This is a genomic window from Butyrivibrio sp. INlla18 (genome assembly GCF_900103635.1).
Lineage (GTDB): Bacteria > Bacillota > Clostridia > Lachnospirales > Lachnospiraceae > Butyrivibrio.
This window is the reverse complement of sequence record NZ_FMXK01000011.1, coordinates 1-115,343: the sequence shown is the minus strand read 5'-3', so window position 1 is coordinate 115,343 and position 115,343 is coordinate 1. Positions and strand designations below refer to the sequence as shown.

Annotated in this window: 108 protein-coding genes and 1 tRNA gene (1 of these 109 running past the window's edge); 4 read left to right on the top strand and 105 right to left on the bottom strand. The window is 38.9% G+C overall.

Features of this window, described 5'->3' with window-relative positions:
• The 24 genes from rplU to BLS24_RS09325 all read right to left on the bottom strand — a co-directional run.
• Window positions 1–120: the start of a 50S ribosomal protein L21 gene (gene rplU, locus BLS24_RS09440; RefSeq protein ID WP_071176077.1), read on the bottom strand. 189 nt of this gene lie to the left of the window's left edge; the window shows 120 of its 309 coding nt (coding positions 1–120); the start codon lies at window positions 118–120; the stop codon falls past the left edge of the window.
• A gap of 118 nt (window positions 121–238) precedes the next feature.
• Window positions 239–1,372, bottom strand: a complete 1,134-nt coding sequence (locus BLS24_RS09435) for a ribonuclease E/G (protein ID WP_091758421.1) — start codon at window positions 1,370–1,372, stop codon at window positions 239–241.
• Entirely contained in the window at window positions 1,365–2,093 is a 729-nt protein-coding gene (locus BLS24_RS09430) for a TIGR03936 family radical SAM-associated protein (protein ID WP_091758419.1), read from the bottom strand. The genes BLS24_RS09435 and BLS24_RS09430 overlap by 8 nt, the downstream gene beginning before the upstream one ends.
• Window positions 2,086–3,966: a TIGR03960 family B12-binding radical SAM protein gene (locus BLS24_RS09425; RefSeq protein WP_091758417.1), complete on the bottom strand. Its 1,881-nt coding sequence runs from the start codon at window positions 3,964–3,966 to the stop codon at window positions 2,086–2,088. The genes BLS24_RS09430 and BLS24_RS09425 overlap by 8 nt, the downstream gene beginning before the upstream one ends.
• 9 nt (window positions 3,967–3,975) lie before the next feature.
• Entirely contained in the window at window positions 3,976–5,193 is a 1,218-nt protein-coding gene (hisIE, locus tag BLS24_RS09420) for a bifunctional phosphoribosyl-AMP cyclohydrolase/phosphoribosyl-ATP diphosphatase HisIE (protein WP_091758415.1), read from the bottom strand.
• Window position 5,194: 1 nt separating this feature from the next.
• Window positions 5,195–5,785 carry an imidazoleglycerol-phosphate dehydratase HisB gene (hisB, locus tag BLS24_RS09415; RefSeq protein WP_091758413.1) on the bottom strand — a complete coding sequence of 197 codons (591 nt, stop codon included), beginning with the start codon at window positions 5,783–5,785 and terminating at the stop codon, window positions 5,195–5,197.
• A gap of 183 nt (window positions 5,786–5,968) precedes the next feature.
• Window positions 5,969–7,258 carry a histidinol dehydrogenase gene (gene hisD / locus BLS24_RS09410; protein ID WP_091758411.1) on the bottom strand — a complete coding sequence of 430 codons (1,290 nt, stop codon included), beginning with the start codon at window positions 7,256–7,258 and terminating at the stop codon, window positions 5,969–5,971.
• Window position 7,259: 1 nt separating this feature from the next.
• Window positions 7,260–7,898, bottom strand: coding sequence for an ATP phosphoribosyltransferase (gene hisG, locus BLS24_RS09405; RefSeq protein ID WP_091758409.1), 639 nt, complete (start codon window positions 7,896–7,898; stop codon window positions 7,260–7,262).
• An 11-nt stretch (window positions 7,899–7,909) separates the two neighbouring features.
• Window positions 7,910–9,022: an ATP phosphoribosyltransferase regulatory subunit gene (hisZ, locus tag BLS24_RS09400; RefSeq protein WP_091758406.1), complete on the bottom strand. Its 1,113-nt coding sequence runs from the start codon at window positions 9,020–9,022 to the stop codon at window positions 7,910–7,912.
• A 75-nt stretch (window positions 9,023–9,097) separates the two neighbouring features.
• Window positions 9,098–9,646 carry a Holliday junction resolvase RecU gene (locus tag BLS24_RS09395; protein WP_091758404.1) on the bottom strand — a complete coding sequence of 183 codons (549 nt, stop codon included), beginning with the start codon at window positions 9,644–9,646 and terminating at the stop codon, window positions 9,098–9,100.
• A gap of 1 nt (window position 9,647) precedes the next feature.
• Complete coding sequence (locus BLS24_RS09390) at window positions 9,648–10,622, bottom strand: RluA family pseudouridine synthase (protein ID WP_091758402.1); 975 nt, start codon at window positions 10,620–10,622, stop codon at window positions 9,648–9,650.
• An 11-nt stretch (window positions 10,623–10,633) separates the two neighbouring features.
• Window positions 10,634–11,236, bottom strand: a complete 603-nt coding sequence (locus tag BLS24_RS09385) for a hypothetical protein (protein ID WP_091758400.1) — start codon at window positions 11,234–11,236, stop codon at window positions 10,634–10,636.
• 9 nt (window positions 11,237–11,245) lie between these two features.
• Window positions 11,246–11,908 (bottom strand): HAD family hydrolase, encoded by a 663-nt coding sequence (locus BLS24_RS09380; RefSeq protein ID WP_091758398.1) that lies wholly within the window; start codon window positions 11,906–11,908, stop codon window positions 11,246–11,248.
• Window positions 11,909–11,912: 4 nt separating this feature from the next.
• On the bottom strand, window positions 11,913–12,641 hold the full coding sequence (locus BLS24_RS09375) for a pseudouridine synthase (RefSeq protein WP_091758396.1): 729 nt from the start codon (window positions 12,639–12,641) through the stop codon (window positions 11,913–11,915).
• Window positions 12,642–12,663: 22 nt separating this feature from the next.
• Window positions 12,664–13,713, bottom strand: a complete 1,050-nt coding sequence (locus BLS24_RS09370; protein WP_091758394.1) for an N-acetylmuramoyl-L-alanine amidase family protein — start codon at window positions 13,711–13,713, stop codon at window positions 12,664–12,666.
• Between the two features lie 56 nt (window positions 13,714–13,769).
• Complete coding sequence (locus tag BLS24_RS09365) at window positions 13,770–14,468, bottom strand: ATPase (RefSeq protein WP_072705078.1); 699 nt, start codon at window positions 14,466–14,468, stop codon at window positions 13,770–13,772.
• An 18-nt stretch (window positions 14,469–14,486) separates the two neighbouring features.
• Window positions 14,487–14,972: a pantetheine-phosphate adenylyltransferase gene (coaD, locus tag BLS24_RS09360; protein ID WP_091758392.1), complete on the bottom strand. Its 486-nt coding sequence runs from the start codon at window positions 14,970–14,972 to the stop codon at window positions 14,487–14,489.
• Complete coding sequence (rsmD, locus tag BLS24_RS09355; RefSeq protein WP_091758390.1) at window positions 14,969–15,526, bottom strand: 16S rRNA (guanine(966)-N(2))-methyltransferase RsmD; 558 nt, start codon at window positions 15,524–15,526, stop codon at window positions 14,969–14,971. The genes coaD and rsmD overlap by 4 nt, the downstream gene beginning before the upstream one ends.
• Window positions 15,523–17,760: a DNA gyrase/topoisomerase IV subunit A gene (locus BLS24_RS09350; RefSeq protein WP_091758388.1), complete on the bottom strand. Its 2,238-nt coding sequence runs from the start codon at window positions 17,758–17,760 to the stop codon at window positions 15,523–15,525. The genes rsmD and BLS24_RS09350 overlap by 4 nt, the downstream gene beginning before the upstream one ends.
• A 21-nt stretch (window positions 17,761–17,781) precedes the next feature.
• Window positions 17,782–19,704, bottom strand: a complete 1,923-nt coding sequence (locus BLS24_RS09345) for a DNA gyrase/topoisomerase IV subunit B (protein ID WP_091758386.1) — start codon at window positions 19,702–19,704, stop codon at window positions 17,782–17,784.
• 35 nt (window positions 19,705–19,739) lie between these two features.
• Window positions 19,740–20,609, bottom strand: a complete 870-nt coding sequence (locus tag BLS24_RS09340) for a DegV family protein (protein ID WP_091758384.1) — start codon at window positions 20,607–20,609, stop codon at window positions 19,740–19,742.
• 70 nt (window positions 20,610–20,679) lie between these two features.
• On the bottom strand, window positions 20,680–22,761 hold the full coding sequence (gene recG / locus BLS24_RS09335; RefSeq protein WP_176764397.1) for an ATP-dependent DNA helicase RecG: 2,082 nt from the start codon (window positions 22,759–22,761) through the stop codon (window positions 20,680–20,682).
• Between the two features lie 55 nt (window positions 22,762–22,816).
• Window positions 22,817–24,583, bottom strand: a complete 1,767-nt coding sequence (locus BLS24_RS09330; protein ID WP_091758380.1) for a DAK2 domain-containing protein — start codon at window positions 24,581–24,583, stop codon at window positions 22,817–22,819.
• A 39-nt stretch (window positions 24,584–24,622) separates the two neighbouring features.
• Window positions 24,623–24,985: an Asp23/Gls24 family envelope stress response protein gene (locus BLS24_RS09325; RefSeq protein ID WP_071176098.1), complete on the bottom strand. Its 363-nt coding sequence runs from the start codon at window positions 24,983–24,985 to the stop codon at window positions 24,623–24,625.
• Between the two features lie 209 nt (window positions 24,986–25,194).
• Between BLS24_RS09325 and rpmB the strand changes: the two genes are divergently transcribed.
• Window positions 25,195–25,380 (top strand): 50S ribosomal protein L28, encoded by a 186-nt coding sequence (rpmB, locus tag BLS24_RS09320; RefSeq protein ID WP_091758378.1) that lies wholly within the window; start codon window positions 25,195–25,197, stop codon window positions 25,378–25,380.
• A gap of 54 nt (window positions 25,381–25,434) precedes the next feature.
• On the opposite strand, the gene BLS24_RS09315 is transcribed toward rpmB, so the two are convergent.
• The 5 genes from BLS24_RS09315 to BLS24_RS15290 form a co-directional block, all read right to left on the bottom strand.
• Complete coding sequence (locus BLS24_RS09315) at window positions 25,435–25,851, bottom strand: hypothetical protein (protein ID WP_091758376.1); 417 nt, start codon at window positions 25,849–25,851, stop codon at window positions 25,435–25,437.
• A gap of 1 nt (window position 25,852) precedes the next feature.
• Complete coding sequence (locus BLS24_RS09310) at window positions 25,853–26,620, bottom strand: hypothetical protein (protein WP_091758374.1); 768 nt, start codon at window positions 26,618–26,620, stop codon at window positions 25,853–25,855.
• A 12-nt stretch (window positions 26,621–26,632) separates the two neighbouring features.
• Window positions 26,633–27,511 carry a hypothetical protein gene (locus tag BLS24_RS09305; RefSeq protein WP_091758372.1) on the bottom strand — a complete coding sequence of 293 codons (879 nt, stop codon included), beginning with the start codon at window positions 27,509–27,511 and terminating at the stop codon, window positions 26,633–26,635.
• A 17-nt stretch (window positions 27,512–27,528) separates the two neighbouring features.
• Window positions 27,529–30,246 carry an ATP-binding protein gene (locus tag BLS24_RS09300; RefSeq protein WP_176764396.1) on the bottom strand — a complete coding sequence of 906 codons (2,718 nt, stop codon included), beginning with the start codon at window positions 30,244–30,246 and terminating at the stop codon, window positions 27,529–27,531.
• A gap of 116 nt (window positions 30,247–30,362) precedes the next feature.
• On the bottom strand, window positions 30,363–30,512 hold the full coding sequence (locus tag BLS24_RS15290; protein ID WP_176764395.1) for a hypothetical protein: 150 nt from the start codon (window positions 30,510–30,512) through the stop codon (window positions 30,363–30,365).
• 121 nt (window positions 30,513–30,633) lie between these two features.
• On the opposite strand from BLS24_RS15290, the gene BLS24_RS09295 reads away from it, so the two are divergent.
• On the top strand, window positions 30,634–34,881 hold the full coding sequence (locus BLS24_RS09295) for a 2-hydroxyacyl-CoA dehydratase (RefSeq protein WP_091758368.1): 4,248 nt from the start codon (window positions 30,634–30,636) through the stop codon (window positions 34,879–34,881).
• A gap of 47 nt (window positions 34,882–34,928) precedes the next feature.
• Here the strand turns inward: BLS24_RS09295 and BLS24_RS09290 are convergent, their stop codons facing one another.
• The 49 genes from BLS24_RS09290 to BLS24_RS09050 form a co-directional block, all read right to left on the bottom strand.
• Entirely contained in the window at window positions 34,929–35,411 is a 483-nt protein-coding gene (locus BLS24_RS09290; RefSeq protein WP_091758366.1) for a hypothetical protein, read from the bottom strand.
• Between the two features lie 75 nt (window positions 35,412–35,486).
• Window positions 35,487–36,311, bottom strand: a complete 825-nt coding sequence (locus BLS24_RS09285; protein WP_091758364.1) for a polysaccharide deacetylase family protein — start codon at window positions 36,309–36,311, stop codon at window positions 35,487–35,489.
• 14 nt (window positions 36,312–36,325) lie between these two features.
• On the bottom strand, window positions 36,326–37,291 hold the full coding sequence (gene metA, locus BLS24_RS09280; RefSeq protein ID WP_091758362.1) for a homoserine O-acetyltransferase MetA: 966 nt from the start codon (window positions 37,289–37,291) through the stop codon (window positions 36,326–36,328).
• Window positions 37,292–37,313: 22 nt separating this feature from the next.
• Complete coding sequence (gene ligA, locus BLS24_RS09275; RefSeq protein WP_176764394.1) at window positions 37,314–39,332, bottom strand: NAD-dependent DNA ligase LigA; 2,019 nt, start codon at window positions 39,330–39,332, stop codon at window positions 37,314–37,316.
• 43 nt (window positions 39,333–39,375) lie between these two features.
• Window positions 39,376–40,089, bottom strand: coding sequence for a pseudouridine synthase (locus BLS24_RS09270; protein ID WP_091758360.1), 714 nt, complete (start codon window positions 40,087–40,089; stop codon window positions 39,376–39,378).
• A 70-nt stretch (window positions 40,090–40,159) separates the two neighbouring features.
• Window positions 40,160–41,038: an adaptor protein MecA gene (locus BLS24_RS09265; protein WP_176764393.1), complete on the bottom strand. Its 879-nt coding sequence runs from the start codon at window positions 41,036–41,038 to the stop codon at window positions 40,160–40,162.
• Between the two features lie 55 nt (window positions 41,039–41,093).
• Window positions 41,094–42,104: a hydrogenase expression/formation protein HypE gene (hypE, locus tag BLS24_RS09260; RefSeq protein ID WP_091758355.1), complete on the bottom strand. Its 1,011-nt coding sequence runs from the start codon at window positions 42,102–42,104 to the stop codon at window positions 41,094–41,096.
• A gap of 15 nt (window positions 42,105–42,119) precedes the next feature.
• Complete coding sequence (gene hypD, locus BLS24_RS09255; RefSeq protein WP_091758353.1) at window positions 42,120–43,166, bottom strand: hydrogenase formation protein HypD; 1,047 nt, start codon at window positions 43,164–43,166, stop codon at window positions 42,120–42,122.
• Window positions 43,166–43,384, bottom strand: coding sequence for a HypC/HybG/HupF family hydrogenase formation chaperone (locus tag BLS24_RS09250; protein WP_091758351.1), 219 nt, complete (start codon window positions 43,382–43,384; stop codon window positions 43,166–43,168). Before BLS24_RS09250 ends, hypD begins: the two co-directional genes overlap by 1 nt.
• Window position 43,385: 1 nt before the next feature.
• A complete protein-coding gene (gene hypF, locus BLS24_RS09245; protein ID WP_091758349.1) occupies window positions 43,386–45,665 on the bottom strand; it encodes a carbamoyltransferase HypF in 2,280 nt (759 codons plus the stop codon).
• Entirely contained in the window at window positions 45,665–46,168 is a 504-nt protein-coding gene (locus tag BLS24_RS09240) for a 4Fe-4S binding protein (protein ID WP_091758347.1), read from the bottom strand. The genes hypF and BLS24_RS09240 overlap by 1 nt, the downstream gene beginning before the upstream one ends.
• A gap of 25 nt (window positions 46,169–46,193) precedes the next feature.
• A complete protein-coding gene (locus tag BLS24_RS09235; RefSeq protein WP_091758345.1) occupies window positions 46,194–47,273 on the bottom strand; it encodes a hydrogenase large subunit in 1,080 nt (359 codons plus the stop codon).
• Window positions 47,274–47,288: 15 nt separating this feature from the next.
• A complete protein-coding gene (locus BLS24_RS09230) occupies window positions 47,289–47,621 on the bottom strand; it encodes an NADH-quinone oxidoreductase subunit C (RefSeq protein ID WP_091758343.1) in 333 nt (110 codons plus the stop codon).
• Window positions 47,621–48,292 carry an NADH-quinone oxidoreductase subunit B family protein gene (locus tag BLS24_RS15545; RefSeq protein ID WP_091758340.1) on the bottom strand — a complete coding sequence of 224 codons (672 nt, stop codon included), beginning with the start codon at window positions 48,290–48,292 and terminating at the stop codon, window positions 47,621–47,623. The genes BLS24_RS09230 and BLS24_RS15545 overlap by 1 nt, the downstream gene beginning before the upstream one ends.
• Before the next feature lie 23 nt (window positions 48,293–48,315).
• A complete protein-coding gene (locus tag BLS24_RS09220) occupies window positions 48,316–49,185 on the bottom strand; it encodes a complex I subunit 1 family protein (RefSeq protein WP_091758338.1) in 870 nt (289 codons plus the stop codon).
• Window positions 49,185–51,029, bottom strand: coding sequence for an NADH-quinone oxidoreductase subunit 5 family protein (locus BLS24_RS09215; RefSeq protein WP_242872268.1), 1,845 nt, complete (start codon window positions 51,027–51,029; stop codon window positions 49,185–49,187). The genes BLS24_RS09220 and BLS24_RS09215 overlap by 1 nt, the downstream gene beginning before the upstream one ends.
• 134 nt (window positions 51,030–51,163) lie before the next feature.
• Entirely contained in the window at window positions 51,164–51,460 is a 297-nt protein-coding gene (locus BLS24_RS09210) for a metal-sensing transcriptional repressor (RefSeq protein WP_091758334.1), read from the bottom strand.
• A 134-nt stretch (window positions 51,461–51,594) separates the two neighbouring features.
• The gene (locus tag BLS24_RS09205; protein ID WP_072704991.1) at window positions 51,595–52,038 is read right to left on the bottom strand and encodes a MarR family winged helix-turn-helix transcriptional regulator; all 444 of its coding nucleotides are present in this window, start codon (window positions 52,036–52,038) and stop codon (window positions 51,595–51,597) included.
• A gap of 89 nt (window positions 52,039–52,127) precedes the next feature.
• Complete coding sequence (minE, locus tag BLS24_RS09200; protein WP_071176126.1) at window positions 52,128–52,406, bottom strand: cell division topological specificity factor MinE; 279 nt, start codon at window positions 52,404–52,406, stop codon at window positions 52,128–52,130.
• 15 nt (window positions 52,407–52,421) lie between these two features.
• Window positions 52,422–53,201: a septum site-determining protein MinD gene (gene minD, locus BLS24_RS09195; protein ID WP_091758332.1), complete on the bottom strand. Its 780-nt coding sequence runs from the start codon at window positions 53,199–53,201 to the stop codon at window positions 52,422–52,424.
• Between the two features lie 12 nt (window positions 53,202–53,213).
• Window positions 53,214–53,945 carry a septum site-determining protein MinC gene (minC, locus tag BLS24_RS09190; protein WP_091758330.1) on the bottom strand — a complete coding sequence of 244 codons (732 nt, stop codon included), beginning with the start codon at window positions 53,943–53,945 and terminating at the stop codon, window positions 53,214–53,216.
• Window positions 53,946–54,106: 161 nt separating this feature from the next.
• A complete protein-coding gene (tsf, locus tag BLS24_RS09185; RefSeq protein WP_091758329.1) occupies window positions 54,107–55,060 on the bottom strand; it encodes a translation elongation factor Ts in 954 nt (317 codons plus the stop codon).
• Between the two features lie 76 nt (window positions 55,061–55,136).
• The gene (gene rpsB, locus BLS24_RS09180) at window positions 55,137–55,886 is read right to left on the bottom strand and encodes a 30S ribosomal protein S2 (RefSeq protein ID WP_091758327.1); all 750 of its coding nucleotides are present in this window, start codon (window positions 55,884–55,886) and stop codon (window positions 55,137–55,139) included.
• A gap of 277 nt (window positions 55,887–56,163) precedes the next feature.
• On the bottom strand, window positions 56,164–56,907 hold the full coding sequence (locus BLS24_RS09175; protein WP_091758325.1) for an MltG/YceG/YrrL family protein: 744 nt from the start codon (window positions 56,905–56,907) through the stop codon (window positions 56,164–56,166).
• A gap of 15 nt (window positions 56,908–56,922) precedes the next feature.
• Window positions 56,923–57,921: a DUF6115 domain-containing protein gene (locus BLS24_RS09170; RefSeq protein ID WP_143015158.1), complete on the bottom strand. Its 999-nt coding sequence runs from the start codon at window positions 57,919–57,921 to the stop codon at window positions 56,923–56,925.
• A 71-nt stretch (window positions 57,922–57,992) separates the two neighbouring features.
• The gene (locus BLS24_RS09165) at window positions 57,993–58,382 is read right to left on the bottom strand and encodes a hypothetical protein (RefSeq protein WP_091758321.1); all 390 of its coding nucleotides are present in this window, start codon (window positions 58,380–58,382) and stop codon (window positions 57,993–57,995) included.
• Between the two features lie 42 nt (window positions 58,383–58,424).
• A complete protein-coding gene (locus BLS24_RS09160; RefSeq protein ID WP_091758319.1) occupies window positions 58,425–60,002 on the bottom strand; it encodes a DUF342 domain-containing protein in 1,578 nt (525 codons plus the stop codon).
• Window positions 60,003–60,035: 33 nt separating this feature from the next.
• On the bottom strand, window positions 60,036–60,809 hold the full coding sequence (locus BLS24_RS09155) for a FliA/WhiG family RNA polymerase sigma factor (RefSeq protein WP_091758318.1): 774 nt from the start codon (window positions 60,807–60,809) through the stop codon (window positions 60,036–60,038).
• 26 nt (window positions 60,810–60,835) lie between these two features.
• Window positions 60,836–61,171: a hypothetical protein gene (locus tag BLS24_RS09150; RefSeq protein ID WP_071176136.1), complete on the bottom strand. Its 336-nt coding sequence runs from the start codon at window positions 61,169–61,171 to the stop codon at window positions 60,836–60,838.
• Complete coding sequence (locus tag BLS24_RS09145) at window positions 61,168–61,653, bottom strand: chemotaxis protein CheD (RefSeq protein WP_071176137.1); 486 nt, start codon at window positions 61,651–61,653, stop codon at window positions 61,168–61,170. Before BLS24_RS09145 ends, BLS24_RS09150 begins: the two co-directional genes overlap by 4 nt.
• A 14-nt stretch (window positions 61,654–61,667) precedes the next feature.
• On the bottom strand, window positions 61,668–62,300 hold the full coding sequence (locus BLS24_RS09140) for a chemotaxis protein CheC (protein WP_091758317.1): 633 nt from the start codon (window positions 62,298–62,300) through the stop codon (window positions 61,668–61,670).
• A 14-nt stretch (window positions 62,301–62,314) separates the two neighbouring features.
• A complete protein-coding gene (locus BLS24_RS09135) occupies window positions 62,315–62,809 on the bottom strand; it encodes a chemotaxis protein CheW (RefSeq protein ID WP_091758315.1) in 495 nt (164 codons plus the stop codon).
• Window positions 62,810–62,845: 36 nt separating this feature from the next.
• On the bottom strand, window positions 62,846–64,963 hold the full coding sequence (locus tag BLS24_RS09130; protein WP_091758313.1) for a chemotaxis protein CheA: 2,118 nt from the start codon (window positions 64,961–64,963) through the stop codon (window positions 62,846–62,848).
• Window positions 64,964–65,102: 139 nt separating this feature from the next.
• The gene (locus tag BLS24_RS09125; RefSeq protein ID WP_176764392.1) at window positions 65,103–66,173 is read right to left on the bottom strand and encodes a protein-glutamate methylesterase/protein-glutamine glutaminase; all 1,071 of its coding nucleotides are present in this window, start codon (window positions 66,171–66,173) and stop codon (window positions 65,103–65,105) included.
• Window positions 66,174–66,175: 2 nt separating this feature from the next.
• Window positions 66,176–66,898: a flagellar brake protein gene (locus BLS24_RS09120; RefSeq protein ID WP_091758311.1), complete on the bottom strand. Its 723-nt coding sequence runs from the start codon at window positions 66,896–66,898 to the stop codon at window positions 66,176–66,178.
• A 35-nt stretch (window positions 66,899–66,933) separates the two neighbouring features.
• Window positions 66,934–67,866, bottom strand: coding sequence for a MinD/ParA family protein (locus BLS24_RS09115; RefSeq protein WP_091758309.1), 933 nt, complete (start codon window positions 67,864–67,866; stop codon window positions 66,934–66,936).
• A gap of 24 nt (window positions 67,867–67,890) precedes the next feature.
• A complete protein-coding gene (gene flhF / locus BLS24_RS09110) occupies window positions 67,891–69,150 on the bottom strand; it encodes a flagellar biosynthesis protein FlhF (protein ID WP_091758307.1) in 1,260 nt (419 codons plus the stop codon).
• Between the two features lies 1 nt (window position 69,151).
• The gene (gene flhA / locus BLS24_RS09105; protein WP_091758305.1) at window positions 69,152–71,209 is read right to left on the bottom strand and encodes a flagellar biosynthesis protein FlhA; all 2,058 of its coding nucleotides are present in this window, start codon (window positions 71,207–71,209) and stop codon (window positions 69,152–69,154) included.
• A 40-nt stretch (window positions 71,210–71,249) separates the two neighbouring features.
• Entirely contained in the window at window positions 71,250–72,410 is a 1,161-nt protein-coding gene (gene flhB, locus BLS24_RS09100; RefSeq protein ID WP_091758303.1) for a flagellar biosynthesis protein FlhB, read from the bottom strand.
• A complete protein-coding gene (fliR, locus tag BLS24_RS09095) occupies window positions 72,379–73,164 on the bottom strand; it encodes a flagellar biosynthetic protein FliR (protein ID WP_091758301.1) in 786 nt (261 codons plus the stop codon). Before fliR ends, flhB begins: the two co-directional genes overlap by 32 nt.
• Before the next feature lie 9 nt (window positions 73,165–73,173).
• Entirely contained in the window at window positions 73,174–73,446 is a 273-nt protein-coding gene (fliQ, locus tag BLS24_RS09090) for a flagellar biosynthesis protein FliQ (RefSeq protein ID WP_091758299.1), read from the bottom strand.
• Window positions 73,447–73,457: 11 nt separating this feature from the next.
• The gene (fliP, locus tag BLS24_RS09085) at window positions 73,458–74,393 is read right to left on the bottom strand and encodes a flagellar type III secretion system pore protein FliP (protein WP_242872266.1); all 936 of its coding nucleotides are present in this window, start codon (window positions 74,391–74,393) and stop codon (window positions 73,458–73,460) included.
• Window position 74,394: 1 nt separating this feature from the next.
• Complete coding sequence (locus BLS24_RS09080; protein WP_091758296.1) at window positions 74,395–74,733, bottom strand: flagellar biosynthetic protein FliO; 339 nt, start codon at window positions 74,731–74,733, stop codon at window positions 74,395–74,397.
• An 11-nt stretch (window positions 74,734–74,744) separates the two neighbouring features.
• Window positions 74,745–75,986: a flagellar motor switch phosphatase FliY gene (gene fliY / locus BLS24_RS09075; RefSeq protein WP_091758294.1), complete on the bottom strand. Its 1,242-nt coding sequence runs from the start codon at window positions 75,984–75,986 to the stop codon at window positions 74,745–74,747.
• Window positions 75,987–75,989: 3 nt separating this feature from the next.
• A complete protein-coding gene (gene fliM / locus BLS24_RS09070) occupies window positions 75,990–76,973 on the bottom strand; it encodes a flagellar motor switch protein FliM (RefSeq protein ID WP_071176151.1) in 984 nt (327 codons plus the stop codon).
• A gap of 48 nt (window positions 76,974–77,021) precedes the next feature.
• Entirely contained in the window at window positions 77,022–77,558 is a 537-nt protein-coding gene (locus BLS24_RS09065; RefSeq protein ID WP_091758292.1) for a flagellar basal body-associated FliL family protein, read from the bottom strand.
• Between the two features lie 19 nt (window positions 77,559–77,577).
• The gene (locus BLS24_RS09060) at window positions 77,578–78,411 is read right to left on the bottom strand and encodes an OmpA/MotB family protein (RefSeq protein ID WP_091758290.1); all 834 of its coding nucleotides are present in this window, start codon (window positions 78,409–78,411) and stop codon (window positions 77,578–77,580) included.
• Window positions 78,411–79,214: a motility protein A gene (locus BLS24_RS09055; protein ID WP_091758288.1), complete on the bottom strand. Its 804-nt coding sequence runs from the start codon at window positions 79,212–79,214 to the stop codon at window positions 78,411–78,413. Before BLS24_RS09055 ends, BLS24_RS09060 begins: the two co-directional genes overlap by 1 nt.
• Window positions 79,215–79,279: 65 nt before the next feature.
• Window positions 79,280–79,453, bottom strand: a complete 174-nt coding sequence (locus tag BLS24_RS09050; RefSeq protein ID WP_091758286.1) for a flagellar FlbD family protein — start codon at window positions 79,451–79,453, stop codon at window positions 79,280–79,282.
• A gap of 577 nt (window positions 79,454–80,030) precedes the next feature.
• Here BLS24_RS09050 and BLS24_RS09045 point away from each other — a divergent pair.
• Window positions 80,031–80,759 carry a potassium channel family protein gene (locus tag BLS24_RS09045; RefSeq protein WP_242872265.1) on the top strand — a complete coding sequence of 243 codons (729 nt, stop codon included), beginning with the start codon at window positions 80,031–80,033 and terminating at the stop codon, window positions 80,757–80,759.
• A gap of 60 nt (window positions 80,760–80,819) precedes the next feature.
• On the opposite strand, the gene BLS24_RS09040 is transcribed toward BLS24_RS09045, so the two are convergent.
• The 23 genes from BLS24_RS09040 to BLS24_RS08930 form a co-directional block, all read right to left on the bottom strand.
• On the bottom strand, window positions 80,820–84,164 hold the full coding sequence (locus tag BLS24_RS09040) for a flagellar hook-basal body complex protein (RefSeq protein WP_091758282.1): 3,345 nt from the start codon (window positions 84,162–84,164) through the stop codon (window positions 80,820–80,822).
• A gap of 114 nt (window positions 84,165–84,278) precedes the next feature.
• Complete coding sequence (locus tag BLS24_RS09035) at window positions 84,279–84,713, bottom strand: TIGR02530 family flagellar biosynthesis protein (protein ID WP_091758280.1); 435 nt, start codon at window positions 84,711–84,713, stop codon at window positions 84,279–84,281.
• A gap of 67 nt (window positions 84,714–84,780) precedes the next feature.
• Complete coding sequence (locus tag BLS24_RS09030; protein ID WP_091758278.1) at window positions 84,781–85,491, bottom strand: flagellar hook capping FlgD N-terminal domain-containing protein; 711 nt, start codon at window positions 85,489–85,491, stop codon at window positions 84,781–84,783.
• A 22-nt stretch (window positions 85,492–85,513) separates the two neighbouring features.
• On the bottom strand, window positions 85,514–87,004 hold the full coding sequence (locus BLS24_RS09025) for a flagellar hook-length control protein FliK (RefSeq protein WP_091758276.1): 1,491 nt from the start codon (window positions 87,002–87,004) through the stop codon (window positions 85,514–85,516).
• A 97-nt stretch (window positions 87,005–87,101) separates the two neighbouring features.
• The gene (locus BLS24_RS09020; protein ID WP_091758274.1) at window positions 87,102–88,040 is read right to left on the bottom strand and encodes a MotE family protein; all 939 of its coding nucleotides are present in this window, start codon (window positions 88,038–88,040) and stop codon (window positions 87,102–87,104) included.
• Between the two features lie 2 nt (window positions 88,041–88,042).
• The gene (locus tag BLS24_RS09015; protein ID WP_091758272.1) at window positions 88,043–88,501 is read right to left on the bottom strand and encodes a flagellar export protein FliJ; all 459 of its coding nucleotides are present in this window, start codon (window positions 88,499–88,501) and stop codon (window positions 88,043–88,045) included.
• A gap of 3 nt (window positions 88,502–88,504) precedes the next feature.
• Window positions 88,505–89,863: a flagellar protein export ATPase FliI gene (gene fliI, locus BLS24_RS09010; RefSeq protein ID WP_091758270.1), complete on the bottom strand. Its 1,359-nt coding sequence runs from the start codon at window positions 89,861–89,863 to the stop codon at window positions 88,505–88,507.
• 12 nt (window positions 89,864–89,875) lie between these two features.
• Window positions 89,876–90,757: a FliH/SctL family protein gene (locus tag BLS24_RS09005; protein ID WP_091758268.1), complete on the bottom strand. Its 882-nt coding sequence runs from the start codon at window positions 90,755–90,757 to the stop codon at window positions 89,876–89,878.
• Entirely contained in the window at window positions 90,750–91,787 is a 1,038-nt protein-coding gene (gene fliG, locus BLS24_RS09000; RefSeq protein WP_091758266.1) for a flagellar motor switch protein FliG, read from the bottom strand. The genes BLS24_RS09005 and fliG overlap by 8 nt, the downstream gene beginning before the upstream one ends.
• A gap of 24 nt (window positions 91,788–91,811) precedes the next feature.
• Entirely contained in the window at window positions 91,812–93,431 is a 1,620-nt protein-coding gene (gene fliF / locus BLS24_RS08995) for a flagellar basal-body MS-ring/collar protein FliF (protein ID WP_091758264.1), read from the bottom strand.
• A 31-nt stretch (window positions 93,432–93,462) separates the two neighbouring features.
• A complete protein-coding gene (locus BLS24_RS08990) occupies window positions 93,463–93,807 on the bottom strand; it encodes a flagellar hook-basal body complex protein FliE (RefSeq protein ID WP_091758262.1) in 345 nt (114 codons plus the stop codon).
• Between the two features lie 23 nt (window positions 93,808–93,830).
• Window positions 93,831–94,280, bottom strand: a complete 450-nt coding sequence (gene flgC / locus BLS24_RS08985) for a flagellar basal body rod protein FlgC (RefSeq protein WP_071176165.1) — start codon at window positions 94,278–94,280, stop codon at window positions 93,831–93,833.
• Window positions 94,281–94,295: 15 nt separating this feature from the next.
• Complete coding sequence (flgB, locus tag BLS24_RS08980; protein ID WP_091758260.1) at window positions 94,296–94,688, bottom strand: flagellar basal body rod protein FlgB; 393 nt, start codon at window positions 94,686–94,688, stop codon at window positions 94,296–94,298.
• A 207-nt stretch (window positions 94,689–94,895) separates the two neighbouring features.
• Window positions 94,896–95,675: a GTP-sensing pleiotropic transcriptional regulator CodY gene (gene codY / locus BLS24_RS08975; protein WP_071176167.1), complete on the bottom strand. Its 780-nt coding sequence runs from the start codon at window positions 95,673–95,675 to the stop codon at window positions 94,896–94,898.
• Between the two features lie 135 nt (window positions 95,676–95,810).
• Window positions 95,811–97,925 (bottom strand): type I DNA topoisomerase, encoded by a 2,115-nt coding sequence (gene topA, locus BLS24_RS08970; RefSeq protein ID WP_091758258.1) that lies wholly within the window; start codon window positions 97,923–97,925, stop codon window positions 95,811–95,813.
• A 132-nt stretch (window positions 97,926–98,057) separates the two neighbouring features.
• A complete protein-coding gene (locus BLS24_RS08965; protein WP_091758461.1) occupies window positions 98,058–100,817 on the bottom strand; it encodes an FAD-dependent oxidoreductase in 2,760 nt (919 codons plus the stop codon).
• A gap of 136 nt (window positions 100,818–100,953) precedes the next feature.
• Window positions 100,954–101,298 (bottom strand): hydrogenase maturation nickel metallochaperone HypA, encoded by a 345-nt coding sequence (locus BLS24_RS08960; RefSeq protein ID WP_091758256.1) that lies wholly within the window; start codon window positions 101,296–101,298, stop codon window positions 100,954–100,956.
• A gap of 120 nt (window positions 101,299–101,418) precedes the next feature.
• Window positions 101,419–102,087, bottom strand: a complete 669-nt coding sequence (hypB, locus tag BLS24_RS08955) for a hydrogenase nickel incorporation protein HypB (RefSeq protein WP_091758254.1) — start codon at window positions 102,085–102,087, stop codon at window positions 101,419–101,421.
• Window positions 102,087–103,208: a DUF5692 family protein gene (locus BLS24_RS08950; protein WP_091758252.1), complete on the bottom strand. Its 1,122-nt coding sequence runs from the start codon at window positions 103,206–103,208 to the stop codon at window positions 102,087–102,089. Before BLS24_RS08950 ends, hypB begins: the two co-directional genes overlap by 1 nt.
• Window positions 103,209–103,378: 170 nt before the next feature.
• On the bottom strand, window positions 103,379–104,794 hold the full coding sequence (gene hemZ, locus BLS24_RS08945) for a coproporphyrinogen dehydrogenase HemZ (protein WP_091758250.1): 1,416 nt from the start codon (window positions 104,792–104,794) through the stop codon (window positions 103,379–103,381).
• 19 nt (window positions 104,795–104,813) lie between these two features.
• A complete protein-coding gene (locus BLS24_RS08940) occupies window positions 104,814–105,476 on the bottom strand; it encodes an MBL fold metallo-hydrolase (protein WP_242872264.1) in 663 nt (220 codons plus the stop codon).
• Window positions 105,476–107,755 (bottom strand): RelA/SpoT family protein, encoded by a 2,280-nt coding sequence (locus BLS24_RS08935; RefSeq protein ID WP_091758247.1) that lies wholly within the window; start codon window positions 107,753–107,755, stop codon window positions 105,476–105,478. The genes BLS24_RS08940 and BLS24_RS08935 overlap by 1 nt, the downstream gene beginning before the upstream one ends.
• Before the next feature lie 6 nt (window positions 107,756–107,761).
• Window positions 107,762–108,286 carry an adenine phosphoribosyltransferase gene (locus BLS24_RS08930; RefSeq protein WP_091758245.1) on the bottom strand — a complete coding sequence of 175 codons (525 nt, stop codon included), beginning with the start codon at window positions 108,284–108,286 and terminating at the stop codon, window positions 107,762–107,764.
• 155 nt (window positions 108,287–108,441) lie between these two features.
• Here BLS24_RS08930 and BLS24_RS08925 point away from each other — a divergent pair.
• Window positions 108,442–108,514: transfer RNA gene (locus BLS24_RS08925), tRNA-Thr, on the top strand.
• A 209-nt stretch (window positions 108,515–108,723) separates the two neighbouring features.
• Here the strand turns inward: BLS24_RS08925 and glgB are convergent.
• From glgB to serC, 4 genes are all read right to left on the bottom strand, one after another.
• Window positions 108,724–111,213, bottom strand: coding sequence for a 1,4-alpha-glucan branching protein GlgB (gene glgB, locus BLS24_RS08920; RefSeq protein WP_143015157.1), 2,490 nt, complete (start codon window positions 111,211–111,213; stop codon window positions 108,724–108,726).
• A 33-nt stretch (window positions 111,214–111,246) separates the two neighbouring features.
• The gene (locus BLS24_RS08915) at window positions 111,247–112,506 is read right to left on the bottom strand and encodes a DUF1015 domain-containing protein (RefSeq protein ID WP_091758240.1); all 1,260 of its coding nucleotides are present in this window, start codon (window positions 112,504–112,506) and stop codon (window positions 111,247–111,249) included.
• A gap of 83 nt (window positions 112,507–112,589) precedes the next feature.
• On the bottom strand, window positions 112,590–113,759 hold the full coding sequence (locus tag BLS24_RS08910) for a phosphoglycerate dehydrogenase (protein WP_091758238.1): 1,170 nt from the start codon (window positions 113,757–113,759) through the stop codon (window positions 112,590–112,592).
• A complete protein-coding gene (gene serC / locus BLS24_RS08905) occupies window positions 113,759–114,841 on the bottom strand; it encodes a 3-phosphoserine/phosphohydroxythreonine transaminase (RefSeq protein ID WP_091758235.1) in 1,083 nt (360 codons plus the stop codon). Before serC ends, BLS24_RS08910 begins: the two co-directional genes overlap by 1 nt.
• Window positions 114,842–115,343: the final 502 nt, after the last annotated feature.

Here is a 115,343-nt window from a genome sequence, read left to right as displayed (position 1 = left end):
TGCGATAACATTATCGAATGTTACCTTTTTTCCAGGCTCAACATCAAGCTTCTCAACTTTGATTTCATCGCCCTCGGAAACTTTGTACTGCTTACCACCAGTTACAATAATTGCGTACATAAGTTACCTCCTTCTTCATAAAAACTCGCTAACTTTGGCGGGGATAAACCCACTTATGCCTAGTTATGCGGCATACCATAATATATTAACACTGATGTTTACTGTTGTCAACACTATTTTAAACATCTTCTAATATTTCTTTTAATGTTTTATCGTTTTTATTTCTTGTTAATTCCATAATTCCAAGGCCTGTAATATCGATGAATGCAGTATGTACCTGTTCAAGTCTGGCCAAACTTACAATCTTTGATATTAGAGTCTCGTTTTTATCTTTTTCCTTCATATTGATGAAATCTATAAGGATCATTCCTGTGAGATTTCTCAATCGTATCTGCCTGATTATCTCTTCTGCAGCTTCTAAGTTGACCTTTTCTATAATATTGTTTTTACCGTTTATAGCCTTACCAGTATTAACATCTATAGCGTTAAAGCTTTCAAGCTGCTCAATTATCAGATAGGCACCGCTTTTAAGCCAGACCTTCTTTTGCCTTAGTTCATCAATTTTGGATCTAATACCATGAATACCGCTATCTTCTATAACTTTATATTCCGTAATATTTCTTGATCTTAAAAAAGCTATGGCATTATCTATGTTTGATTCTAGGGAATCTTTGTTGTTTGAGGAATCTAGTAATGTCCCGCAGGTTCTTGTGTTTCCTTCTTTGAGGATATTCTGAAGCTTTATAAGATTTTCCTTGGCATCGTTTAAGACCTCTTCTTTTATATGGGCTTCATCTAGATCACAGGCTGAAGTTCTGATAATAAGACCAGCATCACCAATCATACTCATTGAATTTACAAGATCATTAAATGAGTCTCGAACATCCTCTACTAATTTCTTTCTAATATCGTCATTAAGTTTTAGAGATGCTCCAACGCCTTTTTTACCAAGAGTAACTGCAGTGTACTTACCTGATACTGAAATATTTGTTGTAAATTTTGGCTTTTTGGTCTTAACAGGTTCAGCACTCATCTGTACCACGACCATATCGCCGCATTTTAAAGAGCTTCCTTCGAGCTTTCTATTAAGTATGCAGCTTTCATTTATTCCTTTTAAAGACAGATAGCCAATCTCATCTTCGTGGTACTTAATAAATGCAGCATCAATATTTTTTACAATGTGATCTACTCGTCCAACATAGATATTATTAAGTTTACTTTCTCTCACAAATGACAAATACTCCAGTTTGCCATCTATAAAAGCTGTAACCACTGGAGTATTTATATATTTTGAGATTATTATCTCAGCCATTTAAATAAAACCTTTCATTCATATCATTTGTTATAAATGGCTCAATGTAGCGTTCGTCGCCATTATCAACAAGTTTGTAGATATCAACTCTGTGAATATTTAAAGATGAAGTACTAAATTCCTTACCAATGCTTTCAAAGAAAGCACCAAATAAAAGTGTAGGTTTTAGTGTTTCTAAGCTACTCATGCTAAGAAGAAAAGTTCCTGTTTGAGTTTTTTCATCAAACTCATGAGCAAAGATCATAGGCTTCATATTGATCTCTTTCATGCCACTTTTTGTCTTTTTCATGGCAGGAAGCTTATCACCACTTAGATACTTTTCCATTTCGGCGATCCAATCAAAATCAGGCTTAGAATTTGTCCTAAAGGATAATACATATTTCGCTGCGTAGGTATCAGTCATAGCCTTAGCAGAATGCTCGTTAAGCTCTTCCACAGCCAGGATCGTGATTCCTTCGTTCATAACAGAGTTAAGTCTATTCATAACATCTGTTGTTGAAACCATTGAATTAACAGTCATATCAAGGTATTCGCCATCACTTGTAGCGCCAACACTAAGTGGCTGTGCAAAAGAAAGAAGTTGATGAGGGCTAAAGCCTTCAGAATACTTGATATCTATCTCAGCTCTTCTTATGGCCTTTTGGAAATATCTCATTATATCAAGGTGACCAACAAATTTGATAGGACCGGTCTTTGAAAATTTAAGTCTTAATTTATGCATTTGTTCTGCCCTCCTTACATACACCTACTCCGTAAGAAGCAGCTCCGCAGCCAAGACAATACTGTCTGCAGTTAAAAGATTTATTTCCAGCTAAAGCATTCTTCCATTCGCGAAGAAGGAATTCCTTGGTTACACCACAATTTAAGATATCCCAAGGGAAGATCTCATCATCTTTTCTTTCTCTTGTTGTATAGAAGAATGGATCAACGCCGCATTCCTCAAAGGTTTCCATCCAAGTATCAAACTTGAAGTATTCACCCCAGGCATCAAATATGCAGCCTTTTTCGTATGCCTTGAGAATTACCTTACAAAGCTTTCTGTCACCTCTTGCAAGAACACCTTCCATCATACTAGCGTCAGCTTCATGCCAGTTGTATTTGATATGTTTCTGGTTGAGCTGAGACATGATTCCTTTTCTGGTCTTATTTGCCTTATCAAGGAATTCCTCCTTAGTATTCATACGAGCCCACTGGAAAGGTGTAAATGGCTTTGGAACAAAGAATGAAGTACTTGCAACAATATCAATTGTTCTTCCGTTTCTCTTTTCCTTTGGCATAGTTTCAAAGTATTCTACAGCTACTTTGTTGGCAATATCGCCAATACCATAGATATCTTCATCAGTTTCTGTAGGAAGTCCAAGCATGAAATAGAGCTTAACCTTATTCCATCCGCCAAGGAATGCTTCATGCGAACCTCTTAATATGTCTTCCTCAGTAAGTCCCTTATTTATAACGTCTCTCATTCTCTGAGTGCCAGCTTCTGGGGCGAAAGTTAAGCTACTTTTTTTAACATCCTGAACTTTACTCATAACATCAAGAGAGAAAGCATCGATTCTAAGGGATGGTAAAGAAATATTAACCTTCTTTTCACTACAGTTCTTGATGAGGAAGTCAATAAGCTCAGGAAGCTTTGAATAATCACTTGAACTTAGGGAACTAAGTGATATTTCTTCATAACCAGTATTTTTTAATGCCTCGAGAGCAAGTTCCTTTAGGTGCTCTACATCTTTTTCTCTTAAAGGCTTATATAGCTGTCCAGCCTGGCAGAATCTGCATCCTCTGATACAGCCTCTCATGATCTCTAGTACTACTCTGTCCTGAGTAATCTTGATATAAGGTACTACTGGCTTTGTAGGATAAAAAGTCTTAGAAAGGTCAAGACACATCTCTTTTTTTATGACACTAGGAATGTCATCATAAATAGGCTTCATAGAAGCTATTGTGCCATCTTCCTTATACTTTACATCATAGAAGGCTGGTACATAGATACCGGAGATCTTGGCACACTCATGAAGATAGTCTATACGAGACATGTTTTCTTTTTTGCATTTCTTGTACAGATCAAATAATTCTCTATACTTGGTCTCGCCTTCACCTATATAGAAAATGTCAAAAAAGTCTGCAATAGGCTCTGCATTATAAGTACATGGGCCACCACCAATTACAATAGGATCGTCCCATGTTCTATCCTTTGATAAAAGAGGAATCTTTGAAAGATCTAGTATCTGCAAGATGTTTGTATAGCACATCTCATACTGGATAGTAAATCCCAGGAAATCAAAATTTTTGATAGGATCCTGAGATTCAAGCGCAAAAAGAGGAATGTTCTTTTCTCTGAAGGTCTTGTCAGCGTCTACCCAAGGTGAATAGACTCTCTCACACCAGACATCGTCATAAGAATTAAACATTCCATACAAAATCTGAATACCAAGATGAGACATACCAATCTCGTAAACATCTGGAAAACACATTGCAAATCGGATATCAACACTGCTTTTGTCTTTAGTAACACTGTTGACTTCGTTACCAATGTATCTTTCAGGTTTCTCAAGGTCTAATAAGATCTCATCAGATAAAGCTAAATTATAATTCATACCATTTCCTTATCGTCTTGCTAGTTCACTAGTTATATCCTCCCAGCTGACATTTCTTTCAGCCATGAGGACCATCATATGATACAGGAAATCGGACATTTCGTAAACTACTTCATTGCTATTTGGATTTTTGGCTGCAATAACTATTTCTGTTGCTTCTTCGCCGACCTTTTTAAGGATCTTATCAATTCCTTTGTCAAAAAGATAATTTGTATAAGAGCCCTCCCTAGGATTAACCTTTCTGTCATTTATTACGTCAAAAACATTTTGAAGGATCTTCTGAGGATTCTTTTCGACATAATCCTTTTTAGATATCTCATTAAAGAAGCATGAGTATTTGCCAGTGTGACAAGCAGCTCCTATCTGCTTGACCTTGGCAAGTATAGTATCAAGGTCACAGTCAGCATACAAAGATTTAACATACTGGTAATGAGAGCTTGTTTCTCCCTTTGTCCAGAGCTCGTTTCGGCTTCTGCTAAAATATGTCATCTTTCCTGTTTCGAGAGTTTTATTATAAGCCTCTTCGTTCATATATGCCAGCATCAAAACTTCATCGGTTTTATAGTCTTGAACTATTACAGGAATGAGACCATCAGAGTTTTTCTTAAGTTCATCCCACTTAAAAGCAGGTTTCATTGAAAAGAGCTCAAGTCCAGCCTTTTTGATTGATGCCTCATAAGATGCTGCGTCATCTTTAAAATTACTAACTACTAAATTTACAGGAAGATCAAGGCAATTTTCTCCAAGATCATCTTCTTTATCAGAAAAATAAAGGAGTTCTGAAACATAAGAAGTTAACTCATCTTTGCATTCAGAAATAATTGATATATCTGAATATAAGGCATAAATCTTGTTTGATCCAAATTTTTCAGATACCTCAGCTAATATGTCCTGATTCTTTTTATCTACGTAGCTAATAGCAACCTTCTGACAACCTGCATATAAGAGCTTTTTAACATCTTCCATGCGCTTAATATTGCCAGTGCCTATTATGGATGCGTCGCAAGCTCTGCAGATATCCTTGATGATATCAAGAGCTTTCTCGTGATCAGTATCTGTCATGCCTTCGGACATATCATAGACTAAAATATCATTTACATTAAGCTCATTAAGCCTTTTTGCATATGCTAAAGGGTCATTATCAATGATATTTTTATCCTTTATGGAATTAACTACTTTGCCATCATAAAGATAAATGCATGGCAGTATTTTAAAGATCTTTGACATATTATAGTGCTCCTTTTGTGCTAAGTACGTCTGTGATCCTAGGATCGATGGTTGTTGCTTCATCTAAAGACTTTGCAAAAGCTTTGAACATAGCTTCTATCTTGTGGTGATCATTTATTCCGGTTATGACACGAAGATGAATGTTCATCATTGCAGAATAAGAAACTGCGTAGAAAAACTCTCTTACAAGCTGTGTGTCAAAATCGCCAACCATAGGACTTGAAAATTCAGCATCCATAACAAAATATGGTCGTCCGCAGAGGTCTATAGCGCTTAAGACAAGGCTTTCATCCATAGGAAGGATCATATTGCCATAGCGCTTAATTCCTTTTTTGTTGCCTATAGCTTGCATAATAGCTTGTCCAAGTACTATTCCGGTATCCTCAACTGTGTGGTGTCCATCAACATTAAGATCACCTTCAACATTTACTTCGAGATCAAATAAACCGTGTTTTGCAAATCCCTCAAGCATATGATCAAAAAAACCAATGCCTGTATCTATCTTGGACTTGCCTGTACCATCAATATTTAAGGAAACTGTAATCTTAGTTTCTTTTGTATTTCTTGCAACAGTTGCAGTTCTGCTTCCCATAATTAGTGTCTCCTTTTCTATATCTTCAACATATAGCATGAAAACAAAGAACTTTAAGTCATTACTTGCAATTTATAGTTAATTTAGAAAGTTAACTTGCAATAATTATACAATTTTATACAATTACAATTGATACTTATCAGAATTAACCATAGCAGTCAATATAATAACCAATGTAATTATTTATTCAAATCGTACTGCGATTGAGTTTGCGTGTGCTGTTAGGCCTTCTTCTTTTGCAAATAGTTCAATATCATTATGAACTTTTCTCAAAGCATCTTCTGAGTATGAAATAATACTTGTTTTCTTAAGGAAGTCATCAACATTAAGTGGTGAGAAAAATCTTGCTGTTCTATTTGTAGGCAAAATATGATTTGGACCAGCATAATAATCTCCCAAAGGCTCTGATGAATACTCGCCAAGAAAAATAGCACCTGCATTTTTAATCTTGGTCATGGTCTCAAAAGGATTTTTGGTAATGATCTCAAGGTGTTCAGATGCAATTGCATTTGCTGCATCGATCATATCCTGCATATTATCAGCAATAAAGATATAGCCATAATTATCAAGAGATTTTCTAATGATATCTGCCCTTGATAATGTCTTTAAAAAGCCTTCGATTTCTTCCTTTACCTTTTTAGCTACTTCTTCAGAAGTTGTAATAAGGATTGCTGATGCAAGTTCGTCGTGCTCAGCTTGAGATAAAAGGTCAGCGGCAACATATCTAGGATTTGCTGTTTCATCAGCAATTACAAGGATCTCACTTGGGCCTGCAATTGAATCAATTGAAACATAGCCAAAGCATGCCTTTTTGGCAAGGGCAACAAAGATATTTCCAGGACCTGTGATCTTATCAACCTTAGGAATAGACTCTGTTCCAAAAGCCATAGCAGCTATAGCCTGAGCTCCGCCTACTTTGTAGACTTCAGTTACACCTGCTATATCAGCAGCAACTAATGTTCCTGCATTTACCTTTTCATCCTTTGAAGGAGGTGTGCACATTACGATTCTTTCAACGCCGGCAACCTTTGCAGGCACTACATTCATAAGTACGCTTGATGGGTAAGCTGCTTTTCCACCTGGAACATATACTCCGGATATTTCAATTGGAAGGATTCTCTGACCTAATATGCTTCCATTTTCATTTGTTTCTATCCAGCTGTTTCTCTTTTGTTTCTCGTGAAAAACTCTGATATTTTCAGCGCTTTTCTTCATTACTTCAATAAATTCTGGGCTAAGCTCTTTATACGCTTCTTCTATTTCACTACGGGTTACTTTAACAGTATCTTTTGTTAAAGAGCATTTATCAAACTTCAGAGTATAATCAAAAAGAGCTGAATCTCCATTTGCTCTTATATTGTTTATTATATCATTGACTGTTTTTTCATATTCAGTGTAACTTCCGGTATTTCTACCAAGAAGATTACCAAGTAGTTCTTTTTTGGTTTCTGTATTTAATCTAAGGGTCTGCATTTTAATCAAGATTCTCCTTCATAGCATTAATAAGTTTTCGAATTCTTTCTGTTTCCATCTGCATACTAACCTGATTTACGATCATTCTTGCAGATAAAGGACAGATTTCTTCTAATACTTCTAATCCATTTTCTCTAAGAGTAGAGCCAGTTTCAACAATATCTACGATAACATCAGAAAGATTAACGATCGGTCCAAGTTCTACTGAGCCGTTAAGCTTGATAATATCAACAGTCTGATGTTTTTGGTTAAAGAAATAGTCTTTGGCTATATTTGGATATTTGCTGGCAACTCTTATCATCTCACGATGCTCTAAGAGCTTTTTGGCTTCTTTTGGTCCACATACGCACATTCTGCACTTTCCAAAGCCAAGATCTAAGACTTCATATACTCTTCTGTTTTCTTCTAGGATAGTGTCTGCGCCAACGATACCAATATCTGCTGCGCCATATTCAACATATGTAGGAACATCAGGACCTTTTGCAAGGAAGAACTTAAGACCAAGTTCCTCGTTGGTAAAGATCAGCTTTCTTGTTTTTTTATCTAATATTTCATCACATTTGATACCGCACTTATTTAAAAGTTCCATTGTAGAATCTACAAGTCTTCCCTTTCCAAGTGCAAATGTAAGATATCTCATAGGGCCTCCAATTACTTTGTGCATTTAAGGATAACGTTTTGACCTTTATTTCTTAGATCATTTGCTTTACTTAGAGCTTCTTTGAAAGAATCATCATTAAATTCAATGACAGTTGCCTCGCTTTCATGCTCTAGATCACAGCTCTGCCTATATAATGCAGACATCAGATCATCAAGTACAATTGAAAAACCAATTGAAGGTGCATCTTTACCATATTTTCCAAGAAGATTATCATATCTTCCGCCCTTAGCTATAGCATCTCCAACGCCGTAGGTATAGGCGCTAAATATGACACCTGTGTAATAATTGAATTTACTAAGCATACTAAGGTCAAAAGAAATGTACTTCTCAACACCATACATTGTAAGAACCTTATAAAGCTCTTTTAATCTCTTGATAGAGCTTAGGGACCTTTCATTTGTAACCTGACTCTGGGCCTTATCTAATGCATCATCTGAGCCAATAAATTCAGATACCTTTAGGATGAGATCCTTGTATTTTTCAGGAACGCCCCTTGAAACCATGATATTCTCAGCTGCAAAGTAGTTCTTGCCTGTAATCTGTTCTCTGATATCTCGTTCAGTATCATCATCGATACCAGCTTCTTCGCATAATCCTTTGTAGTAATCAGCGTCGCCAATGCTGATCTGGAAATCTGAAAGTCCTGTAGCTTTGAGTGACTCTATCAAAAGAGATATGACTTCAGCATCTGCATAAACACTGTTTTCATTCATGAACTCAATTCCGATGTTTCGGTTTTCTTTGAGCTTACCCTGAAGACTTGATGTATTGAGATAGGCTTTACCTTGGTAACAAACCCTTACTGGTTCTTTGTTTTCCAGCATTACCTTTGATGCACATCTTGCAATAGATGGGGTAAAGTCTGGTCTAAGGACAAGTGTGTTTCCATCTTTATCAAAGAACTTAAAAAGCTCTTTGGCATCAGAAGCATTGATCTCTTCTGCAAACACATCAAAAAATTCAAATGTAGGAGTATCTATATCCTGATATCCGTAACTCTTTATTACTCTATGGATCTTGTCGCGGACAATATTTCTGTCGCTGCACTCTCTTCCGTAAATATCTCTAACACCATCGGGTGTATGCAATAGGACCTTGTTCATATCGACCTCGCTTTAGTATGGTACAGTGCTAATTGGTTATCATAATAAAGAGTTTAACATTTGAACTAGACAATGTCAAACCAAAGTTTCTCTGTCATCTAAATCTTTTTGTATAGATTCTAAGTATGGAACAAGAACTCCATTAATAGGTTTTGAGGATATTATGTATGATGGATCGAGCTCATCATGTCTAAAGCTCTTTCTGCCTCCATTTTCTGCTCTATCCCAAAATTCTTTGAGCTTTCTAAAGGGCAGGTAATAAAATTCGTTTAAACTTGTGAAATAAATAAGAAAAAAAGCAATGCCATCCTGTTTTTCAAAGTTTTCCATGAATGTAACCTGATGAGGATGGATGTTTTCTAAAGTAAAGGTTGTAGTTGCGCATTCCTTGGCATCAAAGCAAACAGGAATGCCCTGAACTACACCTATGTAATCGACTGTACTTTTTTGATCAAAATAAGCCAGAGTAATATGACGAGACTCCTTATCTATATTGATAGGAGTTATTGGAGTTGGTATTTTCTGGATAAGAGCAAGGTTCTGCTCAAGATATCTTTCGTTGGTCCTATTAATGAGTTCTTCTAATGTTGAACCTCTTAAACCTCTTGATTTCCAAGTAGGCATCTTACCCCTTTCCGAGTACTTTCTCAAAGACAGTTGGTAATTTCGAAATATACTCTTTTCCTGCAAGATACATGAAATCTTCAGGAAGATCATTAGGAAATTTGATCCTATAACTATGAAGTAGCTGGTAATTTAATCCAGCAATTTTATGTCCGTCGTATTTGATATCTCCAATGATAGGATGACCTATGCTAGATAAATGAGCTCTGATCTGATGAGGTTTTCCGGTTATAAGCTTAACTTCTAGAACAGTAAGATTCCTATCACTTAAATATTCAAGCGGCTCATATTCTGTTTCGATATAATCTGAATCACTATTTATAGGCTCACTAGTGATCTCAACCTTATTTTTCTTTTCATCCTTGGTGAGATAACCTTTTAACGTAAAGCTATCTGACAGCTTGCCTTCTACTATTGTCCTATAGTATTTATCAAGGTTTCTGTCCTTTAATAGACTATTCATGCATCTTGCTCCAGCAAGGGACTTAGCGCATATGACAAGTCCGCTTGTGTTGCGGTCCAGTCTATTACATACAGATGGCCTGTAGGTTTCAAGTGTCTCTTTAGTGATAGCGCCTGTATCACAAAGGTACTCTATGAGATAGTCATTTAAGCTAATATCTTGGGGCTGCGCCTTCTGAGTCAAAAGACCTGCTGGCTTAGATAAAAGAACAATATGTGAATCTTCGTATATTACCTCTACCCCAAGCTTTTTGTAGTCAAAAGAAGCCTTTGCCTCCGGAGCCTTTGATTCTTTTCCCATGAATTTTTCTAAGGTTTCATCTGCAAAGAAAAGCTTAACTGAATCCCCAAGCTTAAGCTTTTCTGTGCCTTGAGCCTTTTTATCATTTAGGGTAATATTCTTTTTTCTTAGCATTTTGTAAATAAATCCGCCAGAAGCATTTGGAAGATACCCTTTAAGGAAGCTATCAAGCCTCTTATCTAGCTGATTGTTATCGATTATTATTTCTTTCATATAAAAACCTATTATAAAGATATAGATAAAAGAACTCCTGCAGGAGTCTCAACTGTTCCAGCTTCCCATGAATCCTCGATCTTTTGAGGGTCAATACCCTTATCAGCACGAAGCTTCTCAAGCTGATCAAGTCTGTCGCAAAAGCTCTTAAGGTCATCAAAGATCTTGATGCTATAGCTAGAATATCCGCTACTTGCCATCATCTTTTTGATGTGCTTTTCGCAGTCAGAAGTATCCATGTCCTTGTCTGATGTGTAGCAGCATATATTTTTATCAAGTACTGTAGAAGCCATTACATAATAGTTCTTTTCATAGGATGTGATAATGTGATCATAGTGGATCAAAAGCTCACCTTTATGAGACTCTATTACTCTAAAGTCTTCCTTAGAACAGCCTTTAGCTTTAAGGAACATGATCAAATTAACACCGCTCCATCCAGTTGGAAGGCAGAAAAGAGCAGCTAAAATACTAAAAACATTTTTCTGAGTATGCTTAAAAAATAGACCTGTCAAAAACAAGATAAGTACTATTGCTAGAAAAATAGATGTTCTGATAATGGCTTTCTTTCTATTGTTTTCAATATATCCAAAGTCGCCTTTGTAAATCTTTTTCATAAATTCCCCTTACTCAAGAACGATTTCGTTGTAGTCTTCAATATAGTAGTCGGATAAGTCTTTTTTGACATCATCGCTGTGTCTTGAATAGTCATCACTAACAGCAATTACAGTCATTCCGGCACTTTTACCTGCTTTGATGCCATCTACAAGATCTTCAAAAACAAGGCACTTTTCAGGTGCAACAGAAAGCTCATTAGAAACCTCAAGATAAACATCAGGTGCTGGCTTACCCTTAAGCACCTCTGTGCCAGATTTGATGCTTCCAAACATATCCTTTATGTTGTGAGTTCCTAGAACCTGTTCTATAAGCTCCGTGGAGTTACTAGATGCAATGCCAAGCTTTAAGCCCTTAGCTATGCAGGTTTTGATAAAAGAAAAAGCACCATCCTTTAGTGGGACTTCGTTAGTATATTTATCCCAGGCCATTTTATTCCAATCGTCGCCAATCTTTTCGATGGAATCCTTAATTCCAAATCTATCTTTAAAATATTGCGCTGTCTCTATAAAGCTTCTGCCACCAATATCCTGCTGCAAAGTCTCAGGTGGTGTGATTCCAAAGCCGGTAAGATATTCTTTGTCAATAGCCTTCCACATCCACATGGAATCAACTAATGAACCATCAAGGTCAAATATGACAGCTTCATAATCATCAAGGCATAAATTAACCATATATTTACAATCCTAATTCTCTTAATTCTTTTTCATTTAAAAGTCTGTATTCTGAAGGGTTTAAGTCTTCATCAAGAACAAGTGGTCCAAAGGTGATCCTTTTAAGAAATTCTACCTTGTTGCCAACTGCCTCAAGCATTCTCTTGACCTGATGAAATCTTCCTTCGTGAATAATAAGATGAATAACAGGTCTTCCTTCTTCATCCTTTTCTCTTCTTACGATCTTAGCTGGAAGTGTCAGATATGGAGTTCCATCGTCCTTGGTATCTCCTATATCAATGCCCTCCTCCAACAATTTAATATCTTCATCAGAAAGCTCCTTTTTTAGATGAACTTCGTAGGTCTTGTCTACGTGCTTCTTTGGAGAAAGAAGTCTATGAATAAGCCCTCCGTCATCAGTTAAAAGTAAAAGCCCTTCAGTATCGATGTCCAGTCTTCCTGCAGGATTCAATCCCTTAACATTTTCATCCTTTAAAAGAGCAAGAACAGTTTCATTTTTGCCATCAGTTGTAGCTGAAACTACGCCCTGTGGCTTATAAAGCATGTAATAATGGAACTTAGCATAGGTAAGAGGAATCTCGTCAAAAGAGATCTCATCTGTGTTTTCATTAATATGAATATCAGATTTTGTGACAACAACGCCATTTACCTTGCATCTTCCGTTTTTCACATATTCTTTTATCTGTTTTCTGGTGCCAATATTATGATCACCAAGGAATTTATCTAATCTCAATTTATACTCTTTCTAATCAAAATTAATAGCCAGGAACTGCAGCTGGAGCGCTTTGTGTGAACAACTCGAAGTTATTATAGGCCCTGCAAACAATACTTGGATTTGTGACACTTTTTGGAATATTTACATTAAAGGACTGAGTCTCCTGGGTTCTATCCCACATCTGAAGGTATGAAAAGGTCTTACCTCCGTCATAGCTATAAGCAAAATAGATGACAGGGCTCTGGCTATCCTTGGTAGACATCTGTACTAGTGCATTTCTTGATGATTTATCATAGGAGATCACAGAAATATCGCAATAATCTGGGTCTGTAAGATCCTGCCTTACTGGTGATGAAGGCTTTTTTACTGATGTGAACTTGTAGCCTGAATAGTCAGTTCCTGTAGAGCTAGATGTTAACTTAAAATACTTGGCAACTGCTGTAGCATCGCATACGCCAAGCTTACTTGTAAAATCAGCCTGCTTTAATAAAGGAAGATCATAGCCATGGTCAAGATAAGCATGCTCAATGATGACGCAAGGAATATTTCTAGCCACGCTTGCTCTGATGATTCCGTAGTAGTCTTTGCCAGTACTTCCAAGCTTTGATTTGACACCCTTCTGATAAAGACCTAGGGTTGAAAGCTCTCCTGATTCAATCTGTCCGAAATCGTAACCAGCCTGATAAAAAGATCCAAAGGCTGAAGTCCAGATTTCTGAGCCATAGAAGTTATGTTCTGTAGAAGCATTAAAATGAATGCTATATACAAAGTTTGCATTTACGCTCTTTGCAAAAGCAGCTCTATCTTCTAGTGAAATATAACCATCAGCAGTTCTTGTAAGATAAACAGTTACATTATCGTATTTTTCAAGCTCTGCTTTCATTGCATTTGCAACTTTTAATGTAAGATCTTTTTCTGAAAAACCGTTGTACTGAGCTCCAAGATTTCTATCACCTGTTCCGCCATGACCTGGGTCGATAACAATTACAACTGGCTTATTTGCAGCTTCTGTCTTGATAGTAAAGCTTGGTAATAATAAGAATGAGAATAAACTCATAATAATAGCAAAAAAAACTAAAACTTTTTTCATTTATATCCCCTTTTTCAAAATAAGCTGTCGCATAAAAGCGGCAGCTTAATGTTTTCTTAGTTGATCATATCTAGATTAAGTGCTTCCTGTTCAGTGATTCCAGCCTCTTCTACAGCCTGTGGCTCTGGAGATGGCGTCTGGCTTGAAGCTTCCGGCATCTTGAGATCAGCTCTGTTTGACTTGATCACTTCACTATACTGAGTGAGAGCTGAAAGAATGCTGTCATTGCTCTGGCTGATATTCTTGACCATCTCAACGCTGTGAAGCTTGATCGAGTCAATGATATCATCAGTGTTCTTGCTGGTTGCATCAATAGACTGAGAAATAACATCCTCAACCCCTGCAAGCAACTGATCTGTATACTGAACAGCTGAAGCTTTCATATTATTAGCTTCGATCATAGCGTTATCAAGAATCTCTTTTGCCTGCATTGCAGCCTGAGATACAACTTCATTAGCCTGCGCATAGGCCTGCTGCATGATCTCATGCTCGTTAATAAGCTTGTTAGTCTTGATTGTAGCCTGATCTACGATCTCTTCAGCTTTCTTTCTTGCATCATTTAAGATAGCCTCTTTGTTGCTGATGATCTTTTGATACTTCTTGATCTCTTCAGGAGTTTTGCTCCTAAGTTCTCTTAAAAGCTCATCAATTTCCTCTTTATTTACAATGATTTTGGTCTGAGAAAGAGGCTGAGGCTTGCAATTATCGATATATGTTTCGATCTCATCAATAAGTTGTTCAATCCTGCTGGTCATTTTTATACCCCCGTAGTTTTATCTAAACCCATATTTTTGGTATAGCGCATCTGCCACAAAATCAGAAACACATGGCGAAATATCACCGTTATAGCTGGCAATTTCCTTAACAACTGAGCTACTAAGGTATGAATACTTAATACTTGTTGTTAAAAATACAGTATCAACCATGTTATGTGAAAGCTCTTTATTAGTCTGTGCTATCTGAAGTTCATATTCGAAATCAGTTATAGCCCTAAGTCCTCTGATAACAATATGGATATTTTCTTTTTTGCAATAGTCTATGAGAAGACCATCAAAAGATTCTATTTCGACATTATTAAGACCTTTTACGGACTCTCTTAACATTTTAACACGTTCATCAAGGGTAAACAATGGAGTTTTGGCGGAATTGCACATTACTGCCACAACAACCTTATCAAACATGGCTGATGCACGCTGTATCACGTCCAAATGCCCCAGTGTGACTGGATCAAAGCTACCAGGATAAACTGCTACTTTCATAGGTTTTCCTTTCTGTACAAAAATACATGCTTATTAGTTTTGTACTCCTTTTCTCTTCTAACTTCAAAGCCATAGTCTGAAACAAAAGAGAAATCCATGTCTACAGGACTTTCCAATATGATCATTGTATTCTCTGTAACATAGGACATTGTTGCTAATTGAGAAAGTGTCCTCTCGTATAGTCCAGCCTGATATGGTGGATCGATAAAAATGATATCTGCTTCCTTTTCATGTATATTTCTAAGAGCAATTACCACATCCTGCTTGAATACAGTAGCTACGTCTTCGAAATGGGTGGTCTTAAGGTTTTCCATTATACATTTGTAGGCTTTAGCAGCGTTTTCGATAAAATATGCTCTAGAAGCGCCTCTAGATAAAGCTTCTATGCCTATTCCACCACTTCCAGCAAAGAGGTCGATAAAAACAGCCCCTGGAACGTCATTCTGTATCATATTAAATAAAGTTTCTTTGATCCTGTCTTGTGTAGGCCTGGTATCATTTCCTTCAGGAGTCAAAAGACGAAGTCTTCTGGCACTACCTGCAATTACTCTCATAATCTCACCTTTGTTCCCTTTGTATCTCTACTTGTTACTTTTAAATGTCCAAGATGAAGCTCTTTATCGTTGTGTTCTATGGATTTTTCTTCCATATCATCGAGGTAATAGACATCTCTTACAAAGTCGTTCTTTCCAAGCCTCATACCACGTACACCTACAGCGGCTTTCTTTTTCTCAGGAACCTGTTCAACGTAGAATCTAAGGAAATATCCATCATTAGACTGCAAGATCACTGTCTTTTGTGTGTGAAGGATCTCTACGTTTACAACCTCATCGCCATCATTTAGCTTGGTTGCAGCTACGGTTCTCTTTGAAACATCAAATTCTCCGCCATCTACTACTTTCATCATAGACATTTTGGTAGTAAATAACAACCTGTAAAGGTTAAGGTCTGACTGGCTTGCGGCAAGGACAATAGTTTCCTTGGAGGTATCAAAATTACTTACATTATCAATAGGTACACCCTTATCTCTCATCTTGCCCTGAGGAAGATCCATAGCCTTAACAGTATGGAGATTACCAGTATTTGTAAAGAAGCATACCTTACCTGTGTTCTTCATGATAAATGAGAACTTAAACTCAGCTTCGATAGTCTCTTTGTTCTTTTCATATGTTGTAGCATCGATAGTTTTGGCATAGCCAAACTTATCCATGATAAATGCTACATCGATCTCTTCAACAGGCTTTTCTTCGTATACAGCAGTCTCTCTGTTATCGATAATAGTCTTTCTCTGAGACTGATACTCTTTTTTGATCTTGAGTAGCTCATTCTGGATAACCATAGACATAGAGTCATGGCTCTCTAAGATATCTTCATATCTATAGATATTAGCAACTGTCTGCTCGTGCTCTTTTACAAGGGCATCAAGTTCAAGTCCAATGAGCTTGTAGAGACGCATCTCTAAAATAGCATCTGCCTGTGCCTCTGTGAAAAGAAGCTGTGCAGCCATAGCCTGAGATTCTCTTGATTTAAAGCCTATTCCATCTGTAACGCCATTTACAAGGCAGTTCTTGGCCATGGCGCGGTCTTTTGAGCCTCTAAGAACTTCGATAACAAGGTCGATAACATTGCAAGCCTTGATAAGACCTTCCTGAATCTCCTTCTTATCCTGTTCCTTTTTGAGAAGTGTTGTATATTTTCTGGTTGCTACTTCAAACTGGAAGTCAGCGCAGGCACGCATGATCTCTTTTAAAGACATGGTCTCTGGTCTTCCGTTATCAATAGCAAGCATGTTTACGCCAAATGTATCTTCAAGCTTAGTCTTCTTGTAAAGAAGGTTTGTAAAGTTCTCAATATCAGTATCTTTCTTGAGCTCGATTACGATTCTGATACCTTCTTTTGATGACTGGTTAGAAATATCGATAATGTCATTTGTTATCTTCTTTTCAGCAAGCTCAGCTACATCAGCCATGAACTTACCAATTCCCATACCTATCATAGTATAAGGAATCTCAGTGATAACAAGATTTATGTGTCCGTTTTTGCCCTTCTCAGTCTCAACCTTACCTCTGATCCTGATCTTGCCAACACCTGTTTCATAGATCTCTCTAAGGTCGTCCTTATTGATAACTATGCCGCCAGTTGGGAAATCAGGTCCTTTGATATACTTCATAAGGTCCTTGGTAGTAAGTGTATCATCCTGAATATATGCAATCTCAGCGTCAATTACTTCTGCAAGGTTATGAGGAGGTGTGCTTGTTGCCATACCTACTGCAATACCTTCTGAACCATTGATAAGGAAATTAGGAATCTTAACAGGAAGTACTGATGGCTCTTTTTCTGTCTCATCAAAGTTAGGCAAAAAATCTACTACATTCTTGTCAAGGTCTTCCAGGAAGTTCTCCTGAGTTATCTTAGAAAGCCTTGCCTCTGTGTAACGCATGGCAGCGGCTCCATCACCTTCGATGTTACCGAAGTTACCATGGCCATCAACAAGTGGAATAGCCTTCTTGAAATCCTGAGTCATTACTACAAGACAATCATAGATAGAACTGTCACCATGAGGGTGATATTTACCCATTGTATCACCGACAATTCTGGCACTCTTTCTGTAAGGTCTGTCATATCTGATGCCAAGTTCATACATATCATAAAGAGTTCTACGCTGAACGGGCTTAAGACCATCTCTTATATCAGGAAGTGCACGTGCAACGATAACACTCATGGCATAATCGATGAATGATTTTTGCATTATTTCAGAATATTCTGTTCTTATAATTCTGTCTTCCATTTTATCTATCCTTTGTATTTATCAAACATCAAGCTCGGCATCTGTTGCATGCTGATGAATAAAGTCTCTTCTTGGTGGTACATCTACGCCCATAAGAAGCTCTGTCATCTGAGAAGCCATCTTGGCATCCTCGATCTCAACTGCCCTTAACATTCTGCGCTCAGGATCAAGTGTTGTCTCCCAAAGCTGCTGAGGATCCATCTCACCAAGACCCTTATATCTTTGCAGAGTGAAATTGCCCTTATGAGTGTTTCTGTACTTAGTAAGAGCACTGTCGTCATAGAGATATTCCTCTTTGCCCTTAGAAGGCATAGCCTTATAAAGGGGAGGCATAGCAATATATACGTGTCCCTGATATATGAGCTCAGGCATGAATCTGTAGAACAATGTTAAAAGAAGTGTGGCAATGTGCTCACCATCTACATCGGCATCCGCCATGATGATGATCTTGTCATAACGAAGCTTGTTGATGTCAAAGTCATTACCATATCCTTCTGAGAAGCCGCATCCAAAGGCGTTGATCATGGTCTTGATCTCGGCATTTGCAAGAACTTTATCAATGCTGGCCTTTTCTACGTTAAGAATCTTACCTCTGATAGGAAGGATAGCCTGATAGTTTCTATCACGAGCCATCTTGGCACTACCACCGGCAGAATCTCCCTCTACGATAAAGATCTCGCACTTAGAAGCATCCTTACTGATGCAGTTTGCAAGCTTACCATTAGAATCAAATGAGTACTTCTGCTTGGTAAGCATGTTTGTTTTAGCTTTTTCTTCTGTCTTTCTGATCTTGGCAGCTTTTTCAGCGCATCCAATGATAGACTTTAATGTTTCAAGATTTCTATCAAAGAATCTCGTCATTTCATCATTAGTGATCTTGGATACGATCTTGGCTGCGTCCTGGTTATCAAGCTTGGTCTTGGTCTGACCTTCAAATCTAGGATCAGGATGCTTGATAGATACAACAGCTGTCATACCATTTCTGACATCTGTACCTGTAAAGTTATTATCTTTGTCCTTGAGAATATTAAGTTCCCTAGCATACTGGTTGATGATATTTGTAAACATTGTCTTAAAGCCAGTAAGGTGTGTACCACCTTCTGCATTATAGATATTATTACAAAAACCGAGAACTTCCTCGTGGAATTCATTTACATACTGGAAAGCAACTTCTACTTCTACGCCTTCACTTTCACCGCTAAATGAAACAACGTCATGAACAGCTTCTTTGGTCTTGTTCATGTCCTTGATGAATCCAGTGATACCATCAGGTTCATGGAATTCTACATATTCCTCTATTCCAGGTCTCTTGTCCTGGAAAATGATAGTAAGTGAAGGATTAAGATATGCTGTTTCGTGAAGTCTTGATTTTATATCATCTTCCTTGAAACGAGTTTTCTCAAAGATAGTATCATCAGGAAGGAAACTGATAGTTGTTCCGCAAGCCTTTGTAGTACCTACAGGATCAAGCATACCATTATTAAGCTTGGTCGTAGGAATACCTCTCTCGTATGAATCCTCGTATATATATCCGTCTTTTCTGATCTGAACTTTCATCCAGGTAGAAAGAGCATTTACAACGGATGAACCTACACCATGAAGACCACCACTTGTCTTGTAGGCGTTATTATCAAACTTACCACCGGCGTGGAGCATAGTAAGAACAACACGCTCTGCTGTAATGCCCTTAGCGTGCATTCCTACTGGAATTCCTCGACCGTTATCTTCAATTGTAGCTGAACCATCAGCTTCTAATGTCACATGAATTTGTGTGCAGAAACCTGCGAGATGCTCATCTACAGCGTTATCAACTATTTCGTAGACAAGATGATTTAAGCCTCTTGTAGAAACGCTTCCAATGTACATACCTGGGCGCTTCCTTACAGCCTCAAGACCTTCAAGTACTGTTATGCTGGAAGCGTCATATTGTTCGTATGTAGCCATTAAGTTACCCCTTTTCAAAACTTTTTATATCAAAATTATACATGGACTTTTTTGGTGACTGTTACAGCCAAAGCGCCTGGTCCAATGTGGCAGGCAACAGAAAGAGAAAGTGGATCCATATGAATATCAAAACCAGGGAAGGCTTCCTCTAACTCTTTTTTCCAATCATTTGCAAGATCAAGGTCCTGAGTATAAGCACAAGCAATGTGGAAATCCTTGGCTTCCATACCGCCAAATCTATTCTCAATATCTGCCTTTATGGCGTTTATCATGATATTTTTGCCCTGACTGCTGGTTCTTGCTTTGGCAAATGCATCAAGCTTCTCACCCTGAATCTGTAGAACTGGCTTAAGTCTAAGAAGTGTTCCTAAAGCTGCAGCTGCAGGAGTGATACGACCTCCTTTTTTGAGGTAATACAATGTATCAAGCATGATATAGATACTAGATTCAAACTTAGTATCCATTAGAACTTTTACAATTTCTTCAGCAGAATATCCTGCGTCAGCCATGGCCTTAGCATCAAGTGCTGACTGCCTCTGGGTTACTGATATTCTCTGGTTATCAACTACGAATACTTTGCCTTCGTACTCTTCCTGCGCGATCATGTAAGCGCTCTGGCAAGAACCAGAAAGACCGCTGCTCATTGGTATATAAATGATCTGGTCATACTCTTTTAATACCTTATCCCAAAGAGTCATAAGAGAATCAGGAGTTGGCTGGCTTGTAGATACTGATGCATCTTCGCCAAGCTTTGCATAAAACTGCTCCTGAGTTAGATTAATGTCCTCAAAAAACTCTTCATTATTTATCATGAAAGGCATTGGAACAACAAAGATTCCAAGCTCCTCAGCCTGAGACTGAGTGACACCACTATTACTATCTGTGATAATTGCTATCTTTGACATACTAAAAGCAGTCGACAAAAGGCCGACAATCCTCCCATTTTTAAACTTAAACACTAGTTCTATATTACTTTTATAAAGCCATTAAGTCAACCGGATTTACAGATTTTGTATATAGCATATCTCTAATCACACCATGTTGTGGCTTGGCTAAATCTGGGTCATCCAAAAGGATATTATCAGCATCCATAGCAGCAGCTTTTACAAGGTCACTGTCGTGGTATATGTCACCAACTCTGAAGTTCAAATCTCCGCTCTGTCTAACCCCAAATAGATCTCCGGGGCCTCTTTGCCGCAGGTCCTCTTCTGCAATCTTAAAGCCATCATTTGACTTATTCATAATATCAAGCCTTTGTTTTGCCTCATCTGACTCTGATGTATTAAGGAAAATGCAATAAGACTGCTCTTTTCCTCTACCTACTCTTCCTCGAAGCTGATGAAGCTGAGATAGGCCAAATCTCTCAGCATTTTCTATCATCATAACTGTAGCATTTGGCACATTGATCCCGACTTCAATTACCGTTGTAGAAACCAGAACATCTATATCTTTCCTTGCAAAGGCCTCCATGATCTCATCCTTGACAGAAGGCTTCATCCTGCCATGTAACATTTCCACCTGAATATCAGAAGGAAGGGCTGCTCTTAGCTTATCAGTATAGTCTGTTACATTCTCAACGCCGTCTAGTTCACCTTCTTCTACCATTGGACAGATGACATAGGCCTGTCTTCCTTTTTCTACCTGGTCCTTTATGAATTTGTAAGCAGTTGGCCTATAGTCAGTACCTACCACGCAGTTCTTGATAGGGAGCCTGCCACCAGGAAGCTCATCAATGACCGAGATATGAAGGTCTCCATATAATATGATGGCCAAAGTTCTAGGTATAGGCGTTGCACTCATTGCAAGAACATGGACATTTTCGCCTTTTCCAGCTAGAGACTCCCTTTGACGAACACCAAATCTGTGCTGCTCATCAGTAACTACAAGGGCTAGGTTCTTGTAATTAACCTTTTCCTGAATAAGAGCATTTGTTCCTATGATGCAGTTTACTTCACCTTCACTGATCTGCCTTTGGGCTTCTTTTTTATCCTTTGCAGAAAGAGCTCCTGTTAAAAGAACTGGTTTTAAGCTCTTTAAGTTATATTTCTGAATGATCTCTTTAAAGCTTTCGTAGTGCTGTGCTGCTAAAACCTCAGTAGGAGCCATAAGAGCCCCTTGATATCCGTTTGCAGCAGTTGTTAAAAGAGCAAGTAGCGCAATTACAGTCTTACCAGATCCAACATCGCCCTGAATAAGCCTGTTCATAACGCCCTCTCCAGAAATATCATTTTTGATGTCTTCCCATGCATTTAGCTGAGCATTTGTTAGCTTATATGGAAGCTGTTCCAAAAGTCTATTAACTTCTGAAACTTCTATCATAGGAAAAGAATTCTTTAAAACTTCCTGTGTATTTTTTAATAGACGCAGCTTTAAGACAAATAAAAGGAATTCATCATAAGCAAGACGTCTTCTTGCACTTTCTAGATAATCTCTATTTTTTGGGAAATGAATATTATAAAGAGCCTCGGAATATCCCATGAGTTCGTATTTATCTAGTATCTCTTTTGGTAGGAACTCTTCAAAAGATCCAGCTGAAGAAAGTGCTCCCTTAACAGCTTTCATGACAGCAGTATTTGTAAGACCTTTAACCAAAGGATATCTAGGCTGCATGCTCCTTACGATTCCCATATATTCATCAAGCTTGTACATTTTGGGCTGATTCATAGTAAAGAAAGAACCTTTTCTTTGTACTTGGCCTCTAAATACATGAGTGGTACCAGATTTTAGAGAATTAATAAGATAAGGCGCGTTAAAGTAAGTGATCTTGATCTTACCAGTCTGATCAGCTGCGTCAAAAGCAATGATAGTAAGGTTTCTTACTCTCCTTTTGACTACATTTCCAATGATAGTAAGCCTTACTGTATTGACTTCACCATTTATGACATCTGAAGCATTAACTATGTCGCTAAAAAGGTCATAGGTTCTTGGATAGTAGCTTATCAGATCACGGCAGGTTCTAACACCGCATTTTTCAAAGAGTTTAACGGTCTTATCTCCTACGCCTTTAAGATTTATGATGTTTTCTTCAAGTTCTCTTTTCCCCAACTCACACCTCATAATTCTATATAGAAATAAAGCCAGGCAAAAAGCCTGGCTGAATATTCCTAAATAATTACTCTGCTGAAAGAATGTAATAATAGATTGGCTGACCACCAAACTGAAGCTCAACGTCGCACCCAGGAAATTCCTTAGAAATGCGCTCTCTAAGTGCCTCTGCATCCTTCTCTTCTACATCTTCACCGTAGTATACACTGATGAGCTCAAGATCCTCGTTCATCATCTTTGAAAGCATCTCAAATGCTACATCCTCGATACCTGAACCAACAGAAAGGATTCCTGAATCACCGATTCCCATGTAATCGCCCTGTCTGATCTGAACATCATCAATAACTGTATCTCTAACGGCATAAGTAACTTCACCAGTATTAACAGTAGAAATAGCATCTGTCATTGCAGCCACATTGTCCTCTACAGGTACATCAGGCACGTAGTTGATGATAGCTGTGATACCCTGAGGTACTGTCTTGGAAGGAACAACAACGATCTTCTTGTCTTCGTCGCCATCTTCACACATGATAGCTGCCTGATTTGCTGCAAGAATAATATTCTTGTTATTTGGAAGAACTATAACAGTGTCAGCGTTGACCTTGGCTACAGCATCTAGAATATCAGCTGTGCTAGGGTTCATTGTCTGACCACCCTCAATAACATAATCAACGCCAAGACCTCTGAAGATCTCTGCAAGTCCAGAACCTGCACAAACAGTTACGAATCCAATCTCTTTGCGTGGCTCATTGGATGCTGGCTCATCGATCATCTCGACCTTATCTCCAAGAGGAATATCGTCTCCAGGAAGGTATGTAGGTGTGAGCTCTGCTGCACCATTTATCTCAGTCTTGATCTCTGCCCAAGAACCATCGTTGTTCTCGTGGAAGAGCTTCTCTCTATGCTCCATTCTCATGTTGTCGATCTTCATATTAGAAAGCTGACCATACATAAGAGCTCTCTGAATAGCAAGACCTGGATCATTAGAATGTACGTGTACTTTGCAGATCTCATCATCAGCAACCATTACAATGCTGTCACCGATTGACTCCAGGAAGTTCTTAAAATCAATCTCCTGCTTAACATTAAGTGGCTTTGATAAAAGAACTATGAACTCAGTACAATATCCAAACTTAATATCAGCTTCTTCCTGAACTTCATTCTTGGTAACAGGAGTTGCTGACTCTTCATTTATTGAAAGGTCGATCTCTTTGCCGAGATAACCATCAAAGGCACCCTTTAACACCTGTACAAGTCCCTGTCCGCCAGAATCAACTACTCCAGCCTGCTTAAGAACAGGTAACATATCAGGAGTCTTGGAAAGGACCTCTTCTGCATATTTGATAACTTCTGCACAGAAATACTCGATATCTTCAGTTCCTTCTACAGCCAGCTCATGAGCCTTTTCGCTTGCTCCCTTAGCAACTGTAAGGATTGTTCCTTCCTTTGGCTTCATAACAGCCTTGTAAGCTGTCTCTACAGCCTTATCAAAAGCCTCTGCCAAGATCTGAACATTTACTTCATCATTAGTCTTAACAACTTTTGTGAAACCTCTAAGAAGCTGTGAAAGGATAACACCTGAGTTACCTCTAGCTCCGCGAAGGGATCCAGATGAGATTGCCTTGCAGATAGCTTCCATGTTTGCGCTATCATTTAATGCAGAAACCTCTTTGGCAGCAGACATGATAGTCATAGTCATGTTAGTACCAGTATCTCCGTCAGGAACTGGGAACACGTTAAGTTCGTTTATCCACTCCTTCTTGGCTTCAAGATTCTTGGCACCAGATAAAAACATCTTTGACAGCATCTTAGCGTCAATTACATTATTACTCAAAACAAAATTCCTCCTAGACTTGCCTAAATCGAATAATTATCAATCTATCACGCGGACACCTTCGATGTAGATATTGATCTTCTCGATTTCAAGCCCGGTAAATTCTTCTACTTTATATTTGACGTTATCAATCAAGTTGTCTGAAACAGCTGAAATGCTAACACCATAAGCAACTATAACATGGAAATCTAAAACCAGTTTATTATTGTCATCAAGAGATACGTTGATACCTCTTGTCATGGAATCGATCTTAAGAAGGCTTACAAGGCCATCCTTGACGTTGACGTTAGCCATTCCGACAATTCCAAAGCACTCCATAGCAACAGCACCTGCATACTGGGCAATTACTTCATTATCGATAGAAATATTTCCCATGTGAGTGTTTACCACCGAAGTCTTCATATTTGTCCTCCTTATCAGATAGCCATAGGACTACCTTTTTAGCATACATATAGTATTATAATAGCAGTTTCTAAAAAAATAAACCATAAATTTTGTATATTTTGCTTGCAATCCGTTTTTGTTTCTGCTAATATATCAATGTTGCGGATGTAAATCCCCAATAAATTACGCTATTGATTAGATTACATGGCTTATAAGGAGGTGTCAAAATGGCTAAATGTGATATTTGTGGCAAGGGCGTTCATTTCGGAAACAACGTAAGCCATTCTCATAGAAGATCTAACAGAGTTTGGAAGTCTAACGTTCAGAACGTTACATGTAAGGTTAACGGACAGTCAAAGAGAATGCACGTTTGCGCAAGCTGCCTTAGATCAAACAAAGTTGAAAGAGCTTGATAATCTTGAAAATAAAAACCACCGAGTGATCGGTGGTTTTTTTGTACTCTTCTTTCAGATCTGAAAAGCAAATAATGAAAGCTTTCCAATGATCAGTTCTCTTACTATTATTCCTAAGTCTTCTTTTTCTTCCTTTGATAATTTAACAAGCTGCTCTATAGTAAATACTTTTTCCTTATATCCTTTGGTATTATCTGCCTTTGTTTTATAAAGAGATGTTCGTACTCTTGCTTTTAACTGCTTTAGCACTTTATAATCAAAAGAATCTTTTTCTAAAAAATACAGATGACTTTCAATTGTAGTTGATGGATCAATTTGTTCTATAAGATATTTTGAAATGATCGTCTTAAACTTAAAAGGAACCATTTCATTATTTAAGAGCTCATTATAATCATAACGAGCTCCAAAGTAATATCTTTCAAGATCCTGCATATAGTATTTGAAATCATCTTCATTAACAATATTGTTCATGTCAGTTTTTCTTTTTTTCTCCGCTATCAAGATCTTCTATATTATCACCGCTAAATTTTATGGCGGATCTTATCTTGTCTTCGTCCCAACCTGTTTCTTGCATAAGTTCAGCAACAGTAACCTTTCTTCTAAGATCCTCCGCAAGCTCAGCAGCTTTATCTGCTACTTCCTGTACAAGCTTTAGTACCTTTTGGCTTCCAGCATCCTCAGCAAGATTTTCCTGAATGATGTTCTCCATTGCATCAAGCATGAGCTTATAAAGAAAGCTTTCTACTTCTTCGGGCTCTCCTACTGCATCAAGCATTGTTACACCTTTTGTAAGGGCTACATTTCCCTCACCAATAAGGTCCTCTAGAAAAACGCCTTGATCTGAGTACATTCTAGCAACATCTACAACAAGAGGAAGATACATCTCAATAAGCTTACTTTGTGCATCCTTATCTCCTGCAATTGCTGACATAGAGATTGCCTTTTTCTCTCCATCTGTGTATTTAGGAAGTGCTTCAAGGCTTTCAATATAGTCCTGAAGATAATTCTTTTCTTCTGTAGAAAGACCTTCATCAGTATCAACAGCTTCTCCATCTACGGAGATCTTGTGATTTTTGAGGTATTCAAATACCATCTCAAACTGCTTATCATCAAAATCGAGCTCTGAAAAAGCTTCTTTTACCTGCTCACTTGAGATAACGTTCTTATTTTCTCTGGCAAATCTTGTGACCTGTTTTAATATTTCTGCAAATTCTTTTTCTTTATTATCTATATTTCCCATTACTGCTCCAAATTATTTAATATGCTGATGTGTAAATAAATGATCCTGGCAATATTCATAGTTGCCATTACATTTTGAACAGAATCTGAACTCTGCATTAGGATCGCTAATTTCTGTCTTGCCGCAAACTGCGCATTTATGTCTTGTGATTCCTGGTGGTACTATCTTAGTATTTTTCTTAAATTCATTTCTTCTCTTAACTTCAGTTGGCTTTAAATGATGAGCTTTACCAAGTGAGATATAGAATAAAAGAAGGTTGATAAGCTGTAAAAGAACTGCAAATAATGTAGCAAAATCAAGCGAAAATAAAGCAAATAACACTTCTATAATCATTCCCACGCCATAAAGAATTCCAAGATATTTAACCTTTACAGGAATAATGAACATCAATAGTACCTGTAAATTTGGATAACAGATTGCAAAAGCAAGAAATACTATTGTCTGTATATGTGTTGTAGAAAATAGTAAAGAAGCAAGATTTAACTCATATGCAAAAGCTTCTGTGCCAAAGCCAAGCTGCAGTCCATAAAAGAAATATGTAAGAAATGCAGCAAGGATCATAAAAAGACAACCTGCAAAAATAAATACATTGTATCTAAAGGTTCCTAGAGTCCTCTCCATTGTATTACCAACGAAGTAGTAAAAAAGTAAAGTAATGATAGTAAGAAGGTTAAATCTTCCCATTGGAATGATCACCCATGTAAACAATCTCCAGATCTGACCATGCAAAATAAGATTTGGATCAAGAGTCATATATGCTAATATTCCAGTTCCATTTCCTACTATGCTTATCATATATCCAATTATATATAGTCCGATAATATACATAGTAAGATTTGGAATTGCATATTTTCCAATTTTCCTCTCAAGGTTATTAAGGAATTTGTTCATTTAGTTAAAACCTCATTTCAAGTATTTAACAGCTCTGAAATACTCTTCATAAGTGAAGGTGTATCATTTGTAAAAGGAATAATAGGTATATTAGCCTTTTCAGGATCATCTATCATTTCTAATCTTTTACTGAGCTCGTTATCTCCATTATTATAGACATCGCTGTTCATAAGCACAAGGTCAAAATAATCAGAATGAGCCGCTTTAATCTTTTCATAGGCTTCAAATTCATCAAGTGCAATCTGAATCTCAAAGCCAACTTTTTTCATGATCTTGCTGACAAAAAGCTGATTTGGAAGACTATCTTCTAGTACCAAAATTCTCTTTCCTGAGAAATTATATGAATCGATTTCTTTTTCAGCTACATTTGAGCTGTCTTCAGATTCTGAATTGATAAGAAGCGGAACTTCAACAGTAAACTCGGATCCTTTTCCTTCTATCGAAAAGACATCTATGGTTCCTCCCATCATATCAACAATTTTTTTACATATGGCAAGACCAAATCCTATTATTCGGAAATTCTTAAAATTCTCACGTTCCTTGGCGTATGGATCAAAAATGGAATTGATTATATCCATACTCATTCCAGGACCATTATCCTTTATCTGGAACATAAATCTGGCTTCTTTGGAGTCATAGGAAGAAAGCTCTTCTACATTCATAACAAGAAGGCCTTCTTCATGGGTATACTCAATAGCATTTGTGAGTATGTTGATAAGCACCTGTGAAAGTCTTATTCTATCCGTTAAAACATTAGGATGCTTGATATTTCGATAGTTTACACTGATAATATGTTTCTTTTCGGCAAGTGACTCAGATGTAACTGTTCTAACATCTTTTATGATCTCATAAATATTTGCAGGAGAGCTTTCAAGTTTCACCTGACCGCTCTCTATTCTACTAAGGTCAAGGACATCATTTACAATATTAGCAAGGCATTCAGCGCAAATATCTATCCTGTCAACAAAAATAATAGTCTCTTCTTTACTGTTTGAATGCTTAATGAGATCCACAAGCCCTTCAGTAGCATTGATATAAAATCTTAAGTTTTCACTATACGTGCTTATGAAATTAGTTTTATCTGAACTCATCCTTTGAATATCAAGTTTTTCTGATTCTTTTTCCTTGATCCTTCTGCGGGTCCTATTGATATCTCTTACACAAAGAACAAGTATTGTTGTTAAAAGAACTAAGCAAATGACAAAAACAGCAATGAAATGATCATTTATAAAATCATTGAAACTATAAGCTGTCATGGCATCCATATATCTATATGAAAGATTCTGAATATACTCATCTCCTAAAACATGGACACCACGATTAAGCAGTTTTAACAGGCCTTCATTACCAATCTTGATACCAAAGCATCTGTCGTCACTAAAGCTAAGCTGTCTAAAGGATAATGACCTGTAAGCATTCTTTTTTAGGTATGAATTAGTTCTGATACCATTAAGAGTCGTAAATGAAACTTCACCCTTAACTACCGCATTTAAGCACTCTTCTATTGATGAATAATAAGAGATCGAAGCATCCGGAAAATGAGTCTTTACATAGTAATACTGCATCTTATTATTCTTGTTTACAGCAAAATCAGAGACTGGAGTTCCAAGAAAATCCACTCTATAAATAAGATCTGTTAATGAAGAAACAAGTGGATTTGATAAGAAGATACCATCTTCTTCTGAATAATAAAGGCCGCCGCCCACAGGGAAAGCAACATCAATCTCGTTATTTGTAAGGCCTAAGACAAGTTCATCATATGAATCATAAGAAACATATCTGATAACGATATCAGAAAGATTAAGCTCTTTGAATATTGCAGGCATAAGCTCACTGATCATGCCTGTAACATGTCCATCATTATCAGTTCCACTATATGGTAAGTAATTATTTAGATATCCTACAGTTAGATTTTGATGCGAATTTAACCAATCCTTTTCAACCTGAGTGTAAGCTCTGCTTGAAAGGGTAACTGGATAATACTTGTTTCTAAGAGTTGCAATATAATTAGGTTCTTCGTAAAAGAGCTGTTCCTGAGCACTATTTAGCTCTTTTAACAGATATGACTTACCAGGACATACTCCAATATAGTAATCGGATTCACCAAAAGCAAAGAGATATTCCGCATGTCTTCTATCATATAAGCCGTCATTTTCTGCCGCCAAAATATCAATCTGCTTTTTGTCGAAAGCATTTAATAAAACATCATAGTCATCAAAAGTAACTACTTTTGCATTAATCCTGTGCTTATCAAGGTAATTAATAAGAACATCCCTGATGGCACTATTCAAGACGCCAATACTTTTGTTGTTAAATGATCTTGGATCAGAAGAGATATCCTTATCAAAATCGTGTTTAACAAAACTATACTTTTCAGATCCCATAGCTTTGTCAGGGTATAAAATATAGCTAGCTCTTTCAGTTGTATAGGCAAGACCAGCAACAAAGTCTACTTCTCCCTTAAGGAGCATCTCATAAATATCTACAAAATCCCCGTAGACATATTCATATTCCCATCCGGTGTATTCTGAAAGCTTACGGTAATATTCATATGCATAGCCGCTTTTTACGGAATCTTCTGAGGCACCATTCTCAAAGACTTCATTTTCATAGTATCCAATACGTACTTTCTTGGTATAAGTGCGCGAAGCATTTGAATTAATTGGAAAACAAGAGAAAGAAATCAAAAAGCAAAGAATAAGAAGAATTAGACTTTTAGCTTTATTTTTTATCATAACCTTTATCCCCTCCATTAAGGTTATACAACAGTTTAATCATAACATTATTTATGTAATAAAAAAAGCCCCACGTAACGCAATTTCGCATTACGTGGGGCTCTGAATTCAAACATTCATCTTACAATTCTGATATCAGTAAGCGCAACTTCATCTCCTGTAAGGGCTACATAGACCTTGTCGTTCTTATCTCTTATGACCGTTGTATTATCAATTGCAATGCCAAGAGTTTCTGTGACCGTCTCTATCTTATTGCCTTTCTTCATGAAATATTGCTTTTCTTAAAGTAGTTTACAAAACTACGTCGATTGATTTTTATAGACACCTGCTTTATAATCATAGGGATTGCCTTGAGCAACATTTATTAGAAGAAATAAGAGGTATTACATGATTTCTAAAGACTATACATTAGGCATAGACATTGGCTCCACAACGGTCAAAGTCGCACTGCTTGATAAAGATTCAAATATCATTTTTTCAGATTATAAAAGGCATTTTGCTAATATTCAGGAGACCTTAGCTGATCTCCTTCATGAAGCCTATAATATAAGCGGAAATGTAACAATACATCCTGTTATCACAGGTTCTGGCGGTCTCACTCTTGCCAAGCACCTTGAAGTGCCTTTCGTTCAGGAAGTTATTGCAGTATCTACTTCACTCAAAAAGCTTGCTCCTAAAACAGATGTAGCTATCGAACTTGGTGGTGAAGATGCCAAGATCATCTACTTTGAGGATGGAAATGTAGAACAGCGTATGAACGGTATCTGTGCCGGTGGTACAGGTTCTTTTATAGACCAGATGGCTGCTCTTTTACAGACAGATGCATCAGGCCTAAATGAATATGTCAAGAACTACAATTCCCTTTATACTATTGCAGCTAGATGCGGAGTATTTGCTAAGTCAGATATACAGCCTCTTATCAATGAAGGAGCAACCAAGGAAGACCTCTCTGCTTCTATTTTCCAGGCTGTAGTTAATCAGACAATCTCTGGTCTTGCTTGTGGTAAGCCTATCAGAGGACATGTAGCATTTCTTGGAGGTCCTCTTCACTTCCTTGATCAGCTCAAAGCTGCTTTTATCAGAACTCTTAAACTTGATGAGGAGCATACTATCGAAACTGACAACTCTCATCTTTTTGCAGCTATTGGTTCAGCATTAAATGCAAAAGAAGAAACATCCTACTCAATGGATGAGATGGTTTCAAAGCTCTCACACAAGATCGTTATGGACGCTGAGGTTTCTCGTCTTGATCCTCTTTTCAAAAATGAAGAGGATTACAAGGTATTTAGAAATCGTCAGGATCAGTACAAGGTTAAGACTAGAAAGCTTGACAGCTATAAGGGTAATGCTTTCCTTGGAATCGATGCTGGTTCTACTACTACAAAGTGTGCACTTATCAGTGAAGATGGTGATCTTCTCTATTCTTTCTATTCAAGCAATAACGGAAGCCCACTTAAGACAGCAATCTCATCAATTCAGGAAATCTATAAGCTGATGCCTGAAGGAGTTAAGATTGCAAGAGCTTGCTCTACTGGTTATGGTGAGGCTCTTCTTAAATCAGCTCTTTTACTTGATGACGGCGAAGTTGAAACAATTGCTCATTATAACGCTGCTGCTTTCTTTGATCCTGATGTAGACTGCATCCTTGATATTGGTGGTCAGGATATGAAGTGCATTCATATCAAGAATCAGTCAGTAGACTCTGTTCAGCTTAACGAAGCTTGTTCTTCAGGCTGCGGTTCTTTCATTGAGACATTTGCAAAATCCCTAGATTATAGCGTACAGGATTTCGCCAAAGTTGCTTTATATGCTAAATCTCCAGTAGATCTTGGTACAAGATGTACTGTATTTATGAACTCAAGAGTTAAGCAGGCACAGAAGGAAGGCGCTGATGTAGCTGATATTTCTTCAGGTCTTGCTTATTCTGTAATTAAGAACGCACTCTTTAAGGTTATCAAGGTTTCAGATGCCAAGGACCTTGGTGAGCACATTGTAGTTCAGGGTGGAACTTTCTATAACGACGCAGTTCTTAGAGCATTCGAGATCATTTCTGGCGCTGAAGCCATCAGACCTGACATTGCAGGTATCATGGGCGCTTTTGGTGCTGCTCTTATAGCTAGAGATCGTTTCTCAGAGACTGATGATTACAAGACAACAATGCTCTCTATTGATCAGATCAACAATCTTGAATATACAACAAGTATGACTACATGTCAGGGCTGCACAAACCACTGCAGACTTACAGTAAATAAGTTTACAGGCGGACGTACTCATATTTCTGGTAATAGATGCGAAAGAGGTATCGGTAAAGTCAAGAACGAAAAGAACATTCCTAACCTCTTTGATTACAAATATAAGAGAATCTTTGGTTATGAGCCTCTTAGTGCTGAAAAGGCAAAAAGAGGTAGCGTAGGTATTCCAAGAGTTCTTAATTTCTATGAGAACTATCCTTTCTGGTTTACCTTCTTTACAAACCTTGGATATCAGGTAGTGTTATCTCCTAGATCAACTCATCAGATCTACGAGCTTGGAATCGAGTCTATTCCTAGTGAGTCTGAGTGCTATCCAGCCAAGCTTTCTCACGGACATATTGAATGGCTCATCAAACAGAAAGTTGATTTTATCTTCTATCCAGGACTTTTCTATGAAAGAGAAGAAGTTAAGGGCGCAACTAACCATTACAACTGCCCTATCGTAACTTCTTATTCTGAGAATATCAAAAATAACGTTGAAGCTATCACAAATGGTAATGTTAAGCTTAGAAATCCATTTATGGCATTTACTTCACTTGAGACAGCAACTACTGCTCTTGTAAAAGAATTTGCTGAGATTCCTGCTGAAGAAGTCATCAAAGCAGCTAAGACCGGCTGGGATGAAATGGCTAAAGCAAGGCTCGATATTCAGAAAAAAGGCGAAGAGACAATTAAATGGATGGAAGAAAATGGTAAGCATGGAATCGTTCTTGCTGGCCGTCCTTACCATGTAGATCCAGAGATCAACCACGGTATTCCAGATATGATCTGCTCTTACGGTGTTGCAGTTCTTACAGAGGATTCTGTATCACACCTTGGCACTCCAGAAAGACCTCTTATCGTATCTGACCAGTGGATGTATCATTCTAGACTTTATGCAGCTGCAAGCTTTGTTAAGACTAGAGATGATCTTGATCTTATTCAGCTTAACTCCTTTGGATGCGGGCTTGACGCTGTTACAACAGATCAGGTCAACGATATCCTTTCAGGATCAGACAAGATATATACATGTCTTAAGATCGACGAAGTAAATAACCTTGGTAGTGCTAGGATCAGAGTTCGTTCTCTTCTTGCCGCTATCAGAGTTCGTAAGCAAAAGAATAAAAAAAGAACTATCAGATCAAGCGCTATTAACAGAGTTCTTTTCACAGAAGAAATGAGAAAGAACTACACTATTCTCTGTCCTCAGATGTCTCCTATTCACTTTGACATCTTGGAGCCAGCTTTTAGATCTTGCGGTTATAACTTCGTTGTAATGCAAAATGACAATCGTCACGCCATTGATATGGGTCTTAAGTACGTTAATAATGATGCTTGCTATCCATCTCTTTGGGTTGTTGGTCAGATCATGGATGAGCTTCATTCAGGCAAATATGACCTCAACAGAACTGCTGTCATCATGTCACAGACAGGTGGCGGATGCAGAGCTACTAACTATGTAGGATTTATTAGAAGAGCTCTTAAAAAGGCAGGTATGGAGCAGATTCCTGTTGTTTCACTTAACCTTTCAAAGCTTGAAGCAAACCCTGGCTTCCATATCAATCTTGAAATGCTAGAAAGAGCAGCCTTTGGAGCAATCTTTGGTGATATCTTCATGAGATGCGTATACAGGATGCGCCCTTATGAGAAGGTTCCTGGATCAGTTGATGCATGCCATGCTAAATGGCTTAAGGTTTGTCAGGACTTTGTATCAGCTAAGCATATGAACATCTTCAAATTTGAAAAGATCTGTGCTGATATTATTGCTGATTTTGATAAGATCGAGATCACAGATGAAGTAAAGCCAAGAGTTGGCGTTGTTGGTGAGATCCTTGTTAAGTTTGCTCCAGCTGCAAACAATCACCTTGTAGAGCTTCTTGAAGCTGAGGGTGCTGAGGCCGTTGTTCCTGACCTTATTGATTTCATGCTCTACTGCTTCTACAACCAGATCTACAAGGCTGATGAGCTTGGAACAAGCAAAAAGACAGCTGCATTTTGTAGAGCCGGCATCTGGGCAATTGAAAGACTTCGAGGAGGCGCTACAAAAGCATTTAAAAAGAGTGTTCACTTTGATCCTCCAACAAGCATCTACAAGCTTGTTGAATATGCAAAACCTATCGTTGATATCGGAAATCAGACTGGTGAAGGCTGGTTCCTTACAGGTGAAATGGTTGAGCTTATCAAAGAAGGTGCTTCAAATATCGTTTGTACACAGCCATTTGGATGTCTACCTAACCACGTAGTTGGTAAGGGCGTTATCAAGCAGATGAGACATCTCTATCCTGGATGCAATATCGTAGCAATTGACTATGATCCAGGTGCTTCTGAAGTTAACCAGCTTAACAGGATCAAGCTTATGCTCTCTACTGCTCAAAAGAAAGTTGAAGAAAAGAAAGCAATGTAATAAAAAAGGCACGCCTCATGGCGTGCCTTTAAATTTCTAATATTTAGTTATACTTTTAATTTGGCATTAAGCTTTTCTATTGCATCTTCATGACGCTGAATGGCAAAGGTAGCAGACTTAGATTTAAGCTCTGCATTCATGCGCTTTTTGTGAATCTCATTACATTTCACATAATACTCATAAACACTCTCATCACTTACTTCTAAGTATTTATCAGCAATACATCCAGGTAAAACAAATTTCTTTACAACATCGCTGAATTTTACCTCAATATATTTACCATCCTGGCTTATAACCTTGCCTTCACCAAATTTCTTGTGAGTAACTTTCATCTTTAGAGCTGAACGTTCTCCAAGTTCTTTGTCTTCTTTATCAAGTTTTGATAATTCTTCTGTAAGCTCTTTCTGAAGAGCCTTTAATTCTTCAATCTGTTTAGCGTTTTCTTCTAGCATCTCTTTCGTCTTCTTGGTTGGTTTCTTCTTAAGATCAGTCTTTGGTTCAAGGTCATCATTTTCCATATTAAGGGCCATAAAATAATCTCCTTGTCAAATTTCGTCTAAAAATATACAACCTAACATATTTATTTTAACTTATTAAATGAAAAATTACAACTCAGTCACTACTCCAGGCTTAAGTTCAACGTGCTTTCGGTCTACTTCTACCCATACACTAATGGCACTTGGATTAAACGCAAAATCGCCATTAACTGATACCTGAATTCTTGAAGCTGCATCCATATAATCAACGATCTCGATATTGGTTGCATACCAAATATCTTCGTGACCGCCCATATCTTTTGCAAACTTCTCAATTATATTCCAGTTGTCATCTTTTTCAAACTCGTAGCTGTGGCCCCATACGTACATCATATACAGATACTGAGTTTTGTGAAGCTCTGAAAACTCCTTTGAAAGTCTTTCCAAGGCTTCATTTCTGTGTGAACATGTTGGATTCCATCTAAGGAAATCAGTTGGCATACTAAAGCCAAGTGTTGAATGAACTGTTCTGGCATGAACAATTCCACAGGCTTTTAAAGCATCTACAACAGTATCATCATAAGAACCATTAGGATAAGCAAGGCCTCTAACTGTGTAGCCAAGGGCTTCTTCAAGCTTTCTTCTATCTTCTATTACCTGTAGAACGATCTGTTCCTTAGGACACCTTGCTATTGTAGGATGCTGTGCTGTATGACAAGCTACTTCGTGTCCCTTATATAGTTCTTTGAACTCACTTAATGGAATTCTTGGATCATATGGCTCTGTGCAAGGGTAATCATATAGATCTGAATTGACATTAAAAGTTCCCTTTAGTCCATATTCATTAAAGATAGATACAAGCCTTCTATCAGCAATCTTGCCATCATCATAGCTAAGGGTTAGTACCTTATGTTTGCCGCCTGGAAAACAGGTATAGATATTTCTAAGCTTCATTTGGGTTCCTCCTGTCAAATTTTCTGTGTAAGTGTATTTGAAGCTATTGCTCTTTTCTCTTCATCAAGAATCTGTCCCCATTTATATGGAGTATTCTGATATACGTAATAGTTGAGCCAGTTAGTATACAAGATATTTGCGTGACTTCTCCATAAAAGATCAGGTTTATTGTTCGGATCATTATCTGGATAATAATTTATAGGCATCTCTATAGGAAGTCCCTTAGAAAGATCTCTCTTGTATTCTGCATCAAGTGTAAGTCTGTCATATTCAGCATGACCCATAGCAAATATCTGGCTTCCTGACTTATTCATACAAAGGAATATTCCTGCAACCTCTGATTCTGCAAGTACTACAAGATCATCACATGCATGAATCTTATCAGCAGGTGTCTCAGTATGACGAGAATGTGGCATACAAAAGACATCGTCAAAACCTCTTACGAGCGGCACTTTCCTGTTCATTACACGATGCTTATATATTCCAAATCTCTTTTTATCAAGGTACTTTTTGTCTATTCCATAATGGTAATAGATTCCGGCCTGAGCTCCCCAGCAAATATGGAAGGTTGAAGTTACATTTGTCTTGGACCACTCAAAGACCTTGCAGAGCTCATCCCAGTAGTCTACTTCTTCAAAAGCCATCTGTTCCACAGGGGCCCCTGTAATGATAAGTCCGTCATAGGTGTTATCCTTGAGCTCTTCAAAGGTATTGTAGAACCTGTTTAAGTGGTTAGGTGATGTATTTGTAGAATGATGTGAACTCATCTGCATAAATGACACATCAATCTGAAGAGGAGTATTTGACATTGACCTTAAGAGCTGAAGCTCCGTGTCCTCTTTTAAAGGCATAAGATTCAAAATACAGATCTGGAGGGATCTGATATCCTGATGCAAAGCTCTATTTTCATCTACTGCAAATATATTTTCTGTCTCTAATATTTCTCTGGCAGGAAGATCATTTTGAATTTTAATAGGCATATTCGTTTACTCCATGCATTTTTTATTTGATCATATCTAAAAACTTAGCTTCATCAATGATTTCAATTCCAAGTTCCTGAGCCTTTGTGAGCTTACTTCCAGCGGCTTCACCTGCAAGAACATAGCTTGTTTTCTTTGATACGCTGCCTGAGGCTTTACCACCATTTTTAGTAATGAGCTCTTCTGCCTCTTTACGTCCAAGAGTTGGAAGTGTTCCAGTTACTACAATAGTAAGACCAGAAAGCTTATCAGATGAGTCTTCATCCTTGGTGACCACCATATTAAGTCCAAGACTTTTCATCTCATTGATGATGGCTATATTTTCTTCATTGTGGAAGAAATCATAAAGGTCATTAGCAGTAGTCTCGCCAATATCAGGAATCTGTAAGAAGCCATCAACAGTAACTTTTGTAAGGTCCATCAGATCATCAAAATGCTTCATGATCTCTCTAGCTGTTGATTTACCAACGTTTCTAATGGCAAGGCCAGTAAGTAGTCTTACTGGATCGTTAGACTTTGACTTTTCTATTTCGCCAAGGAGCTTATCTGTATTTTTCTCTTTTCCTATAATGCCTTTTTCAATAAGCTCATCTCTATGTTCCTTAAGATGATATATATCCGCATAATTTTTTAGATACCCATCAGATACCAATGCATCTACTAGTGTATCACCAAGTCCCATGATATTCATGGCATCTCTTGAAGTAAAGTATGCAATTGTTCTTGTAACTTGTGCTGGGCAAGTAGGATTTATACATCTGATATCAGCTGTATCTTCTTCTCTAACAAGGTGCCCTCCGCAGATAGGACATACATCAGGAGCTTTGTATACCACACTAGGAGCTTTCACACAGCCATTAAGCTTTGGAATGATCTCACCACTCTTAAATAGCTTGTATTCGCCGCCAATTCCAATCTGCATCTCATTGATATAGTCCTGATTGTGAAGCGTTGCTCTTGAAACGCTTGTGCCACAAAGTCTTGCTGGCTTACCAGTTTCTCTGTCATGGAAGCTTCCGGTAAAGGTAAGCTTACCAGTTCTACCTACATCTACAAGTATCTCATCCATTACGATTATCTTTTCTTCTGGAGGATACTTGTAAGCGATGTGTCCGCTTGAATACTTGGAACCAGCAGGGAAATCATTTCTCCACTTTAAGTTATCTACCTTGATTACAGCGCCATCAAGATCAAAGTCCAGATCTTCACGCATATTACCAATTGTATCTATTGCTTCTGAGACTTCATCAAATGTCTTGCAGGCCTTATGAAATACTGTTTTTACACCAGCTTTTTCTAAGATATCTAAAGCTTCTACATGGGAATTTTTAAGCTCTTCAGGGCCGTCTTGAACGTTAAAAACAAACATTTTAAGTCCGCGAGACCTTGTAACCTCAGGATCAAGCTGTCTTAATGTGCCTGCAGCAAGGTTTCTAGGATTAGCTGCTGTTTTTTTACCAAGCTTTTCCTGTTCTTCATTAAATCTTTCAAAGTCATCATGAGACATGTAAACTTCGCCGCGAAGTTCAAGATAATCATAAGGAAGATCGATTATCTTCTTAATATCTGAAATAACAAGCGCATTTGCTGTTACATCCTCACCGATGAGGCCGTCTCCTCTTGTTTCAGCCATAGTCAGGTGAAGCTTATTATCTTTTTCATCCCTGTTATATCTAAGAGACAAGCTAAGTCCATCAATCTTTTGCTCTGCAGAAAACAGTGCATCTGGGTGCATCTGATGAACCTTTTCTACCCAGCTTTTTACGTCCTCTTTATTAAAGACGTCCTCTATAGAAAGCATAGGCACATTGTGCGTGATCTTAACACCAGCTTCTCTTTTGGCTGTGCCTCCAATAATCTTTGTAGGAGAATCACTAGTTACAAATTCAGGATGTTCTTTTTCCATTTCTTTTAACTTAAGCATGAGCTGATCGTATTCATAGTCTGAAATCTCAGGTTCATCCTGATTGTAATAAAGGTCCATATGATGCTTGATAGTCTTAACAAGCTCGTCATATTCCATTTTAATATCTAATGGCATATTTACCCCCAAAAATAACATATCTTAATTAGTATAGTATTATTTAAAGCACAATTCCAGCGGCTTTGTACAATTTAAGCACTTCTCCTTCATCAAGCTTGTGATAGGAAGATGGCTTTAGATCATAATCAGAAAGCTTTACTGTCATAACACGAACTCTTTTAAGCGAAACCACCTTGTATCCTAACTCGTCGCACATTCGCCTGATCTGTCTGTTAAGGCCCTGAGTTAGAATTATGTTAAAAGAATCTTTGGATAGCTTTTTTATCTTGCAAGGCCTTGTAGTCCTATCAAGCTCTTTTAAATAAACGCCCTTAGACATTTTTTCGATGAATTTGTCATCAAAGCTTTTTTCTACCTGAACCACATACTCTTTTTCATGCTTATTTGCACCCTTCATCATGGCATTTATAAGATTACCGTCATTAGTAAGGATCAGAAGTCCTTCAGAGTCCTTATCAAGTCTTCCTGCATATGTTACTCTTTCAGGGTAATTTACGTCTTCGATAACTGTTTTCTCAGCATGGGAGTCTTTTTCTGTGCATACAATACCTCTTGGCTTGTAATAAGCAAGGACTATGTGCTCTGACTTTTGCTTTATCTGTCTGCCCTCAACTTTGACAACGTCGCCATCTTCTAATTTGGTGCCAAAAGAAGCTGTGACATCATTTACAGATACTTTACCTGCAGCTATTAACTTATCGGCTTCTCTGCGGGAACAAAGGCCGCAAGAAGCTATATACTGGTTTAATCTCATAAAAACCTCGTAGTAGTCAAAATACAAAAAAAGAACGGTCTGTTGCCGGACCGTTCAGTATTTGCATAACTTAATCTGAAACCTTGGCTAAAAGAACTATTGCATCCTCAGCGATAATAAGGTCGCTACTTTCCTTGATAAAAGCTATAACATGCTGATTTGTAGCCTGGAAATGACCAAATTCATAAGCCATGGTAAATAATGAGGCAAATGCCTTAGGATCTTCATCCTGTCTCTGAAGATCTAAATAATATTTACCAGTTGTCTGATTCTTGTATAAAGAACTTGCGATCTGAAGATGCTTAGGAGCTTTTTTACAAAAGCTGATCACAGTTCTGATATTATCAAAAGTAAAGACATACTCGTGGAATCTGAGTCTTTCTTTGTCACGCTTTACCTTATCTTCGTCAGTCAGGATCTTGGATCTTCTGGATGCACCATTAGAGATTCTGTCTGAAAGAGCCTTGTCTTTTTCTACCGTAGCTCCATCATTTACAGGAATCTTGCCCTGTTCCTCACCTGAATTAACCTCTTCCATAATGTTCTTTACGGAATTAGTAAACTGCTTAAGGCTCTTTAAATATTCATTTAATCTATTTATTCTCTCTTCATCTACTGAATCGCCAAGGTCTTCAAGAACATTCTTAGGAATCTTGATACCAGCTTTGTCAGTGAGGTTCTTTAAGATCTCGCCAAATGAAGCTGACGCATTTTCTGAAAGTGTAAGAGAAATAGAATGATCTGGAAGAACTGTTATCTGCATAGGCATAAATGAACCTGTTGGCTTATAATCAACTTCTTCCTGAGCTTTTCTCATTACATCATGAAGAAAATCCATGGCTTCTTTTTTCTTTTCAAAAAGATCCTCAAGCTTGATTCCCTGCTCGTCCATGTCATTTTCAGTAATAATACATGTAACTGTATCTTTATTGATTCTCTTAAATTCCATTAAAAATTTAATCCTTTCAAAAGCACTCCAAGGGATAGATAATATTTTACAACATTTAACAAATTCTTGGAAGTCCCTCGCCATACATAAGACCAATAGTGCGTTTGCCACCGATCTTAGTGTTAAGTATTACACCTTTTATATCGTCATTTTTATCAGTTTTGACTACATTGCCGATAATAGTAGCATTTTCGCCATATTTAGAGCTTCGGATAATAGAAAACGCTCTATCAGCATCCTCTGCTGCGACTGATAAGACCATCTTGCCTTCGTTACCCATATACATAATATCAAGCCCTAGAATTCCGCAGAAATCCTTGACTGCATCTGATACAGGAAGAGCTTCCTCGTAAAGGTTGATCTGGCATTTTGAACTACTAGCAAACTCATTTAATACAGTTCCAAGACCGCCTCTTGTAACGTCTCTCATGGCATGGACCTTAATGCCATTATCAAGAAGCTTTGTTACCATTTCTACTAAAGGAGCTGCATCTGAACAAATATTGTTGCTGATACCCATTCTAGCTCCAAGGATCGTAGCATGATGATCACCAAGATTACCAGAAATAATGATCTTGTCACCGTCCTTAAGATTAAAAGGTCCAGGAATTTCGGCATCATCCCTAATAAAGCCAACACCAGAGGTGTTAATGATAAGCCCCGGCTCTCCTCCTTTATTTTCAATAACTTTTGTATCGCCAGTTATTATCTTAACTCCTGCTTCATTTGCAGTTTCAGCCATGGACTTAATTACCTTATCCAAAACTTCAAGATCAAGGCCCTCTTCAAGGATACAACCACATGTCAGATATTTAGGCGTAGAGGAACTCATCAGCAGGTCATTGACTGTACCACAAACAGATAATCTTCCGATATCTCCGCCAGGGAAAATGATCGGTGTAACAACAAAGCTATCTGTTGTAACTGCAATCTTGGAACTTCCTCCTACAACTGCAGAATCCTCTAATCTATCAAGTATTTCATTGTGAAAATGCTTGGCAAATACGCTTTCAATCAGCTTAGAAGTAGACTCTCCGCCACTTCCATGAGCCATAGTAACTTTCATATATATAAACCTTCCTTATCTTCTTCCTGAAACAAAGTAGTTATAGCAGCTACCTTCAGTTGATACCATACATGCTCCATGAGCATTATCTGGAGTGCAGCTCTTACCAAATAGTGGACACTCATAGGGCTTTACTTTACCAACTAATACCTTTGCACAGCTACATCCAGGAGGCATATGGTCTTCATCGAGGCCTACGCTACCTGCATCAAAAGAGCTATATTCAGGCTTAAGGCACATTCCAGAGCCTTTAATCTTGCCCATACCTCTCCATGAAGCATCTGATGGGCAAAAATACTTATCTACAATCTCTTTAGCCTTTATATTGCCCTTTGGTAAAACAACGTCTTTGTAGAGGTTTTTAATGCCTTTTTTGCCCTTCATAAGAACAAGAGCATATATTGTCATAAGAAGCTGCTTTCCTTCAAAACCTGAAACTACAAAAGGAATTCCAAGTTCATCTGAAAGCTCTTTAAACACATCACTTCCTGTAATTGCAGCCACGTGTCCCGGAGCTATAAATCCATCAATCCCGCCGCCGTTATTAACTACCCATCTGATAACTTCTGGCATAGTCTTAAGTGATGTCAAAAGCTTGAGATTATGTATATCCTGCTCAATTGCCTCTTTAAGGACCATCGCATAAACAGGGGTTGTTGTTTCAAATCCAATAGCAGCGAAAACATAGGTGTGATCAGGATCTTCTTTGGCAAGAGTTACAGTTTCCGTAGGTGAATAAACCATTCGAACATTGGCACCTTCCGCTTTTGCGTCAGCAAGAGACTTTTCAGTCCCCTTAACTCTTATAAGATCGCCAAATGTAAGAACGATGGTGTCTGGTCTAAGCGAAAGTTCCACAAGCTTGTCTATTACAGCTGTCACAGTTACGCAAACAGGACAACCAGGACCAGATATAAGTGATATCTTAGGCGAAAGCATGGATGGAATACCATTTTCAGATATTGCGGCAGTATGAGTTCCGCAAACCTCCATGATCCTTACTTCTTCGCCATCATAATTCTTTAGAAAATCTATAATTTCCTGAAAACTCTTATTAGCCATTAAACTGTAAGATCCTCTATTTCGTTAAATAATTCTTCAATTTCATTAGCAAGCTTATCATCCATGGTCTGAATGATACATCCAGCATGAACTAATACTTTATCGCCTACTTTAACATTAACAAGGCCAGCCTCTGCAGTAACTATGTTACCGCTAAAATCAACTGTAGCCTTTGTTCCTTCAATCTTGATTACCTTTCCAGGGATTGCAACACACATCTTAACGCCTTTCTAGTTCATTACAGATAAGGCCGTAATATGCCTGACCTGTAGCAATACCGGAATCGCCGCATGGAACCTGGTTGTTCCAGTATACTTTAAAATCATTATCTCTAAGAATCTTGATACATTCTCCAAGAAGTATCCTGTTATTAAAAACTCCGCCAGATAAACATACCTTATCCTCTGAAGTTTCACGTCTTATTATACAACATATTTTTCTTACAAAGGATGCGATCGCCATATGAAATCCGTAGGCAATATCAGGGACTTTATTACTTTTTGTTTCAAAAGCTCTTTTAACCTGATCAAAGAGATCAAGCTGATCTGCAATATATGTACCATCCTCATCTTTTGATATCTTAAGCTCAAAACTAGGATAAATTTCTTTATTTGAAGCCTCAGCCATGTTCTCTAAAAGAATCGCGCACTCACCTTCGTAAGAATTGTAATTTTTGATATCTAATAGTGCAGAAACTGCGTCAAAAAGCCTGCCCATACTAGATGTTTCAAACACATTTACCTTGTTAGATAAAGCGGCCTCAACAAGCTTATCATCTATATCGTAGTTTAATGCTTTTTCATAGCATTTTTTAACAAGCTCTGCGTTCTTTGGAGCACTATTACCGCCAGAAAGCATCACGTAATTCAGATGACATTTCCTTGAAAATTCGCCGTCTCTACAATGCAATATCTCTCCGCCCCAAACCTTACCATCGGTTCCATATCCTGTTCCATCAAAAGATATACCGATACAGGATAAAAGTGAATGCTCAGCCATTACTGAAAGAGAATGGGCAAAATGATGCTGAACATATGAAATATCTAAGCTCTTTTCATCTGAAAGTTCCCTGGCATACCTAGTTGAAAAATACATAGGATGAAGATCGCATATTATATGGTCTGGCGTGAATTCAAAAAGCTTTAGATACTGCTCCATTATATTTTTGTAAGATCTATAAGTATTGGTACTTTCAAGGTCTCCAATATACTGAGAAGGAATTATCTTATCCTTTTTAGCAAGTGAAAAAGTACTCTTTAGATCACCGCCAATTGCTAAAAATGAGTTAATTCCATTTTTTCCAGACTTTATAAGAAGTGGAAGGGGCGCATAGCCTCTTGCTCTTCTGACATATTGAACGGAAAATTCACTATTTCCCATGTCAAGCACGAAGCAAACTGAATCATCCTGAGGCATCACTATTTCTCTATCATGAAACAGCATACCATCTATTTTTTTCAAAAAAGCTTCTTTGAAAACCTCATCATCAATAATGATATTATCATCAGATAAATTACCACTTGTACAGATGATAGGCCCACAAGCGTCGCATAAGAGCTTATGAATACCAGATGAAGGCAAAAAAGCTCCAATATATCTACTGTCCTTACAAACTTCGTAAGGCATGTCTTTTATTTTATTTAATAAAACTATAGGTCTTGCTGGAGACCTAAGTAATTCTTCTTCTTTTTCATTTACGAGGCAATACTCTTTTACGCTTTCTATATCAGCAAACATTACAGCAAAGGGCTTATTTTCTCTTCCCTTAATGCTCCTTAGCCTCTTAGCTGATACAGCATCAATCTTACAAACAAATTGATAGCCAGAGATACCTTTTAAACCGATGATTCCATCATTTAAAAGAATCTCTATTGCCCTTTCTACCGCTTCATTACCTGAAACAGACAAAATGTCATCACCAATATAATGATCAAAGACCATCTGTGGACCACAATCATGACAGGATATAGTCTGGGCGTGCTTTCTTCTGCCACCTAGGTATTCCTCATGACATCTAGGGCACATTCCAAACTTTTTCATCTTGGTCGTAGCTCTGTCATAAGGAAGTTTTTCTATGATACTAAGTCTTGGTCCGCAACTTGCACAGCTAATAAGGGGATATTTAAAGCGTCTGTCATTACTATCAAGAAGTTCCTTTAGACAATCATCACATATTCCTATATCTGGTAAAAATACAGGTAGTTCATCAGATAAAGATATGGACTCACTGTCAATGATCCTGAAATCATTGTAGTTTATTGATAAGTCTGGGATAGTCTTGGATTCCACATCCAAAATAATAGCACCTGAAGGATAGTCGGAATAAAGTGAGTCTAAAAAAGAGCGCACTTTATCTTCCTTTCCAGATGCTATGATCTCAACTGCAGCGCCAATATTTTTGACGTAGCCTGTAATTCCATATTCAGTTGCTTTATTTGCAATAAAGGGGCGATAGCCAACACCCTGCACCGCCCCTTTAACTTTAATGGAAACAACCATCAGTCTTTCTTTTCTTCTGTATTTGTAGTCTGAGCAGCTGGAGTAGCTGGTGCAGCAGGAGCTGGAGCTCCATTTCCTGCAGCCTGAGCGGCCTGGGCAGCTTTTGCAGCGGCTGCAGCAGCGGCACGCTCCTTAGCAGCTTTCATAAGTGCTTCCTGAGCAGCTATAGCTTTTTCAGACTGTTTAAATGTCTTAGTTACTTTCTCATCGCCTGGTTCCTGGAATCTAAGTCCCATTGAAAGTGACTTTTTAGGACAATTATCTACGCAGCATCTACACTGAATGCAGCTCATAGGTCTGATAGACCAGGTCTTTTCAACCTTATCTACAGTGATCGCATGTGTAGGACATTTGATAGAGCAAAGTCCGCATAATACGCAAAGATCCATGTCATTTTCAACGTGTCCTCTAGTTCCTTCAGGATATTCTTTTTCAGCTTTTCTTGTATATGGCTTTGATACCAGGTTACGAAGAATTGTTTTCTTAAAACTTACAATTGCCATTTTTCATCTCCATTTATACGACGTATTATCTCTCAGTACAGCTAATGCAAGGATCGATAGTAAGTACAAGAATAGGAACATCAGCAAGATCGCATCCCTTCAAAGTCTCTACAAGACCTGACAGGTTTGCAAATGTGGGGGTGCGGACTCTCATTCTGTCTATGAACTTAGTTCCGTTAGCCTTTACATAGTAAAGAGCTTCACCTCTAGGCTGTTCTATTCTCATCATATATTCGCCGTTTGGCATTCCCTTAACAGGAACATCGATATCACCTGAAGGCATCCTGTCAATGAGCTGACGAATAATATCAAATGACTGGAATATCTCTTTGATACGGCATTCTGTTCTAGCATAAGAATCGCCCTCTGTAGAGATTATAGGCTCAAAATCAACATCTCCATAAGCACAATAACCTGTTGATCTGATGTCTCTAGCAATTCCACTAGCTCTAAGGAATGGACCAGCGCATCCTAAAGCATCAGCCTGCTCTGCAGTTAAAACACCTACGCCGCGAAGTCTTGTCTGTACAGCTTTATCAAGAAGGAATGGCTTTGCAATAGTCTTAAGGTCTTCTTCCATCTTGTTGATTCTCTGATAGAAATCCTTGAGCATCTCATCGCTTACATCTCTTCTGATACCGCCAATCTTCATAACAGAGAAGATAACTCTTCCACCTGTTGAAGCCTCAAACATATCAAGGGCATCTTCTCTAAGTCTCCAGCAATCCATGTAAAGAGACTCAAATCCGAATGCGTCAGCTAAAAGTCCAAGCCAGAGAAGATGTGAATGGATTCTGCTAAGCTCTGACCAGATAGTTCTAAGATATTTAGCTCTTGCAGGAACATCGATATCCATAATATGCTCTACAGCCTCAGAATAACCAAGACCATGGCCAAGTGAACAGATACCGCAGATACGTTCTGCAACATAAACCATCTCATTAAAATCTTTTTTATCTACCAGCTTTTCAAGACCTCTATGGATAAATCCAATTGAAGGAATGGCTTCTACAACCTTTTCATCCTCCATTACAAGGTCTAAATGAATTGGCTCCGGAAGAACCGGATGCTGGGGTCCAAATGGTATTACACTTCTATTAGACATTATTGGTTCCTCCGATTACTTAAATGGTGTCTCGATCGCAGTGCGATAAAGCTTACCTTCATAGTCAATATTGATCATCTTGATCTGTACGCCAAAAAGATCATGCATCTCGTTTTCATAAATAAAAGCACAAGGATAAATACTTGTGATACTTGAAATCTCCTGATCTTCAGGAAGAGTCATCTTGAGCTGTTTAACTTCAAGATCTTTACCAAATGTATAGATGAGTTCATAAGCATCAGGAACTCTTGTAGCACATTGCTGCATAAGGTGATAGCCTGCAAACTTTAGCTTCTGAGACTCATCAATAATGTTTTCAGGATTAACATTAACAAATTCTGTATTCATTATGCATTGTCTCCTTTCTCAGAATCAGCTGCTGCAGCTACTGCCTGAGCAGGCTTTTGTGCTGGAGCTGCGTTTGCTGCTGGCTTTGGAGCTGGCTTATTTGTAGCTTTGATCTTCTCTTCAGCCTGCTGTCTAAGAGCCTCTTCAGTAAGAACTGCGTCATACTGAGTACTTGGATCATAATCATCAGCAGTCATATGAATAGCCATTTTGCTGTAATCTACTGTACAGTAGCCAACCTTCATGGACTCTTTTAACTTCTTCTTCTTTTCTTCAAGGATGCCTACTGCCTTAACAACACCTTCGATAAGTGCTTCTGGTCTAACAGCACATCCAGGAACATATACATCTACAGGCACAACCTTATCAGCGCCTCCTAAGATATTGTAGCATTCTTTGAAAATGCCACCGTCACATGCACAGATACCACATGCAACTACTACCTTTGGATCAGGCATCATATTGTAAAGCTGTCTGATAACAGGTGCTGTCTGAGCATTTACACCACCAGTTAAAAGAAGCACATCTGCATGCTTAGGATTACCTGTGTTAATAATGCCAAAACGCTCTACGTCATAAAGTGGAGTCATTGTGGCAAGAACTTCTATATCACAGCCATTACAGCTGGAGCCATCATAATGTAACACCCATGGTGATTTAGATATTTTCATAGATCTCACTTTCCCTTCTCGTCTTATTTAAGTACGTTAAGAATCAGCAGATTAGTTCCTGCAAATATAAGGATAACTGACCATGTAACCTTGAGCATTGTAATGTATTTAACACGTGGGAACAGATTATCAATAAGTGTCTCAAGGAAAAATACAACTGAGCAAGCAAGTATTGCCCAAAGTCTGCTAATTGGGTTAGCTGTAATGAAGAACATTCCAACGATACCCATCATAAGTACAAGATCATACCACTCTGCGATTTCTACAAACGCAAGGTTGTTACCAGAAAGATCTGTTGTAAGACCTTTAACCATCTCCTGGTGCATATGGTGTGAAGTACTAAGGTCAAATGGTGACTTACGCAGTTTGATGATAAGGATAAATACAAAGCCAATAAAGAAACCAGGAATCTGTGCGATCGCAGGAATCTTAGCCTGAATAAGATCATCAACCATGAAGCTTCCATTTGCATAATAGAAACCAATTGCAACAAGAAGTGTCATAGGCTCATAGCACATCATCTGTAAAAGCTCACGCTGAGCACCCATTATACTGTAAGGTCCATTTGTTGAGAAAGCAGCCATAACCATAACTACTTCTGACATTGAAAGGGCGAAGAATACAAGAAGCATATCGCCGCCTGCAAAGAACAAAGCACCTGTGAAAATAGTCATAATAAGATATCCAGTAACAAACAGAACCTGAATACTGTTAACTACAGTTGTCTGCTTGTTAAGGAGCTTAAATACATCATAAAAAGGCTGGAAAAGAGGTGGACCCTGTCTTCCCTGCATACGAGCAGAAATGATCCTATCAAGTCCTGCAAGTGTGCCTCCAATCAGAGGAGCAAGTAAAATATAGATCAACGCTTTAATAAACATACCAAGTGTCATTAGAAAGCACCTCCAACCACAATAATAAGCATAACTGCAACAAGTACAGTCGCTACATAGATGCAAGGTCTAAGCAGCTTCTTTTCACCGAAGTAATCATTCATATACCAGTTAGACATATAAAGAGCTCTCTCTTTACCAAAAGAGTCGATATAATGTCTGTCATCACCAGCATTGACACCAGCTACATAAGACATAGTCATCTTTGAATTCTTACCGATTGAAAGGAATCTTGATCCAATAGGAATCATAAAGATCATAGCAACCATGATCATCATTACGATTGAATCTCCGGTTCCAATAACATCAGGAATGTTAGTATGGAAAGCCTCATCAAGAATAGGCTGAACCATATGACCAGACATCCAAGGGAATGCAAAGCACATTACTACTATCATTGTTGTAAGTGGGAAGATTGAGATCATCTCACTTCTAGGAGTAATATCATCAAGCTCGAAGGACTGATGAATTACTGCACAAATCTTACCAAGCCATTTTGCCCAGTAGAAAAGTGTGCTTCCTGAACCAAATACAAGGAAAAGAACAAGCCATACAGATCCTGAATCTACGAATGACTTAAGAGCAGCCCACTTTGATACAAGCATACCAAATGGAGCCATGAACATTCCGCAGATACCGATGATCATGATGAATGCAAGTCTAGGAAGCTTAATGATAAGTCCATGCATATCCTCAATATCACGGCTACCCATACAGTTCTCAATATCACCAACTGTCTGGAAAAGAAGTGACTTAGATACAGCGTGGAATAAAACTAGCATTATCGCAGCCCAAACACCTTCTGTTGTACCAGTACCAGCGCAGGCTGTAATAAGACCAAGGTTTGAAATTGTTGAATATGCAAGTACTTTCTTGCCATCGCTTACTGTAATAGCCAGAAGTGATGCAGCAAAGAATGTAAAGCCACCAATAACTGTGATCATAACACCGGTAAGTGTTCCATACATTACTGGTGATACTCTGATGAGCATGTACACACCGATCTTAACCATTGTTGCTGAGTGAAGAAGTGCACTAGATGGAGTAGGTGCAACCATGGCGCCAAGAAGCCATCTAGAGAATGGGAACTGTGCGCTCTTTGTAAGTGCTGCAAATGCAAATAATGTAACAGGAACAATAACAAGTGCAGGTGCACCACTTTCTGTAACCTGACTAAGATTTGAGAAGCCAAGTTCAGGATTTAAACTACAATACAAGAGACCAGCTGCAAATCCGCAACCACCAAGAAGGTTCATCCAAAGAGCTCTGAATGAATTATCAACAGCTTCCTGTGTTCTTGTATAACCGATCATAAGGAATGAACAAACACTGGTAATCTCCCAGAAGAAATAGATCCAACCAAGATTATCAGAAGAAATAAGTCCAAACATAGCACCAAGGAAAACAAACATAAGTGCAAGGAAATAGTTTGAACGATCCTGTACATCTGTGTGATGATGATGGTAATCCTTCATATATCCAGATGCATAGATGCAGATAAGAATACCTACAATACCTACGATAAGGTACATAACTGCAGCAAAAGTATCAATGCGAAGATGCATATTTCCTTCTACTGCTCTTCCTGTAAAATCCATCCAAAGAACTGGGATAGTTCCTACAAGAGAAAAGATGATAGCATAGTATTTTTTATACTTGATGCTAAGGAAGCAAACAAGTCCCATCAAAAATATTTCGCCGGCAATAACGAATTTATCAGGAAGTTCTGTATGCTGTAAAAATACAAACGAAGATGTATCACCAGATGATAATACATTTACAGCAACATAAATAGCAGCTGCCATAATAGTGAATCCACCAATTATGATAACTGCACTTCTCAAAGGACTAGCCTTTTTGAGACATCCTATGATAATTGCCATGATAAAGGGAAATAAGATAAGAAAGTTTACTACGTTTAAAATTGGAATAGCCAAGGTGTTTCGCCCCTTTCACATACAATTTTCATGAGAGAACCTCATGAAGTCTTCATAAATTTGTCGATAGCTTCGTTAAGTTCAACGATAGCTTCTTCATCTCCATCCTGAGCCGCATGAACAATGCAATGACTGATGTGCTCTTTGAGGATTTCCTTACCGCAGTTGTTGATTGCCGACCTTACAGCTGCTAGCTGAACCAAAACCTCAGTACAGTCTCTGTCATCCTCAACCATCCTCTTTACAGACTCTAGATGTCCTATTGCCTTAGACAATCTATTGACGATGGCTTTCATCTTCTCAGGATCATGGTGATGATTATGGGTATGAGAACTCATAAAAACCTCCAAAAAACAAAGTGCGTTTTCGTTAATTTTTTGACTTTTAAGATCAAAAAACATCAATACCCAACAAAACCGCACATTTGACCGAAATTTATTATATTTCTAATACACAAAAAAATCAATAAATATTATCTTACATTTCCGATAATCTTATATAAAAGTTTATAGAGCACAGCTGCTTCTTCTTTGGTAAGTTTAACGCAAGCTCCCATCTCAGAAGGAATCTTAATAGCCTTATCTCTCAAAGCCTCTCCCTCTTTGGTAATTGTCACAACCAGATTGCGCTCATCCTGATTGGATCTTTCTCTTTTAATATAACCTTTTGACTCAAGCTTCTTGAGTACAGGAGTAAGTGTTCCGGAATCAAGATAAAGATTCTCACCAAGAGTCTTGACGTTAACACTCTTCATCTCCCACATTACCATCATAGTAATATACTGAGTATAAGTAAGATCGATCTGATCAAGATATGGTTTATATCTTCTGATTATTTCCTTGGAACAAGCATATAAAGGAAAGCAAAGCTGGTTACCTAACTTTAGTGTTTCATATTTTTCTTCGTTTTCGCTCATATCATTCTCCCAAATAAAATTTTATGCTATTTAATTATACAATAAAAAAGACGGAAAGTCACTTAGAAATGACCTTCCGTCCAATAAATTCATTTTACGTTGTGATTCATATTCTTGATAGGAATATTAGCATATAAAGCTGGAACTGTCTTTCCATCATTTTCTTCAGCATCAATATGTGTGAAGTTGATGTCGATTCCATCCATATCAATTTCAGCGTATTTTGAAAGAACTTCTATAATATCACTACGAATCTTTTGCATTATTTCAGGAGAGCATGTGGCACGATCTGAAACAAGTACAAGCTTTAACCTGTCCTTAGCAACATCGCTAGAAGATTTTTTCTTAAATAAATCAGATATCTTCATAACAATCCCCTCCTATTATTTTTTCTTAAACCAGCCAAAAATACCTTTCTTGGCATCAAGGTCAAGAAATGGCACCTGTTCACCAGTTACTCTACGGCAGATATTCATATATGCTTGTCCAGCAAGTGAATTGTCGCCAACAAGAGGTTCACCATTATTAGTAGCAATAACGATATTCTCGTCATCAGGAACCTGACCGATAAGTTCAACGGCCAAGATATCGATAACATCATCAGCAGACATCATCTCATGTCTCTTAACCATATCAGCTCTAAGTCTGTTAACAATAAGCTGAGTCTTCTTGATCTCATTGGCTTCCAAAAGACCGATGATCCTATCTGCATCACGCACTGCAGAAACCTCAGGAGTTGTTACTACTAATGCTCTATCAGCACCAGCAATAGCATTCTTGAATCCCTGCTCGATACCAGCTGGGCAATCAAGAATAATGTAATCATATTCCTGCTTGAGCTCTTCTGTAAGCTTCTTCATCTGCTCTGGAGTAACGCTTGTTTTGTCCTTTGTCTGAGCAGCTGGTAAAAGGAATAGAGTCTCATATCTCTTATCTCTGATAAGGGCCTGCTTGATCTTGCAGTTGCCTTCGATAACATCAACGAGATTATATACGATCCTATTCTCAAGTCCCATTACTACATCAAGGTTACGAAGGCCTATATCTGTATCAATAAGAACTACTTTCTTGTTTAATTTAGCTAGACCGGTACCGATATTAGCTGTTGTGGTTGTCTTACCTACTCCACCTTTACCTGATGTAACAACTATTACTTCTCCCATACTATCCTCCAATTACTTATTATTGTACTGGCGTAAAAAGCCAGGTCCATAGGATGTTTTTACAATATGTCCGTCACAAATATATGCTACTTCTGGTTCATCAACTGATGTACCTGGTTTCTTCTTCCTGATCCTAAGTTTAGGTCCTTTGTCTGCATCCTGTGAAATAGCAATAGCATCAGCAATCCTAACCTGTAAAGGATCAAGCTTAAGTGACATGATCACTGCATTTCTGTCTCCACCAGCGCCTGCAAAAGCATTACCCCTAAGCTCTCCCAAAATAAAGATACTGCCATAGGATACAACATTGGCACCAGGCTTGACATCACCTAATATAACAACATTCTGTTCACAGGAAATATCCTGTCCAGAACGAAGATTACCTTTATAGATCAATGCATTATTGTTATTTGAAAGAACGGCCTGCTCAATATTTGGCTCAACTTCCTCAGTAGCATTAGAAACTGCTGAAGCAAAACGCTTCTCAATATCAGCTTCCTCATCAATAATACATACTATTTTCAAACTGGAATTATCATTGATAATATCAATAACTTGACGCTCTTCTGATTCAGAAAGCTTACGTCCCCTAACGATCAGTCCCATATTACTGCTTCCTAAAAAGCCGGAAGCCTCTTGGAACTTAATTGCGATCTCATCCTTTAATGATTCAAAAGGTGCATCGCCATCAAGAACTAAAATAATACCAGATTTAGTCCCCTTAATTGTAACTGTATCGTTCAAATGTCCTCACCAACCTTACAAAATCATACCAATACAGTATAAAACATTTGTTCTGAAATTTGAAGTCTTTTTAATGAACTCTTTTTGAACAAATATTTATGCATAAAAAAATCCCACTTTCAGTTCAAACAAAGCTGAAAGTGGGAAATATATACACTTAATTAGTTAAGTCCAGCTGCCTGCTTAGCAACTTCCTCAGCAAAGTTCTCGTTCTTCTTCTCAATTCCTTCGCCAGTCTCGAAACGAACGAATCTCTTGATTGAAAGCTTAGCGTTGTTGTTCTTTGCAACCTGTGCAATGTACTGACCAACTGTCTGCTTACCATCCTCAGCTCTTACGTAAACCTGCTCGTTAAGGCAGATTTCCTTGAGCTCCTTGTTAAGACGTCCGATAAGCATCTTCTCGATGATCTCCTGAGGCTTTCTCTTGCCTTCTGGAAGCTCTTCATTCTCCTTCATAGCCTGAGCAAGAAGGATCTCCTTCTCGTGGTTTCTGTACTCTTCTGAAACATCCTCAGAAGCAACATACTTAGGGTTAAGAGCTGCAACCTGCATAGCTACATTCTTAACAGCCTCTTTGATGTCATCGTTAACAACGTCTGTCTCAGCCTCAACGATAACAGAAATTCTACCATTACCGTGAACGTAAGGAACTACGATACCGTTAGAAGCAACAACCTTCTCAAAACGTCTGATTGAAAGCTTCTCGCTGATAACTGCTGTGATCTCTACAAGAGCATCATTAACAGTCTTTGTTGCATCCTGGTTCCACTTCTCAGCCATGAATGCATCCATATCCTTAGAATCTGAATTAACAGCCTGCTGAGCAACTGCCTCAACAAATGCCTGGAACTTATCGTTCTGAGCAACGAAGTCAGTCTCTGAGTTAACCTCAACAACTGCAGCTGTTGTATCATCCTTAACAGCGATTCTTGTAAGACCTTCAGCTGCGATTCTGCTAGCCTTCTTCTCAGCCTTCATGATACCGTTCTTTCTAAGGAACTCAACTGCTGCGTCCATATCTCCATTAGTCTCTGTAAGAGCCTTCTTGCACTCCATCATACCTGCGCCAGTAGACTCACGTAACTCTTTAACCATAGCTGCTGTGATAGCCATCTGTATTATCCTCCGTTATTTTATTTAAATTCGCAGCCCACCACACTGGCAGACTGCGTAAAAAATTCAGTATAAATTACTCTGCAACTTCCTCAGTAGCAACTTCACCCTCTACCTCGTAGTTAGCAACTGCATCTGACTCAGCACCCTGATTAGCCTCAATAACAGCATCAGCCATCTTACCAACGATAAGCTTTACTGCTCTGATAGCATCATCATTACCAGGAATGATGAAATCAAGCTCTTCAGGATCACAGTTTGTATCACCGATACCGATAAGTGTGATTCCAAGAGACTCAGCTTCCTGGATGCAGATTCTTTCCTTCTTAGGATCTACAACAAAGATAGCATCTGGGATTCTCTTCATATCTCTGATTCCGCCAAGGTTAGCCTGAAGCTTAGTAAGTTCCTTCTTAAGCTGAGCTACTTCCTTCTTAGGAAGAACATCAAATGTTCCATCTTCCTGCATCTTCTCAATAGTCTTCATTCTAGCGATTCTGCTCTGGATTGTCTTGAAGTTTGTGAGCATACCACCAAGCCATCTCTCGTTTACATAGTACATTCCGCAACGCTCTGCCTCAGACTTAACTGCGTCCTGAGCCTGCTTCTTTGTTCCAACGAAAAGGATTGTTCCACCCTGCTGTGCAATCTCAAATACTGCCTTGTAAGCCTCGTCAACCTTTACAACTGACTTCTGAAGGTCGATGATGTGGATTCCGTTTCTCTCTGTGAAGATGTAAGGAGCCATTTTAGGGTTCCATCTTCTTGTCTGGTGTCCGAAGTGTACACCTGCCTCAAGTAACTGTTTCATTGATACAACGCTCATTTTAATACCTCCATTTGGTTAAAATCTTCCGTATATCCTTGGCCGAAAATCCACAAAAGCGCGTCTTCTAAAGTGACGGCTCCCATTCTGATCAGCTAGCTGACACCATAATGAGAATCAGATATACGTGCATATTTTGTTACTGTCCTTCGACAGCCCGTGAATAATAGGCATAATTCACCAATTAGTCCACAGCTTTTTTATACTAACACAGCTATATTCATATTTCAACACTTTTTTTCATAAAAAAACTTCCTATTTTAGCAATAGGAAGTTCTTAATGTGTGATGATATATGCTACATCCTCATATGTGGATCCGGCAGGGAATGTTCTGGTGCCAGATCTGATGATTCTGTCTAAACCTTTATCAATAAGATATCTGTTAAAAGAAACTGCGTTATCAATTACACCAGCCTCATAAAGTATCTGGGCTACAGCATCTGAACTTTTTCCTCCTGGAATCGTAACTGTCTTGGCAGTTCCAGATACAGAAGTCTGATCATTGTCTGTAGTCTCAGCTGGCTTTTCTTCAGTTTTAGCTACTTCCTGAAGCTGCTCAGTACTTTCAGATTCAGCGACTTCTTCTTTTGTTTCTTCTTTTTTATCTTCTACTTTAGTCTCTGGTTTTTCAGTACTTAATTCTTTTGATGCTTCAATTGAAGCTTCTGTAACTTTATTTTCCTCTTTTGCTTCCTGAGTTTTTCCTTCTTCCTCCTTTGAAGCCAGGAAAGAAGCTGATTCACTTGCCGAAGCGAATGCTTCGTCGATTTCTTTAGATATTTCTTTTCCTGCTTCATCCAATGCCTGATCGGATGAAGATGTATTCGATTCTTCAACTGCGTCACCTTCATTCACAGTGTCTGATAAAACACCGCCATCTGTCATTCCAAGCTCTTTGGCTCTTTCAATAACTTCCGCATCACTCATTGTTGTCTTGCGGCCGCCGAGAGCAAATCCCATGACAATAGCAGTTAGAATGACACCTATGCCAATGCCCCTAAGATAATACTTTAATTTCATTCCTCAATAATTTCCTTACTTAACTTTTCTATGTTTATTAGAAAGATCTATCACAAGCTTAACTTCACCAATACCAAGACCAAGTTCTCTAGCAATGACCATATTAGACTTACCAGCCTTATGCATCTCTATGATCTGCTTGTTCTGAGAAATTGGATCATTGGCTGTAAGCTCCTTCATGTTCCTATCAGGATTAGAAGGCTTAACATCATTTATTGAAACAACCTTAGCACTAGTGGTCTCTTTTGGCTCTTCTTTGACTTTATTGCCAATAACGTGAAGACTTTGAACCTGTTCTTCCTTGATTACTTCTACAGGAATAGCATCAAGCTCTTTTAATTCCTTCACATTCTTTTCTTCAACATAGCCACTCTCTACATTTCCGATTGGTTCTGGCCCAACGAGATCTTGTTCGATCGGAGCAACTGGAGAAACAGGCTTAACGTTATATTTTTCTTTGTAAGGAATTCTGATGCCACTTGGCTTGTCCTCTTCTTCATCAAGAAGGATCGCTCTGACATTACTCTCAGGGAAAGATGCTTCTGAAATAGACTTAAGAGAATCAGTAGCCTGTCTTGCTTCATTGGCAGTAGCCTCGGCATCCATAACTGTTCTCTTAGCCTCATCGGCTTTCCTAGTAACTTCAGAAACAACATCAGTAAGATTCTTATGCTTATCATTAAGCATATCGTACATAAACATTACTTCATCATGATTTTTATGGATATCATTTATGACGGTATCAGAATATTCGCCAATTGCAGAAAGCTTTTCGTTAGAAATACGCTCCATTGCACGTTCAGTTCTATCAAGGGAATTATCGACGGTGTCATCTACCATATTCTCAATGGTTTCCTTCTGGTCTTCTACTTCACGACGAACAAGCTCACGGATTTCTCTCTCCATAAGCAATTTATCCTCTTCGTCGATTTCCTTTCCAGCTGGAAGAAGATAACCCAATATGATTGCTGCAAATCCAGCAACTATGAGTACAATCTCGGTAATACTTATCATTTCTCCGCCCAATCACCCCATGTTAAATCTCATGCAAAACAATTGCGATATATTATTATAATATAGAAATATTAAATCTTCAAATCAAAACCCGACGATATTTGAAGGTCCACAGGCTTACCGTTCCTGTCGATCATGTGACTTGCCATTTTTTCCATTTTTTCGGCTGAAAGCTGTCTTTCCAATAAAGGATTCTTTTCATCCTTTTCTTTTTGCTTCCTGTTACGTCCTCCATCGCCCATGTATTCATTACTTCCTTTATCCTGGGCGTCAGATTGTAACTCTCCCTGGCCGACATCATCCTTTTGATTTACAGAGTTCTTTTGATTATCAACCTCTTCGTTGAACTGAGTCTGAAAGATCTCTCTGTCCATAAGCGGCCTGGCATCTTCAGCAGCCTTGACGGTTGATACTTCATTGGATGCAGCAATTACCCCGAAATCGATTCTGTTGATTGACATAGTCTGCTCCTCCGTTTCAGGCGAGCACTCTAGAAATGGTCGTCAAATCGGTGCAAGCCTTACATCGCCTTCTTTCACTACAAATCTACTATATTGCACTGGTTTTTTCACTATCATGGACAATTCCCCAATGTTCACGGTAGTTCCAGGATATGCTGTTCCCTCGACAATAACAAAGGCTTCCTTGGAATCTGCAAGCTTTTCCATAAGTTCGCTGTATTCCTCTGAATCATTCTGAATAGACTCTGTTAATGTCTTGTTCATGTCGATAAGCTTTTTGGCATTAGCGACCTGATCAGGTGAAAACTTAGCTCCAGCCTTAAGCATCTTGGTGAAGCCTTCAATTGTAGGCTTGATGCTCTCAATTGTCTTTTGGTTGGTTGTCATATTCTTTTGTAATTCTTTGAGTCTTAGCTTGAGCTGAGGATCAGCGCCAACTTCTACAATAGTATTGGCTCCCATTTCAGAGCCAAGGATCTTGGCCTGAATCTTTTCAGCAGCAATAACTTTGCCTCCAGCTATAAACCCTCTTTTACCAGTTACAATTACTTCAGTTCCGGAAGCTACATTTGAATGAAGGATACATTCGCTTGTAATACTTCCTTTTGCAGTAATTGTAGCATTTTCTATAAATTTTGTAACTATATTTCCGCCTGCTTTGATATTACCGCCAGCCTTAGCTCCGCATTCCAAGATAATATCTGATCCAGCTTCAAGTGTTGCGCCTTCTACAATACCTTTTACTACAATATTGCCGCCTGCTTTAACAGAAAAGTTAGAAGCTACAACTCCTTTAACCTGAACACTTCCTTCATAATCGATATTTCCAGTAGAAACATCAACATTTTCTAGGGTAAGTACATCAGAAACAGTAACCTTCCCTTCTTTAATAGTTACATGTCCTGATTTTGCAGCAGTTAAAGTCATCTTATCTTCTGAAAGAACCGTATTTTTACCAAATTTAATAAAAGTAGACTTTACTGCAGCTGGCTTAATAGTTTCGCCATATATATTGATGCCTGCTTCACCAGGAACTTCCGGGTGAAGAGTTGCTAAAAGGTCTCCTTCATTTACGTTATTTATGAGATTTAAATGAAAATAGTCTACGCTACCATCTTCTCTTAATGTTGGCTTTGGTCGAAGGTTACGATTAAAGTGATATTCAACCGCTGCGTTCTTGCCCTGCTTAACCTCTTTTCCCTGACACACAACTATTTCCTTACAATATTCCCTATGCTCAAAGAACTTATGAATATTCTCAGTCTGAATGCCATAGGTATATTTTCTGTAAGCGATGGTATCCATGATCTCTTTTTCTGTCAGAAGTTCAGCACCTTCTGTTGGAGGATAAAAAATAGCTGTGACAGTCATACGATCCTTGGAAACGTCAAATTTCACCCCTTCTCTTTCGGGTAAGATCTGCGCCTCTGTAAAAATAACCACTTCATCGTCAGCCTTTGTCACAGCGTCATTAATAACAACTACATCATATTGAATTTTTCTATCTTCCAAATAGTCTCTGACATCATTGACATTTAAAGGCTCGTCACCATCTGTTGGCGGATATACTTTTATGCCAGTGCCTTTGGGTGTTATAACCAGTTGAAAATAACCATGCATAATATAGTCCCCTTTTCAATTAAGTTAAAATCACTATCTGGAGTTTGTAACTAGTCCCAGGTAATTACCAAGCTTAGTTCTCATTTTCTGAAGAGCTTTGGTGTGAAGCTGAGAAATTCTAGATTCAGAAACTTCTAATACCTCACTAATCTCTTTTAATGTAAGTTCTTCATAATAATATAAAAGTATGACTTTCTTTTCTTTATCAGTAAGAAGTTCCAAAGATTCAGCAAGCATCTTCTTTAGCTCTTCTTTTTCGACAGCTTCTTCAGGTTTTACAAAACCAGCGCTGTGATTATTAACATCCTCCGTAATATCTGAGCCCTGATCCATGAACTCATTTAATGATACAACACCTGTAACCTTCATCTGATTCTGCCATGAAAGATATTCATCCTCTGAAATCTCCATCTTAGCAGCTATCTCAGCATCTGTAGCTACATGTCCTGTATCTCTTTCAATCTCTCTTATCGCAGTCTCAATCTTTTTCTGTCTCTGTCTAATGGTTCTGGGGATCCAGTCCATCTTTCTGATCTGATCAAGTATAGCACCTCGTATGCGAAGGCTTGCGTAAGTTTCAAACTTAACATCCTTGAGTAGATCAAACTTGTCTATGGCGTCAATAAGACCAAAGATACCATATCCCACAAGATCGTCATATTCGACGTTAAAACCAAGATACATGCTGAGTCTTCCAGCTACAAGCTTGACTAAAGGAGCATACTCTAAAATGAGCTGCTCTCTTATCTCCTGGGATTTAGATTTATTATATTCCGTCCATAACTTATTTCTGCCTGCGTCATCCATGTAAATAGTCCCCAAATCCTGTTATTTTATTCCGGGATATCATGAACATCCAAAGGTTCAACATTCTCCCCATTTTCGCCTTCGGCTTCCATGGCAGCTCGCGCCTCTTCTTCAAGGCGCTCAGCCTCCATTTTTTCAGCCATGGCTTTCTCATAATTAATCTCTAAAAACCTAGTTATCATTTTTTCAACGATAAGACCAATAACCAAAAAAACGACAACTGATGTAAATACTATAACAAAGAAATCCCCCGCTGGGTAGCGTTTAAAGTAAGTAAATATAGCAATGACCGCTGTAGCTGAAAGCACTACTAGCGGAGTGATCAGCTTTGTATTAATTTGTTTAATCTCATCAGTATTCATATGACCTTCTCTGGTTTTCCTACCGCTCTAATAATATAATCTCCATTTTCTGGATAAAAAATGACCGTTCGTCCATAAGAATCGCCAGTGTCTTGCGCAAGTACAGGTATATTAAGCTCTTTTAATTTCTTCAAAGAGGCCTGAACATTTCTGTCACCTACTCTCATAGTAGCATTATTAGTCTGAAACGCAAACATCTGAGCTCCGCCAGCTATCTTAGCAACTAGTCTTGATCTGTTTGCTCCCTTAGCCACTATCTGCTTCACAAGTTCCTCTATTCCTGTGTCAGCAAACTTAGGAATATTGGAATTATTCTTGATCTCAGTAGAATCTGGAAGCATAACATGTGCCAGGCCACCAATCTTGGTAACCGGATCTCTAATAGCTATTCCAACGCACGAGCCTAACCCCAAAGTGGTTATTCCATCGGGGCTTACACAAATATTTAGATCGGCCATTCCAACCTTAATAATTTGACTCATAAATTGCCCCTTTGTTAAAGAGAAACATCTCCCATGCCAAGTGAAGAGAGAATTTTACTGTAACCATCCATATCAGGTAATAGAATAAAATAGCCACTTAACTTAAGCTCATCAAAGAATTGAGTCTCGATCAAAAGAATCTTGTCGCCCATCATACCGAACTGAATAGCTGGTACACTAAGGATAGCTGCAGCCATATCAATTGCTACATATGGTATTGAAGGAACGAGCTTTAAATTAGTCATCATTGAAAGGGAATTAAGGTATGATCCAGTAATGATGTTTCCAACCTCTTTAAGAGCGGACATCTCAACTTCGTCAAAATCCTCTTCTTCAGATTTTGCACCTGTTCCCATAAGCTTATCTACAAGATGTCTGGCTGCCTGCTTACCAAGAAGGAACATGATGCTTCCATCAATGTCACCTTCAACAGCAAGGTAAATACCAGCCATGATCTTTTCGGCTCCACCCATCAGATCGCCAACATCCTTAAAATCAAGGAGTCTAACCTGAGGAACATTCATATCAACCTTTGTTCCGATCATCTGTGCAAGAGCTGTTGTAGCATTTCCCGCACCGATATTGCCCAGTTCTTTTAGGACATCAAAGTACTGGCTGGACAAATTGTCCAAACTCATTTCACCCATATTAAATCCTCCAATCAGCTAGCATTTGATGCTTTTTCTTTAACTTCCTTCTCAGAAACAACAGCCTCAAGATCAAGGATAGAAACAAGTCCGCCCTCATAATGACCAACGCCACCAACGAACTGTGCTCCAGTTGTTCCCTTCTTGTCATCATAACGCATCTTTTCAATGCTATTAACATCAAGTGTAAGCACCTGATTAACCTGATCTACAATAATTCCAACAAGATCACCTGTCTCTGTCTTTAAGATAATGATCCTGGACTTGTTAGTAAACTCATCCTCTTCAAGTCCCATCTTCATTCTAACACTCATAACAGGAACAATCTCACCACGAATATTGATAACACCCTTAATATAGTCATCAACCTTTGGAACCCTGGTGATCTGCTGCATTCTTACAATATTATCAATATATTTGATGTTGATGCCATACTGTTCGTCATCGATCTTGATAACAATAAACTGAATAAGCTCACCTACATCAGAATTATCTCTAAGTTCGTTCATAATGGTTCATCCTTTCTTCTTAATAATCAACCGTCATTAGAAAATTGAATTAGTGTCAAGAATAAGAGCAATCTCACCATCACCAAGGATAGTAGCACCACTTATAAGCTTGCACTTATTGGTGTATCTGCCAAGAGGCTTGATAACGATTTCCTGCTGTCCCATAAGTTCATCGATAACAAGACCTGCAAGCTGATCGCCCTTTCTGGCAATAACAACAACCATATCTTCATCTGGCGACTTTGTAGACTCAGTATCAAGAACCTGATTAAGTCTGATAAGAGGAAGAACGCTTCCACGAAGATTGATAACTTCCTTATTTTCAACGAATTTAACTTCTGATGGAGATACATCCTCAATACTCTGAATAGAATCAAGAGGAATAGCATATTTTTCTTCACCAATGATAACCATCAGAGCCTGAATAATAGCAAGTGTAAGAGGAAGTCTGATAACCCATGTTGAACCTTCACCAAGCTTAGTCTTAACTGTTACTTCACCTGAAAGTGATTCAACCTTTGACTTAACAACGTCAAGTCCTACACCTCTACCAGAAATTTCTGAAACCTGTTTAGCAGTTGAGAAACCTGGATGGAACAAGAGCTCTACGCACTGTTTTTCTGTTAAAAGAGCTGCCTGTTCAGGAGTAACTACTCCTTTTTCAATAGCCTTATTCTTAACGACTTCAGCATCAATACCGTTACCATCATCACCCACTTCGATAACAACACTGTTACCATCCTGGAAAGCATGAAGGAAGATCTGTCCAACTTCAGGCTTACCTCTCTGAGCACGAAGATCAGCACTCTCAATACCGTGGTCAGCGCTGTTTCTGATAAGATGCATCAAAGGATCACCAATCTCATCAACAACGGTACGATCCATTTCAGTATCTTCACCAGTCATTGTAAGTTCCATCTTCTTATTCAGAGTCTTGTTAAGGTCTCTGATCATACGAGGGAATTTCTGAAGAACGCTCTCAATAGGAACCATTCGAACCTTCATAACAGATTCGTGAAGGTTTGTTGTAACGCTCTCAAGATATTCGATCTGCTCATTTACATTTGATACACCTGATGTATTTGCTGCAGAAATAAGTGAGTTCTTTGCAATAATAAGCTCACTTACAAGATTCATGAGCACATCAAGCTTTTCAATATCAACACGGACTGTTCTGTTAACAACAGGCTTACCAACAGGCTTCTTGCCGCCAGCTGCTCCGCCGCCGGCTGGTGCAGGAGTATTTGCTGCAGGTGTTGCTGCAGGTGCTGGCTTGTTGTCAGAAGGAGCAGCTGCTGCAGGAGCATCATCCTTATCCTCTGAAGACTTTGCTCCGCTAGGATCAAACTCACCACATTCACAACCTTCAACTTCAGAAACAGCCTTAACTATCTCTTCTACCTTTTCTTTTGACTCATCAGTAATGAGGATCAAACTAAAAGAAAAATCAAATTTTTCATCTTCAATATCCTGTGTATTAGGATCTGAAACCGCGATCTCACCGATCTCTTCCAATCCCTTAAATACAAGGAAACCTCTTGCAGCCTTAAGGATACAAGACTCCTGAATATGAACTGTAACGCCATAGATCTTCTTTCCCTGGCTCTTTGCTTCTTCTAATGTGGATTTAACAGATGGATCAAGGCGAATTGCCCTATAATCCGTAGAACCATCAGCTCCCTCTGCTGGTCCATCAGCTGCAGGCGCTGCTTCTGTAGAAGCTGCTGCTTCTGCTGGTGCTGCTGCAGGCGCTTCATCACCACCGCCTGCGCCACCATTTCTGATATCAGCGAGAGACTTAATTATATCTTTATGCTCATCAGTACCTTCATCCTGATTCTCAGTGATATTATCAACATATCCCTGAATAGCATCAAGACACTGAAGCAGAACGTCGATATCGGCAGATTTGATCTTGATCTTGCCAGCACGAACGTCTGAGAAAACATCTTCCATATCATGTGTAAGATTCTGCATTCTGGTATAGCCCATGGTACCAGCCATACCTTTCATGGAATGGGCTGATCTGAAGATCTCGTTAATACAATCTTCATTCTCTGGGTCCTGTTCCAAAGTCATAATGTTGTCATTGAGCGATTGAAGGTGCTCCTTTGCCTCATCAAGAAAGACACTTAGATACTGAGAAACATCCATAACCAATTTACCTCCATTTGAAATGTGATAGATTTTCAAAAGTATAATCTTATTATCGCATACTTTTGTTCAAAATATCGGCATTTGAATGGAGGAATTAGAAAAATTGGATAAAAGAACTATTAAAAAAGATAAAACCTCAATTCACGCCGACATTCATTATTATTTCCTGGGCTACATTGTCTAGCTTTACAACCTGATCAACGAGACCAGCTACTGCTACCGCCTTCGGCATTCCGTAAACGGTACAAGTGCTTTCGTCCTGACCGATTACATGAACTTTTTTCTTAGATTTAAGATTCTTTATTCCTTCTGTTCCGTCAGCTCCCATTCCTGTTAGAACCACACAACAAATTTCGTCGTAATCCGAGTCCATAAGTGATTCATACATAAAGTTCGCGCAAGGCCTTACACCTTCTCTTGTGGGACCATCCACGTAATGGATAGCGCTCTTACCACCGCTCTTTATGATATGCATATGCTTGCCACCTTTGGAAATATAAACAGTACCCGGCTGAAGTATATCTCCTTCTGCAGCCTCTTTTACACTGACCTCACTAAGTGAATCAAGTCTCTCAGCAAGAGAAGCTGTAAAGCCTTCCGGCATATGCTGAACCAGAACAACTGGCGTTTTTAAATTTTTAGGTAATTTTGGAATAACTGATTGTAGTGCTCTCGGACCCCCTGTCGAACTAGCTATCGCAACAATTCGATTACCAGTGATCTTACTGGCCGATTTGCTAACGAGTTCAACAACTTTTTTCGACTCCTTCACATCTTCAATAGAAAAAGATTTTGCATGAACTGGAGCTTTACTATCTGCTACAGCAGCAAGGGTATCAATGAAATGAGCTGTGAAATCCTCACCTCTGCATTCAGAAGCTCGATCTGGCTTATGAACAAAATCCAGAGCCCCAAGATCAAGAGCATCCATGGTGACCTTTGCGCCTTCCTTCGTGTCTGTACTTGCCATCATAATCTTTGCTCTTATATTATTTTTTTGAAGCTCTTTAAGTAACGTAATGCCATCCATCCTTGGCATATTAATATCAAGAACGACGGCATCATATGTGTTCTTTTTAAGCAGTTCGAGACCTTCGACTCCGTCTTTTGCGGTTTCAACCACGTGGAATCTTGAATCTGAATTAATAATATCACTGAGTACGGTTCTCATAAGTGCAGAGTCATCAATTATCAAAATTTTTTTCATAATCAAGTTTGCTTCTTTCTTATTTTGCGCTCTTCCTCGAAGATAAAGTGGATGATATCCTCTCTGGAAGTCTCGTCAATGTAAACGTACTGGATTCTGTGCTCGTACAGTCCTGGTCTACTCTCAAGCTCACTCACTTTTAGCACTGTACATATCATTTCATACTCTTTGTCATTGGCACTGCTCGGTAAATTGTAGGAGCAATAGATGGTACTACCTTCTTCGTATTTAAAATTCGCTACAAACCTAAGCCCGCCACCACTTATATCAACAACAACGCTTCTTTGAAGACCAAGATCAGCATCTACTAGGTATTTCCTGTTTCTTTCAAATGCTTCAAGTTCTTCTTTGGAACATAGCCTTGATTTAAGTTCTAGTGCACAACTAAATCTGTAATATTCCCTGCGTTGGAGTTTTTGTAATTCGCTTATAAGGTCCAGAACCAAAATGTACATATTATCACTTCGGTATCTGTCTACTATTCTAGCATAGCACTGAAATAACCCTCGTGTGCTATAAAAGCACAGGCTATACTCCCCATCAACTGGTAAAAGTACCACCTTACCTTTCTCAAAGGGCATCAGGATCTCGATTCTGTCATCAGAAGTCACATCCATGATCTTACTCATGTAAATATGCTTCGTTCTAGCATCCTCATCCATCCAGATTTTTCCAGTAGCTTTTAGCTCTACTCGATTTCCTGGTGAAATGTAATCAGAAAGCATCTATTTTTGTCTCCGTTCATGTACTTAATGAAGTACTATTGTGTATTTGGCGCATTGCCGATTATATTTGGAACATTGCCGGTACTACTAAGCTTCCTTCCAGTAATGATATGGGAAAAGAAAGCTGCCATACCGCGCTGTTTTACCTCCTCTGTATAGCCCGGATTCATTAAATGGGCTGCTATCGTTTCAAATGCCTTAGTTGCCTTAGCGTTAGGATACTGTATAGAAACAGGTGACTGCTGCATAACGCTTCTAGCAAGCATCTGATCCTGCGGAATTGCTCCCATATATGTAAGTGGAAGTTTCAGATATCTAGCAACAACCGCGTTAAGCTTGTTAAAGAGCTGTTGTCCCTCTTCATCACTAGAAACTCTGTTTGACACTACCTTAACCTTAGTATTCTCTCTTGAGAACCTAGGTGACTGATTAAGTGCTTTTAAAAGAGAATACGAATCCGTAATAGACGTAGGTTCAGGAGTAGTAACAAGCATTATCTCACCACTTGCTACAAGGAATTCCATAACCGCACTTGATATACCTGCACCGGTATCTATTATTATTATATCAGCAATTGCGTCCAATTCGGCAAGATTTACAATAATATATACTAAATAATCTCTCGAAAGGTTGTACATGCCCGAAATACCTGAGCCTCCGGAAATAAATCCAACCCCTTCAGGTCCCCAGGTAATGATATCTTTAATATTTTTGCCCTGATAAATTAGGTCACAGAGATTATGTTTTGGTACTGTTCCAAACATGATCTCAATGTTAGCAAGTCCAAAGTCCGCATCAAGGATGATCACTCTTTTACCCATCTTGCGAAACTGAATAGCTAGATTTATGGCTACATTTGACTTACCAACGCCTCCCTTACCGCTTGTAACCGTAATGATCCTGGCAAGTGGCCTTTGAGGCTTATTTGAGTTCTTGATTATATTTCTAAGTTGTTGTGCCTGATCCATAAATTTCCCCAATAATTTTAGTAATTAACTTTTTCCACCCAAAAGATTCTTGACGATGCGCTGCGCATCAAATACAGCAATGTCATCAGGAACGTTCTGTCCGTTAGTGATATATGCAACAGGAGCACCTGTATGCATTCTAACGTTGTAAAGATTTCCCTTTGCCCCAGTCTCATCCATCTTGGTAAAGATAAGCTTATAAGCAACCATCTCAGAATATGCATCTGCGATCTCAATAAGATCCCTATACTTGGTAGTTGCAGAAAGAACAAGGAAATTCTCACATTCCATGATATCTTCCAATGTTCTGATAAAGCTTTCTACGCCTTGCTTGAGCTCTTCATTGTGAAGTGAATGTCCAGCAGTATCTACCATGATGAAATCATAGTCCTTGAAATCTTCTGCAGCCTGCTTCATCTCTTCAACAGAATAGATAACTCTAAATGGAATCTCCAATATAGATGCATATGTACGAAGCTGCTCTGCAGCCGCAATTCTATAGGTATCAACCGTCAAAAGAGCTACTTTCTTTTTCTGGGTCACAGAAAGCTCTGAAGCAAGCTTAGCAATAGTTGTTGTCTTACCAACACCAGTAGGTCCAATAAATATCTCTGCTCTAGGACCTGGTTTATCCATAACTATAGGTTCAGACTTACCAAACTTAAGAACCATCTTCTGATAAACGTTTGCAAGAGCAAAATCAAAAGGAAGTCCTGGTTTACTGATCTTTTCAACCTCGTCAGTAAGCTGATTAACGTATATCTCATCAACCTCATTTTCAATAAGAGTATTGTATAAAAGCTTGATAAAAGACATTGTCTCTTCTGAAACTTCATCCTTTTCAGGAGCTTTAACACCACTATCAGAAGGTGCGCTATCAGAAGAGCTATCCTTTTCGTTCTTGATAAAGTTCTTTTCAAGAAGATTACTAAGATTATCGAGCTTTTCTTCTATTGCGCTGTTATCATCTCTATAGTCCTTGCTCTCTTTAACTTTTGTTGCATTCAAAGTAGCAGAAACGATAGTATCTCTCTGAGAGCTATCCTTCGAAGGGGTTACTATCTGAGGCCTGTTTTCCTTTGGCTGAGAATAGGACTTTACAGGTCTTTCTGACTCCTCTTCAAGAGCAACAGTTACCTCAATTTTTTGAGACTGAAAAAAAGAGAAAAATCCAGATTTCTTGGTTGGCCTAACATTCATTACAACGATGTTTTGGCCAAGTTCTCTTCTTGCCTCTTCAGTAGCTTCACTTTCAGTTTTTCCAACATACTTTTTGATAATCATATTATGCAGTTACCATCCCCACAGATTGTAATTCGACGTTAGCCTCCACCTCATTATATGAAATTACTACTAGGTCTTTGTAGTAATCTTCAGTCATTTTCTTAAAGTACATTCTCACAATCGGAGAAGCCATGATGATAGCCTGCCTTCCAGCTTCTTCGAGCTTTCTAGCTTGCTCTCCAACTGCATTTAATATTGCCTTTGTTCTGGCTGGATCAAGTGTTAAGTAAGCGCCAGTCTCAGTCTGCTTGACGCTGTTCATGATCTCCTGCTCGATCTTAGGATCAAGAGTAACTACGCTTGTAGTCTCACCAGGCATAAAGTACTTGCTTGATATTGCTCTCTTTAGACTCTGTCTTACGTACTCAGTAAGAATATCAGGGTCATGGGTTGAAGGAGCAAAATCAGCAAGAGTCTCAAAAATAGTAACAAGATCTCTAATAGATATGCCTTCCTTTAAGAGATTCTGAAGTACTTTTTCAATCTCACCAAGACTCATAAGCTTAGGCACAAGCTCATCAACAAGTGCAGGATTATTCTCCTTAAGATTATCAACAAGATTCTGAACATCCTGTCTGGTCATAAGCTCAGCAATATGTTCTCTGATGATCTCAGTAAGATGCGTAGCAATAATTGAAGGCGGATCAACAACTGTATAGCCAAAGCTTTCGGCTCTTTCTCTCTGACCTTCCGTGATCCATATAGCAGGCAGGTGGAATGAAGGCTCAAATGTAGGAATACCTGTGATCTCTTCCTCTACATGACCAGGATTCATAGCCATATAATGGTCAAATAAGATCTCACCATCACTTACCTGTATACCTTTAATTTTAATGATATATTGATTAGGATTCAACTGAATATTATCACGAAGACGAATGATAGGCACAACAGTACCAAGTTCAAGAGCCACCTGTCTTCTGATCATAACAACTCGGTCAAGGAGGTCTCCGCCTTGATTTACGTCAGCAAGAGGAATGATTCCATAGCCAAACTCAAGCTCGATAGGATCAACAGACAAAAGACTCGTGACATTCTCAGGCTGCCTTATCTCTTCAGCCTGCTGTTCCTCTGGAGAAGCAACCTCGCTCTCAACATTAACCTCTTCAATAGTCTGGCTTGCGATCCTTCCAAGAAGAATGAATCCTGCACCAAATGAAACATACAAAACTGTAGGAAGAGGTGACAAAATACCAAGTCCAGCCACAACTCCTCCAACCAGGTACAAGGTCTTTGGCATACCAAAGAGCTGTCCAATAAGAACATGACCAAAGTCTGCCTCTTTTGATCCCTTTGTAACAAGAATACCAGTTGACATTGAGATCATAAGTGAAGGAATTGAACTTACAAGACCATCACCCATAGTAAGTATTGAATATGTATTGATGGCAGTATTTGCATCCATGCCCTTTCTGAGCATACCCATCGCAATACCGCCAAGAAGATTGACCGCAGTAATGATAAGACCTGCAGTTGCATCTCCTTTTACATACTTGGTAGCACCATCCATAGCTCCAAAGAAGCTAGCTTCATCCTGAATCTTTTGTCTTCTTTCTTTGGCTTCCTGATCAGTAATAGCACCAGTGTTAAGATCCGCATCTATAGCCATCTGTTTACCTGGCATAGCATCAAGAGTAAATCTTGCAGATACTTCAGCTACACGCTCAGAACCTTTGTTGATGACCATGAGCTGAACGATAATAAGGATAACGTAAACAATTGCACCTACAATAAGGTCGCCACCACCAACGAAGGAACCAAATACTGTAATAACCTGTCCTGCGCTTCCCTGTGTCAGAATAAGTCTTGTAGATGATACGTTTAGTGAAATTCTAAAGATAGTCGTAAACAAAAGGATCGTTGGGAAGAACGACATATCTAGAACATCCTGAGCAAACATGGCTGTGAACATGATCACGAAAGAAAGTGACATATCAAAGGCCAAAAGAATATCCAAAAGAAAGTCCGGCAGAGGAATAATAAGCATTACGATAGCTGCAACAATATAAAGAGCAAGTCCGTAGTCAAATACACGGTCTCGTAGTTTTTTTACATCCATATTTTCCTCTCCTTTCTCTCGTTATAGTAAATACAATACATCATATCTTTCCCTGCAGGTGATATACATAAGCAAGGACTTCAGCAACCGCCTTATAAAGTTCTGGCGGAACCAGTTCTCCCACTTCAACGTTAGCATAAAGCATCCTGGCAAGAGGCTTATTTTCTACTATTTCAACTTTATTTTCCTTTGCTATCTCTTTGATCTTTTGAGCAAGGAAATCTGCACCCTTAGCAATGACCATAGGCGCTTCTGCTGACTCAGCATCATATTTGATGGCTACAGCATAGTGAGTAGGGTTTGTGATAACAACATCCGCCTGTGGAAGCTGCTGCATCATCCTGCGCTGTGAAGCCTGCATCATTCTCTTTTTCTGAGCGCCCTTAACTTCAGGGTTACCTTCGGAATTCTTGTACTCATCCTTAAGTTCCTGCTTGGTCATCATCATATCTTTTCTGAATTTACGTCTCTGATAGATGAGATCTGCAAAAGCTATAAACATATAAGCAATGGCTATCCTGATGCCAAGACTTATGACAAGATTGCCCATCAAGCCGATTGCCTGATTAAGTGGCATGTCATATAGCAGAAACAAAGACTCTTTTCTGCCAATAAAAAACATATAGATAACAATGGCCATAATAGCAAGCTTAAGTATAGATTTTAAAAGTTCAAAGACCTTTCTGGTTGAAAAGATCTTTTTCATACCAGAAACAGGATTAAGCTTAGAAAGCTTTGGCTGCAAAGGCTTAGTTGTGGGCTTATATCCAACCTGAACAAAATCGCAGATAAAAACTACGGCAAAACCAATGATAAAAAACGGAGCACAAAGAAGTAACAGCGTAAGCATTGAATTATTTACAATGCTCCTAAGATACGCTATGGGCAGATATCCATCATAGGTTCTTGCCACATTTGGGATTGAGTTATATACCTTTTCAAATGTGCTCTTAAATACACTTCCCATAAAGGAATAAAAAAATCTTAATATGAGAAAAAGTGCAAGCAAACTAAAAGCCGTCGCTATTTCCTGGCTCTTAGCCACCTGTCCTTCTTTTCTGGCATCATCAAGCTTTTTAGCTGTTGGCTCTTCTGTCTTCTCAGCACCATTAGCATCTTCAGCAAAAAACTGAAGATCATATGAAATTAGTAGCTGACTATCATCATGCTTAGCCAGCTTGCATGCTGTAGACAAAATCATGCATTAACTCCTTGATATTGATATAAACAAAGTTCGATGCACTTCCCAGCATAGAAACTGTAATAAACATAACCATTAGACCAATAATGATCTTGATCTGAATACCGACAGAGAACATGTTCATCTGTGGTGAAACCTTTGCTAGAACGCCAAGAACAACGTTTGTAATGAAAGTAATGATAAAGATCGGAAGGGCTATTCTAAAGCCTATTACAATGTAGTCTCTAAGGAATGAAACTATAGCATCAAGCATTCTATCAGAATGGATAGTAACTGTATTTATAGGAATCAGTACAAATGAATCAGCTAGGGCCTTAAGGATAAAATGGTACATTCCTGACAAAATAAGCATCATAGTAAGCGTCTGGGAATACAATGTACCAGTAATAGATGTCTGCTCATTTGTATTAGGATCAAATAGGCTTACCATAGAAAGACCTATCTGCATATCAATAATGGTACCTGCAAAGTTAACTATAAGAGTACTAAGCTGTACAGCATAACCAATCAGGAATCCTGCCATAACCTCTTTTAACACGATAACTGTATAACCAATGATCGTGTTATAATTTGGCGCTTCATAAGGAACAGCACCGTAGATAAGTATTGAAAGCAGTAAGCTAAAGCCAATCTTGACCTGATTAGGGGTCTGTCTACCACCAAAGAACGGACAAACATATATGAAGCTTGTTATTCTTACAAGAATCAAAAGAAATATCTCAAGATCCCCATATCTAAACGTGTAATCGATCATGTGATACCTCTATCTGACATACTGTGCAAAATCAGACCAAAGCTGAGTAATAAAACCAGACAATTCTGTAAGCATCCAGTTACCAATTAGCATAATCATTATGAAAACACCTATTACCTTAGGAACAAAGGTAAGTGTCTGCTCCTGAATAGATGTAACAGTCTGAAAAATAGAGATGATAAGTCCGATGATCATTGATGTCAAAAGTACAGGAAGAGACATCTTGATTACCAGGAATAACGCGCTATTTATTATTGTGTTGATGTCTGATAATGTGATCATAAAGTGCCCCCTTAATAGAACGACTTAACAAGGTTGCCTATTATTAAACTCCAACCATCAGCCAGAACAAATAATAAGATCTTAAACGGCATTGAAATTGTAGTTGGCGGTAACATCATCATACCCATACTCATAAGTACCGACGCTACTACCATGTCTATAACAATAAACGGTACATAGATAAGGAATCCAATGATAAAAGCTGTTCTAAGTTCGCTCACGATAAAGCTAGGGATCAGAACAACATTAGGGATGCTATCAAGCTCGCCATCCCACTCTATTCCGTCAATTTCCATAAACAAAACAACATCTTTTTTCTGAGTCTGTCCATACATAAACTGCCTAAATGGCTTCATTGCTGTTTCCACGAACTCTTTTTGGTCTATCTCGCCATTCTCAAATGGAATAACTGCATCATTATATGCAGCTGTTAAAGTAGGTTGCATGATAAAAAGTGTCATAAACAAAGCAATCCCAATCATCACCAGGTTAGGTGGCGATGTTTGGGTTCCAATGGCAGTTCTTGTAAAATGTAGTGCGACGATGATCCTGGTAAAAGAAGTCATCATCACAAGAAGAGTTGGTGCCAAAGAAATAAGGGTCAGTGTAATAAGTATCCTTAGAGCACCATTCACTGAGCCATTACCGTTATCATATGTAACAGTAACAGTATTAGCTATATTCAGCTCCTTAAGGTCATCGGGATCTTCCGAAGAACCGGGAGCATTGATATTTGTCCTTTCATCCTGAGAGCCAGTTAAGTGGCTATCTCTATCAGTTGTAGGATCAGTTGGCGTTGTATCCTCAACAACGTTTTCAGTAGCGTGTACTGTAAGTGGAACTGAAAAAGCCAAACTAGAGATAAGTAATACAGAGATAGCGGCCAGAACAAATCTCTTAATTGCTACATTCTTATTCAGTTTTGATTCTCCCCGCATTTTCTTCATGTTACTTTTTAATCTCGCCTTTAAACTTTTCAAATACTTCTTTAAAACTAAGTGTTGTAGCCCCATCCTCTTTGGTGATCAGCGAATCCTTATCAATTTCACCAAGAGCAGTGATCTCATCCTTTCCAACAGCAATAGCCATGTATTTATCCCCTACACGAACTATCTGAATGTACTTGTTGACAGATATTCTACTGGTCTCGATGATCTCAATATTTCCTGAGGAAGTCTTTTCTTTCTGATAACCTGCAAGGAACTTGGTGACATAGTAGGTAGCCGCCAGGACACCAATGAAAATGATCAATATAGAAATAAACTGTAAATATGAATCAGCTGTCATTTAAGTTTCCTTTACTGCACTATCTCAGTAACTCTTACGCCAAAACTTTCTTCGATAACTACAACTTCTCCCTTTGCTACGAACTTACCATTAACAAGTACGTCAACAGGCTCACCTGCGACCTTATCAAGCTCAATGATAGTTCCAGGAGCAAAATCAAGGATATCAGAAATAGGTTTTGCTGTTCTACCAAGCTCAACAGTTACTTCAAGAGGCACATCCTTGATGATTCCAATGTTCTCTCCACCTGCCATGATAGTTGTTCCGCCAGAAAAATTCTGGAACTGAGCAGGCTGAATGTTCATGTTCATCATCTGAGGTGCCATCATCTGAGGCATAGCCATCTGCATCTGTGGCATACCCATCTGAGGCATTGGCTGTCCCTGCATCATTGAAGGATCCATCTGAGGAGCCATCTGTGGCTGTGGTGCAGGAGCTGGTGCTGGTTCTGGAGCAGGTGCAGCAGCAGGTGCCGCAGCTTCCTGTGGACCTTCATCTGCAGCAATAACTGTATCCTTAAGAGTCTTAGCAAAGTCAATTGGATAGAGCTGCATAAGTGTTGAATCTACAAGCTCTCCCACCTGCATCTTGAAAGAGATCTTAACGAATGTTCCAGTCAGAAACTCAGCAATATCCGAAGGATCGTCGTTGATCATATCAAGAACTGTAGCCTGTGGTGGACTGATATCAACCTTCTGATTGATCATTGTAGAAAGAGATGTGGCAGCAGCGCCCATCATCTGGTTCATAGCTTCTGAAATAGCAGAAAGCTGAAGTTCTCCGATCTCACCATCAGTATTAGTACCATCACCGCCCATCATAAGGTCAGTGATTACCATAACGTCATGTTCTTTTAAGATCAGGATGTTAGTTCCATCAAGACCTACTGTGTATTTGATCTGGATAAATACGCAGGGTCTTTCATAGTTATTTATTACATTCTCCCAGTTAGCAAGCTCTACCTGAGGTGTTGTAATATTAACCTTCTGATTAACAAGGGAATACAGCGTTGTAGCTGAAGAACCCATGCTAATATTAGCCACTTCACCGATTGCATCTTTTTCAGAATCTGTAAGTAGCGATTCATCTATTGCTCCACCTCCAACTGGTGCTGTAGATACAGCAGCCTCTGCAGGTGCAGCAGCATCTCCTCCCGCATCTGCAGGAGCATCAGCTGGGGCATCTCCGCCAGCAGACGTATCCATTCCGGCAAGCAAAGCATTAATTTCGTCCTGTGACAACATTCCATCCATGCTCTACTCTTCCTCCTCTCTCACAACCGAAGTAATTCTTACGGCATATTTCTCTTTGGCAGTTCCAGGCAGTGCAGTAAACTTAAACAAATTGCCTACATATACCTGCATGTCAGTATTTACCCTATTATCAAGCCTTATGATATCTCCGGCCTGAAGATGTACAAAATCATTAACAGAAACATTGCACTTACCAAGTATGGCTTTAACTGGTACATCAACATGTCTGACCATGGTCTCAAGAGTTTCCTCATAGTCCTCATCATTGTTCTTTTGCATTGTTGAGAACCAGAACTTGGTATTGAGCTTATCCATAACACTCTCTAAGGTGAAATATGGTAAGCAGACGTTCATGAGTCCTTCTGTATCGCCAATCTTGATATTCAGCGTAACGATAGCGATCATATCTGTTGGTGAGATAACCTGAGCAAACTGTGGATTTGTCTCGATCCTTTCCATAACAGGATTGATAGAAACAACGTTCTGCCAAGGTTCTACCATAAGCTGCATACAGATTGTTACAAGTTTCTCTATAAGTGGCATCTCAATGTCGGTGAATGGTCTTGGTTTATCCAAGGTTCCTCCTTCACCTCCAAGCATTCTGTCAATAAAAGAGAATCCTATGTTTGCCTGCAATTCCAAAATGATATTACCCTGCAGTGGAAGGAAACTTATTACTCCCAAAATAACAGGATTGGAAAGAGCATTACTAAACTCAGAATATGTAACAGTCTCTGAGTTAGCTACAGAAACAGTTACGTTCTTTCTAAGATATAGTGGCAAAGTCGTGGATAAAAGTCGTCCATAATGTTCGTAGATCATCTCCAAAGTTCGAAGATGTTCTTTGGAGAATTTGGCAGGACGTTTAAAGTCATAATCTTTGACTTTCTTTTCGTCAGCTGCCTGCATCTGATCCACATCAAGTTCACCGCTACTTAGCGCTGCCAACAGACCATCTATTTCGCTTTGTGACAGTACTTCACTCAAAATGGATCTCCTTTCTGTATTTATTAAATACCGATCTATTCATGATCATCATGAATAGATTGCACTAATACTTACGTCGTAAATAAAGTTTGAACCGTAAAGTTCCTGAACAGCTTCAAGAACCTGGTCTTTTGCTGTCTGCATATCAGCCTGAAGTTCTTCCATTGTGTAACTAGAAAGGACATCAATAACTTTAGCCTTAACAAGATCGCTCATACTTGCAAGTGATTCAGAAGAACCATAGGTTGCATAGTCCTGAGCAGCTGTATTCATTGAAAATACAACGTCAGCAAGCATGTAATGAGTCTTGCCATCTGCGCCAGGCTTAAGACTGATAGTAAGGTTGTTATCTCCTGTATAACCAAATGTAGCTATGTTTGCTACACCAACAGTTCCTGAATTTGAATTGGAAAAGCCACCGCCTGCTCCGCCGCTTGCTTCAAGTTCAAGTGCAGCAGCAATATCAGAGATAAGCTTTGCTGTCTGAGAATTGGTTGTCATTACGCTAAGAAGCATGAAACCATTCATAGCAAGGTTAATGACTAAAAGTGCCAAGATGATGATTGATAAAAGATTCTTTTTCATTTAGGACTATCTCCCCTCTTTAATAAGATGAACTAAGTGGATTGTAAATCTTTATTTCTACTCTTCTGTTGCGGGCTCTGCCCTCATCTGTAGAGTTGTCAGCAATTGGTGAATACTCACCTCTACCTGTATGAACAATGTTTGCAGGATCAAGATTAGTATTTTCACAAAGGTAATAAAAGATTGAAAGAGCTCTTCCAGAACTAAGCTCATCATTGTTGGCATATTTGCCGCCTGAAGACATAGGAACATTATCCGTATGTCCTTCAATCTCAATAGTACCTCCAGCGTAGGTTTCAAGGATCTGACCTACCTTATCGATAACAGGTATAGCATCCTCTTTAATATCTGTCTTACCAGAATCAAAAAGAATTGAACCCTGAATAGTGAGCTGTACAAACTGGCTTGTATAATTCAGAGATACTTCATTTTCTACATCTCCAGATTCAAGCGCAGCTTCTATCTTTTCAGCAAGCTCCTCTGAAGCTTCGAGCTGTTCCTCCTCAGCAGCTTCTAACAGTTCCTTTTGCTCCATTTCTCCAATAGCTGTCTCTTCTGAATCAGAATCCTCGCCGCTCTGAGCAAGTCCCATTGAAGTGATATAACTAGATAAAGCACTAAGCTGAGAAACACCATCACCAATAAGTGCTCCCTGTCCTATAGACATTTCTCCACCGGAGAAGATACCGAAAGCATTACTAAATGATGCTGCTACTTCCTCGAACTTTGCCGCATCCATGTTAGCCATTGAGAAAAGAAGTACGAAGAAACAAAGAAGCAGATTCATCAGATCACCAAAGGTACCCTGCCAGGCCGGCAGACCAGGTTTTATCTCCTCTTGTCTCTTTGCCATTATTCTCCGCCTCCATCGCCACTGCCATTTTCAGCTTCATAAGCAGATCTATCAGCAGGTGAAAGGAATGATTTAAGCTTCTCTTCTGTAACACGTGGGTTTTCACCAGCCTGTATAGACAAAAGGCCTTCAATGATAATGCTCTTTGTCATGTACTCAGCATTACTTCTGGCCTTTAACTTATTTTCAGCAGGATAACAGAACCAGTTAGCAAGAACTGATCCATAGAATGTTGTAATGAGGGCAACCGCCATGGATGGTCCGATAGATGAAGGATCAGACATGTTCTGAAGCATAAGAACCAGTCCAAGGAGGGTACCAATCATACCCCAAGAAGGACCCATACCAGCAACATCGCCAAAGAATGAATAGTTCTCTTTGTGACGCTCTGCCATGGCATCAATTTCAGCTTCAAGAATGCTCTTTACAAGTTCAGGCTCAGTACCGTCTACGATAAGCATGACGCCCTTCTTCATGAAAGCATCCTCCAAACTACCAGCAGCTTCTTCAAGTGCAAGAAGACCTTCTTTTCTGGCTGTATTTGAAAGATCGATGATTTTTTTGATAACCGATTTGGTGTCATCAGATGGCATCTTAAAGATCAAAGTATATGACTTAAGACCGCTCATGAAACTCGGCATACTTCTTGATCCCAAAACGGCCATGAAGGCTCCTCCAAAGGTGATCATAGCTGAAGGCGCATCAAGGAAGTATTTAACACCCGTGATACCAGCTGAGAACACAATACTCAGGATCATGAATATAAAACATAGACCTACACCAAGTAAAGACGCAATATCCACAACAAACTCCCCTTTCTCATATTTATAGTGAACATCATTTACTTATTCGATAATTTGCTTCAAAATTAATTTTCTTGAATCATCTTGTAGATTTCATCAGGGTTTTCTTTGACTAATAGCTTCCTACCAGAATTAAGGATAATGATGGTATCTGGATTAGCTTCTACAGTCTCAATGGAAGAAATATTAAGAAAAATCTTTCGCGTATCCATTTTGGTCAGCTCAATAATCTTAGACATTAACCCCTCACCTAATATAAAATTTCACTCATTCATAAAATTTCATTCAAAAGTGAAACTTTATTTCTAATTACTACTATTTTACCACTTTTTCCATGTAAAATCTCTATGTCGCGTTCACAATTTAGACATATTTTAAATTTTATTACATAAATTTAATGTGATTTATGTAATATTTTTTCGTATTTATATTGTCCAAAATCTATTTTTGGACATAGTACTACATATTGTGGTATTAAAATCATTTTACCACAACAAGTCAATATATTACAGTAGATTATTTAAAGAATTGCTAAAAGAATAATCTTTGTCCAATATACAGTTAGTGCTAGTATGGTATAATGTTTTTATAGATACGCTATTTAGTTTCTTTTAATAAGGAGTTCCCATGAAAAAAGAAATAGATAACTCAGTTCTTATCTCAGATGATGGCACTATTAAGAGCAATAAAAAGCTATATACTATCTCCTTTGTAATAATATGCCATGTTTTTACTATTATTCTGATCGTTTTAGGATTACTTGCATTTATAAGTGGTAACTTTTAATTTCTGCGCTTCCCCAAAAGGTGAATGATTATGGCTGATTCAAAGCAAAGAATATATGAAGTCATAGAAGTTTCAAGAGAAGGCGATGCCTCCAGTAGAGCCTACGATATCTTAATGAACACTACTATCTTTGTAGGCATGATACCACTTACTCTCAAAGCTGATAATCTATACACTCAGTTCATTGAGATATTAACTGGCATCATTCTTATAATAGATTATTGTTCTAGAGTCTATACGGCAGATTATAAGATGGGTTACAAAAGTGCTAAGGCGTATATAGCTTACATTTTTACGCCTCTTGCCATTTTTGATTTTCTGTCTATTCTTCCACTTTTATACTTCGTCTTTCCTATATCTTCTGCTATCAAGCTCTTAAAACTCTTTAGGATATTTAGAGTCTTAAAGCTTATAAGATATTCAAAGACAATGATCGTTATCGCAAATGTAATAAGAAAGGTAAAGAATCAGCTCCTAGCTGTACTTATCCTGATAATCATTTATATAGTTGTTTCAGCAATGCTGATCTTCCAATTAGAACCTGATCTCTTCACTAACTTTTTTGACGCATTATACTGGGCAACCATTTCCATCACAACAATTGGTTACGGAGATATTTCCCCATGTACTCAAGTTGGACGAATGATCACTATGATATCTGCTCTTGTGGGAGTTGCAGTCATTGCTCTTCCATCAGGCATCATCACAGCTGCCTATATGAATGAGATAAATAAAAAGAAATCTAAATATGAATTATAGTTCTTACGCACGCAAAAAGCCCTGCCGGTAATCGGCAGGGCCTTAATTTTGTCTTTAAGATTATCTCTTAAGGTTTGTAAGCTCTTCAAGAAGTGTATCAGATACTGTGATGATACGGCTGTTAGCCTGGAAACCACGCTGTGTTGTGATCATCTCAGTAAACTGTGATGAAAGGTCTACGTTTGACATTTCAAGTACACCAGTGTTCATGTAACCACCATCAGTTGTGATGTCCTGAATTGTAGCCTCACCAGAGTTAAGAGTTGATGCATACAGGTTATCACCTTCCTTTGAAAGACCTGATGCGTTAGCAAACTCTGCAGATGCGATCTGTCCAAGGAGCTTGGTCTGGCCATTTGAATATGTAGCATAGATCTGACCATCTGTACTGATTGAAACACCATTCATCTCACCAACTGCACGTCCTGTGTTAAGAGACTTCTTGTCGCCCTTAACAGCCTTGATCGTAGATGATCCGTTTGTGTTGTAGTTTGTAACTGTTGAGAAGTCAAACTGTACATCACCAGGATTATGAGTTGTATCGCCTGCTGTCTGCTGGTAGCCGAAGGCTTCAAGACCAGGAATTGACTGGTTGAAGTTCATTGTTACAAGACCTGCATCACTAGTATCAGCTGAAACAAGAGAACCATTAGCTGCATCAAACTTAAGCTGTACAGAATGCTTACCTACTGTAAGGTTAATAGCACCTGTTGAAGTGTTAATCTCATAAGTACCATCAATACCATATGCATCAGCCTGCTCATCAGTGATTCCATAAACCTTATTTAAAAGACCTTTGTTATCGCCTTCTGCTGTTGTAAGAAGATCTGCGATATTTCCCTTTACAGGTACTGATTCATAAGCTGTCTCTGATGTATAGTTAAGTGTTCCATCACCATTATCAGAAACTGAATATCCAGTTGACATTCCCTTTGCTGTCTCAGTTACGCTGTGAGCAATTGATACATATCCTAAAGTGTCAGTATTATTTGAGAATGTAATTGTATATTCCTGACCAGAAGCCAAACTTGGAATATTTGTATTTGTTCCAAATGCATCTCCAAGAAGTGTCTCATAAGGGTTGTTTGTACTTGTAATTGTAGCTGTAAGGCTTGTAAGACCATAAGCCTTAGCAAATGTAGATGCTCCTACATATACACCCTTTGGCTGAACTGGCTGTTCATCTGTAAACTTTGTTGTATTAAGATCGCCCTGAGCTTCAATCTGATGTGAATAATAGATAATTGCTCCTGTACCATCTCTAAGAACCTGTGCTCCACCAAGTTCCTGAGTCTCATATGAGTACATAAGACCTGTAGTACCAGTTATTGTAGTTCCCTTTACATCAGTTACAACTGAAAGACTCTTAGCTGTCATTGCGCTCTGAATTTCTTCAGCAGCTTTCTTAGCTGAGTTGTAGTTTGCAATCTTAGCATCATTATTTGTAATTGCAGCAACAGCATCATCGTATGCAGTCTGTGCAGCTGCTTTATCAAGTACAGCCTGATCACGTGCTGCCACTGCAGCATTTCTATCTGCTTCAGCCTGTGCAACGTCTGTAGGATCAGCAGTTGGATCATTTATAATTGCTTCTGCATCACTAATGATCTGATTCTGGGCATCAATTATACCCTGCTGTGTGTCAATATTTCCTTGCTCTGTTGTCTTATTCTGCTCCTGTGTCTGATTATCAGCGTTAAGAGCAGCAATCTGATTATCAATATATGCAAGAACATCTGTTATATCCTGAGTCTCAATTCCAGTTGATACATCAATAGTACCTTCAGTAAATGTAGCAGTAAGGTTATCAACGTCAGCCTGTACTGCTGAACCGCCTGTAGCCTCAGTCTTTGTTACATCTTCATAGTTCTTTACATAAAGGCTGATTGTATCATCAGCTGAGTTGTATGCGTAGAATACCTGATCAAGAGATCTAGTCTCTCCAGCAGGAGCTGCATCAACCCAATCCTGAGCTGCCTGAAGAACTGTCTTACCTGTTGTTGTTCCGTCAAGTGTAAAGTACTGACCAACTGATGCGATCTTGCTATAAGCACCAGGATTTGTTGTTGTAGCCTGAGGAACAGATACATGTCTCTTGATCTCCATCTTAGGAGGTGTTGTTGCATTGTAATATGTATAGTCATAATCAGCTGAACCATAAGTATCAGCGATTCCAAATACCTTTGAAAGAAAATCTGTATCTGCAAATGCACTTGCACTTGAATTTGCTGTTGAATCTGGAATGTGATAAGCCTCAAGTGTTGTAGGATCTACAAAGTACTTCTCTGATGAGTTTGTCTTATAAGTGTACTTAGCTGTTGCATACCATCCATCAGCTGCAGCAAGGTCAACCTTGTTGTACTTTATTGTAAGTTCACCAGTCTGGTCATCAATCTTATATGTAGCATCTGCTGGATAGTTCTTTTCATCTGTATCTGTAACATTATATACAGTATTGAGAATTCCTGAGTAGCTCTTTGAACTAGTGCTCATAAGATCTGATAAATAACCAGTTAAAGGAACCTGTTTGTACTTAACATCTCCGCCTTCTGCATTGATAGCGATATTTTCGCCAGAAGCATCAAGTACGATAGAATACTTAGTACCTTTTTCAAATGACTGTGATCTTGTTGGGCTCTCAACATTACCGAATGTGATCTCTTTTAAAAGATCTGGTCCGATACTCTTTCCGTCAGAATCAATGATATCTGTAAGAGTAAGTGCGAACTGGTGATCATAGCCAGTATCCTTTAATGTAAACTTACCTGTGTAAAGGTAACCTTTGTTGTCATAGAACTCAAGTGTTACAGTCTTACCATCATCAGAAATGAGGTTCTTGTCATGGTCATCGATGTTTCCACTGTAAAGAGCTGCTGTTGTAGATGCTGGTGAATATGTGCTGTTAGCTGCACTCATGATCTGAAGGCTTGAAAGTCCGCCATTTTTATTGATCGTGATCTCACCAGTTTCCTTATCTTCCTGAGCTACCCAGCCCTGTACGAAGTAACCATTTGACTGCATTGCAAGGTTACCAGCACCGTCTACATAGAAAGAACCATCTCTTGTGTAAAGGTTTTCATTACCGTTATTTACAACAAAGAAAGCCTCACCAGTGATCATGATATCGAATGGGTTATTGGTTGTCTGTGTTGCACCCTGAGATGTAATAGCTGTATTGATAGCACCAGACTTAGCACCAAGACCGATCTGACGAGCGTTTACACCACCCTTGGTCTCTGTAGCTCCTGAAGCTGTCTGTGTTGTCTGATACATAAGATCTGAAAATGTAATAGACTGTGATTTGAAAGATGTGGTGTTAACGTTGGCGATATTGTTACCGATAACATCCATCTTGGTCTGGTGTGTCTTAAGACCTGCTACACCAGAATAAAGTGATCTCATCATAAGGCAAAGTCCTCCATCTTGTATTTAGCTTTTTTGAGATTTTGGACGGATGAGTGATAAAGATAGATCCCTTCAATCGGTCGGGGATCAAATGATTTCCTGCAATAGGTCCAATCACGCAATCACTGCTCCGTCAATATTTGTAAAAACATTACTTTTATTTTCTGTCTGATCCATTGCTGTCACTACTGTATTGTTCGGTACATTAACTATGAAAGCAAGCTGATCAATAAGTATAAGGGAATCCTTGATACCCTTTTCAGAAGCTTCAATCTTGCCATGCTCAAGTCTAGCCATCTGCTCTTTAGTAAGTTCGATATTTCTATCGCTTAATCTGTTTACTGCATGCTTAGAAAACTTAAGACTTTCCGAACCAATATTATTATCGACAGATTCCTCAGCTTTTTTAAGGATGTTAGCAAAAGAATTTTCACCTACAGGCAGAGTACTAGAAGGTTTGTTTATTGAACTTCCAGCTGTTACAGATCCTGTCCCTATCTGATTCTGCATCTGACCTATTGATAAAAACTGTCTATCATCCATTATCATGACTGTCTTTCCTCCTTTCTTCTAAATTTTTTGCAGCACCCGGATCCTTCCGGGCGCCACGTGTATTTTAAGTAGTTGCTTTAATAAGTGTTCTGTGATCATTTCCTCTAATATCATCAATTCTGTTAACGAACTGAAGAAGTGATGTCACATAATCCTTATTCATAAGGTTCTTAGCTTTTTCATCCATCTTGTTCATGTAGAAATCATACATAGTATCGATGGTTGTTCCGTGCTCTTCCTCTGAAATAAGATTGAGGTTAGGAAGCTTATCGATTGCTTCCTGGAAGTCCTTAACAACTTCAAGTGCATCTGTGTAATCAGTAGAAAGAACTTCTGTTACATCATCAATGTTGTAGTTTGTACCATTGATGCTAAGGTATGCCTTGTTGCCGCTGTAAGTAACAAAGTCTACAACTCCCTGTACCTCTGAAGTCTTACCAGTGTCAGCATTTACCTGAGTAACAGTTACTGTCTTACCTACCATCTCAGATGCTCTGGAAAGAGACATTGAATTAGCCATATTGTTAAGCTGTTCAACCTGAGTAAAGGTCGCATACTGTGAAATGTATTCAGTATTGGAAGTAGGCTCCATAGGATCCTGGTATTTCATCTGAGCTACTAAGATCTTAAGAAAAGAATCTTTGTCATAGCCAGAAGCAGTGTTCATATTCTTGCTTTCTTTTGACTTATCAAGATTCTGAACCTTTCCATCCTTTATGATAGCGCTTACTGAATTGTTATTTACTGCATTATTTACTGCATTAGTTTCTGCCATATTGACCTCTTTTCATAAGCAATTAGGCGGTATAATCAACTGTATTACCGTTTGCAGCCATCATCTGAGCTGTTATCTTGTCAGAATCATCAAGCGCTTCGTCCTCAAGATCTGAAATAGATGAAAGATCGATACGTCTTGTATTCTTCTTACCCTTTCCAGTCTCTTCGTCGCTTCCCTGACGTCTATTCTGCTCGTCTAAGTTTCTTTCAAACTCATGACTTGCAATCGTAACTTCAATTGATGTAACCTTGATTCCCTGTGCTTCAAATTTTTGCTGAAGCTGGATCATCTGGCTTTCTACTGCTTCTTTTACTATCTCATTCTGAGCTGTGAACTTAGCAACTATTCCATCCTTGCTGCTAGTAAGCATTATGTTCACATTTCCAAGACTTGCCGGATGAAGCTGAAGTTCCATCGTAGTCTCATCCTGACCAGAAGAAATAGTGATTCTCTCTGTGATCTGCCTGATGATATCTGCCATCTGAGCTCTATCAGTGTACTGCATCTCTTGAGCCGGCTCATTCATAGCAGCTTCAGTAATATTATTTAGTACCTGGTTGAAAAGATTAGGAGCACCAGCATCCTGATGGAAAGAACCTTTATTACTTTCATTTTCTGATCTTCCAGAAGCTTCTACTGGTCTGTTTTCCTCTTCATAGCTTCTTTCCAATGTAATTTCAGTTCTTTCTGCTGATGTCTTATCAGACTGTAGTGCGGTCTTGTCCTTAAACAATTCATCTCCAGCTTCGTTAATGATAACTTCAGGCATTTTCTCAGTCTCTTTTGAAATATGTTCTGTAAAATCAGCCTTCACACCATTTATTACGTTCTGAAGTTCTTCATCAGATAAGTCAAACTCATTCATAAGCTGACTTCTCATATCTTCCGCACCCTCTAAGAGGTCCTGCAATGAAGTATAGAGATCTGAATCTGTTAAAAGTTCAAGTGCCTTGTCCTGTCCGATAACTCGTGTTACGAGCTCCTGTAAATTCTGCGGGTCTAAAAGATCTGCCATCATTAGTCCCATTGCCTGCATCATGCCAAGTATCTCGTCCTCTGATACATCGAAGGCTTCTGCAATTTCAGATACAAGCTTTTTGCCATCTTCCTCAATGGCTTCCTGCAGCTTTTTATCTGCTTCCGTGCTGTCTGTTTCTTTTAATCCTGTAGCATTAGCTTTTTCTGCATTATCTGCATTATTACAAGCTTCAGAAAACTTTTTGATATCCTTATCACTAGGACTTCCATTTTCCTTTTCAGTCTTCCTTGTAGCATCATCAGAGATGTTTTTCTGATCTGCATCCTTAAGTAGCGCCTTATTGTCTTTTCCTGCATCATTTGCTCTTGTCTGCATCACTGTATCTGAAAACTGATTCAGAATGTTGTCAAAGCTTGCAGATGCTTTCGACGTGCCCTTGTTTGATTCTGCTACAGATGAAACATTAGTCGCTGCAGTACTTTGCGTCATGATCGGTAACAATGTACCAACCTGATTGGTTGTACTGCCCATCAAGATCCTCCTTTCTATTGGTAAGCATAAAAATACCGATATACTTCCTACTTGTATATCGGTATTTTTTATATTTTATTTATATCTATTTTGAAATTTATCCAGTAACTTTTGTAGATTTTTGTTCAAGGGATGTAGGCTCAAGAAGCTGTGTAAGCTTAGCTGCATTTTCTTCCTTCATTGCAGCAAGGATATCTCCTCTGTTCTCAACGCTCATCTGTGCCAAGATCCTTGAAACAAGCTCGATCTGATTTTCTGCAACCATCTCATCAAAGATTGCTGCAGCCTTCTTGGCTTTCATTCCAGAATATGTTGTAGCAAAGGCTTTTATAGCTGCGTCATCAAATTCGCCCTGTACAACCTTTCTATAGATCTCAGCTGCATTATCAGGATCGATCATCTCATAATATGAGGCATAAGCAGAAGCATCCGGAGCATAATCTCCATAAACTATACTGTTATAAAAATTAGCCCTTTCTTCATAAAACTGTTTTTGTTGCTTTTCAAAAGGCTCAAGCCTTGCTACTTCAGTTTCAAGCTTCTCTATAGATGATGCATAGCTACTATTAAGCTCCATCTCTGATTGAAGTGCCTGCTCAAGTCTCTTGATATAGGCATTGGCTTCCTCCATGGAATTAATGCCCGAAGCAGAACTCTCAGCATTACTATAATCAACTGCTGTCTCTGAAGTCTGTGTTGTTACGCTTCCATCAGGAAGGATAATGTTAACATAAGGAATATCCCTAAGAAGCGGAGCAAGGATCACAGATCCAAAATGTCCAACATCAAGTTTGACCAAAAGAGCCATGATTGCGAGCCAGATCAAAATAATAAGGAAAGTGATGATAAGTGTTGCAAGACCGCCGGCATCGTCACCATTGATCTCAGCAGTTCTTTCAGCAAATTCAGCTTCTTTTTCTTTCTGTTCTTTACGCTGTTCTCTTAGCTTTTTTCTATATTCTTTTTTCTCGTCCGCAAGCTTTTTCTTGGCAGCTTTAGGATCGTCCATAGGTGTCATCATGCTGTTATCAGCCATAATTAACCATTCTCCTGTCTTTTTTGTCCATAAGTAAAGCTAGTTCGCTGATCGTTTTCTTTAGCTTCTTCTTGCTTTTGCTCTTCTACAAATTCCGCATAAGCTCTGTCTCGTAGAGTCTCCTGCATCTTTCTTTCCTGAATGGCACGTGCAAGTCTTACTCTTACTTTTTCGACTTCTGCTTCATGTTTCTTAACTACTTTTGCCTGAGATGCTATCATAACATCCATCTGAGCTGTAGCATACTGATTATCGAGTATATCCTGAAGCCTCAAGGTTTCTTCATTTCGAAGGTCTTCAGCTTCTTTTAGATAATTAGCTCGCCTATAAATATATTCATCCAAAATATCAAGCTGTTTATTAAGCTCTGACTGGGCAGCAGCAAATTCCATCTTGATCTGTCCCTCAGTCTTTTCCTTGATATTTAGAATGTTTTGCATCCTATAATTGAATCTAGCCATTTATCAGTCCCTAAACATATCGATCAAGGTCTGCCTGATCTCTTCGAAACTAAATTTTTCATCAGTTTCCTGCATCAAAAACTCATTAACAGCTTCAATCTTGGATACAGCATAGTCAATGTTCTTATTGGCTCCACTGCGGTATGCTCCTATATTAATAAGGTCTTCAGCATCATTGTATGTTGCAAGCACGTTTTTAAGTTTACCTGCAGCCTTCTTGTGCTCTGGATCAGCAATGGCCGCCATACATCTGGAGATGCTGGCAAGGACATCGATTGCTGGATAATGATTTCTCTGAGCAAGCTTACGGTTAAGTACAATATGTCCGTCAAGAATACCACGGGCGGTATCTGTGATAGGCTCGTTCATATCATCACCATCAACAAGTACTGTATAAAGACCTGTGATAGAGCCCTTCCTTGATCTGCCAGCTCTTTCAAGAAGCTTTGGCATCTCAGCATAAACTGAAGGTGGGTATCCTCTAGATACAGGAGGTTCGCCACTAGCAAGTCCTATTTCTCTTTGAGCCATTGAAAAACGTGTAAGAGAGTCCATCATAAGAAGTACATCTTTACCTTTATCTCTAAAGTACTCTGCAATTGATGTGGCAGTCTTGGCTGCCTTAAGTCTCTCAAGGGCAGGCTTATCAGAAGTAGCACAAACTACAATAGACCTTCGCATACCTTCTTCGCCAAGGTCTCTTTCAATAAACTCTCTAACCTCTCTGCCTCGCTCTCCAATAAGAGCAATGACATTTATATCAGCCTGAGTGTTTCTGGCAAACATTCCAAGTAGTGTTGACTTACCAACACCAGAACCAGCAAAAATACCAATTCTTTGTCCCTTACCAACTGTAAGAAGTCCATCAACAGCCTTAACGCCAAGGGATAACACTTCCGAAATAGGATCTCTTGTCATAGGATCTGGTGGCTGATTCTCAACAGAATAAGCAACGCCGCCCTCAAGGGAAACGCCTTTACCAAAGCTTGTTCCATCGATTCTGCCAAGACCATCCAAGGTCTTACCAAGAAGACCCTCACCAACATTTACTCTAAGAGGTGAATCAGTATTTTCAACAATTGAGCCATTACCGATACCACTGGTATTTTCATAAGGCATCAGCTGAACATGATTGTCCTTAAATCCAACAACTTCAGCCATAGCTGGTCTTGCGCTAAAATCAGATAAAGATTCGCTGTCTTTCTTTTTGGGATAAATAAGACAAATGTCACCAAGCTTAGCATCTGGTCCTGCTGATTCGATAGTTAAGCCGATAACATTTACAACCTTGCCTCTCATTCGGTAAAATGGAGCACTCTTCATTTTTTTGTATTTCGAAAGATCAATTGAAGAAACTAGCATTCCATCACCTGTTTATCTCTTCTTTCTGTCAAAAGACAGAAGTTTTAGCTTTCTGCTGATCTCTGAAAGTTCAACTCCCAGACTGCAATCAAATACACCACTATCTGATTCGATCATGCACTCATTTTCTTTTAAAAGAGGATCTTCTATGATCTCCATTGTGGTGTTAGGAGAAGTAATACAAGCATCAAGACTATCTCTTTCATCAATGACCTCATCATAATCATCAGATGAAACATGAACGATAAGGTCATTTCCTGGTTCGATCCTTGATAAGGTACTCTTTAAAAGATGAAGGATAATAGCTTTATCCTCTCTAAGTTCAATTCCAAAAACATGCTCATAGATCTGAGTAAGGGTATCTACCATTTCTGGTTCTAACTCATCTACAAGCTGCTGATACTCTTTTTCAAGGCCTTCTCTTTGCTGCTCAATCTCAGCTTTTAAACCCTCGGCAGCAGCAACGCCTTCCTGATATCCAGCTTCATAGCCTTCTCTTCGCCCCTGATCTATTGCGTTGTTACGAATAGCATCAGCCTGTTCGTTGGCCTCCTGAATGATAGCGTCAGCCTGTTCCTGTGCCTGCTGGATCTTAAAATCAATTTCAGCCTGCATGGCTTCCATATCAAACTGAGGATCAGGACTTTGCATAGGCTCGATCATGCCCTGATCTTCGGTAAGCTGGTTTAGCTGTTCCATTTCAATTCCAGGAATGAAGTCAACTGGCTCTTCACCTTCTTCGTAGCCTTCTTCAGAAGCCATCTGAGCTCTCTGCCTTTTTAGCTCCTGTTCCTGAAATGCTTCTATTTTTTTGTTTGCAAGTTCATTGCTATCAATGATCCTGGCTTCACCCTGATCAAAGCTCACAAAACCTGCTTTAAACAGATTAGACAACTAACTCATCACCTCCGCCTCTGGAGATTACGATCTCGCCAGCGTCCTCAAGCTTTCTGATGACGTTAACGATCTTCTGCTGAGCCTCTTCAACATCCTTCATACGAACAGGTCCCATGAAGTCCATATCTTCCTTGATCATAGCAGCAAGACGCTTTGACAGGTTGTTGAAGATTGCTGTCTGAACGTTTTCTGTAGCGCCCTTAAGAGCAAGTCCAAGGTCACTATTTTCAACTTCACGCAGCACTCTCTGAATAGATCTGTCGTCCAGAAGAAGAACGTCTTCGAATACGAACATCTTCTTTCTGATCTCGTCTGCAAGCTCTGGCTCTTCGATCTCGAGAGTTTCCATAATGTGCTTCTCTGTTGCACGATCTACAGTATTGAGGATCTCTACAACTGCGTCTACACCACCAACAATTGTATAATCCTGATTTACAAGAGATGACAACTTGGATTCCAACACTTTCTCTACTTCCTTTATTGTATCTGGACTTGTACGGTCCATAGAAGCGATTCTCTTAGCAACATCAGCCTGTCTGTCAGGTGGAATAGCTGAGAGAATAAGCGCACTTTGAGACGGTGACATATAGGACAAAATAAGAGCGATAGTCTGAGGATGCTCGTCCTGAATGAATGTAAGGATCTGCGAAGGTTCTGTCTTACGAATAAATTCGAAAGGCTTAACCTGAAGAGATGCAGTAAGCTTACTGATAACATCAAGAGCCTTATCCTCACCAAGAGCTTTCTCAAGAAGCTCTTTAGCATAGTTGATACCGCCTTCAGCAATGTACTGCTGTGCAAGGCAGACACCATAGAACTCTTCTAAGACTGCCTCTTTGATCTGAGAAGTTACACTTCTAGTGTTGGCGATCTCTAAAGTAAGCTCCTCAATTTCCTCATCCTTGAGATGCTTGAATATGGCGGATGATTTTTCTGGTCCAAGTGCGATCAGAAGAATTGCCGCTTTTTGAGTGCCTGTAAAACCCGCTGTTAACGGATTTCCTCCTGCAGAAACTTCAGTATCCATAATACTTCTAACTCCCTCATTAAATTATAGACCGTAGTCCTCGTTAAGCCAGTTGCGTAGTAGCGTAGCTGCAGCTTCTGGATTTTCATCAACAAACTTTTCAATAAGACGCTTGGTTTCTGAACCTGTATCCATCTCAATATCTTCAAGAACTTCTTCTGGCTGAGACTCAAGCAAGGATTCAACAGAAAGAGGTTCTGGCTCTTCCTCTTCCTCCTGAACCTTCTTGGTCCACATGCTCCTGATGATAATGAATGCAAGAAGTCCAAGGATAACAAGGATAAGCAGGATCTGTAAAACATCTGTAAGTGTTATAGCAGCGCCAGTTCTATCAAAGAACACATACTCTGTATATGCTGCCATCGCAACATTCTCTGCACTGATACCAGTTGCCTTAGAAACTACATTAATCATCTCTTCAGGAACTTCCATGGTAACAGGCTGAGCATTAGCTACTTTGTACTCATCCCAAGTCATATTATTGTTATCAGCACTCTTATAGTCTTCTTCTTTGACAACTACATAGTTGATAGCTGTAACTGATATTGAAGACTGGTCGTATTGAATAGCCCCCGGCTGATTTGTCTTAGTAGTGATCTCCTCATTAGGAAGATAATCACGGGATTCCTCTGTTATAGTTGATGTTGAATTCTGATTGTCCTGAGTAACATAAGTTGTCTCATCATCAGCATTTGTATCTGTACCAGGAATACCGCTTATACCATTTACATTTTCTGCGTTATATGTATCCTCATGACTAAGTACACCCTGAGTCTGATCAGCTGCAGGAGTATAGTTATGAGTTGTCTTTTCTTCTTTTGAAAAATCCATAACAAGGTTACTTGCTACTTCAATATCATCATAAAGCTTTGTTCCAAGAAGTACCTTTTTTACTTCACTTTTAACGATCTGCTCTGCCTTAGCCTTTAATGAGAGCTGTGAACTTGCAAGACCAGAAGTTGTAGTCTCCTCGCTTCCTGAGAAAAGCATATTTCCATTAGTATCAAGGATAACGATATTCTCAGTGTTCTCATTACCGATCGCTACAGCAACTGCCTTTGCAAGAAAGGCTGCATTATCTTCTGAAAAGCTTGCTCCATCAGCTATATTAAGAAGGATCCAAGCTGATGCTTCTTCCTGATTGCCAATAAGTGTTCCATCATTGTCAGGAATATTAAGCTGAACATTAGCACTCTTGATTGCTTCAAACTTTGAGATAAAATCCGATTCTAGCCTACTTTCTAGATATAGGACGTATTTCTTTTGCTTATCAGATTCTGTAGTTGAGAAGCTACCATCAGTAACATTATCAATGCTATAGGCATATGACTGAATATCATTTGCACCCAAAAGAAGGCTGGCATCACCCTGATCCTTTTTAAGGACCTTGAATTCCAGACCATCATCTGACATTTTGTAATTTATTGAATTTGAATCAAGAAGCTCTTTTATCTCAGAGGCTTCCTTTGTAGAATTGGCCGTAGCCAAAAGAACATACTGAGGCTGGTTCAAAATAGAAACCAATATAATGATGGTAAGCAGTATTACTGAACCGGCTCCAATGATAAGAGTCTTTTGTTTGGCAGTAAACTGATTCCACCAGTCGAGAACTTTTTGCCACAAGGCTTTAAGTTTATCAGCCATGCTCTCTCCCTCCCCAAAATCTTAAAACATATTAAATCTGCATCTGAGTGAGCTCTCTATATGCAGAGAGAACGCGGTCTCTTACAGCAACTGTATATTGAAGTGCTGTCTGAGCCTTCTGTATTGCTATAGATAAGTCATGAGTATTGTCTGTCTGACCAAGAGCCCATTTGATCTCTTCATTCTCAGCATCGGACAAATACGCGTTTGTTGTATTTATATTTTCTACAGCCTGACCAAAGATAACAGAAAATGCCTGATCATTTCCCTTCTGATCATCTCCAAGGACATTGTAAACTCTGCTATTAGTTTTTTCTGCACTTTTGATCGCGCCTGAAGTAACATTTCTAAGTTGTGAAATATCAAGTGATGCCATTTATCATTCCTCCATCAAAACTATCAGCCGCCCTGGCCAAGTTCAAGTCCTCTTGAAGCTATATTCTTGCTGGCATTAAATGCTGTAGCATTAGCTTCATAGGATCTACTTGCGTCTATAAGGTTAGTCATCTCTGTGACTGTATTAACATTTGGATAAGTAACATATCCGTTAGCATCAGCATCAGGATGTGAAGGATCATATACAACGTTCATCTGTGTCCATGTATCATCCTGAACCTTAGTAACCTTAACACCTCTGCCTGAATAATGGTCAAGTCTTTCGTTAAGGATCCTTGAAAAAGGAGTCTGTGTACCTTTTTCTGCAAATGTAACTACCTTTCTGACATAAGGAGTTCCATCCTGAGTGCGTGTTGTATTGGCATTGGCAATATTCTCAGAAATGATATCCATTCTGAATCTCTGAGCTGTCATACCAGATGAATTTATGTTAAAAGAATCAAATATACTCATAATCTCCCTCCTTCATCAAGACTTCATAACGGACTGCAGGTTATTAAATTCATTGTTAAGACCTGACATAAGTCCCTGATACTTGAGCTGGTTAGCTGCAAGTGTTACGTTCTCAGTATCGATGTCTACGTTATTCTTGTCTGGTCTATATGAAAAATTTGAATAATCATTGATGACTCTTGGTTTTAAGTGCTTGTCCTTAAGATTTCCAACCTTTTGATCCATGGTCTTGTATCTTGAATGTCCAAGAGCTCTTTCTAGTTCGTCCTCAAAATTAAGATCCTGTCTCTTGTAGCCAGGAGTATCAACATTGGCGATATTATTAGCAATAACTTCGTTTCTAGTCCAAGCAGCATCTGCAGCCTTGTCTAGAACATTGATGTAATCAAAAGCATTACTGTTGATCATAGAAATCCTCCTTAAATGAGAACATAATAAGACCTATTATCTTATTATTATTAATAATATGATTTTTATTTGAAAAAAACAAGAAAAATATACTTCATATTGTGTTTTATAAAATTATTGACTACAACATGTATAAAAAATGAACGGATTTATCATACACGATAAATCCGTTCATCAACATCCATCCTGCAATATAATACATTTTAGTTATAATTCCTGCTTTAACTTCTTGATCTCGTTAAAGACTACGTCATTAGTAACCTTGATGTAAGTTCCCTTCATGCCAGAGGATCTAGATTCAATTACACCTGCACTTTCAAACTTTCTAAGTGCATTTACGATAACGCTTCTGGTAATACCAACTCTGTCAGCTATCTTGCTGGCAACCAGAACGCCTTCCATTCCATCAAGTTCATCAAAGATATGGATGATGGCCTGCATCTCAGAAAATGAAAGTGTACTGATAGCTGATTTAACAACTGCAAGCTTTCTGCTCTCCTCAGCATTCTCTTCATTAACTGCTCTTAGCATCTCAAGACCAACAACTGTTGTTCCATATTCGCAAAGGATTATGTCATCAATGTCATAAGGTGTATCGGTCTTGTAAATAAATAATGTTCCTAATCTCTCACCGGCAATCTCAATAGGAGTAATTATCGCCTGGAACTTAGAACTGTCAATTCCTTCAAACCCAAGGGTTTCCAGATTAACATTTTCTTTTGTAGATAAAATTGTAAGTAATCTCTCATTAAGCATTGGATCAATAAATGAACCTACATTGTCTACAAGCAGATCACTTAATGATTCTACATTTGCACTCTCACCTATTCCCAGTACTTTACCTTTTTTACTGATAACAAACATGTTAGAAGATAAAATATCACAGAGAACTCGGCAAATGTCATTGAATACAACCTTTCCAGAGTTACTGTTATGTAATAGTTTGCCAATCTTGCGGGTCTTATCTAGTAGTTGAACACTACTCATTTTTGCTCTCCTTTAAGATTATTTTGCATATTTAAACTATTGTTATCATAACATAAAAAAATAGGCGCTTCAAACGTTGAAGCGCCTACAATTATGAAAAAAAGCTTAAATTTTCTAAAAATTCTGATTTATTGTTCAATCTTTATTTGAATCGCTAGATTCCTTAGCGCAGATATATCCGCACTGCTCATCAGAACAGACAAGTTTATTGCCCTTAGCAACCATTATAGATCCGCACTTAGGACATTTTTCCTTGGTTGGTCTAGCCCATGACATGTAATCACAATCTGGATTATCGATACAGCCATAGAATATACGTCCCTTTCTGGTACGCTTAAGAACTATATCCTTACCACACTTAGGACACGCTACTCCGATCTTTTCAAAGTATGGCTTTGTGTTCTTACACTCAGGGAATCCAGGGCAAGCAAGGAACTTACCATGCGGGCCATATTTGATAACGAGATTTCTGCCACAGTTTTCGCAGATTTCATCTGTAACCTCATCCTGAACAACAACCTTCTCCATGTCCTTCTCAGCTTCTTTGACAGCCTTATCAAGGTCTGGATAGAAGTTCTCTATAACAGTCTTCCACTTAACGTTACCATCAGCGATTCCATCAAGAAGAGCTTCCATGTTAGAAGTAAAGTTAACATCAACAATCTGAGGGAATGCCTCCATCATCATCTTGTTAACTGCCTGACCAAGCTCAGTAATGAAAATGCTCTTATTTTCCTTGGTAATATAGTGCCTTGCCAAAATTGTAGAAATTGTAGGAGCATAAGTACTTGGTCTGCCAATTCCCAAAGCTTCAAGATCATGAACCAGTGAAGCTTCTGTATAGTGAGGTGCTGGCTGAGTAAAGTGCTGAGCACTATCAAAAGAATCAAAGGAAAGCTTTGTGCTTGTATCAAGATTCTTCATGAGAACATTCTTTTCGATCTGATCCTCATCATCTGTGTAAACATTAAGGAATCCATCAAAAACAGTCTTGGATGCAGATACTGTGAATCTATGCTTGCCAGCATCGATCTTGACTGATGTTGTCTCATATTTGGCAGCAGCCATTCTGCTTGCCATGAATCTTCTCCAGATAAGCTGATAAAGTCTGAACTGATCTCTTGAAAGGAAATCTTTTACTTTAACTGGAGTATTCTCAATATATGTTGGTCTGATAGCTTCGTGAGCATCCTGGATCTTGGCTTCTGACTTCTTGGAAGAAGCATCTCCTGCAAGATATTCCTTGCCAAAATTCTGCTGGATGTAATCATTTGCTGAAGCAACAGCCTCAGCTGATACTCTTGTAGAGTCAGTTCTAAGGTATGTGATAAGACCTACTGTTCCCTGGCTTCCAAGATCTATTCCTTCATAGAGCTGCTGAGCAACTCTCATTGTCTTTTGTGTTGAGAAATTAAGTGCCTTAGATGCTTCCTGCTGAAGAGTTGATGTTGTAAATGGAAGTGGTGCCTTCTTGTTTCTCTCACCCTTCTTTACATCTGAGATAACATACTTGGCACCATTAAGTGATGCGCAGATGCTATCAAGCTCTTCTTTAGAGCTGATTTCTTTCTTTTCATTGCCTTCACCATAATAGTGAGCAACAAGCGGCTTCTTTTCACCAGCTGCAGAAAGATTAACATCTAATGTCCAATATTCCTTTGGAATAAATGAATCGATCTCTTCTTCTCTATCTGCAATGATCCTAAGTGCAACTGACTGAACTCTTCCTGCACTAAGACCTCTTTTTATCTTGGACCAAAGAAGTGGAGAAATACTATAACCAACCATTCTATCAAGAACACGTCTAGCCTGCTGGGCATCAACAAGATTCATATCGATCTCTCTTGGATGCTTCATAGCCTCTTTTACCGCGTTCTTGGTGATCTCATTAAAGGTTACTCTCTGAACCTTAGCATCAGCCTCATTGAGTTTGAGAGCTGAAACAAGGTGCCATGAAATAGCCTCACCCTCACGGTCCGGGTCAGTTGCGAGATAAACTTTATCTGCCTTCTTGACCTGCTTACGAAGTTCAGCAAGGATGTCGCCCTTTCCACGGATAGTAATATATTTAGGCTCAAAATCATGATCCACGTCTACTCCCATCTGACTTCTAGGAAGATCTCTGACGTGACCATTACTGGCTGCAACTTCATAGCCTGATCCTAAAAACTTCTTAATAGCTTTGACCTTTGTTGGAGACTCAACTATTAAGAGTGCATTTTTCTTGTTACTAGTTGTTTTAGTTGCCATTCGAAAACTAAATTTCCCCTTCATAAAATTTGTTGTTAACATATTTCATATTAATATACATTTTTAAAGATTAAGTCAAGTGCCCTATTTAAACACTTGACTTAATCTTATCATATAAAGTAAATATTCTTTTTACTTCTTGTCCTTAGGAAGCCATGCTGTATCCTCAGGTGTCTTCTTAACAAATGGTCTCTTGATAGCCTGCTTGATACCATTTGGAAGAATATATTTAAGCTTCTCTTCTGCAGTTCTCATTGTAGAAGCATCTGGGTTATCTCTTGTAAGCTTGATAGCATCAAATTCGCAACGAGTTGTGCAAAGTCCGCAGCCTACACACTTATTAGGATCGATGATCGAAGCACCGCATCCAAGACAACGAGATGTCTCTTTCTTAACCTGCTCTTCTGTAAATACAAGCTTTGTATCACGGAATGTAAGCTTCTCGCCATCCTTCTTGCTATTTCCAGCAACCTGACGACCTACATGATCATAATCCTTAACAGAAATATCATCCTTATCAAGCTCGATAAAGAAGTTAGGATCACGGCCGATGGTAAGTGAAGAATGAGGCTGAACAAATCTGTGGATCGACTCAGCACCTTCTCTACCACATGCGATTGCGTCAATAGCAAATCTTGGTCCGTAGAACATATCTCCACCAACGAAGATATCAGGAACTGTTGTCTGGAATGTGATCTTGTCAGCAACTGGTGCTGGACCTCTAAACTCTACATTCTCATCCTTTAAGAGGTCTCCCCAGATTGTAGCCTGTCCTACTGAAAGGATTACGTTTGAACAAGCAATTTCCATTGTCTCATTCTCATCGTACTGAGGATCAAATCTTCCCTCTGCATTCTTAACCTGAGTACACTTCTTAAATACGATTCCTTTAACTTTGCCGTTTTCTGTGAGGATCTCTTTTGGTCCCCAACCGCCCTTGAACTGAATTCCTTCAGATTCTGCAAGCTCGATCTCTTCTGGAAGGGCTGGCATAATATCACGAGTCTCAAGTGAAACCTGTGTGATCTTTGGTGAACCACATCTGATTGCTGTTCGGCTTACGTCGATAGCAACGTTACCACCACCGATAACAACTGTGTCACCAGTAAGCTTGTAGCTCTCATCATCAATTACAGCATGAAGAATATCTACGCCCTTGATAACGCCTTCAGCGTCCTCACCAGGAACGTTAACTCCGCGGCCGCCCTGACATCCGATAGCAATATAGAATGCCTTGTAGCCTTCTTCACGAAGCTGCTTTAAGGTAATATCCTTACCAACTTCTACGCCAAGACGAATATCTACGCCAAGTTCTCTAAGAACATCAACCTCAGCTTCTACAACGTCTTTTTCCATAACGAATGAAGGAATTCCATATGTAACCATTCCGCCTGGCTTCTTGTTCTTGTCAAAGAGTGTTGGCTTGTAGCCCTTAAGTGCAAGATAATATGCGCAAGAGATACCAGCAGGTCCTGCACCAATGATAGCAACCTTCTCATCAAAGCCGCCTTCAATCTTAGGAATAACCTTTTCAGGTATATAACGAGTTTCAGCCTTAAGATCACGCATAGCTACGAATTTCTTAACTTCATCGATAGCAATTGCCTGATCGATAGTTGCTCTTGTACAAGCATCCTCACATCTTCTGTTACATACATGTCCGCAAACTGCAGGAAGTGGATTGTATTTCTTGATAAGAGCAAGAGCCTCTTCATATCTTCCCTGAGCAGCCATCTTGAGATATCCCTGAACTGGAATATGTGCTGGACAAGCTGTCTTACATGGAGCTGTACCAGTCTTGTGAGTATTGATCCTGTTAATATCTCTATAATCTTCTGTCCACATATCCTGTGACCACTTCTTCTCAGTTGGAAGAGGCATCTTAGGATAAACTACTTCACTACCATCTTTCTTGCAAAGCTTCTGACCAAGTGTAGCTGCACCAGCTGGGCAAACCTCTACGCAACGTCCACAAGCTACGCAGTTATCCTTGTCAACGTGAGCAACATATGCTGAACGAGACATGTTAGGAGTATTGAAAAGCTGTGAAGTACGAAGTGCGTAACATACATTGACATTACAGTTACAGATAGCAAAGATCTTGTGCTGTCCGTCAATATTTGTGATCTGATGTACGAATCCGTTATCTTCGGCCTTTTTAAAGATCTCGAGAGCTTCTTCCTTAGTGATGTAACGGCCGTCCTTCTGAGTCTCAACGACATAGTCAGCCATATCACCAATAGCGATACACCAGCCCTCTGGATCATCAGCACAGCCCTGCTCAAATGTCTTTCTTGATCTTCTGCATGAGCAAGGAGAAGCTGCATATTTTCCTTCATAGTAATCAAGCCAGTAAGAGATCTTCTCAAGGTTAATTGCTTCACCCTGCATCTCAATAGCTTTCTCAACTGGGATTACGTGCATACCTACACCAGCACCACCCATAGGTACCATATGTGTAAGTCCTTCAAGAGGAATACGGCTCATTCTCTCAAAGAATGGTCCAACCTCAGGATGCTCTTCGATTACCTTGTGGTTCATGTTACCAAACTCAGCAGAACCAGGAACGTACATAGGAAGCACGTACTGCTTCTCATGCTTGTCATTTTCGTAGTTCCACTCGATAACACCGTTGTAAGACATCTCATCAAGGTGCTTCTGAAGATCTTCCTTGGAATACTCAGGACAAAGAGCTGCGATCTCATCAAAAGTCTTTGGTTTACGCTTCTCCATCTTGAGAGCGATCTCACACTGAGCATCAGTGATAAGATTGTAAAGGCCCCAATATTCTGGGCTTTCTTTTGTGATCTTTTCAATGCCAAGCTTAATGTTTTTTCTATCCGTAACAGCCTTAGCAAACCTAGCAAGAGGCTCACGGAAAGGTGCATCCATATCCACCCACTCAGGAATGATACCAGCTCTAGGATCTTCCTTGTTACGATTAGGGTCCAAGGAATATGGAGTGCTAAGATCATTCATATCAAATTTGTTCATATCCATCTCTCTACCATCATCTTTCTAAAAAAAATTATGTTGCCGCTATCTCTTTAATTAAAAATTCGTTGCCTTTTAAGAGATAGGTATGCTCGCTGCCACAATATGGGCAGATCTTGCCATGTTCTACTGTGCTGTATTCCTTCTTGCAATCCTCACAATAGGTAACAGCTGGAAGATTCTCAATAATAAGTTCTGAATCTTTCATGAGCTCTGTCTTAGCCGCAGCCCACTTCCATGCATCTGTCAAAAAAGAAGGAATAACACCGGAAACCTCACCAAGCTGCAAGGTTACTGAATGGATCTTTTGAATATCATTCTCCTTGCCAACCTCTGTAAGGTCATCAATTATGCGAAATACTACACCTAATTCATGCATATCTTTAACCTTTTAAAGTGTAAAAACTGTTTTTAAAATTTCAGTTCCCATATAGGTCAGAAAAAGGCCGGGACGGTTAAATTTTTGCATATAATCGCCTGGCCTTTATCATTAGTCAATTTATCTAATATTCTCTTCAATCTGAGCTGAAAGCCAATCAGCCCATTCCTGCATTCCTTCACCTGTCTTAGCACAGATAGGAATGATCTTTGCTTTAGGATTTCTAAATAAGATATTTTCCTTACATTTCTCAAGATCAAAATCAAAGTAAGGCATTACATCAATCTTATTGATCAGCACCACATCGCAAATAGAGAACATAAGAGGATACTTAAGTGGCTTGTCATGTCCCTCTGGTACAGAAAGGATCATTGCATTCTTGGTACTTCCAGTATCAAATTCTGCAGGACATACAAGATTTCCAACATTCTCCAATATAGCAAAGTCGACATCGCTGGTATCAAGCTCTTTGATACCCTGCCTAGTCATATCAGCATCAAGATGGCACATACCACCTGTATGAAGCTGAATAGCTTTGACTCCTGTGGCTGCAATAGTCTTGGCATCAACGTCTGAATCAATATCAGCTTCCATAACACCAATCCTATACTTGTCCTTCAGAAGTTCAATAGTTCTTGTAAGTGTTGTTGTTTTTCCTGATCCAGGTGAAGACATAAGGTTCAAAAGAAAAGTCTTGCTATCCTTAAGTTCCTTTCTAAGCTTCTCTGCATCAAGATCGTTGCTTTCAAAAATACTTCTTTTTACTTCGATTACTCTAACATTGTCCATTACTGTTCAGCACGCTCCATTGCAAGCTGGAAGTCCTTAGTATCCTTGAATACTTCGTTAGAATATGGGCTCTTACCAAGCTTGACTGATCTCTTTATAATCTCAGCAATGCAGATCACATTGATGGCAATTGAGAGAATAGCAACAAATCCCTGCATTCTAGGATCTGCTGTGACTCCCATTGAAGAAATGATCTCGCCAGCCTGTGCTGTTTTGCCTGCACCTGAATTATAAAGCGCAATTGCCTTTTCGTAAAGGTCCATTGTTGTAATACCAGCCTGAGTTGCGCCGCCATATACTGAAGGAAGAGCTGCTGCAAATCTAGAACCAAGCTGGAAGAATGGAACAACCTGTGCCCACATGCACCAAATTGCAAGTGTATTAGCACGGTTCTGGATCCAAGCACCCTTGTTCCAGAATGCATTTGCAAATGTAGGAGCAAGTAAAAGAGCTACACCACAATACCATGAGTGTGTAGGAAGATTTAAGTATGTGTACTCAAAGTTCCAAACATCATATGCAAGAATGAACCAAACTGTCATATCTGGCCAAAGCATATCTGCATGATTCTTGTCCTTTGATGTGTAAAGATGTACACAACCTGTCATACAGAAGATATTGATCATACCAGCGATAGCGTTAACAACGTTCCACCATCCGCCGTAGATAAATACACCTTCATTAGATGCCCACCAAGCACCACTTAAGTTACCTGTGATACTAAATGCAGCAAGAGCTGACTCCATATCAGATACATTAGCGATCATGATATTTGCAGCAACTATAGCCCATGGGAACCAAGCAAACCATTTTTCTTTGCCAATGCCCCATTTGTATTTGATCATCATAAAGCCTACGCAGCCAATATCCGCAGCATAAAGCTTGAAATAATGGAACCATCCATCCATATATGCAACGGTAGGATTTGCCTTTCCTCCGAACATACCAAGATGAGCAAGAATAAAATAAACAGTTAAGATACATGGAATAACTACGAATACGATCATTCCACCAATTTTGGTCCTACGACCAATTTCATTCATAAGAATGAGTCCAACAAATACAAGAACCCAACCAACTAATTGCATAGCTGCAGAGTTGCCATATAATTGGAATAACATAAGTGACCTCCTTTGATATACGTATATATCATGTTTTAGTTTTTATACGTCACTATTATAGCACATTGCACAATAGCAAACAATAAATTATGTCTAAAATAATGCAATGTGGGGCACCACCTTTTTTAAATTGGTTTCCGTTATTCCACATTTCGTCTGCTTTTTGGCGTTTAGCCGTTAAAAAGTTTTTTCTTTCGATCTATCATTTCATCAATCTGTTCCATATAGAGCTTCACATCTTTGACATTATCGCAGCGCTCTATTCTGCCGCCAAATCCATAAACTCTCTTTGTAACAGTACCAGCACCAAGAGCAACTATGGACTGAACCTCTTCATTTATGAGAATATTATAGATTCCAGCCTTACCAGCTTTTGCATAACCAGTATTTTCAAAGTTACCACTGATGTTCTTTTGTCTATAGAGATAATATGGAGAAAGTTCCATCTTGGCAGCGCCATCAGAAGCTATCTTCATCATTTCTTCTGTATTATTGATAGAATCTAGAACGCTCTCAGAGATCTCTCCTCTCATAGCCTTCTCATGAATGATCTCTGCAAGCTTAGAACCTCTCTTGATCGCAAGTGAATGGACTGTAAGATCATCAGGTGAAAGCTTTTCAATTTCTGACATTGTATAAGCCACGTCCCCAGCATCTTCACCAGGAAGTCCAAGGATGATGTCCATATTGATATTGTCAAAGCCCTCTTCTCTAGCCATATTGAAGGCATCGATAAGCTGTGCAACATTATGCCTCCTACCAATGAGCCTTAGAGTCTCATCCTTCATAGTCTGCGGGTTTACAGATATTCTGGTAACTCCCATTTCCTTCATGGCTTTAAGCTTGTCCCTCGTGATAGAATCAGGTCTTCCAGATTCAACAGTAAGCTCTTTGACCTTGGAGGTATCAAGCTTTTCCTTAACATAACCAAGAAGTCTTTTTATCTGATGGGGCTCAAGAGTTGTTGGAGTACCGCCGCCAATGTAGATAGTATCAAGAGTCTTTCCTTTAAAATTATCAGCCACATAATCAATCTCTTTTTCTATGCAGCTAAGATAATCGTCCACGAGACCAGAAAAAGAGCCTATTGGGTAAGAGGTAAAGGAGCAATAAAGACAAGTTGTAGGGCAAAATGGAATTCCAATATAAAGGCTATATCCGTTCTTATAGTCAATGTCCTTTAGGATTTCCTTTTCCCTATGAGCAATAGAAAGGCTAAGAGCTATCTTTTCATCAGAAACGCAGTACACATCCTTCATGTACTCTACTATTTCGTCATCGCTCTTTCCCTCTTCCATGAGATTCATAACTATCCTTGTAGGTCTGATGCCAGTAAGGTTACCCCAAGGAAGCTTTTTGCCTGTCTTTTGTGACAGATCCTCATATATAGATTTTTTAAGCTCATTCTTTGTTTTTTCCACATCAATAAAGGATATTTCATCTTTATCTGAAATATCCTTCTCTTTCTCTGGAAAATCACCTTCTTTTCCTGGAAGTACTCTTATCTCTTCCTCTGGATAAAAAGCTTTATACAAAGAATGAATGTCATAAGAATACTTATCTGTACCTGTATAAATTACCTGCATTTCATCACCTTTATCATGCTTAAGATCTGCAAAAAGGATTATACATCATTTCATGCTTGATCGTTGTAATATCCCCATGTCCTGGATAAACAATTGTATCTTCTGGAAGAACAAAAAGTCTATCATTTATTGAGCGGATAAGCTCACTTGTAGAACTTGTTGGGAAATCTGTTCGTCCAACGGATTCTTCAAAAAGAGTATCTCCACTTATGAGAATATGTCCTTCTTCAAAGTAAAAACAGCAGCTTCCTGACGTATGACCTGGAGTAAAGATTACCTCACAGCTCATACCTGCAGCCTCGATAATCTCTCCATCTTTGTAAGTCTTATCAGGAGTCACCTTTAAATGCATTCCAAAATCATTGGAAAGATTGATGTATGGATCATTACAAAGAGCCATTTCCTTTTCATAGCAGCCAACAGGCGCACCTGTTAGTTTTTTTAATTCATCAACGCCGCCAATATGATCAAAATGTCCATGTGTTAAAAGAATAAGATCTACAACCATTCCATTTTCTGTAAGTGTATCATATATCTTTCTTCCTCTATCTGCTGGATCAAATACGATCACATGCTTTACCTTCTCATCATTACAAGGTGCTTCTTCTTTAAAAACATAGTAGCAGTTTGTTCCGACCATCCCCAAAGTCATACTGCCAACTGAAAGCACATTTTTCCCCATTAACCCGTCGTCCTTTCGATGTCAATTACGCTATCAATCTGTCTGATCTTGTCAACAATCTCTCTAAGCTGGTCTCTTGATGAAACCTGGAAAGAAGTTTCCATTGTAGCAAGACCTTGTTTACTTGTTCTAGTATTCATAGAAATAATATCTATGTTCTTTTCAGTAAGCGCTCTTGAAACATCAGCAAGAAGGCCGCTTCTGTTATTAGCAAATATCTTGATCGTTGCAGCATACTTGCCGCCGCTCTTAGAATCAGACTGCCATCTAGCTTCAATAAGTCTGGTCCTGTCTTCTTCCTGCATCTTAACGACATTGACGCAGTCTCGACGGTGAATAGAAACACCACGTCCTCTAGTAACAAATCCGCAGATATCATCACCAGGAACAGGATTACAACACTTAGAAAATCTAACTGCTACATCATGTACACCCTTAACGATAATTGCATTGTCAGAGCCAGAAACCTGAGGTGTAACATTAGATTCAGCAACGGCTGCAAGCACTTCTTCATCAGTGATATTGCGCTTGTGCTCTTTGTCACTAAGTTCTAGCATCTTGTTGATGATCTGGCCTTCCTTGAGTCCGCCATGACCAACAGCAGCAAGAACAGCATTCCAATCATGGAATCCATATTTCTTGATAACTATATTCTGGAATTCAGGCTTAGAAATTGAGAAAAGATCAATGCCTTTACTCTTACAATACTCAATAAGAAGATCTCTACCCTTAGCGATATTTTCCTCTTTAAGTTCATTTCTAAACCACTGATTTATCTTATTCTTGGTGGAAGTAGACTTGGCAATTGCAAGCCAGTCTCTACTTGGACCACGTGAATTCTGAGAGGTAACAACTTCGATCCTGTCACCATTTTGAATCTTGTAATCTATAGGAACAAGCTTACCATTTACCTTGGCACCGATCATCTTGTTACCTACAGCGCTGTGAACACTGTAAGCAAAGTCGATTGGTGTAGAACCTGCTGGAAGGTTTTTAACTTCACCAGTTGGTGTAAAGCAATAAACATCCTCAGAAAACAGGTTAAGGTCACTCTTTAACAGGCTCATGAATTCCTGATTATCAGACATGTCCTGTTGCCATTCAAGGATCTGACGGAGCCAGATAAGCTTCTCTTCTTCTCCAGTTTCAGTTTTCTTGCCATCAGATGCCTCTTTGTACTTCCAATGGGCAGCGATACCGTATTCAGCAGCTCTATGCATGTCATAGGTTCTGATCTGAATCTCAAAAGGCTGACCTGTATGTCCGATCAATGTTGTATGAAGGGACTGATACATGTTAGGTTTGGGCATAGCTATATAATCCTTAAATCTGCCAGGAATAGGCTTGTACATCTCATGAATGATACCAAGAGCTGCATAGCAGTCCTTAACAGTTCCAACGATTATTCTGATAGCAAAAAGATCATATATCTGATCAAGGGTCTTGTTCTGATTGCGCATCTTCTTGTAAATACTAAAGAAATGCTTGACACGACCATTAACATCGCCAACAATACCTGCGTCAGAAATAGCTTTTCTAACATTTTCAGCGATGTCTTCTACATACTTTTCTCTCTCACTCTTTCTGGCAGCAACCTTCTCAACAAGGTCGTAATAAACATCAGGATTGAGATACTTAAGTGACAAATCATCAAGCTCAACCTTGATCCTGCTGATACCAAGTCTGCCAGCAATAGGTGAATAAATATCAAGGGTCTCCTGGGCAATCCTTGACTGTTTCTCTGGAGGCATATGACCCAGAGTTCTCATGTTGTGAAGTCTATCGGCAAGCTTGATCAGAATAACTCTGATATCCTTTGCCATAGCAAGGAACATCTTACGCAGGTTCTGAGCCTGCATGTCGATCTGTTCCTGTGTTTTATTGGTATTATCAGTAGATAGCTGCAAATTTGTAAGCTTTGTAACACCATCTACCAAAAGAGCTACATCAGCCCCAAACTCTTCTTCTATTTCTTCTTTGGTCAAGATAGTATCTTCAACGACATCATGAAGAAGCCCTGCCGCAATGGTCTCTTTATCCATTTCAAGATCAGCAAGGATAATAGCCACGCAAAGAGGATGAATGATGTATGGTTCACCAGATTTGCGCAGCTGATCTTTGTGGGCTTCAGCAGCTTGCTGATAAGCTTTTTCTATAAGAGAAATATCATCCGATGGATGATATTTCTTTACTCTTTCAATGAGTCCCTTATATAACTTATCAGGTGCCTGAAACTCCTCAATAGCTTCAATTTTTCCGTCGTCGAAATTCTGAGGCATTAAATATTATTTCCCTTCGTAGCTAATTGCAGCATCAAGTCTATATTTGCTAAGTCTTTCTCTACCCTTAAGTCCCTTAAGTTCCATAAGAACAAGGATACCAGCTACTTCACCACCAAGCTGCTCAACAAGCTTGATCATAGCTTCAATTGTTCCACCTGTAGCCATAAGGTCATCTACCAAAAGAACCTTCTGTCCAGGCTTGATAGCATCCTTATGAAGCTCAAGAACTGCCTTACCATATTCAAGGTCATACTCAACCTGAATTGTCTCGCAAGGAAGCTTACCCTTCTTACGAACAGGTACAAGTGCCTTGCCCCTCTGATATGCGATAGGAGCACTGAAAATGAAGCCTCTTGACTCTGCGCCAAGAACAACATCAAAATCAAGGTCACTTACAAGTCTAGCCATCTCATCAATCGCAAGCTTGAATCCGTCTGGATCCTGAAGAACTGATGTGATGTCTCTAAACATTATTCCTTCCTCGGGAAAGTTAGGTATAGTTCTAACGTAATCTTTCAAATCTTTCATCGTTTTAATTTCCTCTCTAAAATAAAAACAAAACTTCAACTTTAGATTATAGCACAAGACCCAATTTCTTAACAGAATTAATTCGCGTTTTCTCCTTGTCAAAAGAAAAGTCTAAAGGTATAATCTTCATTGTGCCTGTGTTTACACAGATGCTAGCTGGAATGGCGCAGTTGGTAGCGCAACTGATTCGTAATCAGTAGGTCGAGGGTTCAAGTCCCTTTTCCAGCTTCTTTTTATGAGGACGTGGTAAAGTAAAAAATATAGTGCCCAAACCTCCGATGATTTCTGCGAAATCAAATCGGTTTGGGTCACTATATTTTTTTACTTTACCACTGACTATGAAAAAGCCAGGAGAAAGGACTTGACCGATACTCTCCTGGCTAATATTTTAGGGTTTTATAAACGTTTACATAACTCAACAAATCTACTTTTAAAAATTATTTAGTAGGTTTCTTCTTGGTTGTTTTCTTGGAAGTTGTTGTCTTCTTGGTAGTGCTTGAGGACTTCTTTGTTTTTGCAGTTTTTGAAGAGGTCTTGGAGATGCTCTTAACTGCTTCCTCTGAAACTATCTTGAAGATCTTTTCTTCTTCGATCTTTTCGTATTTTTCTTCGATAGCTTTTTCCTGCTCTGCAAGTTCGCGCTCATACTTAAGCTTAAGTTCTCTAAGGAGCTGTTCTTCTTCCTGTGTCTGTCTTTCCTTAAGAGCTGCTATCTTTTCTTCACGCTCTTTCTCTTTCTTTATTTCCTCTTCTTCCTTGATGGCACGGATCTTCTTTTCCTGAACAGAATATGGTGCATAAGAAAGAATTGATAAAGAAGCTGGAGCAAGGTCTATCTTGATAGAATAATCTCTACCATCAACTTCTTTTCTCTTAGCTTCACGCTTACCTTCATTGAGAATGCCCTGACCACCGAAGTTAACGTCATCGCTGTTAAAGACTTCTGTGTATCTGCCATCAGCAGGAACGCCAAGCTCTATCTGCCTTTCAACGCCAGCAAAATTAGCTACGACAACCAGAATCTCTTTGTCATTGTCACTCTTTCTTGCAAATGAGACCATGCATTCCTCAGCAGCCATGTTATTGATCCACTCAAAGCCACTGTCTGAACTATCAAGCTCATGAAGAGCTGCATGCTCAAAATAAAGGTCGTTTAGTTTCTTTATCATGTTCTCAATAAACACTGATTGATCAATAGTAAGTGCGTCAGGTTCCATGTAAAGGTGCTTTCTACCTGGGTGAACCATCATATAGCTAAGAGCTAATCTAAGGTTTGCCATTTTCTGAGATGAATCTCCAGGCATGAGGTAATACAATCCTTCTAAGCCCTTCTCCATATCTTCATGGGTAAATGCAAGAATAAACCTCTCAGTATAGCTATAAATAAGGCTAAATGTAAGCTCGTCGTGATGTCCTGCTCTAAATAGCGGATCATTTTCCATGTAAGACAGGAAATCTCTAGTCCAGCCATTATTCCACTTATAGTCAAAGCCAAGACCGCCATCTTCTATGGTGTCAGTAAGCTGTGGCCAGCAGGCAGTTTCTTTGGTAATAAGAAGTACTCCTGGATTATCCTTATGAACTGCTGTTGTAAGCTGCTTTAAAAATTCCAAGGCTTCAAGGTTTTCATTGCCGCCATAGATGTTAGGTGACCATTCCCCTGGATTTCTGTCATAGTCAAGATAAAGAATCTTTGAAATATCTGAAGTTCTAAGACCATCAATATGGAATACCTCAATCCAATAAAGAGCATTTGAGATCAGGAAGTTTGTCACTTCTTTTCTGCCATAGTCAAAGATAAGATCTCCAGACCTTGGCTGAATGCCCACTCTTGGATCTTCATATTCGTATAAAGCCTTGCCATCAAAATCGCTAAGGCCGCATGAAGACTTAGGAAAGAACGTTGGAACCCAGTCCATGATAACTCTGATGCCCTTTTCATGGCATCTATCAATAAACTTCATAAACTCCTCAGGAGTTCCATTTGTATCATCAAGAGCAAAGAAATCAAGGATGTGATAGAAATGTCCTGGAAGATGCTTCATAACAGGCATGAGCTCGATAGTGTCAAAGCCATGGTTTTCTACATATTCAAGGACATCACCTGTGATCTCCTCCATTGAACTTACGCCTTCATGTCTTCCAGCAAAAGCTTCAAGCGAGATCTCACAGATAGAAAGAGGCGCCTCGTCAAGGTCGACCTTTTTCCTGTCAGAAAGCCACTTAGAATCAGTCCAGGAAATGGATCTGTTAGAGCTGATAACAGAAATTATTCCATTTTCTCCTCTGGACATTATGGCATATGGATCAGGTCTTTTATAGACAAGACCGCTTCTAGTCTTAATTTCAAACTGGTAGCCATCCTTTTCCTTGGCACCAGGAATAAAGATCTCAAAAACACCAATAGGATCAAGTCTGTGCATCTGGCAAAGTCTGCCATCCCAGTTATTAAAATCACCAATAACACTTACTCTTGCAGCAGAAGGTGCCCATACAGCAAATGTACAGCCCTCTACTCCATTTCTTTTGCCAAGGTGTGCCCCAAGCTTTTCATAGATGTGGTAGTGAATGCCACTTCCAAACTTTATAAAATCCTCTCGGTCCATAGTTGGACCAAAAGCGTATGGATCATAAACTTCCTTTTCTACGCCCTCAGAATCCTTGATGATGAGCTTATATTTAAGCTTGTCAACATAAGGAACAATGACAGCATAAAATCCAGCCTCATCAGCAAGCTCCATAGGATATGTCTTTTTGCTGTTCTCAACATATACGCTCACTTCTGAAGCATCAGGATAAAAAGCCTGAACAAGGAAATTGTTTCCGACTTTATGAGCCCCCAATATACGATGTGGATTGTCACCATCTGAATAGATGATCTCTTCGATTTCCGGCCAATTCATCATTTTATACAGTTTGTTATTCACTGCACATCCCCTCCTAATGAATCATTAAATACCTTAGTCTATAATACCATTAATATCATGAATAAATAACCCACTAAGAAGCTTTGGTTCAAACCATGTAGACTTAGGTGGCATGAGCTTTTCCTGATCTGCAACATCAAAAAGTTCATTAAGTGAAGTTGGATACATGGAAAAAGCTATCTTCATGTCTGTCTCACATCTTTTCTCAAGTTCTGAAAGCCCTCTTATTCCGCCAACAAAGTCGATTCTCTTGTCTGTCTTTGGATCTCCAATTCCAAGGATAGGACCCAGCACCTCATTCTGAAGAACTGAGACATCAAGTCCCTCCACAGCATCGTCTTTTAAGATATCCTTATGTGCATTAAGTCTGTACCAGTTCCCATCTAAGAGCATGCCAAATTCGCCCTTTTTAGATGGTTTAACGCTTGTTTCTTCTTTGGTAACTTCAAACTTCTCAGAGATCTTAGCCATGAATTCATCAGCTGTAAGGCCATTTAGATCCTTTACAACTCTGTTATAGTCCATGATCTCAAGCTCATCATCAGGGAAAAGAACTGACAAAAAGTAGTCAGATTTAAGCTTGCCCCGAAGCTTTCCTTCCGCTTCTCTTTCTTCTCTCTTTTTAAGCCCAACCTTAACAGCTGAGGCGCATCTGTGGTGACCATCGGCAATATATATAGATTTGATGGTGGTAAACACTCTGCTGATGGTATTTATCTCGTCCTCATCTGAGATAACAAAGATTCTGTTTGCAACGCCGTCTTCAGATGTGAAGTCATATACCGGTTCATCTAACTCTTTTACCCTTTCAACCAGCTCTGATATAAGCTTATTTTTTCTATAACACAGAAAAATAGGGCCAGTCTGAGCATCACAGGTATAGACATGCTTTATTCTGTCCTCTTCTTTGTCAGCCCTTGTGTTTTCATGCTTTTTGATAACATTTGAAAGATAATCATCAATAGAAGCACAGGCTACGATTCCAGTCTGAGTTCTTCCTTTGAAGGTCTGCTCATATATGTAAAAGAACTTTCCTTCGTCCTTTACAAAATCGCCCTTTTCAACTCTATCCCACAACATATCATGAGCTTTTTCATATACCTCTTGTGCATACATGTCATGATCTTCAGGAAACTGTGTCTCTGGTCTATCTATTGCAAGAAAAGACTCTGGATTTCTTTTTACCTTTTCATAGGCTTCTTTTCTGTTAAAAACGTCATAAGGCAGGGATGCGATGTTTTCCTCCTTGCCCTTTGCAGGTCTTATTGCTCTAAAAGGTCTGATATCTGCCATGAATTTGCCTCCATAATCTTGTACATCAAAATCAGGTAGGAAAGCTATGTTTCCTACCCGATATTATACTATAAATCCTATATTTATACGTCTTTTCTAACTACACGTACTCTAATTACGTTGTCGATCTTAGAAATCTTCTTTACAAGAGCATCTGTAACCTTGTCTTCAAGGTCAAGGATAGTGTAAGCATAGTCTCCTCTTGACTTGTTGGTCATATCTGAGATATTGTATCCGCTCTCACCAAGAACAGTTGTGAACTGACTGATCATGTTTGCTACATTCTTGTGATAGATAGCAATTCTAGGGCTATGGCAAACACCCATATCGCAGTTAGGGAAGTTGACTGAATTATTGATGTTTCCATTTTCTAGGAAGTCCTTGAGTTCCAAAACCGCCTTTACAGCACAGTTATCTTCTGACTCTTCAGTAGAAGCTCCAAGATGAGGAATTACAATACATCCGTCGTGACCTGCAATGGTAGGATTTGGGAAATCAGTAACATACTTACGGATCTTGCCTGCGTTGATGCCTGCAAGGACATCAACCTCATTGCAGAGAATATCTCTTGCAAGGTTGATGATGATAACGCCTTTTTTCATCTTGGCGATAGCATCTGCATTTATCATCCCCTTAGTTGAATCCAAAGCAGGAACGTGAATAGTAATAATGTCGCACTTAGAGTAGATATCATCAACATTTGTGACATGCTTAACGTCAGATGAAAGTCTCCAAGCAGCGTCAATAGAAAGATATGGGTCATAACCATAAACCTCCATACCAAGCTGTCTAGCAGCATTGGCAACTCGCACACCTATAGCTCCAAGGCCGATGATACCAAGCTTTTTACCAAAGATCTCAGTACCAGCAAATTTCTTTTTGGACTTCTCAGTAAGCTTTGCAATATCTGGGTCACCAGCATTAGCCTTAACCCACTCTGTTCCACCAATGATATCACGGGATGCAATGAGCATTGCTGCAAGCACCATCTCTTTTACACCATTTGCATTTGCTCCAGGAGTGTTAAATACAGCAATTCCCTGCTCAGCGCATCTATCAAGAGGAATATTGTTAACGCCAGCGCCAGCTCTTGCAATAGCAAGAAGATTCTCTGAAAACTCCATTTCAAGCATGTTAGCACTTCTAACAAGGATGCCATCTGCATCATCCACGTTATCAACAGCTTCATAAAGATCGTTAAAGTTGTTAAGTCCTATCTTTGCTATTGGGTTCAAACATTTATATTTGTACATCAGCCATTCTCCTTTTCAAACTTATCCATGAATTCTACAAGCTTCTGAACACCTTCGATTGGCATTGCATTGTAGATACTTGCTCTCATACCGCCTACAGTTCTGTGTCCCTTAAGTGAAACAAATCCAGCCTTTGTAGCCTCAGCAATGAACTTAGCATTAAGGTCCTCACTGTCTGTGATGAAAGGAACATTCATAAGTGAACGATCTTCTGGTCTTACTGTTCCCTTGAACATCTTGCTCTGATCAAGATAATCATATAAAACCTTAGCTTTAGCTTCATTTCTCTTCTTCATTTCTTCAAGGCCGCCCTGTTCTTTGAGCCACTTGAATACAAGGCCGCACATATAGATACTCCAGCAGTTTGGAGTGTTGTATAAAGAGCCGTTGTCAGCCTGAGTCTTCCACTTGAGCATTGTAGGTGTGTATGAAGGAACGTCATCCGTGATGAGATCTTCTCTGATAATGCTGATAACAAGACCAGCAGGTCCAACATTCTTCTGAACACCGCCGTAGATAACACCGTACTTAGTAACGTCAACTGGCTCTGAAAGGAAGCAAGATGAAACATCAGATACTAAGATATGACCCTTTGTATTAGGGAGTGTCTTGAACTTAGTTCCATAAATTGTATTGTTCTCGCAGATATATACATAATCTGCATCTTCTGGGATATCAAGGTCTGAACAATCAGGAATATAAGAGAATGTCTTATCAGCACTTGAAGCTACTTCAATAGCTTCCCCATACTTCTGAGCCTCCTGATAAGCCTTCTTGGCCCACTGACCTGTGATGATATAGGCAGCCTTGCCGTTCTTCATAAGGTTAAGAGGAACTGCAGCAAACTGCTGGCTGGCACCGCCCTGTAAAAAGAGGACTTTGTAGTTATCAGGAATGTTCATAAGATCTCTGATATCCTGCTCAGCAGTCTGGATAACACTGTCAAAAGTTTTGGATCTATGACTCATCTCATTGATGGACATACCACAACCGTTGTAATCGAGCATTTCAGCAGCAGCTTTTTTTAATACCTCTTCTGGTAAAACTGCAGGACCAGCAGAAAAATTGTAAACTCTAGACACTTCTAAATCCTCCAATGCTATAAAATTTAAATTCATGATTTTATCGAAAAATCAAGAATATACTTTATCGGTTTAAACCGATAAATATTTCTCATTAAAATCATTTTAATATGATTTTATTTTTTGTCAATAATGCAATTGTATAACCTTTGTTATTTTATATTTTTTGTTACATCATTTTATTTATAATTCCAGATTTTTAGCGGTGTTTAAAAAAGACTATAGATTAATTTTAATCAATTTCATAACAAAAAACATCAAATTTTCTCTTAAAAATAACTATAAATTTTATTATTTTTCTTCCATTTTGATTCAAAAAAAGTAGCAGATCCGATTCGATCTGCTACTAAATTTTTACATTTTTTAATTTATGTAAATCAATTTTCGATAAGTTTAAACTTAATTATTTGTTACCATTCACAGTTTTGGGGGTGGCCGCTGGCTGGTTCACTGGGGCCGCGCCCTGCCTCTGCCTAGTTCAGCTAAGTGGGGCCGCCAGCCT

Coding starts and splice junctions, on each gene's coding strand:
- BLS24_RS09435 (WP_091758421.1), bottom strand. CDS start 1,372: ATGGCTGAGATAATAATCTCAAAATATATAAATACTCCAGTGGTTACA.
- BLS24_RS09430 (WP_091758419.1), bottom strand. CDS start 2,093: ATGCATAAATTAAGACTTAAATTTTCAAAGACCGGTCCTATCAAATTT.
- BLS24_RS09425 (WP_091758417.1), bottom strand. CDS start 3,966: ATGAATTATAATTTAGCTTTATCTGATGAGATCTTATTAGACCTTGAG.
- hisIE (WP_091758415.1), bottom strand. CDS start 5,193: ATGTCAAAGATCTTTAAAATACTGCCATGCATTTATCTTTATGATGGC.
- hisB (WP_091758413.1), bottom strand. CDS start 5,785: ATGGGAAGCAGAACTGCAACTGTTGCAAGAAATACAAAAGAAACTAAG.
- hisD (WP_091758411.1), bottom strand. CDS start 7,258: ATGCAGACCCTTAGATTAAATACAGAAACCAAAAAAGAACTACTTGGT.
- hisG (WP_091758409.1), bottom strand. CDS start 7,898: ATGAGATATCTTACATTTGCACTTGGAAAGGGAAGACTTGTAGATTCT.
- hisZ (WP_091758406.1), bottom strand. CDS start 9,022: ATGAACAAGGTCCTATTGCATACACCCGATGGTGTTAGAGATATTTAC.
- BLS24_RS09395 (WP_091758404.1), bottom strand. CDS start 9,646: ATGCCTACTTGGAAATCAAGAGGTTTAAGAGGTTCAACATTAGAAGAA.
- BLS24_RS09390 (WP_091758402.1), bottom strand. CDS start 10,622: ATGAAAGAAATAATAATCGATAACAATCAGCTAGATAAGAGGCTTGAT.
- BLS24_RS09385 (WP_091758400.1), bottom strand. CDS start 11,236: ATGAAAAAGATTTACAAAGGCGACTTTGGATATATTGAAAACAATAGA.
- BLS24_RS09380 (WP_091758398.1), bottom strand. CDS start 11,908: ATGGTTAATTTATGCCTTGATGATTATGAAGCTGTCATATTTGACCTT.
- BLS24_RS09370 (WP_091758394.1), bottom strand. CDS start 13,713: ATGAAAAAAGTTTTAGTTTTTTTTGCTATTATTATGAGTTTATTCTCA.
- BLS24_RS09365 (WP_072705078.1), bottom strand. CDS start 14,468: ATGACCAGCAGGATTGAACAACTTATTGATGAGATCGAAACATATATC.
- coaD (WP_091758392.1), bottom strand. CDS start 14,972: ATGAAAGTAGCAGTTTATCCTGGTAGCTTTGATCCAGTCACACTGGGG.
- rsmD (WP_091758390.1), bottom strand. CDS start 15,526: ATGAGAGTAATTGCAGGTAGTGCCAGAAGACTTCGTCTTTTGACTCCT.
- BLS24_RS09350 (WP_091758388.1), bottom strand. CDS start 17,760: ATGGAAGACAGAATTATAAGAACAGAATATTCTGAAATAATGCAAAAA.
- BLS24_RS09345 (WP_091758386.1), bottom strand. CDS start 19,704: ATGGCTACATACGAACAATATGACGCTTCCAGCATAACAGTACTTGAA.
- BLS24_RS09340 (WP_091758384.1), bottom strand. CDS start 20,609: ATGTCAAAGATAGCAATTATCACAGATAGTAATAGTGGTGTCACTCAG.
- recG (WP_176764397.1), bottom strand. CDS start 22,761: ATGAGGTGTGAGTTGGGGAAAAGAGAACTTGAAGAAAACATCATAAAT.
- BLS24_RS09325 (WP_071176098.1), bottom strand. CDS start 24,985: ATGAAGACTTCGGTGGTAAACACTCACATGGGAAATATTTCTATCGAT.
- rpmB (WP_091758378.1), top strand. CDS start 25,195: ATGGCTAAATGTGATATTTGTGGCAAGGGCGTTCATTTCGGAAACAAC.
- BLS24_RS09315 (WP_091758376.1), bottom strand. CDS start 25,851: ATGAACAATATTGTTAATGAAGATGATTTCAAATACTATATGCAGGAT.
- BLS24_RS09310 (WP_091758374.1), bottom strand. CDS start 26,620: ATGGGAAATATAGATAATAAAGAAAAAGAATTTGCAGAAATATTAAAA.
- BLS24_RS09305 (WP_091758372.1), bottom strand. CDS start 27,511: ATGAACAAATTCCTTAATAACCTTGAGAGGAAAATTGGAAAATATGCA.
- BLS24_RS09300 (WP_176764396.1), bottom strand. CDS start 30,246: ATGATAAAAAATAAAGCTAAAAGTCTAATTCTTCTTATTCTTTGCTTT.
- BLS24_RS15290 (WP_176764395.1), bottom strand. CDS start 30,512: ATGAAGAAAGGCAATAAGATAGAGACGGTCACAGAAACTCTTGGCATT.
- BLS24_RS09295 (WP_091758368.1), top strand. CDS start 30,634: ATGATTTCTAAAGACTATACATTAGGCATAGACATTGGCTCCACAACG.
- BLS24_RS09290 (WP_091758366.1), bottom strand. CDS start 35,411: ATGGCCCTTAATATGGAAAATGATGACCTTGAACCAAAGACTGATCTT.
- BLS24_RS09285 (WP_091758364.1), bottom strand. CDS start 36,311: ATGAAGCTTAGAAATATCTATACCTGTTTTCCAGGCGGCAAACATAAG.
- metA (WP_091758362.1), bottom strand. CDS start 37,291: ATGCCTATTAAAATTCAAAATGATCTTCCTGCCAGAGAAATATTAGAG.
- ligA (WP_176764394.1), bottom strand. CDS start 39,332: ATGCCATTAGATATTAAAATGGAATATGACGAGCTTGTTAAGACTATC.
- BLS24_RS09270 (WP_091758360.1), bottom strand. CDS start 40,089: ATGAGATTAAACCAGTATATAGCTTCTTGCGGCCTTTGTTCCCGCAGA.
- BLS24_RS09265 (WP_176764393.1), bottom strand. CDS start 41,038: ATGGAATTTAAGAGAATCAATAAAGATACAGTTACATGTATTATTACT.
- hypE (WP_091758355.1), bottom strand. CDS start 42,104: ATGAAAGTTACTATGGCTCATGGAAGTGGCGGAGAGTCTACTTCTAAG.
- hypD (WP_091758353.1), bottom strand. CDS start 43,166: ATGGCTAATAAGAGTTTTCAGGAAATTATAGATTTTCTAAAGAATTAT.
- BLS24_RS09250 (WP_091758351.1), bottom strand. CDS start 43,384: ATGTGTGTTGCAATCCCTGGAAAGGTAATCAAGATTGAAGGAACAAAG.
- hypF (WP_091758349.1), bottom strand. CDS start 45,665: ATGGTTGTTTCCATTAAAGTTAAAGGGGCGGTGCAGGGTGTTGGCTAT.
- BLS24_RS09240 (WP_091758347.1), bottom strand. CDS start 46,168: ATGGCAATTGTAAGTTTTAAGAAAACAATTCTTCGTAACCTGGTATCA.
- BLS24_RS09235 (WP_091758345.1), bottom strand. CDS start 47,273: ATGTCTAATAGAAGTGTAATACCATTTGGACCCCAGCATCCGGTTCTT.
- BLS24_RS09230 (WP_091758343.1), bottom strand. CDS start 47,621: ATGAATACAGAATTTGTTAATGTTAATCCTGAAAACATTATTGATGAG.
- BLS24_RS15545 (WP_091758340.1), bottom strand. CDS start 48,292: ATGAAAATATCTAAATCACCATGGGTGTTACATTATGATGGCTCCAGC.
- BLS24_RS09220 (WP_091758338.1), bottom strand. CDS start 49,185: ATGACACTTGGTATGTTTATTAAAGCGTTGATCTATATTTTACTTGCT.
- BLS24_RS09210 (WP_091758334.1), bottom strand. CDS start 51,460: ATGAGTTCTCATACCCATAATCATCACCATGATCCTGAGAAGATGAAA.
- BLS24_RS09205 (WP_072704991.1), bottom strand. CDS start 52,038: ATGAGCGAAAACGAAGAAAAATATGAAACACTAAAGTTAGGTAACCAG.
- minE (WP_071176126.1), bottom strand. CDS start 52,406: ATGAAGATATCTGATTTATTTAAGAAAAAATCTTCTAGCGATGTTGCT.
- minD (WP_091758332.1), bottom strand. CDS start 53,201: ATGGGAGAAGTAATAGTTGTTACATCAGGTAAAGGTGGAGTAGGTAAG.
- tsf (WP_091758329.1), bottom strand. CDS start 55,060: ATGGCTATCACAGCAGCTATGGTTAAAGAGTTACGTGAGTCTACTGGC.
- rpsB (WP_091758327.1), bottom strand. CDS start 55,886: ATGAGCGTTGTATCAATGAAACAGTTACTTGAGGCAGGTGTACACTTC.
- BLS24_RS09175 (WP_091758325.1), bottom strand. CDS start 56,907: ATGAAATTAAAGTATTATCTTAGGGGCATTGGCATAGGTGTCATTCTA.
- BLS24_RS09170 (WP_143015158.1), bottom strand. CDS start 57,921: ATGATAAGTATTACCGAGATTGTACTCATAGTTGCTGGATTTGCAGCA.
- BLS24_RS09165 (WP_091758321.1), bottom strand. CDS start 58,382: ATGTCAATCAACAGAATCGATTTCGGGGTAATTGCTGCATCCAATGAA.
- BLS24_RS09160 (WP_091758319.1), bottom strand. CDS start 60,002: ATGCATGGTTATTTTCAACTGGTTATAACACCCAAAGGCACTGGCATA.
- BLS24_RS09155 (WP_091758318.1), bottom strand. CDS start 60,809: ATGGATGACGCAGGCAGAAATAAGTTATGGACGGAATATAATAAATCT.
- BLS24_RS09150 (WP_071176136.1), bottom strand. CDS start 61,171: ATGAATACTGATGAGATTAAACAAATTAATACAAAGCTGATCACTCCG.
- BLS24_RS09145 (WP_071176137.1), bottom strand. CDS start 61,653: ATGAGTCAAATTATTAAGGTTGGAATGGCCGATCTAAATATTTGTGTA.
- BLS24_RS09140 (WP_091758317.1), bottom strand. CDS start 62,300: ATGGGTGAAATGAGTTTGGACAATTTGTCCAGCCAGTACTTTGATGTC.
- BLS24_RS09135 (WP_091758315.1), bottom strand. CDS start 62,809: ATGAACGAACTTAGAGATAATTCTGATGTAGGTGAGCTTATTCAGTTT.
- BLS24_RS09130 (WP_091758313.1), bottom strand. CDS start 64,963: ATGGATGTTTCTCAGTATCTAAGTGTCTTTCTTGATGAGGCAAAGGAG.
- BLS24_RS09125 (WP_176764392.1), bottom strand. CDS start 66,173: ATGAAAAAAATTTTGATAATTGATGACTCTGCACTTATGAGAACCGTA.
- BLS24_RS09120 (WP_091758311.1), bottom strand. CDS start 66,898: ATGCTTTCTGATTACATTTCACCAGGAAATCGAGTAGAGCTAAAAGCT.
- BLS24_RS09115 (WP_091758309.1), bottom strand. CDS start 67,866: ATGGATCAGGCACAACAACTTAGAAATATAATCAAGAACTCAAATAAG.
- flhF (WP_091758307.1), bottom strand. CDS start 69,150: ATGATTATCAAAAAGTATGTTGGAAAAACTGAAAGTGAAGCTACTGAA.
- flhA (WP_091758305.1), bottom strand. CDS start 71,209: ATGGATGTAAAAAAACTACGAGACCGTGTATTTGACTACGGACTTGCT.
- flhB (WP_091758303.1), bottom strand. CDS start 72,410: ATGATTTTGTCTACAGCATGCAAGCTGGCTAAGCATGATGATAGTCAG.
- fliR (WP_091758301.1), bottom strand. CDS start 73,164: ATGATCGATTACACGTTTAGATATGGGGATCTTGAGATATTTCTTTTG.
- fliQ (WP_091758299.1), bottom strand. CDS start 73,446: ATGATCACATTATCAGACATCAACACAATAATAAATAGCGCGTTATTC.
- fliP (WP_242872266.1), bottom strand. CDS start 74,393: ATGAAGAAAATGCGGGGAGAATCAAAACTGAATAAGAATGTAGCAATT.
- BLS24_RS09080 (WP_091758296.1), bottom strand. CDS start 74,733: ATGACAGCTGATTCATATTTACAGTTTATTTCTATATTGATCATTTTC.
- fliY (WP_091758294.1), bottom strand. CDS start 75,986: ATGGATGGAATGTTGTCACAGGACGAAATTAATGCTTTGCTTGCCGGA.
- BLS24_RS09065 (WP_091758292.1), bottom strand. CDS start 77,558: ATGAAAAAGAATCTTTTATCAATCATCATCTTGGCACTTTTAGTCATT.
- BLS24_RS09060 (WP_091758290.1), bottom strand. CDS start 78,411: ATGGCAAAGAGACAAGAGGAGATAAAACCTGGTCTGCCGGCCTGGCAG.
- BLS24_RS09050 (WP_091758286.1), bottom strand. CDS start 79,453: ATGTCTAAGATTATTGAGCTGACCAAAATGGATACGCGAAAGATTTTT.
- BLS24_RS09045 (WP_242872265.1), top strand. CDS start 80,031: ATGGCTGATTCAAAGCAAAGAATATATGAAGTCATAGAAGTTTCAAGA.
- BLS24_RS09040 (WP_091758282.1), bottom strand. CDS start 84,164: ATGATGAGATCACTTTATTCTGGTGTAGCAGGTCTTAAGACACACCAG.
- BLS24_RS09035 (WP_091758280.1), bottom strand. CDS start 84,713: ATGATAATGGATGATAGACAGTTTTTATCAATAGGTCAGATGCAGAAT.
- BLS24_RS09030 (WP_091758278.1), bottom strand. CDS start 85,491: ATGGCAGAAACTAATGCAGTAAATAATGCAGTAAATAACAATTCAGTA.
- BLS24_RS09025 (WP_091758276.1), bottom strand. CDS start 87,004: ATGGGCAGTACAACCAATCAGGTTGGTACATTGTTACCGATCATGACG.
- BLS24_RS09020 (WP_091758274.1), bottom strand. CDS start 88,040: ATGGCTGATAACAGCATGATGACACCTATGGACGATCCTAAAGCTGCC.
- BLS24_RS09015 (WP_091758272.1), bottom strand. CDS start 88,501: ATGGCTAGATTCAATTATAGGATGCAAAACATTCTAAATATCAAGGAA.
- fliI (WP_091758270.1), bottom strand. CDS start 89,863: ATGCTAGTTTCTTCAATTGATCTTTCGAAATACAAAAAAATGAAGAGT.
- fliG (WP_091758266.1), bottom strand. CDS start 91,787: ATGGATACTGAAGTTTCTGCAGGAGGAAATCCGTTAACAGCGGGTTTT.
- fliF (WP_091758264.1), bottom strand. CDS start 93,431: ATGGCTGATAAACTTAAAGCCTTGTGGCAAAAAGTTCTCGACTGGTGG.
- BLS24_RS08990 (WP_091758262.1), bottom strand. CDS start 93,807: ATGGCATCACTTGATATTTCACAACTTAGAAATGTTACTTCAGGCGCG.
- flgC (WP_071176165.1), bottom strand. CDS start 94,280: ATGAGTATATTTGATTCTTTTAACATAAATTCATCTGGTATGACAGCT.
- flgB (WP_091758260.1), bottom strand. CDS start 94,688: ATGATCAACAGTAATGCTTTTGATTACATCAATGTTCTAGACAAGGCT.
- codY (WP_071176167.1), bottom strand. CDS start 95,675: ATGAGTAGTGTTCAACTACTAGATAAGACCCGCAAGATTGGCAAACTA.
- topA (WP_091758258.1), bottom strand. CDS start 97,925: ATGGCAACTAAAACAACTAGTAACAAGAAAAATGCACTCTTAATAGTT.
- BLS24_RS08965 (WP_091758461.1), bottom strand. CDS start 100,817: ATGGATGCACCTTTCCGTGAGCCTCTTGCTAGGTTTGCTAAGGCTGTT.
- BLS24_RS08960 (WP_091758256.1), bottom strand. CDS start 101,298: ATGCATGAATTAGGTGTAGTATTTCGCATAATTGATGACCTTACAGAG.
- hypB (WP_091758254.1), bottom strand. CDS start 102,087: ATGGACAATGTTAGAGTAATCGAAGTAAAAAGAAGTATTTTTGAAAGC.
- BLS24_RS08950 (WP_091758252.1), bottom strand. CDS start 103,208: ATGTTATTCCAATTATATGGCAACTCTGCAGCTATGCAATTAGTTGGT.
- hemZ (WP_091758250.1), bottom strand. CDS start 104,794: ATGCAGGTAATTTATACAGGTACAGATAAGTATTCTTATGACATTCAT.
- BLS24_RS08940 (WP_242872264.1), bottom strand. CDS start 105,476: ATGGGGAAAAATGTGCTTTCAGTTGGCAGTATGACTTTGGGGATGGTC.
- BLS24_RS08935 (WP_091758247.1), bottom strand. CDS start 107,755: ATGCCTCAGAATTTCGACGACGGAAAAATTGAAGCTATTGAGGAGTTT.
- BLS24_RS08930 (WP_091758245.1), bottom strand. CDS start 108,286: ATGAAAGATTTGAAAGATTACGTTAGAACTATACCTAACTTTCCCGAG.
- BLS24_RS08915 (WP_091758240.1), bottom strand. CDS start 112,506: ATGGCAGATATCAGACCTTTTAGAGCAATAAGACCTGCAAAGGGCAAG.
- BLS24_RS08910 (WP_091758238.1), bottom strand. CDS start 113,759: ATGTACAAATATAAATGTTTGAACCCAATAGCAAAGATAGGACTTAAC.